This window comes from Pantoea ananatis LMG 2665, from assembly GCF_000710035.2.
GTDB lineage: Bacteria > Pseudomonadota > Gammaproteobacteria > Enterobacterales > Enterobacteriaceae > Pantoea > Pantoea ananatis.
The window spans coordinates 1-115,343 of record NZ_JMJJ01000001.1 but is presented as its reverse complement, the minus strand read 5'-3'; the positions used below and the strand labels follow the sequence as shown (position 1 = coordinate 115,343).

Here is a 115,343-nt window from a genome sequence, read left to right as displayed (position 1 = left end):
TCCGTTGAAGAAGCCCTGTCCGAAGTGGTCGGTGCGCTGAAACGTCTTGATGAGGTTTATGCCTTATACGCTGAAGAAGATGCGGATTTCGATAAGCTGGCTGCCGAGCAGGGACGTCTGGAAGAGATCATTCAGGCACATGATGGTCATAACCTGAACACGCAGCTGGAACGCGCCGCCGATGCCCTGCGCCTGCCGGACTGGGACGCAAAAGTCGCAAACCTGTCTGGTGGTGAACGTCGCCGTGTCGCGCTGTGCCGCCTGCTGTTGGAAAAGCCCGACATGCTGCTGCTGGACGAACCGACGAACCACCTGGATGCCGAATCTGTCGCCTGGCTGGAGCGCTTCCTGCACGACTTCGAAGGGACCGTGGTAGCGATTACGCACGACCGCTACTTCCTGGATAACGTTGCTGGCTGGATTCTGGAACTGGACCGCGGCGAAGGTATTCCGTGGGAAGGTAACTACTCCTCATGGCTGGAGCAGAAAGATGCCCGTCTGGCACAGGAAGCCTCTTCCGAAGCCGCACGTCGTAAATCCATCGAGAAAGAGCTGGAGTGGGTACGTAAAGGGCCAAAAGGCCAGCAGTCTAAAGGCAAAGCCCGTCTGGCTCGCTTTGAAGAACTGAACAACACCGACTACCAGAAACGTAACGAAACCAACGAGCTGTTTATTCCGCCGGGTGCCCGCCTGGGTGACAAAGTGCTGGAAGTCAGCAACCTGCGTAAATCCTACGGTGACCGCGTCCTGATTGACGGCCTGTCGTTCTCCGTACCGAAAGGCGCCATCGTCGGCATCATCGGCCCGAACGGCGCCGGTAAATCAACGCTGTTCCGCATGATGTCCGGTCAGGAACAGCCGGACTCCGGCGAGATTGTGCTGGGTGAAACCGTGAAGCTGGCTTCTGTCGATCAGTTCCGTGACAGCATGGATAATGCCAAAACCGTATGGGAAGAAGTCTCCGGCGGTCAGGACATTATGCGCATCGGCAACACTGAAATGCCAAGCCGTGCCTATGTCGGACGCTTTAACTTTAAAGGCGTGGATCAGGGCAAACGTGTCGGCGAGCTGTCCGGTGGTGAGCGTGGTCGTCTGCATCTGGCAAAACTGCTGCAGGTTGGCGGCAACATGCTGCTGCTCGATGAGCCAACCAACGACCTGGACATTGAAACCCTGCGCGCGCTGGAAAACGCCCTGCTTGAGTTCCCTGGCTGCGCCATGGTGATCTCGCATGACCGTTGGTTCCTTGACCGTATCGCGACCCACATTCTGGATTACCAGGATGAAGGCAAGATCGAGTTCTTCGAAGGTAACTTTACCGAATACGAAGAGTACAAGAAACGCACGCTGGGCGCGGATGCGCTGGAGCCGAAGCGTATTAAGTACAAGCGTATTATTAAGTAACACAGGGGCGGCAGCGATGCCGCCCTTCTCTTTTCTTCAGTGGTAGAATTCGCGAAACACCGGCGACTGCAACGCAAATTCAATGTACTTCATCAGCGCAGGCGAGTTCAGTTTTCGGCTGGGATACACCAGCCACAGTTCATTCCCCTCCATTTCCCATTCCGGCAAGACCTGCACAAGGCGCGCATCATGCATCTCTCCGTCGATTAAAAAGCGCGGCAGAAGCGTAATACCGGCACTGCCCAACGCCGATTCGCGTGCATACAGTAAATTGTCAGTGAGGTGTGCAGGCGGGAGCAGCCAACGGTGATACTGATCGTGCCGTTTTAGCACCCACTCGTTCCAGGCCCGGTGCGCAATGCAACGGTGCGCGGCTAACTGCTGAGGATGGGTCACCGGAGGATGCTGATCGAGATAGGCTTGCGCGGCCACCAGCGAGCGCTGGCAGTAGCCAACGCGCCGACCAATCAGAGACGACTCCTGCGGCTGGCCGGTGCGCAAGGCCAGATCAAAACCGTCCTGCACCAGATCGCGGATATCATCCGAAATGGAAATATCCAGCGTCACATCCGGATAGCGCCGTAAAAACGCGGCGTTGCAGCGGGCCAGTAAGGTTGCGCCAATACCCGCCGGGCTGGTAATGCGCAGGCGACCGCTGGGATTTTCCCGCAGACTGGCAATAGCCTGCTCAGCACGTTCGCTGGCCTGCATCATCTCCTGGCAATGCAGCAGGTAGCGTTCGCCCGCAAACGTCAGGTTTAACTGGCGCGTGGTGCGGTTTAACAGGCGAATGCCCAGCCGCTGTTCAAGCTGGCTGATGCGCTGACTGACGCTGGATTTGGGTAAGCCCGCCCGTTCTGCCGCGGCGGTAAAACTGCCACACTCTGCCACTAACGCAAACAGCGCCATATCCTGCCACTGACGAAACGCCATTGTTCACCTCAGACGAACACGCTAATAACGATTGTCCATCTTATCAGTATCGCCTCAGGGTTCTACACTTGAGAAAACACTACAGGAGATAAACCATGTCTGTTCGCGCGATTGCCGTCGATCCCGAAAACCCAAAAAACTTCGTCGAAATTTTTCCAGAAACCCTCACGCCTGGCGAATATGACCTGCGCGTCCAGGTGAAAGCCGCCTCGGTCAACCCGGTGGATACCAAAGTCCACAAAGGGGCGATCAAAAATGGTTTACAGGTGCCGCGTATTCTTGGCTGGGATGCCAGCGGTGTGGTACTGGAAACCGGCAGCAAAGTCAGCGGCTTTAAGCCAGGCGATGAGGTTTACTACGCGGGCGATATTACCCGCCCGGGCAGCAACAGTACGGAGCAGTTGGTCGATTCACGCATCACCGGCCACAAACCGAAAACCCTCGACTGGGCGGCTTCTGCCGCTATTCCCCTGACGGCGCTGACCGCATGGGAAGGCCTGTTTGAACGGCTGGATATGGCCGCCGCACGTGAAGATCAAACACTGCTTGTCGTGGGCGGCGCTGGCGGCGTCGGTTCGCTGGCCATTCCGCTGGCAAAAATGCGCAGCAAAGCCAAAGTGATTGCCACCGCCTCACGGGAAGATTCCGCCCAGTGGTGCCGCGATCGCGGGGCAGACCTTGTCATTAACTACAAAGACATGGTTGGGGAGCTGGAAAAGCACGGTATCAAACAGGTCGATTATATTTTCTGCCTTAACGACACCGACGGCCATTGGGAAACCATGAGCCAGCTCATCGCCCCTCAGGGCCATATCTGCACCATCGTCGAGAATGAACATCCGCTGTCGATGGATCAACTGAAGTTAAAAAGCGCCGCACTGCATTTTGAGTTCATGTATACGCGCAGCATGTACAACACGCCAGACATGGCGCAGCAGGGTGAAATCCTCAATACCGTCGCCAGCCTGCTGGACGAAGGCAAGCTGCAAAGTACACTCAACGAAACGCTTCATGGCCTGAGTGTGGAAACGCTTGAGACCGCTCACCAGCGCGTGCTGGAAGGCCATATGCGCGGCAAGGTTGTCATGGTTTACTGATCACTCGCGGGTGCCAGACAATAGGGGCACCCGCGTACGGTTATTTTACGGGGAAGCCGAAGCCTGACTCAGCGTTGCCGTGAAAACCTGAGGATTACCCTGATCGTCCAGCGCGGTAAAGTTAAGGCTGCCCTCACCTGTGGCTAAAGGCGGCTCATCACCCATGAGGGGATATTCTTTATGGGTGAAAGGTGCCAGCGTTTTATCCCCGTCCAGATAAACGGGATAACGTTTCCCCCCTGCCGTCACCGTCATTTTTCCCGGCGTAAAAAAGTAACGGCTATGATTCATGGCCTGAATAAAAAACTGTCCCTGCTTTTTTCTTACCTGAAAGGTGACCGCGTTTACCCGTGCCGCAAAGGGCGTAATGTCCGTGAACGGCCGGTTAATCACTTTAAGCTGAGTGTTCAGCGCCATGCTGATCTTGTCGTTGTCCGCCCGTAGCGTGCTTTTTTTCACTGCGCTGATCTCGTAAAGATTGAGCCAGTACAGGGATTCCCGATCCTTTGGCAGCTGTGCGGCCAGCTCGGTGCGCAGAACCGCAATCTGCTTTTTTTCATCTTTATTCAGCGTAAAAACGCCGGGAAGCGCAACAAAGGGAAAGGCTTTACTGCCGGGTGATCGTTCCGGTGAACCGCCGTCTATCCAGGTCTGGATCAGTACAGGCGCGTCACCACTGTTGACCAACAGCAACGGAATTTGTACCTCGCCAGGATGAAAGATGAGCCGGCTTTGCTGTGGAATCACTGCGGCATGGGCATGAATCGCGACAGACATAACTAACCAAAAAAACGTTTTCATGTTATTGCAGCCGAATAAGGATGGATGCGGTCGCATCGACACGGCCCGCCGTCACTGTTTGACCGGGAATCTTTGCAAGACGGGCACTGAACGTACGCTGGTACAGCTTTTCGTCACTCTGCTGGCCACCGCTGATAACCTGCGCGTCTTCCAGTACCGGCCGCCAGCCCGCATTACTGCTGAAGCTGCTCCAGCTCAAAAAGGAGACAGGCTGACCACTGGACGTCTGTAACTGAATGCCGACGCCTTTTGCCAGTGAAGGATCGCTGTCATAGCGATCGGACACCAGGTAGCGCGAGATACCGCCTGCCGTCGTCAAACTCAGTTGCTCGGCCTGCAGCCAAGCCGCGTAACTTGGCTGGAAGCCCAGAGAGAGCTGGCCTGAGTTAATACCCGAGATGTTCTCGGTCCCGTTTGCACAGGCCAGGGTAATGCTGAGCGGCGCTGTCACGGCCTGGCCTTCATTAAGCCCGTTGATGCTGATGCCAGGGAAAATGACGTTTGCGGTATAATTTTCCACCCGACAGCCCTGGGTCATATTTTGCGTCAGGGTGGCGACCGGCGCGGTATTCATCCCAAAGGCCATATAACGTCCGGAACCCCAGGTTTCAAAATGGTTCCAGCTGTCCTGACCCGCTTCGGGCACATTCATTCCCGGCCCCATAAACACCACATAGCCATTGGGCTGATTACAACTGTATGCGCCGGTATAATTATCGGCTGCCGCCCAGGGGCAGCCCCATGACGCGTAACCGGGCGTGCGGTTGTTGCTGTCGGTACGAATGAGCTCCGCGCTGATGGGGCTGAAATCGCGCCCCCTGATCTTGATTTTGTTCCCGTCTATCTCATACTGCGTGAGCGGCACTTTTTGCCAGATACGGGTAAAAGGCTTACCGCTGCGCACGTGAACCAGCTTTAATGCGGTAAAAGGAAAATAGGTCTGGAAATAGTTGTTCCCCATGTCCCAGGCACCGCCAACGTTGCTGTCACCGTTGGTGGCGAAGACTTCAAACAGTTGGTCTTTATCAGCAAGGTCACACTCGTACAACACGCGATCGGGATTATTGTTAGCCACAGACGGCACCACCCGAAACACCGAACGGGCCAGCACGGTGCCGGCGGGCTGATAGCGAAGATTCATTAACCCGATATTGCCGAAATTCAGGGGCGCACCACAGGCATCACAGCCTTGATCGACCGGCTGTATACGCGTGCAGGTCGCGTGAGCCGGGAGCCACACCGTCCAAAAAAATACTGTTATTACCGCTAAAATGCGCTTCATCATTTATACCTCAGATTCTAAAAAAGACAGACGGCATCCGCGTAGGTGATCACCGCGTCGGGCTTGGGTTTCGGGATGCGGTAATCAATTAAACAGGATGACTGTGCGCCCTCTCCCCAGACGGCCTTCAGTTGCCCCTGAGTTTTAGCCACCCGCAACCAGGCATTGCCGCCCTGACCAAATGTCCCCACCCGATTGCCCGACGCGTCCAGCAGATCTGCGCCCATCGGCACCGTGTTATCGCGATTGGTGCGGGTCTTTAACATGAGCGGATAACCGCGTAAGGTTCTGAACGACACCTTCACCATCGCACCGGCATAGGGCGCGACGATTTTCTCGCTGTCCTGTATCTCAACATGGCTATCGCTGCCGCCGGCTCCCAACGAAATCCGGTTGTAGTGATAGGGGTTAAGCGACGGCACCAGGGCATAGCCGAAGCGGTCGATCTCGGTACCCTGGCTGTTGAGAACGTGGGCGTTCCTGGCGCCTTTCGCTTCGACAAGGGCGAAGGTGTCGCCGAGATAATTGCCCAACGTCACGCCGCCGCTGTGGATCACTGCTGCGCCCATCGCGTTAACGGACATCTGGTTAAACCGCGAAGAGGTCGATGCGGTACCGGTCACGCTGGCTTCTGAAAACTTTTTGCCCAGGCTGCCACTTAACGTCGTATCACGTTGCTGCTGATCGCGATTCACATTTACGCTATAGCTGGTGCCGCTCTCGCCGCTCAGTCCGCTGAGCGACGCGTTGTAGTTACTGCCGTTCTGGCTTCCCCGCGTGCCGCCCAGAGCCAGATAGGGTGAGGTGGCGTCCGAGCCCAACGGCACAGAGAGGCTGACCTGCAACTGGGTATCTTTATAAAAGGTATCGTCTGCATGCTGGGCCATCACCGCCATGCGCGGATCGGTTGAGTAGGCTCTGCGCGAATACTGGCGGGAGAGCGAAATATTCAGCGCGATATTTTTGGGCAGCACCGTGCCATAGCCGACCTGAAACTGCGTCGTCCGGGAGCGTCCATCATAGTAATTTTGCTTCGAGCCAGAGAGATAGACATTGCCCCACTGCCCCAGCGTTTGATTAAGGGTCATTTGCAGGCGGTTACGCTGCATATATTCGCTGTTGATAAGGTTGCGGCCGGGCGTTTCTGCATTATTCAGTGCAATCACGTCGTTAAGATCCCGGTAACCCTGAGTGGAATACTGGTATCCGGCAAAGGTCAGTGTGGTATTGGTAGGCTGAAAGGTTCGACTGTAACTCAGTGCGTAACGCCATCCCTGGGTCGACTCACCGCCGTTCAGATCGGCTTCAGAATACGCGCTGTTAAATCCCACTGCGCCGATGTCAGAGGCCCAGACGCCGCCGGCCAGCAAAGCATGATAGCGTTGGCCCAGCCGTACGCCGCCATTAAGGGTGATGGCGTTGGTCAGTCCGTGCTTAACGGTTAATTCGGTAAAGGCGTTGTATTTACTGTAATCCCTGACTTTACCGGCAGCAAAGTTGTAGTCCGTCCGGCCAGGACGCAGCGACTGCGGTAACACCGCATAAGGCACGCTAAATCGATGAAGGCTGCCGTCAGACTCCTGAACCTCAACGCTGAGATCGCCGCCATAGCTCACCGGACTCAGGTCATTGATGATAAACGGACCCGGCGGGACGGTTGTCTGGTATATCCGCTGCTTGCCCTGCCAGATTGTTACCCGTGCATTACTGTTTGCCACGCCGCGCACCACCGGGGCATAACCCCGAACAGAATCCGGCAGCATACGATCGTCAGAGTCCAGACTGACGCCGTTAAAACTGACAGCAGTAAATAAGTCACCGTTACTGAAAAGTTCCCCTATCCCCGCCTCACTTCGTAAAGTGGGCAGCGCACGTTGCACCCAGGCCCGGGCGCTTTGCCAGCGATTGCCGAACTCGTCATGGGTGAAATTTCCCTGCTGACGGAAACGCCACATCCCGACGTTCATACCACTGTTAATGCCCAGATAGGTGGATTCAAAACGCTGCGCATTTTTATAATCGGAATAAAACTGGTTAAGGTTGTAATTCACGAAAGCCATGGTATCGCCCGCCGTCAGGTTTTCGGGCGCGATATAGCCTACGGGCCGCTGGACCAGCATCGCCTGAGGAATGGTCACATCCACGCGTAAGCTTGCCGTATTCACGTTGACGGTCGCGCCGGGCAAAAATGCCTCAGGCCGTGCGCAGTCTTCCGCCTTCAAGGCGGACAGATAAGGGGTTTTGACGCCAAACGCCCGATAAAACGGCGAGGTAAGACACACGGAGAGCGGCCCTCCGGCGCGCACGATTTGCAGAGCCGTGGATTGCTGGAACTTACCATTGAGGTAAAGATCGACATCGTAACGGCCAGGCTGAAACCAGGCATCCTGTGAATCAACGGGCATCGCAACCTGTCCCGGCATCATTTCACGGATTAAAGCAGGATCAAACGTATAGTCATTTTGCGCATCAGCCGCCTGACTTGCCCTGGCTGCAATCAGGCTCGAAGCGAAGAATAACAATAATGTGGCTTTATTCATTTCTGCTATTTTTCGTTTACGTTGATTTTTTCGTCGGCGCCAAAATCATTAATCAGGACGGCATTAAGCGCATATCCAGAGAGGGATGAATGGCTTTTCAGCGTAATGCGCTGTTCACTAAAAGGTGCCAGCGTGACGGCATCGTCCCAGGGAAGCGTGTGATTACCTTTTACCAGGACAAACGAGCGAATATTGGCGTAAAAGGGAGACGCATTTTTAAGGAGGATTGTGTGCCCCTCGATACGCCAGGAAAGCGCCTGTCTGACTTTATCCACAGAGAAATCGAGATCCCCGGGACGAACGATGACTTTCACCCTGTTCTTGATAATCAGATAAAGTTTATTTTTATCTTCATCGCCCTTTTTAACAGAGGGGAGCTCCGTGTAGTCCAGATAAAACAGCGACTCTCTGTCCTGCGGCAAATTTTTTTCAGTGACGTTGACTTTCACCGTTTGACCGGCGACCGGTGCTATACGAAAAATTTGCGGCAGCGCCACAAAGGGCGGCGTTGAATTTGCATCAGGATTCACTGCCTGAATTTGAATAAGCGCAGGCTGATCGCCTGCGTTAGTAAACTGGATGGTCTTTTCATTTTTCGAACCATCAATAATTATCCGGGTGCCGTTTAGTACCACACTCGCCTGACACAGAGTGGCTGACAGCATCAGCAACAAAATAACGCTAGATTTAAACACAGGTTTCTCCTGCCCTCTTAAATAAAGAGGGCCTGATAGTTATGGATAGCTGACAGAATATTGGACGCTACTCAAAACTGTACCTGCACCAGCGCTTCCAGAGTCGCTGTAATATTCGACCGAAAAATTTTGTGATGCACTGGTACTTCCGCTCGCCAGCGTCATGCCGCTGACCGTCGCCGCACCGCCAGATAAATCGATCGCTTTATCACTACTATCCAGCAAACGCAGTGCCACGTTTTTCGCTGTTCCGGTATTCAGTAAATCACCAGTCGATGAAATATTGTTGCCGACCAGATTGATATTAATTGCCTGCGTTGATCCTGATGCCGGTGCAACACAACCGGTTAAATTAATGGTAAAAGGCGTTTTTCCGGCGGTTGATTTTGCCGTACTCAGCGCGGTAGTGGAAACCGTTGGCAGCAGAATAATCGGGCTACCGGTTGCATCATTGACATTAACGTTACAGGTTTGTGCATTGACCTCGCCCTGAAAGCGAATGGTATTTTGTGATGCGGAAAAAGCATTAAAAGAAATAAAACTTGCACCGCATAAGGCAATTGTCATGCCGAGTGATAAAGACCTGGCTTTCATTGGTTCCCTCTTGTGATTCTGATTAATAAACATGCTCATTGGCGGCGAGAATCATAAGGGGCATGGGAGAGAAACTGTGTGTGAAGTGTTCTGACCTTATGTGAAGAATGCTTTAGAAAACAAAAAATATATTTAAATTCAATATGATAATGTTAACCCTGTGTTGCTATAAAGAGACATTTCATAAAATAACAACAGGCCAGGCCGTGCGCGCGACGACAGCGAACGCCACATTGACGACATCACTTTTCGCAAAGGTAAAGCGGTACCGGCCCAGAATAGAATACCCACGTCTGCAGGCCTGTCCTTTTAATGACAAACGGAAATGTCGCCCCGACGCTAATGAAAAATGCCGGCAGCCACTTTTGTTGCTCCTCTAAAGACATTTGGTTATCCGGTGAGGGTTCTATTAATGTTGATCGCGCAAGATACAGATTACCCTCACGCTGATAAGTAAAACGGATAATTTTACTCAGGCTGATAACCTTATGCGCGCTATCGGTGAGTCGGCCCGTAATCGCAATAATACCCTGACCGTTTCGCATATCGTGAGAGGCGATCACTGAAAATGTCTCACCGCCTCTGATGTAATTAATGTTTGCTATACAATGGACAGAATCCTGTCGAAACATAAATACGACAATGCCTGCTGCTGTCATCACGATTACAGCCAACAGAAAGGTTAACTTCACCACTGACTCCTTATATAATAATACGAAACACAGTCCGGGGAGCCGAAAAGTGAAAGGGTATTTTTACACTGTAAAACTGAAATTCGTTCACCATTGGTGAACGCTGTAATAAAAATTTTTCGTCGCGCCGTACAACCGACTTTAATATCGACAGCGACTCGTGCCACCAGACTGTTATCCGCTTTTTCATTGCCATATATTTCGCATCCATTCATATCAAAGCGTTTAACAAAATCCATTTCCTGGCGGTAAAGTGAAAAGGCCATGATGGCAAAACCACAAATCAGTATCGTCAACCCCGTCAGCCCTGTCACAAACAGATGACGGGGGGAAATCGCATAGCGATTTGCGCTTTTTCTGAGTGTTAATATAGCAGATTCAGGATCGCCGATCGGTTTTTTTGATTTTGGTTCAGAATGCGGCATGTCATTAATGAGATTTTCTGAAATATTCTCATCATCCTGAATAACGGGCTGCGTCGTATTTGGCAAAACCTCATCTTCACTGGCCGAAGGTAAGAGCGGAATGCGCTGTTCTTCTTCCTGGTCACATTTACCAGCCACTGCTTCCTCATCAGAAATACGCTTTTCAGGCGCAGTCGTCGATTCCTCAATGAGGATTGCGTTTGAAAGCATAAAGCCGCGACGCGGAATTGTTCTGATCACGTCCTGGCGGATATCGCATGCCAGCAGCGCTTTTCTGATCAGGGAAATACTTTGATATAAGGCATTGGCACTGACTTCCATACCGAACCGGCGCCAGGCATATTGATAAAATGCTTCATGATCGACAATTTCGCCCTGGCGCGCGATCAGCAATTCAAAACAATAGGAGGCCGATGAGTGCAACTTCACCGTCTGATCATGACTAATAATTTCCCTTTTCCCAGGATAAAAAACCACATCGCTACCAATACTAATCTTTTTCATCTTATTACATCCGGGTATATCATTATTTCTATCTTAAGAACATTCCCTCAATATAAACCAGTTAAAAATATTGAACTTACATTTAACAGCAACACACAGAAGAAATGAAATAATATCAGTTTTTAAATACGTAATAATGTTACCTGAGAATTCAAAATCTCTTTTTTTGTTTTCTAATGTTACGCGCGTTATTTGGCTGCACGTGGTTTTTCACGAGCCATTATTTCTCATGTTCAGGTTAGAGAGGGCGCAAATAATATGAATAAAAAATAGCCATTAAAGGGGCGACGTCTTGTTCTTTCCCCGCCCCGGTATGAAGGTAAAAGCCTTAGAGCGGGCCCTGTTCGCCCAGCATTCCTTTCACCAGTTCAATACAGCGCAGGAAACGCGTATCGTAGTCTTCTTCCTGCACATGAACGAAATCGATGTGGTTTTCACCCAGCATCGAGATCAGCATGCTCTGGAACTCACGGCGATCCACAGAGCTGCCCAGGCTGCGCAATCCGTCCGCCACCCAGGGCACGTTATTCTCCAGCAAAATGACCAGGTCAAAGCGATACTCATCAATCATTGCCTGAACAAAAGGATGCTCGCGTCCCTCATACTTTTTGCAAAAGGCCTGGGTGGTGACAAAGTCGGTATCGATAAACGCCACTTTATTGGCATATTTCACCGCAAAATCGATGTACTGTGCATGGCCCAGCGCGATCTTATCGTAGTCAGAATACTGCAGTGCCATCTCATCGCCGCCCAGATGGGAAAAAACATAGTCACGGCCATATTCCCACGCACTGGACGTATTAAAGATGTTCGCCAGCTTGTTCACCAGCATCGACTTTCCGCTCGACTCACCGCCCAGAATGGCCACGGTGCGTACAAAGAAAGGCTTCACTTCGGTGGGAATATACTCCCAGAAGCGGAAGGGATCCTGACGAATCTGCGCGCCGCTGATATTCATAAACGATCGTTTTGGATCGATCAGTATCGTCTCAATGCCCAGGTGCTGTTGATACATTTCGGCATCGGGTGCTTCACTGGTATAGATGCAGTCTGCGGCAATCCCCTGCTCGTCCAGGAAGGTTTTCACCCCTGCACTCCACACATCCCAGCCGTGTGGATAGGGTTCAATGCCCTCTTCATCGAAGGCATGAATGCGAATATTTTTCTGGTACTTGAAGGTTTGCAGTAACCAACGCAGACGATCGCTAACGGTAGGCTGCTGCGACATGGCGCTGTTTTCAAACAGGCTCAGATCGCGCGGCTCGTCGTAGCCCATAATGATATGCAGCTCATCGACCTGACTACAGGCACGCTGGATCAGATAGATATGGCCGGTATGTAGCGGATAAAACTTACCAAATATCACCCCAATTTTTTTGTCGCGACGTGGAAACTCCAGACCGAGAAAACGGTGCAGGGCTTCCAGCTTTTGTGCACTGGGGCTTTTAATTTTCGCGTTAAGCAGTTGGCTTAAGTACCCTTTGGTCATGCCACTGGCATCGGCCACCTGTTGTAGCGTGTGGCCCTGCTGGCGAATGGCCGTTTTTAAATAATCAAACGCCGACATGTGGTGCCTCCTGCAAAAAATGATCAACGACGTGAGGACAGTTGTCCCTCACCGGCCCTTTTGCGCAACGGCAAAAGGGCATTGGGGAAAGCTTAAAGATCATCGAGAATCGCCAGCGCATCCGCCAACTTTTTCGCGCTGTAGACGCGCATGCCCTCAATCGGCTTTTTCGGCGCGTTACCGGCAGGCACAATCGCCCGTTTGAAGCCATGTTTAGCCGCTTCTGAAATCCGTTCCTGGCCGCTGGGCACCGGGCGAATTTCGCCGGCCAGCCCGACTTCGCCAAAGATAACCAGATCCTGCGGCAAGGGGCGATCGCGCAGGCTGGAAACCATTGACAGCATCAGCGCCAGGTCGGCGCTGGTTTCTGTGACTTTCACGCCGCCCACGACGTTGACGAACACATCCTGATCCGCCATTTGCAATCCACCGTGACGATGCAGTACCGCCAGCAGAATTGCCAGGCGGTTTTGTTCAAGCCCGACGGCAACACGACGGGGATTCCCCATCATCGAATGGTCCACCAGCGCCTGAATCTCGACCAGCAATGGCCGGGTTCCTTCCCACAGCACCATGACCGAACTGCCCGACGTAATCTCTTCACCGCGCGACAGGAAAATGGCGGAAGGATTGCTCACCTCACGCATGCCCTGCTCCGTCATGGCAAAAACCCCCAGTTCATTCACGGCACCAAAACGGTTTTTATGGCTGCGCAAGGTGCGGAAGCGCGAATCGGCATCGCCATCCAGCAGCACCGAACAGTCGATACAGTGCTCAAGGACCTTCGGCCCGGCCAGCGATCCGTCTTTGGTGACATGGCCCACCATGATAATCGCCACGCCGCGGGTTTTGGCAAAGCGCGTCAGATAAGCGGCGGTTTCGCGCACCTGGGCGACGCTGCCGGGTGAAGACTGGATATCGGCCATGTGCATCACCTGGATGGAGTCGATGACCATGATTTGCGGCGCTTCCTGCTCGGCGATCAGGCAGATCTGTTCGATGCTGGTTTCCGACAGCATGTTCAGGTTTTCAGTCGGCAAACCCAGCCGATGGGCGCGCATTGCCACCTGCTGTAAAGATTCTTCGCCGGTGACATACAGCGTTTTCATGTTCTGCGCTAAGCGGCACATGACCTGCAGCAACAAAGTGGATTTACCGGCCCCGGGATTACCACCAATCAAAATGGCACTGCCGGGCACCACGCCACCGCCCAGCACACGGTCAAACTCTTTAAAGCTGGTCGAGAAACGGGGCAAGGCTTCCAGGCTGATTTCGGACAGCTTTTGCACCCGACTGGTCCCGGCACTGCCCGCATAACCGCTGAGGCGCTCATTGCGCGCTGCAGCGGGTGAGGCGGCAATCCGTACCTCGGTAATGGTGTTCCAGGCGTGACAGGCGCTGCATTGCCCCTGCCAGCGCGGATAATCTGCGCCACACTCGTTACAAACAAATGCGCGTTTTGCCGCTTTGGCCAAAACAACTCCTCAGTTAACGCTCTTCGTGAATCAGGCTTCCGGTCAGGATGCAAAACACGCCCATTAAATCGGCATGGCGAATGGTGACGGCCGTTTGCTCATTGACCTTCGGTTTGGCGTGGTAAGCAATGCCCAGCGCCGAGGCTTTGATCATCGGCAAATCATTCGCCCCGTCACCCACGGCGACGGTTTGTTCTGGCGCAATCCCGAACCGCTTCGCCAGTTTTTTTAACGTCTCGGCTTTGTACTGGGCATCCACAATCTGGCCCAGCACTTCACCCGTGAGTTTACCGTCGCGGATTTCCAGTTCGTTAGCCGCGATGGACGACAGATGCAGCTTGTCGCGCAGGAACTCCGCAAAATAGGTAAAGCCGCCAGAGGCGATAGCCACCTGCCAGCCCAGCGCCTGCAATTTTTTGGTCAGCGTGGTTAAGCCTGGCATTAACGGCAGCTCATCGCGTACCTGTTTAAGAATATTGGCGTCGGCATCTTTCAGCTTGCCCACGCGCTGGCGCAGGCTGGCGGTAAAATCCAGCTCGCCGCGCATCGCCCGCTCGGTGACCTCTGCCACCTGCTCGCCGCAGCCCGCCAGTCTGGCTATCTCGTCGATACATTCGATTTGGATCGCGGTGGAGTCCATGTCCATGACCAGCAGGCCCGGCGTTTTCAGATGCGGGATTTTCCCGAGCGGTGCCACATCCAGCGCCAGATCGTGCGCCAGTTTGCTGGCAAACGGCGTCAGGGAACCTGCCAGACGAATCACCTGGTAGTCGTCTACGTTCCAGGCACTGACGATCACCATCGCGGCACCAAGCTGGTGCTGATAATCGGTCAAACGCTGTTTATCCAGGCCGCGACCATAGAGTAACCAGCCGGTTCGACCCGCACGATAGTCCAGCGGCATGACTTCGTCACCGCTGAGTGAAAGGGGCAACCCCGGCCAGAGAGAGACATCAGCAGGCAGATCGCACCAGGTAAGATGATTTGACATCAGGGCTCCTGTAGGAACAACAAAACCACGCAAGAGGCTACCTTGTCTGCGCTGCTTCTGGCAACATAATATCCAGGCTTTCTGTCGTAACGTGATTCGGATAATTAATGGCTAAAACCGCACTGAAATTTCGCTTACATCGCACGGTGATCGTTTTGATTTCGCTGGCGCTGTTAGTGGTGCTTATGCAAGGCGCATCCTGGTTTAGCCTTGGCCATCAAATGGCGCGTTCTGAACAGGCAGAAGAGCTGGCTCAAACGCTGACCCGCCAGGTGGCGTTCAGTCTTAAGCCCCTGATGGATAACAGCGAAGACAACCGCAGTCAGATTGAAGCCATTATTAATCAGATGACCGAAAACAGCCGTATTCTGGATGCGTCCGTCTATGCAGGCGATGGCAGCCTGGTGGCGCGCAGCGGCGAAAATATTAACGTGCGCGATCGGCTGGCGCTGGATGGCAAACGCGCGGGAAGCTACTTCAATCACCAAATCGTTCAACCGCTCACCGGCGGCAACGGCCCCGCAGGGTTTCTGCGGGTGACGCTGGATACGCACGTGCTGGTCACCGAATCGCGTCAGGTGGATAACACCACGAATATTCTGCGCCTGATGATGCTGCTGGCGCTGGCGATTGGCATCATCCTCAGCCGTACGTTACTGCGTGACCGCCGCACGCGCTGGCAGCAGTCTCCGTTCCTGCTCACGGCCAGTACGCCTGTGAAAGAGGATGATGATGAGGACGAGAAAAAGGACGATACCGCAAACCCCTCGGTCTGACGCGACGGCCCGGCGCGGTTTACTTTACCGCCTGCCAGACATTGCTCTCATGCCTCACCAACCCACTCGATGAAAAAAGGCCCGTCTTAAGGGCCTTTTGCTTTCCAGATCCGCGTAACGCGCCAGGATCAGCCTTTTAGCAGCGCTTCCAGCTCGGATAACGTATTCACCCGCCAGTCCGGTTTGATCGATTCGGGCAGCGGGCGCGAGCCGTGGTCGATCCAGCAGGTTTTAACGCCCGCATTCATGCCGCCGAGGATGTCTGATTCTGGCGTATCGCCAACCATCAACACGCGATCGCGTTGCGGATGTCCCATCTGTTCGAGCGCATAGTCAAAAATCCTGGCGTCAGGTTTAGGCACGCCCACTTCTTCTGACACCACCAGTGCAGAGAAGTACTCGAGAAAGCCGGTACGCTCCAGACGACGCTGCTGCAGCGCGGTAAAGCCGTTGGTGATGATGCCCATTTTGACGCGGCCGTGCAGCAGCGTCATCAGGCTGACTGCACCCTCGAGCGGCAGACAAATTTCCGCCATGGCTGACAAAAAGCCATCGTTAAGGATCGCCGGTGCCACGCTGAGTTTCTGCCCCCAGCCGACAAAACGGCGGGTCTGGAGCTCCAGTGCAGACAGCTGGCCATTTTGATACTCCACCCAGAGTGGCTTGTTGACCGCCTGGTAATCCGCAAAATCCTGGTCGGTGAACTGCACATCGTATCCGGCAAACAGACGTTGCAGGCCGGCAAACGAGTCAAAGTGAAACAGCGTGTCATCCGCATCAAACAGGATGCAATCCCAGTTATCTAACATCAAAACTCCTCAGAAACGGCTACAGCGTGAGCGCCATGATCAGTGCATCTTCACGGCCGCTGGCGGTGGGATAATAGTGGGGACGGCGGCTGACCTGGTTGAAATCCAGCTGTTCGTACAGCGCGATGGCAGGTGCATTTGACGCACGCACCTCCAGCCACAATGTCATGACATCGCGCGCAATCAGTTGATCGATTAAATGCTGCAGCAGCGCCCGGCCAAGGCCGCGCCGTTGATAAGCCGGGTCGACAGCAATATTAAACAGCGACGCTTCATCCAGAACCACCTGGGTGATCGCGAAGGCGGCCATCTGGTTATCGACATCCAACCGCAGATTCAGAAAACGTTCGCCCTGATTGCTGTTAAAGGTCTCTTCGCGCCAGGGGAATGCATGGCTGCGACATTCAATAGCAAAGGCCTCAGGAATCGCGTCAGGCGTGAGGAAAGAAATGGCTGTCATGTTCACACATCTGTTGCCAGAGCGCGCGCCGGGCGGCACCGCTGCTAAGCAGTTCATTAAAAGAAGCGCTGGTTAAGGCAACGCCATTAAAGGTTTGTTCGCTCTCAACGCCCAATAGCCAGCCCGCGCAGTTGAGCGTTTCCGGCAGCATTTGCAGCTGGTCAGGCGTCACGGTCATCACCTGTGTCGGTTTAAGACTGAGCGTGTGCAGGACATCACGCAGGATGGGTTCCTGCAAACCTGGCGGATTCTCCGCCACAATAATCAGCTGCGTATCCGGCAAAAGCCGTACGGCGATCTCGCCCTGGAGCACGCGCGGGCGGCGCAGTTGATACTGCGTAATCCCCATTTGCTGTAAAAGCCAGTCGCGCCTGGACGTCATGATATACCTGCTTTGCTCGCTGAATGCGACGCTATGCTAGCAAACCCATCGAACATGCGCCAACAAACCACTATAATCTCCGCTCAGATCTTACAGGAGCCCTACATGTCTGCTTTTACCCCGGCCAGCGAAGTCATTCTGCGCCACAGTGATGAATTTACCGCCCGCCACGTTTTATTTGCTGGCGATCTGCAGGATGACCTGCCCGCACAGCTTGAGACCGCCTCTTCACGCGTGCACACTCAGCAATATCATCACTGGCAAAACCTGAGCCGCCGTATGGGGGAACAGGCGCGTTATGGACTGGTCGCTCAGGCAGAGGATGTTCAGGGCTGCGATACGCTGGTTTACTTCTGGACCAAGAACAAACCGGAAGTGCAATTCCAGTTACAAAATCTGCTGTCTCTGCTGCCGGTTGGCTGCGATGTCTTTGTGGTAGGCGAAAACCGCAGCGGCGTGCGCAGTGCGGAAGGGATGCTGGAGCAGTGGGTGCCCCTGGAAAAAATCGACAGTGCACGCCGCTGTGGTCTTTATCATGGTCGTCTGGAGAAGCAGCCAGCCTTTGATGCCTCGGCCTTTGGTAACAGCTACCAGCTGGATGATCTGACCATTCATACGTTACCCGGCGTATTCAGCCGCGACGGTCTGGATGCGGGCAGCGCATTACTGCTATCCACGTTCACGCCGCACACCAAAGGGAAAGTGTTGGATATCGGCTGCGGCGCAGGCGTGATCGCCGCGTCGTTACCGGCGCATTCACCTAAAGTGCGCCTGTGGCTGTGTGACGTGCATGCCGCCGCCATCGAGGCCAGTAAAGCCACGCTTGCCGCTAACGGCCTGGAAGGCGAAGTCTTTGCCAGTAACGTCTTTTCCGACGTGACCGGGCGCTTTGATATGATTATCTCTAACCCGCCGTTCCATGAAGGCACGCAGACCAGCCTGGATGCCGCCCAAACGCTGATCCGGGGTGCCGTTAAGCACCTGAACAGCGGTGGAGAGCTGCGCATTGTCGCGAACGCCTTCCTTCCTTATCCCCAGGTGCTGGACGAAGCCTTTGGCAATCACGAAGTGCTGGCGCAAACCGGCCGCTTTAAAGTTTATCGTGCGGTTTACGGTCGCGGTGCCAAAGCCCGTTAATACATTTTCTCTGCCTTTTTCGCCGTTTTAGCGCGTCGCCAGGCTGAAAACGTTGCTTTTTGCAGCGATCGTTTCCGTCTGGCGAAATATGTGTTGACGCATTGAGTAAAATCTCTAAAATGCGCCTCCGTGGTTGTAATACGGTAACGTATTGCGGGTATGCGAAGGTGGCGGAATTGGTAGACGCGCTAGCTTCAGGTGTTAGTGTCTTAACGGACGTGAGGGTTCAAGTCCCTCTCTTCGCACCAAAATCACATATTTCATATCGCGAGCACTGCGCGAAGGTGGCGGAATTGGTAGACGCGCTAGCTTCAGGTGTTAGTGTCTTAACGGACGTGAGGGTTCAAGTCCCTCTCTTCGCACCATTGCGGTGATATGAAAAGACAACTCGATGCGAAGGTGGCGGAATTGGTAGACGCGCTAGCTTCAGGTGTTAGTGTCTTAACGGACGTGAGGGTTCAAGTCCCTCTCTTCGCACCAATGTTGTCATTCCCACTCTATTATTCCTGCATTTTCCTTTCCCTTGCGTTACCCGTTTCACTCCCCGGACAGACTACAGCCCGCTGAATTTGAAGCCTGTTGCCGCAATGCCGCCTGCCAGCGCGAGACAGGAAGGCAGCAATACATAGTGCCGCATGCGCTGATTAAACAACATAAGCAGGGTGAGCAATAACGCGATTAACATCACGACGCGCCACTGTTCAAAGGTAGGCTGCCATGCTGTTATTACCGGTATTGCCGCACATGCCAGCATACTTCCCCATGCACTATCCAGTTTGATACCGCGCATTGCTTTCCCCCTGACCACCTGTGAGCCGTTTTAGTTAATCCGATATGATAACCATTCCCATTAGCATATGATAATAATTCTCAACTTTCAGCTTGTTTTTTTACAGGCGGGCGGGAAGATGACAGCTAAACAAGAAAATGTTAAATTGCAACCGATTACACTTTTTATAACAGCAATATAATGCCTGTCGACCGGCTGAAATCCTGCGCCGGTTTTTGCTTTGTTATTTCAGGGCCGTCACGAGTATGAATAATGAAAATAGAATCTTATGATGAATTGAAACACAGCAAATACCGCCTCTCGTTGATGCTCTTTTTGTTTTTAAACGCATCCGTTTCGCTATTTTGTCTGCTCCCTTTGGCCGAAAATAATGAAACACAAATCACCGTGCCGGTGATGATGGTGGCGTTCTTTAGCCTGACCATGCTGAGCACGTGTTTAATAAAAACTAAACTAAAATTACCGCTGTTAAATCCCGTCGCGCTCATCCTGGGCGCGCTATGGGCATGGCATATTCAGTATCGCTATCATTCTGTTTTAATTGACGATGGTGGTTTTTTGATTGTCAGTCTGCTGTGCGTTTTTTTTATCAGCGCCATTGCACTGAGCGATTATTTGGTCGCGTTTTGCCTGCACATTACCCCTTCCATGTTAACAGTGCTCATGCTGGATCACGGGCAACATCTGCCGTTGATTTTATTGACGATTGCCTTACCCTTGATTGGCTTTTCATTGCAACATCTGATGCGACGCCGTTCGGAAGACTTTACGCTGCGCTTAATGTATCAATTGTATGAAGAAAAAGAGTCATTCAGCGACCTCAGTATGCTCGATCCCTTAACAGGCTTATATAACCGACGCGGACTGAAAAATCGCCTTGATAACATTCTGGATAATCATGTCGGCAGTCATTATGTGTTGCTGTTAGATATCGATCACTTTAAGGCTTACAACGATAATTATGGTCATGCGATGGGTGATCAGGCGCTGGCACGCGTTTCGGTTGCCATTCGCGATGCGGTACGCTCACGCGATGTGGTAACACGTTACGGCGGAGAAGAGTTTTTAGTATTAATGACCAACGTCAATGCATCAATCGCTATGAAGCTGGCGGAAAGAATTCGCCAATATGTGGTGAATCTGGAAATTCCCCATTTGTTTAATGAGCGCGTTTCGACGCATGTCACCATTAGTGCAGGTATTGCGCCGATTTACGACAATGAATTTGATCAGGCCGTTGCCAATGCTGATCGCGCATTATACGTCGCAAAAAATCGGGGGCGAAATACGATTCTGGCCTGGGAAGATCTGCCCGGTGTTCCCAGCCCCGCGACGAGTGACGTCATATAAGTGCGTGCCGGATAGCCATGTTATCCGGCGGCACTTAGTGAAAACAGGAAGAGATAAAACCGTGCCAGCCCCTTAGCGCCCTCTCGTTTTGCCTCCGCCCTTCCCCAGCCCTCTCGCCGCTATGCATTCTGTTACCTATTCTTTCTCTCTCTCGTTTACACCGCTGCGGGCTTGTGGCAATTTTTACGCCTTCAATTAGCATGGAGAGAAAAATGAGCCTGGAGTCTGTACGCCAGTTTTTTGCCGAGCGTGCGCCGGAAATCGACATCATTGAGATGCCTTACAGTACGGCAACGGTAGAAATGGCGGCTCGCGTTCACGGTGTGGCGCCGGGACAAATCGCCAAAACCCTTTCCCTCAAGGTCAAGAATGAGGTGATCCTGGTGGTGACCCGTGGCGATGCGCGGCTAGACAACCGCAAACTCAAAGCCGTCCTGGGTGCCAAAGCGCGGATGTTAAGCGTGGACGAAGTGATCAACTGGACCGGGCATCCGGTTGGCGGGGTTTGCCCTTTTGGCCTGGAAAATCCGGTCACGGTATATTGTGATATCTCGTTAAAAAGCTTTGATGAAGTGTTGCCCGCCGCGGGCGCGGTTCACAGTGCCGTACGCATTTCGCCGCAGCAGATGGCTGAACTTACTGCGGCAAAATGGGTAGACGTCTGTGAAACGCGTTAATGTGTCTGCTTTGCCATCGCGCCGGAAATTTTAATTCCGCGCGTTTCGCGGCCAAAGGCGACAAAAACACAAATCAATACGGCCACGGTTCCCGCTACGATGGCCATACCGAGCCCGTAGTTGCCACCGTGCGCTTCAGCAATACGTGACTGCAGCGTCGCGTTGACGGACGCAATGAGATTACCTAACTGATAAACAAAGCCGGGCAATACCGCTCTTGCATTCCCCGGCACCAGTTCGTTCAGGTAAGTCGGTATCACGCCCCATGCGCCCTGCACCATAAACTGCATCAAAAAGGCACCAAGACCAATAGCCCATGAACCGCTGGAAAAGGCCCACAGCGGCAGCACCGGCAGCGTCAGCAATGCGGCGATAATAATGGCTTTCTTGCGGCCAATACGTTCAGACAGCGTGCCGAAGAAGATGCCACCCAGCATAGCGGCAATGTTATAGCTGATGGCAATAATACTCACGGTGTGGGCATCAAACTGGTGCTGCACTTTCAGGAAAGTCGGGTAAAGATCCTGCGTACCATGACTAAAGAAGTTAAAGCAGGCCATTAACAGCACCATGTAGATGCAGATTTTCCAGTGCTGGCGCAGTATCGGCATCAGTGCGCTGCTCTCTTTGCGCTCACGTGCCGCCAGCCACACGGGCGATTCAGGGACGTTGAAATAGATAAAGGGTAACAGCAGAATCGGAACAGCCCCGATGAGGAACATGCCGCGCCAGCCCACCGCATCAAAAAATAAACCAAAGACGATGGATGCAAGCAGGTAACCGCACGGATAGCCGGCCTGGAAAAGTCCCGACATCAGACCGCGGGAGCGATCGGGAATGGTTTCCATTGCCAGCGAAGAGGCTACGCCCCAAATGCCGCCCATGGCTATACCATAGAAAATGCGGAAAGCCAGAAATGCAGCGAAGGTCGGTGACCAGGCAGACAGCAGTTCGAACACGGAGAAAAAGACAATGTTCAGCATTAAGATCGGCTTACGGCCATATTTCTCCGCCATCCGCCCAAACAGTAGCGCGCCAATCGGGCGCACCGCCAGCGTTAGCATAATGGCGACGGACACATCGGTGACAGAATTGTGGAAGTACTGAGCAAGGTTACTCAGTACAAACACCAGAATAAAAAAATCGAATGCGTCCAACGTCCAACTGGCAAAACAGGCGAAAGCAACGTTGCGCTGGGTCGATGTCCAGTCAAGCATACACGTCTCCTCTGTGAGACACTCTGGCGCATCGCCCATAACGTTCCTGGCCGCTGTCGGAGAGTGATGTAATTGTTAATCAAATGTATACATCATGTTCTAGAGGAGAGCGTACCGCGCAATTGTCAGGCAGTGGATCAGGCTGTAAGAAAGCGTGTCTGACGGCAGAGAATCCAGGCGACGAATCGCCTGGGTTTTACTCGGGAAGGTGGTTAAAGGCCTGCTCAATGATTGACAGCAGGAGCGCGTTATCCACACTGTGCAACACATGCACCAGCGCGCCGGCGTCAGGCGGAATACCCACGTCCAGACGCAGTGGTTGCCGATAGCGCCAGGTTTTACCGCGCGTCGCGCCCGGACGAAGCTCAATATCAACACGGTAGTCCGTTCCCCATGCCACGCGCTGATTAAGCAGCCAGGCGACGACCAGCGCATCATGGATCCAGCATCCGGCCAGGCGACGGGTTTGCATTGAGTAGTCGATCCAGGGCTGCAAGGTGTCATGCACAAAGCGCGTCAGCGGATGTTCGCGACAGGTCATGCGCGTCAGATCGTCCTGAGTCAGCAGCGTTTGCGTGGTGACATCCATGGGGAGCAGCGTAATGGCGGCGCCGCTGTGTAATACCTGATGAGCAGCTTCCGGATCGATGCCGAAATTGGTGTCTTTGATGTAATCATCCAGCGCAAAAACGCCGCCCATAATCACTATCTCTGCCACCGATTCCGCCATGTCCGGAAAACGCTGCATGGCCAGCGCCACATTGGTGAGTGGGCCAATCGCAATCAGCGTGATTTCGCCGGGGTTATCGCAGATGAGTTGCCCCATCGCCTGCGCGGCATCCGTTGCATCGGCCTCTAACATGGCAGGCTGAGGAACGCCCTGCCAGAGTGACAGCAGATTGAGCTGTTCAACCCGCTTGTCCAGCACAGCGCGCCAGGGGCCGGGATCTTCACACAATGCCTGACGGGCCCCCTGCACGACAGGCACGGCACAGCCCAGCCGTGTCACCAAATCTTTGGCGACCCGCGCACCGACATCACTCGGCGTATTCCCTGCTACGGTGGTAATTAATTCTAACGACAGCCCTGGTGAGGCTAATGCCAGAGAAAGTGCAAGGCCGTCATCCGTGTTCGCCCCTGCAATACCATTCCCCGGATCACAATCAATAATCAGTCTTTTCATTATTTGGTTTATTTACTCTGGCCTGTGATGGCCGACAGCCACAAGATTCACCAATTTCAAGATGGTGTGGAAACGATTCAATGCGTGCCTCGCCATTCCACTGTTTCAACATATGGATAGCGCAGCGTGCCATCTCTTTTACCGGCTGACGCACGGTCGTTAATGCCGGAACGTGATAGGCAGACTGTTCTGTGCCATTAAAGCAGACCAGCGCGACATCTTTCGGCACGCGAATGCCGTGCTGACTCAAGGCGCGGATACAGCCAATGGCCTGGCCTTCGTTACTGGCAAACAGCGCGCGGGGCAGCTTCTGGCTGGCTATCATGCGCAGCGTTGCCTGATAACCGCCCTCACGGGTATAGGTGGTGGGGAAAATCAGTGATTCATCAATCTGTACATTGTGCGCCTGCATCGCGTCACGCCAGCCCTGAATACGATCCTGGGCATTGAGCATATCCAGCGGTCCGCTAATCATGCCGACCTGCTGATAACCATGGCTCAGCAAATGTGCGCACACCTGAAAGGCGGCTTGTCGCTCATCCACCCGTAACATGCTGACCCCGGGCTGCGCTTCAACCCGATCAAGCATAACCAGCGGTGTCCCGCTGGCTGTGATGATATCAATGAAAGGATGGCGATCCACGCTGTTATAAAACAGGCCGTCGACCTGACGATTCAGTAGCCCCTGAATCAGCTCCAGCTCCCGTTTGCGATCGTCGCCTGCATCACCAAGCAGCATTACATGCCCGTGATTGAGCGACTCCTGCAGCAGCATGTGCGCCATCGACGCGACAAAGGGGTTGCTGATATTCGGCACCACCAGCCCAAAGGTTTTGGTGTGGCCTGACGCCAGGGCGCGGGCGGCGGCATTCGGGCGATAGCCGGTTTGCTCGATGGCGGCAAGCACCCGCTGACGGGTGGCATCCGCGACCGGGCGTGGTCCGTTATTAATGACGTAACTGACCACGGCAACCGAGGTCCCTGCGGCTTTTGCCACGTCGTTGCGCGTGACCGTCGTTTTTACCGGTTTCGCCACTTCGCCCTCCTCATCTAATGCCGCTTGCCATGTAACTTCATCGTATTCAGATGGCGTCCTCTGGCAGATTAAGATCGCGCCCGCGCGTTTCCGGTGCCACAAAGGTAGTCAGGAAACCAATGGAAGCCATCGCAGAGAAATAGATCGCAATGGACCACCAGTGCCCGGTGTACGACAGCATCGCCGCCGCCACCAAAGGTGCAGTGCCACCTGAAATAATCGAGCCCAGCTCTTTGGCCACGGCCATCTTAGTATAACGGTGGTTCACGCCAAACAGTTCCACGCCCCAGGCCGCCTGGACGCCAAAGATGCCCAGAGAAGCCAGCGCCATGCCCACCACGATAACCGGGATAACAATCGCAGGTTCGCGCGTATCCAGCAGCGTAAAGGCTGGCCAGGCATAAATCATCAGCAACAGGCAAAAAACCCGATAAACGACCCGGCGACCGAAGCGGTCTGACAGCCAGCCGGCCAGGGGAATAATCAGGAAGCCAAGCAGCGAGGCAATAAAGACCGCCGTGGTCGGCACGGATTTATCGACCATCAGAACCTTAGCGACATACCCGACGATAAAACCCTGCGCCAGATAAGAGGGACCGTTTTCGCCAATACGTAAGCCGACCATGGTCCAGAAAGCACGGGTACGCTGAAAGAAGGGGCGCGTATCAACCGTCTGATGCTGCGTGGCGATAAGGTTCGCCCGCTCCGCTTCCAGTTGCGCTTTCTTGCGCTCGAACACCGGGGTTTCCCGCAGGTTGCGGCGGATCCAAAGTGCCACAAGGGCAATGACGGCGCTGCTCAGGAAGGGAATACGCCATCCCCATTCCAGCAGGCTTTGTTTATCCATCTGCACCACCAGCAGCCAGACAAGCGATGCCAGCAGCGTGCCGCTGTTAGAGCCGAGGGCGATAACGGAAGACACCAGGCCACGCCGCTTAACCGGCGCATATTCTCCCAGCATCACGGTTCCGCCGGAAAGCTCAGCGCCTGCGCCAAACCCCTGACTGAAACGTAGCAGAACCAGACAGGCAGGCGCCCAGATGCCAATGGAGGCGTAGCTGGGAATCAAGCCGATTAGGGTTGTGGATGCGCCCATCAGAATAATGGTGGTTACCATGACGACTTTGCGACCTTTTCGATCGCCCAGCCAGCCAAAAAATAACGCGCCGATAGGGCGGGCAACAAATCCAACCGACCAGGTTGCAAAGCTGGCAAGCAGCGCCATGGCGGGGGTTTGTTCAGGAAAGAAAACATCACCGAAGATAATGCCGGCGGCGAGGCCATAGAGTGCGAAATCCGCGTACTCCATTGCCGTCCCTAACCAGCATGAAACCGTCGCGCGCCAAAAATCTTTGCGGCCGGCTGGGGTAGTAAACCGCTCATCAGCGGCGGAGGTGGAAGGCTGTGCTGCCTGCTGCGTAACGGAGTGCTGTGCCGTCATAAACGCTGTCCCTTGAAAATATGCAGATCGATAAATGCCATTCCGAGAGACGGTTCCCTGACTACGAGCAGAACGCCCCGGTGGCGACATTCAGTTGGCTAACCATGATGAAAGGAAAGTTAAAGATTCCCTGGTGTTGGAATCCGCAGTATCGCGAGCTTCGCCGCTGTATATTTCAGCGGTCGTATTAATCTGGCGAATGTAACTTGATCCTCGATCGGCCTACCGTGCATCGAGCACCGTGAGCAATCACTGGAAGCTAGTGTATCTACGCGCGTAGATAAATCAATAGCCTTTGAGAAAATTTGTTAGATTTCCTTCACTATCAAGCTTCATTAATATGCCATTTTAAGCGCAAAATCAGGCGGTTAATCCCGACCCGGCGCACAAAAAAACAGCATACACCGGAACCAGAGGCACTTTTCTTTTAACATTAAGCCAAACTGGCTGTCTGACCCTTTCATCGCCTGATGTTGTCGCACATTGGTGTGACTGCCTGATGACAGCACAGGCAGCGATTGCCACATACCGCATCCTCAGATATACCTGACTGGCGCATAAACCGGAGAACGCCGTTAAATCATTATGACCATTATCCTGATGCGACATGGTAAACCTGACCACCCTTTTGCCGGACGTTTAAGCGCACAGGGACTGGCAGACTGGTGTGAAGCCTATGATCTGTCACTGGTGAGCGATGGCCCGCCCGATCGCAGCATCAGCATCGCCAGAAAAGCGGCGGTTGTGGTCTGCAGTCCTCTACCCCGCGCCCACTCTTCGCTGGAGCGCCTCGGACTGCATCCCCATCACGTTGATGCGCTGTTCAGTGAAGTCGGTATTCCTTTGCTCCGGGCTGATCGCATTCAGTTACCCACCTTTGTCTGGCAGGCCATCCTGCGCGCCATGTGGTTTTGTGGCTATGCCGGGGAGACCGAGTCGCTGCAGCATGCGCGCGCCCGCGCCTCGCGTGCCGCCGATCGGCTGATCGCCCTGTCGCAGCAGGGTACGGTTTTGTTGCTGGGGCACGGCATTATGAACAAGATGATTGCCCGTGAATTGCGTAAGCGCGGCTGGCAGGCGGAAAAACACGCCAGCAGCCGCCACTGGAGTTCGGCCATCTACCATCGCCCCTTTATTTAACCAATTTGAAAGTAGCTCAGCGTTTCGTAGCCAGCCCCCACCTCGGTTGTCGCAAGAACGGTTTTCTGTACCAGATCAATGACGCTCAGCGTCCGGTTATCATCATGGGTGATCAATAGCCGTTTCTTGTCCGGACTGAAACAGCCATCCAGCGGCTGGTGAGTCAGCGCTATATGCCCCAAAGGATTCAGTAATTCATCAAAAAGCGTGACGATGGGTTCCTGGTGCCCGATCGCCATCAGATACTCGCCATCCGGACTAAAGCGAACCTTCTGACAGGGCTGTTGATGGCCAGGAAGCGCCAGACGCTGGCGGATTCGATGGCTCTGGCGATCGACGACATAGAGCAGCGGCACATCGGCGGCGCTGGCGATGAGATAGGGATGCCTGGGTGATGCAGTAAGGCCTGAAACCGGGCCGGGCATCAGGATGGTATCAATGACTCGCCCTTCCGCTTCGCACAGGTCGACGACGGTAATGGTGGCATCCTGCTCATTGTCGGTAAAGAGCTTGCGGCCGCTGGGTGAAAGCGTCAGGCGATGGGTATTATCAAGTGGAATGGGAATCGTCTTTTCAACGCGGTGGGTAAGGGGATCGATCACCACCACGACAGTAGGATTTTCACAGCACAGATACACTTTGCCGTCGCGCCCTAACTGACCGCTGTGCGGCGCTTGTGACGGTGAGAGGTCGATATAGTCATTAATCGCCCGCTGTCGTAAATCAATGACCGCCACTTTATGGCCAGGATGAGGCGCATCGCCTTGCATATCGTCACCGTACAGAGGGAGAAAAGCCTTTTCCCAGGGCGCGAGCATCAAAAGCTCGTGCAGTCGCGTTGGGACAACGTCCACGGCCTGGCTGACGTCAAAGGTGTCAGGATCGAGAAACAGCGCCCGTCTGGTTTGCCTGTCAATCGCCAGTAATCCTCGAGATTCAAACGGCATGTCATCTCCTTTTCGTCTGTATAGCTAAAGCGTAGACAATGACTGTCAGGCTGCGCACATCTGTAAATTCATTAATCATGCTGAATATTTCACTTATCTCAATTCCGCACTGATTCTCATACTCGCGCACTGTTTATCGGTTTCACGACAGAAAAACGCCCCCTCTGTCGATATAAAGATATTGCCATAGCGGAATAAAACATTAGCGTAAATAAATATTTATTTTTATTTCAGGCGAAGGCTTATTTCCGTTTTATCCTAAAGTTTCCATTAGGAATAGCGAATTGTTGAATTGTGTTCTATTAAATAAATGAGTCGCGGCCGCTCACGTCACGCATGTGCACAGAAACTGTCGTGGCTCGCCATTGAACCATCACCAGGGAAATACAATAAAAATTGCGCAGCGCAGCATGTCTGCGTTTATGGCGGTTTATATACGGGATGACAGCTTAAGCCCTTATTTTGCCGACTGGCATAAACACTATAATCAAAATAACAGGTGAAACATGAATTCACACCGCCGTTCCTTGCATCATCTCTGGCGTCAATGGGAAAAACTTGCTTTCACCAGCCGCATGCTGTGGACGATTAAACAACACCGGGCCGTAAGCGCGCCTGAATACGATCCTACGCTGGAACAGGATGTGCTGCTGGAATCCGTACCTAAGACCCTGCCTGCCATTGCTAAAAAAGTCTGGCTGTACTGGCCCGGCGACCGGCTACCTGCTTCCGTTGCCCTTAACGCCAGTAAAATTTGCCGTGATAATCCGGATCATGAGATCCACCTGCTTACCCCTCAGACGCTGGGACAGTGGCTGCCGGATGTGCAATTTGTCTCTTCCGATCTGACTCCGCAGCTAAAAAGCGACATCATCCGGCTGGAGCTATTATTACGCTACGGTGGCATCAGCATCGACTGCAACACGTTGCTGTTCGAGGATCTTGCCTGGGTCCATCAGGCCCAAAGCGACCGCCCCATGGATGTGCTGGGATATTATCGTCAGCAAAACACGGTTAACCCACTCAGACCGATGATTGAAACCGGCTTTATCGCGGCGCCTGCTCAAAACCCCTTTATTCGTGAATGGCTGAAACAACTGGCCCCGGTAAAATACGTGGGGAGACAAAACTATCTGCTGGAGTTAATGAAACGCAGTGATTTCCCTGCAGTGCAACAGAATCTCAGCAACCCCGGTGACGAACTCACGGCGCTGGCACATCAGTTGGCTATGGATGAGCATCGTCGGGTTAATACCAGGTTACGTAAAGCGGAAGCCAGCGTCGGCTATTATCAGCAGGTGCATGCTGGCAGCAACGATGCCTGTGTGCGCTCTGTTCTGTTTCAGCAGCGTCCGCTCACGCCGCCGCCGGTCATCCGGCTCAGTGACAGTGCGCGCGCGCACCTCGATTTTAACCTGCGGTTACGCTTTTACAATCGTGCCAGCTTGGTCGGGGAAGCGATGCACGACAGCCCATCCTCTCCCGCCAGACTTTCAGCGCCGCAGGAACAACGCGCGTAATCCGCACCCTGCCCGGCCGTTTCATTAGAAATCGCCGGGCACTTCGCCCCTGTTTAACGTCGAATTGACTGTACTGTGAGTCTGCAGCCAAATCTGCGCAGAGATGTTGCAGCCTGATGACAGCCACTATAGATTGAGTCAAAAATCCATGGAATGTCCCCCTGTTGATAAGAGACATATTCATACGATAAGAGGATTTGACGTTGTCTGAATTCGTGTCAGTGATACTTTTTCTGACCGCGATTGCTGTTTATTCCTGTAAAGCAGGCCGAAGCAGAATCTGGTTTTCCCTCACCTTGTGCTTGTTAATGCTGTTCGTGCTGCTCAACGCCACGCTGTTCGCCAGTAATTATTTTACCGGCGACGGCATTACTGACGCTGTAGTGTATACCTTAACGAACAGCCTCACCGGTGCCGGCCTGAGTAAATACGTTGTGCCCGCCCTTGGGCTGGTCATCGTGCTGTTTTTACTGTTTTGTGCCCTGTCATGGCTGCTGCGCCGCCGTGAGCGGCCCTTTCATTCAGGCTGGAGCCTGGTGGCTTTTGCCTGTGCCGCAGGCGCGGTACAAACAACGCCAGCCTTTCAGCAAGTGAGTTCTCTCATTACCTCGCACTCACTGCGCGAAAACTCCGACTTTGCCACCGTCTATAAAGTCCCGAAAAAGCGCATTGCGCAGCCCGCACTTAACGTGGTGTATATTTATGCTGAAAGCCTGGAGCGGACCTACTTCGACCCGATTGCCTTCCCTGGGCTGGCTCCCGAACTCAGCCGGGAAAAAGAGCAAAGCATCGACTTCACCCAGACCGAGCAGCTTCCCGGCACGGATTACACCATTGCCGGTATGGTCGCATCGATGTGCGGTATCCCGCTTTTTGCCCCTTTCGACGGAAATGCTTCCGCCTCCCTTTCCAGTTTTTACCCACAGAACGTTTGCCTGGGCGATATTTTAAAAAATTCCGGTTATGAAAACTGGTTTATTCAGGGCGCTGACCTGCGCTTTGCGGGTAAAGATGTCTTTTTACGTTCTCACGGCTTTGACCCTGCGCGCCTGTACGGTTCACAGGAACTCAAAGACAAGGTTAGCGATCCCACCTACCGCAACAACTGGGGTTATTACGACGATACCGTGTTGGACGAGGTGTTTGAAACCTATGAGGCACTTTCGCGCCAGCAGAAACGTTTTGCGCTGTTTGCGCTCACGGTGGATACGCATCATCCTGATGGGTTTATTTCCCGAAGTTGCCAGCGCAAAAGTTACAGCTATGCGGGCAAGCCAAATCAGTCGTTCAGCGCCGTATCCTGCTCGCAGGAGCATATCGCACGCCTTATTGCCCGTATTAAGGCCTCTCCCTGGTTTAAGAATACCGTGATTGTGGTGGCATCCGATCATCTGGCCATGAACAACACGGCGCATCCCTTTCTGATCAAGCGTCCTCGTCACGATCTGTTTATGGTGATCCGTGGCGATCAACCGCAGGCAGAAGTGATAGATATGAAACGCAGTACGCTGGATAACGGCGCGACGTTACTGGATATTCTGGGCGGCGACAATGCGATAGGTTTGGGACGTAGCAGCCTGTCTGCAGTGTCGTTGTCGAGCCAGTTTGAGGATATGAAAACCAAAGTGTTGAGCTGGAAAGCCGATATCATTCAGCTGTGGAACTTTCCCAAAAAGATCGACAGCATCACGCTGGATCAGACGAAAAATACGCTCAGCTTTTCCGGGGCCAGCTTTGCCTTGCCCATTCTGCTGCGGGTGACGGAGAAGCATGTAGAGCCACTGCCTGAGGGGGAATATTCGGCGCCTTTACGTTATCAGCTGGCCGACTTTACCTCGGCGGAAAAGTTTGTCTGGGTCGATCGCTGCTTTAAAATTGCCCGTATCTGGCAACCGGCGCTGGCCCTGTCCAGCGACTGGTGCCTGGCAATGGGCCAGCTCGCGGGCCATCCCTCCGTCATGCGTATGGATAGCCCCCTGTGGAAAGGAAAGGTGCAGTTCCCGGCAGGCCCCCAGAACGATGCAAACTATCAACATGCCGTGGCGCAGCTGCGCATCGACGATAATGCGATTCGTTATGATGCCGACAGCTTTCTGTTCGCGGTTCCCGGCGCACCCGCAAGCGTGAAGCAGTTCAGCGGCCTTTCCCGTACGGAAAACTGGGGCCGCTGGTCAAACGCCAATCTTGCCCCGGAAGTGACCATAGAATTCGTTAACCCTTTGCCCGCCAGATTTGATCTGGTGATTACCGCTCGCGCCTATGGCCCAAATGCGCACCGACCCACAAGGGTGCAGGTAGGCGACACAAAACAGCCCCTGATGCTGGGAGAAGAAGCATCAACCCAGACGCTGCGTTTTGATAACACCCGCGGAAGCCATCGGTTAACGTTTACCCCACCAGAGCCGCAACTCAGCAATCTTAACAACATCGCAGGTCAGGACCCACGCAAACTCGGCATCGGTCTGATTACGTTAAAGGTTGTCCCCGTTCCCTGATGTTTATTCACGATGGCGGTTAGCCCCCACCTTTTACACTGCCTGGTAAGCGGGCTGTGTAAAAGAGGCTAACTGACAACGTTTTTTTTGCGGCCCACCCCGCAAAAAGATGAAAACTACGCGTTTAACTAATTGATATAATGGAATTTATTTCGCAATATGTTTTTTATCTTCTGTGACCAGACCGGCTCTCCTGACATGATATTCAAATAACGTGATGAATCGGGAAGGCTCTTGAATGACACTCACCATGATGAATACACACAAAGCGTTTAAACGTTTACAGCGCGCAGGCATCAACGATCGCCAGGCAGAAGCGATGGTGGATATTTTTTCGGCATTAAAGCAGGACAATGCGCTGTCCCGTGCTGATGTCATGCAGGCTTTTCAGCGTCAGAATCAGCATATCTTTTCGCTAAGCACGCAACTGAAGAAAACGGAGTCGTGCCTCAGAACCGATGTGGATGAACTCAAGGCAGACGTCAGCGTACTCAAAACGGACGTTGCCGTGCTCAAGACCGATGTCAGCGTACTCAAGACCGACGTCGGGAGTTTAAAAAACGATATGCGTTGGGTACAGCGTCTGCTGATGATCATGACCACCACGTTGCTTATGGCGACCATTAAATATGTGCTTGCCTGAGCCGTTACCCGCGCTTCAGGCCTTAACCTCGCAGAGTTTCCAGCTTTTCACGCTGTCGCCCGTCGGCTGTAAAGTTAGCCTCTGCCAGCCAGCGTTTCAGCCCATTTTTAACAGCTGGCCATTCACTGTCGATGATTGAGAACCAGGTTGTATCGCGCGTGCGGCCTTTATAAACGCGGGCCTGACGAAATTCACCTTCAAAGCGAAATCCCAGCCGAAGCGCGGCCCGACGCGAAGGCAGATTACAGCTGTCACATTTCCATTCATAACGCCGGTAGCCCAGTTGCTCAAAGGCATAACGCATCAGAAGAAAATGCGCTTCGGTCGCCATTCTTGTTTGCTTTAGCAATCGGGAAAAGGTGACATATCCCACTTCCATCACCCCATTTTGCGCATCAACACGCATCAGCGATAGCGTTCCGACGGCCTTACCGGTTTCAACATCAATGACGCTGAAATGCAACGGATCCTGACTCGCCTCCATCGTAGCAGCATGGGTGAGCCAGGCGGCTTCATCATTAAACGGCCCATCAGAAAGATAGGTCCAGTCACGGCCATCTTCTGCCAGCGACCAGGCCTGCCAGAGTGCTTCAGCATGCGAAGCCACGCTAAAGGGCTCCAGACGGCAAACCTGACCTTGAAGCACCTCACGCTGAGGTAAGGGACGTGGCTGCCAGTCGGGCATGGATTGCCCTACAGGTTGACCATACTGATTGACGTGTTGCGACATCATGCCTTCTCCATTGCAGTGAATAAAAACACGTTGCCATGTTGCAAACACGTTGAGAAGTCATCACTGATAAAAAAGACAGAAATAGAAAACGGCCGCTTAACGCGGCCGTTGAAAGAAGAGATAACTAACAAAGCGCCGCAGGACTATCCGCGGAAGAAGATATCGCCGGATTTACCCATAACGATCTTACCGGTGTCGTTAGTAATCAGAATGTAATTGGCATTGATATAAGCCCAGTGGGTATCTGGCTGAGGCGCAGGCAAATTACGTTTCTGCCACTCTGTGATGGTGTAAGTCTTGCTGCGGTACTTATCAGGCACGGTATCACCGATTTTATGCTCTTTATAATCAATGATAATGGTGCTGAGATCGTAATTTGGCTTACCTGGATTGCCTGCTGACTGCGAAGGCGTTGTTGGGGTAATACCGTCGTTAGAGTCAGAACTCATCGGCGCCTGCGGCTGGGCAGGTGCTGCAGCACCGGGCTGCGCGTTGTTATCGCCAGGTTGAGCGGTTGGATTGGCCGGTTGAATCTGCGGCGGCGGTGGCACATTGTCGGTGGTTTCACCCGCAGCCTGAGCGGCGGGGATCAGGCTCAGCGAGCCGAACAGTAAACCAGCTGAAATAAAAGCAATTTGAGTCCTGCGCATAATAATTTCCACATTGAATTGATTTTAATAACAGTAGACTACTCTGAAGACAATCTAAACAGGGCTGCGGTTCCGTCACTCATAAAGGTAAGTGTAAGGAATCACGACTCATTCTGGACCCAACCTACACCTTACCTGTCTTTCTCTGCCAGGTTAAGCAACAATGTGATACCAAGATAGTTGCTCCAGTTAAACGCGTTTTGCAGTACCACGATGGCATTGCCTGCCTGCTTGTCAAAACCGATAAAAGCGGAATAACCACCAATATAGCCGACCTGATAGGTAATGTTCCTTCCTGCCAGCCTGTCTGTAACCCAGGCGATATTCTGCGTCTGTGCGCCCTGCTGATACACGCCTTTATTGATCTCAGCAAAGGCACGATTACGCGCCGGATCGCTGCCCGCAGTGAGATGTGCACGCAGATAGACGCTCAGATCCCGTGCGTTGCTGTAAAGACTGCCCGCCGCGACCATATTACGCTGGAAACGCCAGTCCGGGGTGAGATCACCGCGCGGGATAAGCTTTGGCTGATCGCCAGCATGCCCTAACGCCCGTGTGGAAAAACCGCTTAAACGCTCAGGCACAAAGCTGGTGTTGTTCATTCCCAGCGGTCGGAAAATCCGTTGGTGGGCAAGCGTTTCAATATCACTATGGCAGCGTTCACGCAAAATATAGCCCAGCAGCGCATAGCCAAGGTTAGAGTATTGCGCTCCCCGCTGACGCGGCGCAGAAAAATCCGCCAGGTATTCCAGAACGTCATCACTATCCAGGTTGCCATAAAAGTTCTGACCGCTGCGCAGATAGCCCATAAACTGCATAAACATCGGCAAATCCATATCCTGACGCGGCAAACCCGAGGTATGGGTCACTAACTGTAATAGCGTGATTTGACGTGCATCTTGGCTCAATCTGACGTCAGAGGGCAACAAATCGGCCAGCGTGTCACTCCAGTGCAGTTGGCCTTCGTTAACCAACTCAATAATCACCTCTGCGGTTACGCCTTTACTCAGTGAGCCGAGCGCAAATAAGGTTTCAGGCGTAATCGGATAGCGATGTACGTCATCGGTGACACCCGCGCTGTAAAACAAGGTGGGATTAAGATGATGGATAATTGCAATACTGATGCCGGACACCTGTTTACGCTGCATATAATGGCGCACCAGATCGTCCAGGTTGTCATGAAAATCGCTGTGCGTCAGATAAAGCTTGTCGCCTGCTGGCGCAGAGGTCTGCGACAGCGTGCCGCAGGCAGCCAATAACAGCGCGCTTATCATCAGAACTGCACTGCGTCTAAACAGGTGCCCGCATCCGCTCAACAGGCGGTGTAACCTCTGGGGTGAATACTCTTTTCTGGTCACGTCCTCGCGCCCATTTTATTGTTGTTATCAGGCACTGACGAACGTTCATATCAGCATCATGCCGGGGGATTATTCCGCTGTGCCTATATCGACACAGATTAGCCAAATCTTTATGCTTCTGGTCATCGTTTCCTACTGAAGGATGTCACCCCTGGCAGGACACACGTAAGGGAAACGAAGCAGGTTGGCGCCTGATATAGCCACGATCGTGCAGGAAAACGTATTGCAGGCCGCGAAGAGTAACATAGCAGGCCTGGTAATGCCTCTGCTGAGTCCGCTGCCGTTCAGGGCAACCCGACGACACTGCCATCAGCGCAATAAGCGTGTACACTGCGCGTTTTTACACGCAGTAAATTTTCTGCTGCACCAGACACGTTCGGAGATATCCCATGAAAGAAGGCCCGTTAAGCGAAAAAGAGCTGCAATGGCTCGAAGATATGCTGGAAAAATACGGTAGTGAAGCGTCGATTCTTGATGTTTCAGAACTGGATGGCCTGCTTACTGCCGTGCTTTCAGGTCCGACGACGGTAGAGCCAAGCCGCTGGCTTGTCGCGCTCTGGGGCGGCGAAAAGCATATTCCCAAATGGAGTAATGAGCGCGAAATGACGCGCTTTATGGAACTCAGTTTCCAGCACATGAATGACATTGCTGACCGCCTGTCTGAGTTTCCAGAACAGTTTGAACCCCTGTTTGGCGTGCGCGAAATGGAAGGTCTGGAATTTACCGTCGTTGAAGAGTGGTGCTACGGCTATATGCGCGGCGTGGCCTTAACCGACTGGTCTGCACTCCCTGCTGAACTCCAGGACTCACTGGACGCCATCGCCCTGCACGGCACAGAAGAGAATCTGGAAAAGGTTGATGCGCTCACGCCTGAAGAAATGGAAAGCAGCATTGATGCTATCCGCCCTGCCGCCCTGGCGCTTCATGATTACTGGATCTCACAGCCCGAAGCGATTCCTCAGGTGCAGCAGCCGGTCACTGCGGAAAAACAGCCGGGCCGCAACGATCCCTGCCCCTGCGGCAGCGGAAGAAAATACAAGCAGTGCTGCCTGCATTGATTGAAGAGGGAGCCCGGTCCACTGGCTCCCTTGTTTATTCTGCCACAGTTAACTTCACCACTCACGTCGGAAGAGCCCTATGGCTAACCTGCCGCTTCGCCCTCATTTCTTACAGAATGCTGGATCGCTACGTGCTCATGACCCAGACCAGCGCGTTACTGGCGATAAAACGGACCAGCAGGGCAATGGCAATAAGAAGCCTGTCACGGTGAATCCTGTTTTCCTCAGCCTACAGAAGGGGTGGCTTTTTTCGCGTTCCCGCAGCGCGAAACAGCCTATTCCCCCTCTTCTTTTTTAATCATATCGATGGCGACCACGTTATGTTTCATCGCCTCATTCAGCACCTGTACCGCCGAGGACGCATCGCGGTTTTTAATCGCCATAAAGACTTTGATGTGCGCCTCAACACTTTCAAGCGTAATGCCCAGTGAGCGATTCAGTTCTTCAAGATAATAGTAATAAATATCTTTGATTGACTTCATCACGTTGTAAAACACGCTGTTATGAGAGGCGCGGATAATCGCCAGATGAAATTCGTAATCCGCTTCCGAATATTTCTTATAATCGCCTTTATTAATAAGCATGTTATTGAGCGCCTGCTCCAGCAGGCCAATATCCTCTTCTGTGGCATGTTCCACTGCCAGCTCAACACATTTAAACTCGACGGTCTGGCGAAAAACCATCATGTCGTTAAAGGCTTCCCGGCTCAGATGCATTAACGGTCTGGCATTGTGATTAAGCATCTGTGGCGAAAAGTCTTCACACACGTAACTGCCGCTGCCCTGACGGGTAATCACGATACCCAGATCGCGCAGGCGCTGCACCGCGCTGCGTATACTGACCCTGCTGACATTAAAAGAGTGCGTCAGCTCCGCTTCAGAAGGTAAACGCGTGCCTGCGGACCAGCTACCGTCCAGTAGCTTCGCCTTAATTTGCTCGAACACTTCGTTAACGACGTTCTGTTTCTGAATGGATTTTATGCTCACAACACCTTCTCATATGATGTCCTACATGACGCCATTCTATCTTATCCTTTCCAGCAAAGTCCTGCGCTAACGCAGTGACAGACAGGGTTCAACCTTGCCTTACTCGCCGCTTCCTGCCCGGATCGAGGGGGCAACAGGATGACAACCATCCGGCACGCCGCCCGAGGCATCGGCCTCTGCGGTAAGATCCCGATCCACCACCTCTGGCATTATCAGTGAAGCCAGCAGGCCGATACAGGAATAGCCGATCAGCATGATCGCAATCGGATACCAGGTGCCCGTGAGCTGGCAGAAAATACCGGCCAGGAGCGGCCCTAAGCCAGTGGCAAACAGCCCACCGATCTCCTTAGAGATGGCCATTTGCGCGAAACGGTTTCTGGAACCAAACATCTCTGCCATGGTGATCCCTTCAATCGCCGCCTGGCCCAACACTGCGATATTGTGAATGACGATCAGGCAAACCATGATGGTACTCACCGCCTGCGCGTTATCGACGATGAGTGAAATCATCGGATAAGCCAGAATAATCGAGCCCAGCGTCAGAATGCGGTAAGGAATACGGCGCCCTATCCGGTCTGAGAGCCAGCCGATAAGAGGAATTGTCATAAATCCTATTACCGAGCTCACCATGATGGCATCGGTGGGAACCGCCTTATTGAACAACAGCGTCTGAACCATATAACCCGCCAGAAAGGTCTGGATGATGCCCGAGTTACCCGCCTGACCAAATCGCAGCCCGGTAGCAATCCAGAAGGCTTTGCCTTTGATTAACTGGAAAACAGACTGTGCCGGCTGATCGTGGGGCTTGACGGTGGCAGACTCGGCAACGTTTTCAAACACCGGACTTTCTTTCAGGTTGAAACGCAGCCAGATAGCAAATCCCATCACGACGAAACTGGCCAGGAAAGGAATACGCCATGCCCAGGCAATGACTTCGTCATTGGTGAAGAAAAAGAACATAGCCGCCCAGATGGCGGTTGCGCTTAACGTGCCGCAGTTGGTGCCCATGGCAACCAGCGAGGCAATAATGCCCTTTTTCCCTTTGGGCGCATATTCAGCCAGCATAGTGCTGGCACCCGATATTTCTGCACCGGCGCCTAATCCCTGAATAATACGCAGCGCCACCAGCAGCAAGGGCGCTAAAATACCCACCTGCTGGTAAGTGGGTAATACGCCAATTAAGGTGGTACAAACGCCCATTAAGGCGATAGTGATAAACAGGACTTTTTTTCGGCCAACACGGTCGCCCATTTTCCCAAAAAAAACGGCGCCGACGATTCGCGCGATATAACCTGCACCGTAGGTTCCCATTGCCAGAATCAGCGCCATCGCACCCGACTGTTCGGGAAAAAAGACTTCATGAAAAACTAACGCCGCACCAAGAGAATAGAGCTGGAAATCCATAAATTCTAACGTTGTACCCAGCCATCCTGATACGGATGCCCGGACCAGATCAGAGGTATTACGTTCTGTGGTGTTGGTATTTAAATGACTCATGTTTTCACCCTGAGGTCGACGATGCGTTAACAGGCGACTAAATGACAGGCGAGTGCCGCTTACGCGGAGCGTGAGGATCTCTTCACCCGCGACAATCACCGATGTTTTAAGCCAGAGTAATAACTACAGGTTCTGAGATATTTTATGAAAACTGAACTAATACTTTTGAATGTTGTGTTTTATCACTGGCCGCCTTTAATGCCGCCTCAATATCGTGATAGGCATAATTGCCGGAAAGAATCGGACGCGGATCGATAATGCCCTTTTCCAGCCATTTCACCGCCACATCAAATTCATCGATAAAACGGAAGGAGCCTTTCCAGCTAATTTCTTTTACCAGCATCTGCGCTACCGGGAAATTAAGCGGACTTTTTCCCATCCCAATTTGAACCACAACGCCGCCAGGCCGCGTAACCAAAATACTGGATTCAATCGCTGCTTCGGCTCCGCTGGCTTCCAGCGTAACGTCGAAATATCCCCGATTTTCACCGTAGCGGGCAACGGCGGCACGATCGCTCGCATCCACTGCCGAGTCAGCCCCCATTTCTACCGCGATGCGGCGGCAGCGCTCGCTCGGATCGAACGCCACGATCTCTGCCGCGCCGGAAGCGCTTGCGGCGGCAATCGCTAAGGCGCCGATGGGGCCCGCGCCCATCACCAGCACCCTTTTCCCGACGATGCTGCCTGCCACGTTGAGCGCATGGATTACGACGGCGGTAGGCTCAGCAACGGCCATGACGCTGGCCGGAACCTGCTCATCATAAGTCACGCACTGCTTCGCAGGCACCACGACATATTGTGCAAATCCACCATTCACGTGCGGAGTGAACTGGGCGCTCCCCATAAAGCGCATGGTGGCGCAGGCATTCTGTTTACCTGCCCGACAATACTCACACTGACCACATGGCTGTGATGGATTAATCGCGACTTTTTGTCCCGGTTCTAGCCCTGATGCTGCCGGCGCCTGGAAAATCCGCCCCACAAATTCGTGACCTATCACCAGCGGTTGCTTAATCACGGATAATCCGGCACGTCCTTCATGGTAATAATGAATATCCGAGCCGCAGATGCCGCCGCACTCCACTTGAACAACGACATCATCATCCGAATACTTCAGTTCGCGCTGCTCAACCGCGATCTCTTTTTTGCCCTTTGCCACGCAGGCATGCGTCATTATGCTGTGCACATGTTTTTCCTCTTCCGGGTCAATAACGCTTACAGCACGGCCAGCCAGCCGCCATCCACGTAGATAATCTGACCATTGATATAATCTGAGGCAGGCGATGAAAGAAAAACGGCCGTACCGGCCACTTCTTCTGGCCGTCCCCAGCGCTGCGAAGGGTTACTGCTTTTCACCCAGCTGTCGAACCGGGCATCGTCCACCAGCGCACTGTTCATGTCTGTCAGGATATATCCCGGCCCAATCGCATTGGTCTGGATATTAAACTGCGCCCATTCGGCCGCCATTGAGCAGGTCAGCATCTTAATGCCGCCCTTGGCAGCGGTATAAGGTGCAACGGTTGGCCTGGCTGCCTGGCTGGTCAACGAACCGACATTGATGATTTTGCCGCCCCGATCGCGGGCAATCATGCGTTTGGCTGCCGCGCGCGAAACCAGAAAGGCGCTGGTGAGGTTGGTATCAATCACCTTTTGCCAGTTTTCCAGTTCCAGCTCCAGCATGGGTTTGCGGTACTGGATCCCGGCATTATTTATTACGATATCGACTGCGATGCCCTGCTCATCCAGACTGGCGAACACCTGCTCTATCGCGCTTTCACTGGTCACATCAAACACCCGGCCGGAGACGCGATAGCCTTTATTTTTAAGCTGTTCAACGGCCTCGTTCAGCACCGCTTCACGCGTGCCGTTCAAAATAACGTCTGCCCCGGCAGCGGCTAATGCTTCGGCGTAGGCAAACCCCAGGCCGCGGGAGGACCCCGTTATCAAAGCCGTTTTACCGGTCAGATCGAACATTGCAGTCATAATCCACCTTTAAATATGTATGACAACTATCTTATTAAGGTGAATTTTCCGGCAGATTAAATCAATACACAAAGCGTATTTATGAGGCACATATCACAAATGCTTAACAGAAAAACCCATCAAGTCATTGTATTTAATAAACATAAAAACAATGCATTTAGCCTGAGACGTTTCATTAGATCGCCGTCACAAAAATAGCAGTGCAGAATTCAAGCCGGATAAATTTATGATAGAAAGGCAATGTTGTATGACAACATACCATTAAACCCTGCGTAGCAGAGATGAGTACGGTGCGGTTAATGTTCTGAATAATAAGGAGCTAGTGTGAGCAATCTGTTCATCACCAATGTAAAAACAATTTTGACTGCGCCGGGCGGCATCGATCTGGTGGTGGTTAAAATTGAAACTAATGAGCCCGGACTGTACGGTTTGGGTTGCGCCACCTTTACCCAGCGCATTTACGCCGTACAAAGTGCCATTGATGAGTACCTTGCCCCGTTTCTGATTGGCAAAGATCCCGCCAGAATAGAAGATATATGGCAGTCCGCCGCAGTGAGTGGCTACTGGCGCAATGGTCCGGTAATGAATAATGCCCTTTCCGGCATTGATATGGCGCTATGGGATATCAAAGGTAAACAGGCTGGCCTGCCGGTTTATGAACTGCTGGGTGGGAAATGTCGCGACGGTATTGCGCTCTATGTGCACACCGATGGCGCCGATGAAGTTGAAGTGGAAGACAGCGCTCGCGCCAAAATGGAAGAAGGCTACCAGTATATTCGCTGCCAGATGGGCATGTACGGCGGTGCCGGTACTGATGACCTGCGACTGATTGCCAATCGCATGGTGAAAGCGAAAAATATTCAACCCAAGCGCTCGCCTCGCACCAAAGCCCCGGGGATCTATTTTGATCCGGAAGCCTATGCGAAAAGCATTCCGCGTCTGTTTGATCATCTGCGTAATAAACTGGGTTTCAGCATTGAGCTACTCCATGATGCCCATGAACGTATTACGCCGATTAATGCCATTCATATGGCTAAAGCGCTGGAGCCTTATCAGCTTTTCTTCCTTGAAGATCCGGTTGCTCCCGAGAATACGGAGTGGCTGAAAATGTTGCGCCAGCAGTCTTCCACGCCGATCGCAATGGGCGAGCTGTTCGTTAACGTGAATGAGTGGAAGCCGTTGATCGACAATAAGCTGATTGATTATATCCGCTGTCATATCAGCTCGATTGGCGGTATCACACCGGCGAAAAAAATCGCCATCTACAGTGAATTAAACGGTGTTCGCACCGCCTGGCACAGCCCTGGGGATATCTCCCCGATTGGGGTTTGCGCAAACATGCATCTGGATCTGAGCTCGCCTAATTTCGGCATTCAGGAATACACGCCAATGAATGATGCGCTACGTGAAGTCTTCCCGGGCTGTCCTGAAGTGGATCAGGGCTATGCTTACGTCAATGACAAGCCGGGGTTAGGGATTGATATCAACGAAGCGCTGGCGGCGAAATTCCCCTGCGAGGGCGGCAATCCGACCTGGACGATGGCCAGGACTCCGGATGGCACAGTCTGGCGCCCCTGAGTCATCAGGTCTTTTTGCAGAGGCTCAGCAATGGGCCTTTTTGCTTTTCCCTGGCATTGTTGGCCTGGCCGGCCTGGACCACAACAGGCCGTTCAGGTCGGCTTTACTGTGTTCAGGGACAGATAAATAACCAACAAGAACACGCTTCTCTGCTTTTTTAAGCCTGGCTGCGCGCTGTTTAAACCTCCCGTCCCCTCGCGAACATTCCCTCTGTTATGGCGATTATTCTTCGGGTTTATTCACGATATTATTGTCCTCATCCATCTGGTAAGGCATATCCGCTTCTATTCCCCCCTTTCCGGTTTTAGCGACCACGTTAGTGTAGCGCTTTCCATCCCAGCAGCGAAAAATCAGAACTGAGTTTTCCCCGGCGGTCAGGGTTGAACCATTGCTTCCTATCAGCTTGCTACGGCATCCGGCGGTGAGAATGCTGTTGATGCCCGCCGTCAGCTTGCTTCGGTCTCCCGCCATGAGGATGCAGTCATTGCCTGCCGTGAGTTTGCTGCGATCGCCAGCGGTGAGGTAGCTGTTGTTGCCTGCCAGAAGCTTGCTGCGATCCCCGGCGGTTTGGGTGCTGTCCGCTCCGGCAATCAGCTTGCCGCGCTCTCCGGCCATTTGCACGCTGTCTGCCCCGGAGATCAATGTGCTGCGATAACCCGCCGTTTGTGAGCTGCCCTTTCCCGCAATCAGCATGCTGCGGTTGCCGGTGATCTGGGTGCTTTCCGGGCCAGCAATCAACGAGCTTCGGTGGCTGGCGATCTGATTACTGCCATATCCCGCCGTCAGACTACTGCGTCTGCCCGAAATCAGGCTGCTTCCGTAACCGGCGGTGAGTACGCTGCGAAGTCCGCTGATCAACGTACTGCCATAACCCGCCGTCAGGAAGCTGCGAATACCGCTGGTCAGCGAACTGCCGTAGCCTGCGATCAGGGAGCTGTCGGCGCCCGCCGTTGCAGTACTGCCGTAACCTGCCGTTAGCGTACTACTGTGCTCGGCCGTTTGCGTGCTGCCGTAACCGGCTGTCAGCGTACTTTGATAACCCGCCGTCTGGGTACTACCGTAACCGGCAATCAATGAGCTGTCATAACCGGCCATTGAGGTACTGCCGTATCCGGCAGTCAACGAACTCTGTTCTCTGGCAGTCTGCGAACTCCCGTAACCAGCCATCAACGTACTTTTAAAGCTGGCGGTCTGGGTGCTGCCGTAGCCTGCGATCAGTGAACTCTCATAACCTGCCGTAGAAGTACTGCCGTAGCCGGTCGTCAGATCGCTATTCTCCTGCGCCGTCTGGGTGCTGCCGTAACCGGCCGTCAGAATACTGTTGTAACCGGCGGTCTGCGTGCTGCCGTAGCCCGCGATCAGGGAACTGTCGGGGCCTGCCGTCGAGGTACTGCCGTAGCCCGTGGTCAGATCGCTGCGCTCCTGCGCCGTCTGGGTGCTGCCGTAACCGGCCGTCAGAATACTGTGATAACCGGCGGTCTGCGTGCTGCCGTAGCCTGCAATCAACGAACTGTCGTAACCCGCCGTCGAGGTACTGCCGTAGCCCGTGGTCAGATCGCTATTCTCCTGCGCCGTCTGGGTGCTGCCGTAACCGGCCGTCAGGATGCTGTTGTAACCCGCTGTCTGCGTGCTGCCGTAGCCCGCGATTAACGAGCTGTCGTAACCCGCCGTCGAGGTACTGCCGTAGCCCGTGGTCAGATCGCTATTCTCCTGCGCCGTCTGGGTGCTGCCGTAACCGGCCGTCAGGATGCTGTTGTAACCCGCTGTCTGCGTGCTGCCATAGCCCGCGATCAGAGAACTGTCGGCGCCGGCGGTTGAGGTGCTGCCGTAGCCCGTGGTCAGATCGCTGCGCTCCTGCGCCGTCTGGGTGCTGCCGTAACCGGCCGTCAGGATGCTGTTGTAACCCGCTGTCTGCGTGCTGCCGTAGCCTGCAATCAGGGAGCTGTCGGCACCGGCGGTTGAGGTGCTGCCGTAGCCGGTCGTCAGCACACTCTGTTCGCGCGCCGTCTGCGTACTGCCGTAACCCGCCGTCAGGCTACTGTGATAGCTGGCGGTCTGGGTGCTGCCGTAGCCCGCAATCAGGGAGCTGTCGGCACCGGCGGTTGAGGTGCTGCCGTATCCCGTGGTCAGATCGCTGCGCTCCTGCGCCGTCTGGGTGCTGCCGTAACCGGCCGTCAGAATACTGTTGTAACCCGCTGTCTGCGTGCTGCCGTAGCCTGCAATCAGGGAGCTGTCGGCACCGGCGGTTGAGGTACTGCCATAACCTGCGGTGAGATCGCTGCCCTCCTGCGCCGTCTGGGTGCTGCCGTAACCGGCCGTCAGAATACTGTTGTAACCGGCGGTCTGCGTGCTGCCATAGCCTGCAATCAGGGAACTGTCGGCGCCGGCGGTTGAGGTGCTGCCGTAGCCGGTCGTCAGCACACTCTGTTCGCGCGCCGTCTGCGTACTGCCGTAGCCCGCCGTCAGGCTACTGTGATAACTGGCGGTCTGGGTGCTGCCGTAGCCCGCAATCAGGGAGCTGTCGGCACCGGCGGTTGAGGTACTGCCATAACCTGCGGTGAGATCGCTGCCCTCCTGCGCCGTCTGGGTGCTGCCATAACCGGCCGTCAGAATACTGTTGTAACCGGCGGTCTGCGTGCTGCCATAGCCCGCAATCAGGGAGCTGTCGGCACCGGCGGTTGAGGTACTGCCATAACCTGCGGTGAGATCGCTGCCCTCCTGCGCCGTCTGGGTGCTGCCGTAACCGGCCGTCAGAATACTGTTGTAACCGGCGGTCTGCGTGCTGCCATAGCCTGCAATCAGGGAACTGTCGGCGCCGGCGGTTGAGGTGCTGCCGTAACCGGTCGTCAGCACACTCTGTTCGCGCGCCGTCTGCGTACTGCCGTAGCCCGCCGTCAGGCTACTGTGATAACTGGCGGTCTGGGTGCTGCCGTAACCTGCAATGATTGAGCTGTCCGAGCCTGCCGTGCCGGTGCTGCCGTAACCGGCCGTAAGGTCGCTGCCCTTCTGCGCGGTCTGGGTGCTGCCATAACCGGCTGTCTGGGTGCTCTCTTCCCCGGCCGTCTGGGTGCTGCCGTAGCCCGCAATTAATGAACTGTCGGCACCCGCCGTGCCGGTACTGCCATAACCTGCAGTAAGATCGCTGCCCTTCTGCGCGGTCTGGGTACTGCCGTAACCGGCTGTCAGCGAGCTGTCTTCGCCCGCCGTCTGGGTACTGCCGTAACCGGCGATCAGAGAGCTGTCGTCACCCGCCGTACCGGTACTGCCGTAACCGGCCGTAAGGTCGCTGCCCTTCTGCGCGGTCTGGGTGCTGCCATAACCGGCTGTCTGGGTGCTCTCTTCCCCGGCCGTCTGGGTGCTCCGTAGCCCGCGATTAATGAACTGTCGGCACCCGCCGTGCCGGTACTGCCATAACCTGCAGTAAGATCGCTGCCCTTCTGCGCGGTCTGCGTGCTGCCGTAACCGGCTGTCAGCGAGCTGTCTTCTCCCGCCGTCTGGGTACTGCCGTAACCGGCGATCAGGGAGCTGTCGGCGCCCGCCGTGCCGGTACTGCCGTAACCGGCGGTGAGATCGCTGCCTTTCATGCCGGTCTGCGTGCTGCCGTAACCCGCCATCTGGCTGCTCTCTTCACCTGCGGTTTGGGTACTGCCGTAGCCCGCGACTAATGTGCTGTCTGATCCCGCTGTACCGGTGCTACCATAACCGGCAATTAATGTGCTGCTATCACCCGCCGTCTCAGTACTGCCATATCCGGCAATCAGCTGACTCTGATGCGTGCCGCTGAGCGTACTGCCATAGGTTGCGATTTCAATCGTTTGTGTCGGCTGCGTACTGCCTGATTCGATGGTCGCATCAATATCATCTGTTACAGGCAGCGATCGATTGCCTGCCTTTACCTCTGAAGTGACATCAGGCGCTCCAGGCCCGGCCTGCATTTCCGTACAGGCAACGTAATCAGCCCGATGGTGCAGGATAAATTGCATCGCACTGGTTTTCGTTCCAACGTGAAGAACCTCAGCACGGGGAAATTTAATCCAGCCATGAGTTTCAATAGCGATACACTCATCGGCATCCACTTCAGCGACAACCCACCTGGCATCAGCGTGCAGGCTCAGCGGTGAATCCGATCCTTTTCCCCAGATTAGCCCCGTTAGTCCGTTCTCAAAGCCTTTAACCGGCTTCCAGTATTTACACTCTACGATACCGCTTAACGGCCAGATGATTCCGCCGTGATCGGCCATATTATTAGCACAGGTACGTAATATTAAAACCTTGTCTTCTTTCATGTCTAAACCTTCATTTCATTAGGGCATGAAAACAGTCTTACTCCTCTGGTTCTAAAAGAACCTAATCCTAATTGTTTAACCATCGCCCAACTCACAAACATTAATGAGATCACGAAATATTAATAAATAATAAATTACCGCCACTTAATTTTCAGAAACCATAAAATTAATAAATAAAACAGAATTAAATATTCACCAATAATCAATTCACCCCAAAATAATAAGAGAAAAAAACACGAACAAGCCAGTTAAACAACTGGCTTTCAATGTGCAGGCAATGAATTATAGTCATCAAATACCACAATAAACCATTTACCTCTGCGGAATAAGAACAGTGTAAACCGCGTTTATTTATCTTTCAGAAAGGATTATTGCCTTGAGAATCTTTCAGGCACCATCCCGTGCAGAGTAACGGGATGGTGTAAGGGATAACGCAACCTTTTGCTGAGCGAGCAGAATTAAAACTCAACGTCTTCCAGACTAAAATATTCGGTCTGATCGTTATAAGAGAAGATCTCTGCATAGCGGCCCCAGTTGATCACGCTGTCCAGCGTCTCTTTGGCGGCGCTGTCAGCCAGTGAGTCTTCCAGCTCCTGCTCGAAACGCATGCGTGGCGCACGATGACCGGGACGTTCATCCAGCACGGTTTTAATCAAGGCGGCCAGCGGCACATAGCGCAGCAGATGATCGGCAAACATGACTTTGCGCTGCTGGGTATCCGATTCGGCAAAAACCCGGGCAGGTGGCGTCAGGAAAATATCCCCTTCCCTGACGTCGGCAAAGCCCAGTGACTGTAGCACTTCGGCTATCGGGAACAGCTCATCGACCTCCAGATGCAGCGAACGCGCAACATCCGGCATGTCTGCACGACCGTGATAGGGCGCGGCCGCCAGGGTTTCAATCAGGCCGGCCATCAGGTTAGTTGATACCTGCGGCAGGTGCGTGCCCAGCCTGAGGCTCTTTTTCACATTATCGCTGGTTGGCCTGGCGGTCATCTGCGTGTACACATCATCAACCAGACGACGGAATGCGGGATCAAGGCGATTGCGAGGATGGCCAAAGGGCACTTTGATTTCAGCCACCACGCGTCCAGGATTCGACGACAGCACCAGAATGCGGTCGCACATAAACACGGCCTCTTCGATATTGTGAGTGACAATCAGCACCGACTTCATCGGCATCTGCCCTTCGTTCCACAAATCGAGTAAATCCGTACGCAGCGTTTCGGCGGTTAATACGTCCAGTGCAGAGAAAGGCTCATCCATTAATAAGAGAGTGGGATCAACCACCAGCGCGCGAGCAAAACCGACACGCTGACGCATTCCGCCTGACAGCTCGCGTGGGTAGGCGTTTTCAAAACCGTCCAGGCCGATCAGGTCGATGGCTGCCAGGGCGCGTTTTCTGCGCTCCGCTTTTTCCACGCCCAGCGCCTCCAGGCCAGCTTCCACGTTTTGCAGTACCGTCAGCCAGGGAAACAGCGCAAAGGTCTGGAACACCATCGCCACGCCTTTGGCCGGCCCGTTAAGCGGCTTGCCCAGATACTCGACCGCGCCCGAACCTGGCGTGATCAGGCCAGAAATGATGCGTAACAACGTGGATTTCCCTGAGCCTGAGCGGCCCAGCAGGCCGACAATTTCCCCTTCCTGCAGGGTGAGATTAACGTCATCCAGAATCAGTACTTCACCATGCGTTTTATCATAACCGTGCTTAATGTCTTTCACCGTCAGGACCGCTTTGCGCCCTTCTGGTTTCCTGTTCGACACGTCTGGGTTCAGTGTGGGTGGATTATTTAACATCAGGTGTCCCTTAATTGGCACGGAATTTTGATTCGGCGTACACGTACAGCGGTCGCCACAACAGACGGTTGAACAGGGTGACAAACAGCGACATCACCGCGATACCAAGAATGATTTTGGGGAAATCCCCGGCGGCGGTGGTTTGTGCGATGTAGGCACCTAAACCGTGCGCCGTGACCTGCGTATTCCCCCACTGCACAAATTCAGACACGATGCTGGCGTTCCACGCGCCTCCGGAAGCGGTAATCGCGCCCGTAATGTAATAAGGAAAAATGCCGGGCAACATCACCTGGCGCCACCATTGCCAGCCACGGATATGAAAGTTCGCTGCGGCCTCTTTGTAGTCATTCGGAAACGCAGTAGTCCCTGCCACAACGTTAAACAGAATGTACCACTGGGTGCCAAGCACAATGAGCGGTGACAGCCAGATATCGGGATTAAGATGAAAATGCACAATCATAATCACGAAAACTGGGAACATCAGGTTTGCCGGGAAGGCTGCCAGAAACTGAGCCACGGGCTGAATCTTGCCCGCCAGAGCAGGCCGCAGGCCAATCATTACGCCTAACGGCACCCATATCAGCGACGAAATCAGAATCAGCACCGTCACGCGCAATAAGGTAATCAGCCCCAGCGTGAAAACGTGTTTCACCTCATCCAGCGTCACGCCGATCTGAACGTAAGTAATGACCCGGTAAACCACATAGAGGGTCAGTAAAATGACGAACGCGCCCCAGACAATGTCACCCAGCCTTGAAGCACGGCGAGTATTGTTCTCGAAACGCACGGGTGCCGCTGTCGGCCAGCGCCATGAGATACGCGCCAGCGCTGACAGCAGCAGCCGTAACGGCGTGAAGATCTGATGAATCAGACGGGTTCGACGCATTAAATCGCGCACCCAGGAGGTTGGCGCATTTCCTGAGCGGGTGTTTTCCATGCGGAACTTATCTGCCCAGGCGACCAGCGGTCTGAACAGCAACTGGTCGTAAGCCAGAATCACAATCACCATGGTGAGTAACACCCAGCCTACCGCGTGGATATCTTTATGCAGAATAGCCTGCGCCAGATAGCCACCGACACCGGGCAAGGTAAAGGTGTTATTGCCGACCGTGATCGCTTCAGAGGCGACAATAAAGAACCAGCCGCCTGACATCGACATCATCATGTTCCATACCAGCCCCGGCACAGCAAAAGGCGCATCCAGCTTCCAGAAACGTTGCCATCCGGTCAGATGAAATCCGCGCGACACTTCCACCAAATCGGCTGGCACGGTGCGCAGCGACTGATAGAAGCTAAAGGTCATGTTCCACGCCTGGCTGGTGAACAGGGCAAAGATGGCCGCCAGTTCTACGCCCAGCACCTGCCCCGGAAAAAGCGCAATAAAGAAGGTGACGGTAAAGGAGATGTATCCCAGCACCGGCACGGACTGCAGGATATCCAGAATTGGCACCAGCACCTTTTCAGCACGGCGGCTTTTGGCGGCCAGCGTGCCGTAAATCAGGCTGAACACCAGGGAAGCCAGCATTGCCACCAGCATGCGCAGCGTGGTGCGCATGGCATATTCCGGCAGATTAGTGGGATCGAGCGAGATAGCCTGGGTTTTTAAACTGTCTATCGGCATCAACGTTTGATGAAAGCCGACCGCGACCATAGCAATCAGACAAATGATCAAGGGAAAAGCCACGGCATCCCAGACGTTAGGCAATAACCGTCTGTTGGCCGCCAGCATGGTGAATCGGAAGTTCATGAACCCTCTCTTCTTTTCATCACGGGAGCGACTGAATTATTTCAGGTGAGGGATTATCAGGCAGGATTGTTAAACGTATGCTCACCTGATGACCGGGTTTTTATTAATTTTTTGTGAAAGCAATACTGGGCGCTTATCGCCCATCCTGAAATGCATTAATTTCCCATGAAAAACCGGATCTCCAATGTCGTCAGGACGCTTCAAACCCCAGATGGTTAGTGAATCACAGATTAGCTTTATCACTATGATTAACCCGTTACAAGAGTGTTAATGACACCCGAGGATTCATCATATCCTGCTACATCACCCCTGATGGATGAATGCCGCGTCAGGCCTTATTCAGGTGATAACAATCAGGGAGGTGCCGACATAAAATATTAGAAAAATTGAAGCAGAGATTGCTTGCCTGCGTGTTGATAAATATGGCGCTAAATCAGGCTTAAAATCTTACCTTAAAAAATGAGGCCTGTTCACTTTTGTAAGATCCACGCCTTGCGACGGGATGACAACACTGGAGGCCATAAACTTCCCGCTCAAGTAATGCAGGCGATTTCCACATTGATGTTCAAATGAAGACCGAGTCTTAAACGTTACGATGTGTAAACCTGATGAAAAGAACCCGCTTTAAAGGCAGGACGCAACGAGATAAAGGCTTTCTTGAAATAACGCTGGATATAAAACGGATATTCCCTGTCCGACGGACAGACAGGGAAACGCTTTTTAGTTATGTACTTTGACGGGTGTACATTTTGGCACGGTAACAACGGGTTCCTGCCCCAGGATCCCGGGGATCATCTGAGACTGACAGTCAAAAATGCGACCTTTATCTGTAGTGGCGCGATAAGAGAGCATTTGAGAGCCCAAGGTATCTGGTTTAGTCGCGGATACATTAGTTACAGTGATTTCATCGGAAGAACTCAGACCCAGCATTTTTGCAGTCTCAGCCTGAAGGGGAGGAATGGCTTCATTAGATGACATCGTGCTACAGCCACTCAGCGCAAGCAGAGAAAAAGCAACAAGTACCCTGTTTTTCATGATTTTGTTTATCCCAAACATAGTAAAAGGAGAGGTTAAAAAAACTCAAGCATTTGATCAATTCCTGCACAATAGTTTTAAACCTTTCTGCCACATTAAAGCAACATATTATGTAGGCCGAGTTTGACCCGTTTGGCTGAAAAAAGGCGTTTAACCGAGCGCCCTGTAAACAAGTCGCCTCCTGGACATGCTGGATTGTCATGAAATGTAAAGCCGGATTAATCACTTGATAAGCAACAGACTTCTGACAAAGGGATGACTGACAAGGACGGGGGCAGTAACACATTGATGGCTCTAATGGATCATTAAGACTATTCTTAATTAATTCGTTTCCGCTGCGCTTTACCCTTGACGCTTCGCAATCCGGTTTTCATCAGCAAGGAGTGAGCTAATGGCCTTACCAGGACAGTCTTCAAACAACCTTCCTGACTACAATATCGCACGACGTCTGGGCATGGTGTCCGCGGATGACATTGATTTCACCGCTTTGGCCAATCGTCTGGATTGCACGCGGGATTTCAGTCAGGTGGGCATCATCTATTCCGATGGCCGCGAACAATGGCTTGTTCGCCCTTCACGTCGTCACGCTCAAGCCAGCAAGAGTAGTGTGAGCCATGTAATCATTACCAAGGTTAATGCCACAAATCCTCAGGTTGCTGCAAAGGCGCTGACGGAAACGCTTAGCAAACCGTCATTGGCTAGCGAGATTACATCGACGATGTTTTCATGTGGTGCTCTAGTGGTGACGGGATTCCTTGCATTTGGTTCTGCTGCAGCCGTGCCATTGACAGCAGGCGCATCGGGTGTTGTCGCGGGTATGATTATCGCAGGCGGATTGGCTACAGGTATGCAATGCGCTATCGGCACTGCACGGTTGTATGCTATCTATGAAGGCAACGAAGATTATGTCGCGTGGCTTGATTCACAATCCTGGTACGTTGCAACAACGACTGCGCTGGATGTGATATCGCTTGCAGGAGCGGGAGCCGGTCTGAAGAGCGCAATTGAAACATACAAGGTAATGAAAGCATCCTCTTCTGCAAAGGCCTTCGAATGGCTTAAAACGTTAAGTCGCGCTGAGAGAAAAAGAATTACAGAAGAAATAATACGCGCTCAAAATCCCGGTATTTCAAACGGGGGTATTAAGGCAGCGATGAAAGCTGGTGTTTACCCTAAACGTTACCCTGCTGAGGCTATACAAAAATCTCTGCAGCGCGAATTAACGTCAGCGCTGGTTAATTCATCGGCGTTTGCTGGTAGTGCGTTGACAGGCACATTAAGAAATCCACAAAACATTGTTCAATCGGGAAAGTATGTTATCGGCGTTATTCAGTCACTTTCCTCTACATAAGTTATAAAAATGAAATACATTAATAAAATAATCAAATTAAGCGAAAAAACAAATAAAAAAATAGAGGTTAGTGGTGTTGATGAACTAGAGAGCATTAAAGATGATATGAAAGAAAAAATGGGCATACCAATTGGATTACATACCTTTGGCGTACCATTAATCATTAGTATGGTGCTTACTGTGATCAGTTTTTCCCTGCCTCAATTTTCATTCTGGTTATTTATCTATGACCTGATGGGATGGGAACAACACGCCGTTTTTATCGCTATTATTGCCGCAGCCTTTATCTATGTACTCGTATTGTTTACGACAATGATGATGGTTTCGCGCGGAATATATTTGGCGCTAAGGGCTTATATTTTCATATTAATTCTGGCATTGATTACCGCTTTATTTTTTCTACTTATCACTATGATTTCATCAATAAGCGGCAACAATAATTACTCTCTTTCTTTTACTGGCGCATTATTAAGCATCGGGTTAAGTTTGATCGCTCTTAAGTGTCTTAATAGCGAGATGTTTTATAAGTCCTGCGCTTTTATTCTTCACAATCGAGCCTGGAGAAAACAGTTGGACTTGCAAAGAAAAACAACCGCTTTCCGATAGTGAAAATTTACCTAATTTAAATATATGGCCCCTTGCATGGGGCCCTGACAGGAAAAAGGACTTTCTTTCAAAAATTAACTTTATAAATAGAAAATTTAACATCATATACCCCTCCCTTTAATGAACTTTCTCTTCCCCTTCGGATAGTACTTATTTAAATTAACAATTAAATAAAACCGTCCTAATACACTACTTTTAAAAAATAAGAAGAATGCTGCAAAGTTAGCTATTACACTTACAAAAATCATTAATTCACCCAAAAAAAAACAGAGCCATCTCACCAATTCAATTTAAAAATAAAACATTGTTTCAATTTTAATTGAAAAGAGATTTTTTGCCGAATAGGATGCACAAAAATGAATTCATGCTGTTTTAATTCATTACTGAATAAATTTACTTGCACCACTAACGGGAGGTTAACGTGGAAGTCAGACAAAGCATTCATAGCGCCCACGCCAACGCGCTGGATACACAAGGATTACGCGATGAATTCTTGATTGAGAAGATCTTTGTGCCCGATGAGTTCACCATGGTGTACAGCCATATCGACCGTATCATTGTTGGCGGCGTGATGCCGGTCGGCCAGGCTGTCGCGATAGGTAACGATGTGGGTAAGCAACTTGGCGTCAGCTATTTTCTGGAGCGTCGCGAACTCGGCATGATTAATATCGGCGGGCCCGGTCAGGTCACCATTGATGGCGAAGACTATGAGATCGGTCATCGTGAAGCGCTGTATATCGGCAAAGGTGCCCGAGAAGTCCTGTTCAGCAGCCTGGCCCCACATCGCCCCGCGAAGTTTTATTACAACTGCGCACCGGCGCATAAAACATTGCCCATCCGCAAAGTGACGGCTGGCGATGCCGCTGCCGTCACGCTCGGCGATAACCTCACGAGCAATCGCCGAACGATCAACAAGTATCTGGTTCCTGACGTGCTGGAAACCTGCCAGCTCAGTATGGGGTTAACGCAGCTTGAACCCGGCAACCTCTGGAATACCATGCCGTGTCATACCCATGAACGCCGTATGGAAGTCTATCTCTATTTCAATATGGATGATGATGCCTGCGTTTTTCATATGATGGGTGAGCCGCAGGAAACGCGTCATCTTCTGGTTCACAACGAGCAGGCGGTCATTTCACCGGCCTGGTCGATCCATTCAGGTGTCGGTACGAAAGCCTATACCTTTATCTGGGGAACAGTCGGTGAAAACCAGGTGTTTGATGATATGGACCACGTATCGGTCAAGGATCTGCGCTAATCCTCACCAATGCGCCGCCTGTCAGAAGCAGGTAGCGCGTGAATAAGGAGTCCACATGATACTGAATGCGTTTTCTCTTCAGGACAAAATCGCGGTGGTTTCGGGCTGCAATACCGGCCTGGGTCAGGCTATGGCATTGGGACTGGCTGAAGCCGGTTGCAATATTGTTGGTATTAATCAGGTTGAACCCGACGAAACGATTAAACAGGTGACCGCGCTGGGACGTCGCTTCCTTAGCCTGAAAGCTGATTTGCGTAACATTGATGCTATTCCTGCCCTGCTGGACAGCGCCATCGCCTGCTTTGACCGCATTGATATTCTGGTGAATAACGCGGGCATGATTCGCCGTGAGGATGCCATCAACTTCAGCGAACAGGACTGGGATGATGTGATGGATCTGAATATCAAGAGCCTGTTCTTTATGTCGCAGGCCGCCGCCCGACATTTTATTGCCCAAGGGAATGGGGGCAAGATCATCAACATCGCCTCAATGCTCTCTTTTCAGGGCGGGATCCGCGTGCCTTCTTACACCGCGTCTAAAAGTGGCGTAATGGGCATAACTCGCTTGCTGGCCAACGAGTGGGCGAAGCACCGTATTAATGTCAACGCAATTGCCCCGGGCTATATGGCAACCGATAACACACAGCAACTGCGCGCTGATGCAAAGCGAAGTGCCGAAATCCTCGATCGCATTCCCGCCGGTCGCTGGGGAAAACCAGAGGACCTGATGGGGCCGGTGGTATTTCTTGCCTCACGGGCTTCTGACTATATGAATGGCTATACGATTGCCGTCGATGGCGGCTGGCTCTCGCGTTAAGGCTGAGCATTAAGCCTTTACGTCTGCCCGGGCGAGCCTGTCGTTATGCGTGAATAATGATGGCAGGCAGCCCGATTAATCAGGCAGGCAATCGCATCATTAAAGCCGGTTTTACTCTCTTATGAGAAAGAATAATGATTGAGGCCAGAATAGTGACCCTGAACGCCAACCGTATGAATAAGTCAACATATCTGGTTAATGTAAAACTGGCTTCTTAAGGCCAGCCGATAATGATGACGTCATGGGATTTCATTTCCCAGAGAAACTTATGGATAACCGTTATTCCCGCCTGTCGAGGCGAATAAGGACGTCAAGGTTACAGTGAATAATCACAGAAATATAAAAAACGAGTAAGGATTTATACAGCATTGAGGGAAATATAATGGAATTATTATCAACAGCCCGCCAACTTGATCTGTTACTGAATGGATTTACACAGCTAAAAGACGAAGGGAAATTTAACGAACCCAATATGGATGGCACAGCGGGGGATTACATCTCATTTGCTCACTGGGAATGGCCGCAGGGCGTTGGCCTGTTTGGTCTGGTGAGATTATGGGAGTTGACCCGTCGCGACGATATTTACCAAATCATTGAAAACTGGTTTCAGCAAAATATTCAAAAAGGCCTGCCCCCGTTAAATATTAATACCACCGCCCCCATGCTGCCGTTATCTCTGTTGTGGGCACATAACCGGGCACCACATTATCAAGCGGTGCTGGATAGCTGGGCCGACAGGGTGATGACAGAGCTGCCGCGTACCCCGGAACAAGGCTTCCAGCACGTGGTGTCCGACGGCATTAACCCCATGGAGATATGGGATGACACACTGTTTATGGTGGTGCTGTTTCTCGGCCATTACGGTGTGGCCTCCGGACGACAGGCGCTGGTCGATGAGGCCGTACGCCAGTTTTTACTGCATGCCCGTTATCTTAACGATCCGCAGACCGGTTTATGGTTTCACGGCTGGAGCTTTGCCGAGAAGAGCCATTTTGCTCAGGCCCGCTGGGCGCGGGGAAATGCCTGGATAACCGTCGGCATTATTGAGTTTCTGGAACTGACCCAGCTTCGCGGCGGGGTCCGTGACTATTTACTCGAATGCCTGAAAACGCAAATTAATTCATTAATCACGCTGCAATCTGAGAGCGGTGCATGGCACACGCTGCTCGACCATCCAGACAGCTATGAAGAAATATCGGCTACCGCCGGATTTGGCTATGGCTTATTAAAAGGCGTTCGTCTTGGCTATGGCGATGAACGTTGGTTGCAGGCAGGTTTACAAGCCCAGGGCGCGGTACGGCGAAATATTGACAGCAGCGGCACAGTCCACAACGTCTCTTATGGCACACGCATGGGAAGAACCCTGCAGTTCTATAAAGACATTCCGCTACAGCCAACCGGTTATGGCCAGGCGCTGGCTATTTTATGCCTGACCGAAGGGTTAAGACATTTAAAAAAATAACAGGACGTCGACACCAGGAGAATATCATCATGGACCAGAACCATTATTGTTACTTCCCCCTTAACCAGAATGAAGCCGTTCGCTACTGGCAGTTATCCGCGATTTCTTCACAGCGCTATGATGTGCCCAATGCGCCGATGTCCGGTGAAATGGATCCGTTTTTCTTTCTGAGCCAACATAAAAACTTTATTCCCCATACCTATCCCTGTCGTACGCAGTTTCAGCAACACTATGCCGGAAAAAAGCCCACTCCTTTCGGCGATACTACCCTGAAAAACTGGTGGTTCCCTTTTGGTTCCGATCGGGTCGATTTATCAGGTTTCTGGTTCCGGGCCACGCGCATCGGCGCTCAGGCAGAAACCTACCTTGTTGCGGAACAAGGTGGCCTGTACCGTTTTCGGCTGACCACCTGCGGTGCCGCCTGTATTACGCTGAACGGCGGTGATGTGGCATGGCAGGCAGACTATCAGCGTAATCTGGAAAGCACCGTTGAGTTCGCGCTCATGCTGGATGCCGGAGTGAACGCTATCGCGGTCTGGTTCGATGACCTGGCCGAACGCGATGTGCGCTTCTTTTTTCAACTGGACTATGTTGAAGGTGCGCCGCTGCAGGTGGCACTGGCAACACCGATTGAGGCAGATCGGGTGCGGCAAATGGAAGCCCTGCTCGAAGGCATGGCGTTTGAACAGCCGACCTACACAGGCGGCACCGTTCGCCTGTGCTTCCCAATCCCAGCCCCGGAAACGCTGAACCTGAATATCCGCGTGCAGGGCGACTTTATTTCGCTAGACCAGCCCGTACTGATCAACGCGGTTTTACATCAAGGCGAAACGGTGGCAGAGATTGCCGAAAGCGACGCGTTGCCGGCTGATTTTCGTCATTTCGTTATCAGCATGGAAAAAGACAACTTTCATATCAGGCGCACCCTGGGCGTGGAGATCTGCCATGCAGAGCAACAGGCGCAGGTGCCGAAAACGGCAGACGCGCGTGCAGACGAAGCGCTGATGCATGTTGCCCTGCACGGCGAATACAGCAGCGTAAAAGCGCTGGCCCGGCTAGCCTGCGGGAGGGATGACACCGAAACCCAGAACATGCTGGAGGGCGTTTTAACACCGGTTGAAGATTGCCATGACTGCGCCGACTTTACGCTTGTACCGCTGCTGTGGTGTCGGATCCAGTGGGCGGATCGCATTGCCGCTCCCGTTCGCGAGAAAATGGATCGGGCGATTTTAGCCTTTCGTTACTGGATGGATGAGCCGGGAAATGACGTGCAGTGGTATTTTTCTGAAAACCACGCGCTGCTGTTTCATACCGCCGCCTACCTGGCGGGAAGCACCTTTCCGGATAAAACCTTTGTGCGATCCGGCCGCCTGGGCAGCGATCAGGCAGAGGCAGGCCGTCAGCGCGTGCTGGCATGGCTGGATCACTTTGAACAATGCGAGATGGCCGAATGGAATTCCGCGCCTTACTTCCCTATCGATCTCAAGGGATTAACCGCCCTCGCCGCCCTGGCACCGGATGCCGAAATCGTTGCCCGCAGCCAGCGCGCTATCCTCCGCCTGCTGGAGCAGATTGCACGATCCAGCCATCAGGGCATGCTCACCGCATCGCAAGGTCGTTCATACGAGCACACGCTGCGCGCAGGTCGCTCGCTGGAGCTGTCCGCTATCTCGCGCCTGTTGTGGGGCAAAGGCAACGTTGGCTGTCGCTTTCATGCCTTACCGCAGCTGGCGCTACTGTTAAAGCAGGGCAAACTAACGCTCTCACCTGAACTGGCAAAGGTGGCGGTATGGCAAGATGACAGCGCGCTGGAATGGTATTTCGCTCAGGGGCTTAACCGCATTGCGCGCCTTTACCACTATAAAACCCGTGACGTGGCAATGGGTTCCCTTGCCGGATACCGCTGGGGCGAATGGGGCTATCAGGAAACCCCGATTCATCTGAGGATCGGCGAGACGCCGGAGGCGCAGATCTGGATCAACCATCCGGGTGAACGCCTGCACAGTGGCTTCGGGCGGCCTTCCTACTGGGGAGGATGTGGCACGCTACCGCGCGTGCAGCAATATCGCGGCCTGGCGATCGTTCTGTTTCGTGTTCATGAAGGGCAGCCTGATTTTTCTCACGCCTGGCTGCCGCAGCGCTATTTTGATGACGTGCGTTGCTACGATAAACGCATTCTGCTGCGCAGTGGTAAAGGTATGGTACAGATCTCCGGCAACCGCGCGTTCCAGCGGATCGCTCATGGCCCGACACAGCACTGTGAAGTCCGCTTGCCGGGGCAGGAAACCTGCTGGCTGATTCGCCTGAATGACGATCCGCGGCTGGATAACCTGGCGGATTTTGAGGCGCGATTTGCACAGCTCACCGTTGAGCGGCGCGAAGACGGCACTTTTTACGTCAACGATCCGCAATATGGCGAGGTGTTTTTCCAGCCAAACGGCTGTGTTTTCGGGCAGGGGCGGTTACTGGATCCTGACAGCTGGACAATTTCCGGCGACAGCCACGAACTCCCCTTGTAATTCTGCCGTGCCAATCCCTGGCATCAGGTTTTACGGATATCGCCAGCCCGGCTGACGTCGGGCTTTATCCGTGCAGTGATGACGGGCGTTATGCGACGCGTGCAGCATTCAGCAAAATCATCCCGTTACCGCCCTGTCCTGTGCCCGGCAGCGGCCTATCCCTGCAGTTTTTTCAGGCAGCGATCCATCGCGCTGACTACCCAGTCGATATCATGCGTCTGGAAGCACAGCGGCGGCCGAATTTTCAGCACGTTGCCGTAAGGCCCGGCGACAGACGTCAGCACACACTCTTCGCGCAGCGCCTCGACCAAATCGAGCGCCAGCCGTTTGTCAGGCTGCTTCGTCTCTCTGTCCGTGACCAGCTCAAAGCCAATAAACAGGCCAGCGCCGCGCACGTCGCCTACGCAGGCATAGGTATCCTGAAGGGACTGCAGGGCCGCTAACAAAGCTTGCCCGGTTTTCAGGCTGTGCGCCTGAAGCGATTCCTGCTCGATCACATCCATTACCGCGTGCGCCGCCGCCATCGACACCGGATTGCCACCAAAGGTATTAAAATACGGGAGCGAGTCACTGAAGGCTGCCATAACCGGGGCTTTCGCCATCAGACCGGATACGGGAATACCGTTGCCCATCGGTTTACCCGTGGTCACCACGTCGGGCACCACGCCGTGGCGCGCAAATCCCCAGAATGATTCCCCTGTACGGGCAAAGCCGGGCTGAACTTCATCGGCAATAAAAATTCCGCCGTTTTGATGGACGACGTCGATAGCCTGCTTTAAAAAGCCCGGCTGGCCGGGCAATACGCCGTCCGAAGAGAAAATGGAATCCGCCAGAAAGCCCGCAAACTTGATGCCGTGCGCGGCCATATCATCGATCTGTTTCTGAATTTCGTGGGCAAACCAGGCCCCCTGATCGGCGGGCTGAATGCGGTAAAAATCTGGCGATGCCACCAGCCGGGTATGCGATGACAGCGGCTGGCCGCTGCCCAGTGCCGGTGATACGCCGGACGTCAGCGCGCTGGTGCCGTGATAGGCCTCTTTCGAAACGATAATGCCCGTGCCGCCGCTCCACGCATGCGCCATACGAATCGCCAGATCGTTTGCCTCGGACCCTGTGCACATGTACATGGCCCGATCGATGGCCGCCGGCATCGTTGCCAAAATGCGTTCGCTGTAGTCCAGAATAGACTCATGCAGATAACGGGTGTGCGTATTCAGCCGCATCATCTGCTGGTGCACGGCTTCCACGACCGCCGGATGACAGTGGCCGATGCTGGCGACGTTGTTATACATATCCAGGTACTGTTTGCCCGCCTGGTCCCAGAGATACTGCCCCTGCCCGCGCACCAGATGCACGGGGTTACGGTAAAACAGCCGATATGACTCGCCCAGCACCTTGCTGCGTTTGTCGGTTAACTGGCGAATCGCCGGGGCCAGCGCTTCCGCATTTTCTGCACGAAAGCTGTTGGTATCCATAATGGTTGAACGTACCGTCATCATCACTCCTCGGATTCAATACTGTCGCTGCCGTACATCAGTGCGCGGCAGCGTCTGTCTGCGTTAGTCGATCTCCGCCGCGACAGAGGTTTGCGCGATCGTGCCGCGCCGGGACTGGGTCGTCAGGAAATAGAGGTAACCCACGACCATAAAGGCCATAAACAGCGCGCCAATCTCCGGGTTAAACCACAGCATCGCCGCCAGGCAGATCAGCGATCCGCACAGGGCAATGGCAGGGATCACCGGATAACCCGGCGCACGGTAACTGCGCTCCAGCGTGGGAGCGGTACGACGCAGCTTAAACAGGCTCAGCATGCTCATGATGTACATCACAATGGCGCCAAACACCGACATCGTGATCATGGCGGCGGTCAGGCTCATGCCCTGAAAGCTGATCCCGTCAGAGAAAATGGCCAGAATGCCCACTACGCCACCGGCCAGAATGGCGCGGTGCGGTGTGTTAAAGCGTGAAAGCTTCGCCAGGGCGGGCGGCAGATACCCTTCACGGGCCAGCGCAAAGAACTGGCGGGAATAGCCCATGATGATGCCATGAAAACTGGCGATCAGGCCGAATAAGCCAATCCACACCAGCATGTGCATCCAGCGCGAGTCATTCCCGACCAGCATTTTCATCGCCTGAGGCAGCGGATCGTTAATGCCCGATAACGTACGCCAGTCGCCTGCTCCACCGGCAAACACCATCACGCCAATCGCCAGCACCACCAGCGTTAAAATACCGCTGATATAGGCGCGGGGAATGGTGCGGCGGGGATCTTTTGCCTCTTCTGCCGCCATCGCGACGCCTTCAATCGCCAGAAAGAACCAGATGGCAAAGGGGATCGCAGCGAACATACCGGACACGGAAGCCAGCGAGAAGGTTCCCTGGCCCGCCCAGCCGTTCGCGACGAAATTCGCCAGGCTAAAGCCGGGCGCCACAACGCCCATAAACACCAGTAATTCAATCACGGCAAGCAGCGTAACCAGCAGTTCAAAGGTCGCGGCGATGCTCACGCCGATGATATTCAGCCCCATAAACACCAGATAGGCGCACACGGCGATAAGCTTGGGATTAATTTCAGGAAACTGTACGTTGAGATAGGCGCCAATGGCCATCGCGATAGCGGGAGGCGCAAACACAAACTCAATCAGCGTGGCGATTCCGGCAATCAGCCCGCCGGTGTCGCCGAACGCCCGGCGGCTATAGGCGAACGGGCCGCCCGCCTGAGGAATAGCCGTTGTCAGTTCGGTAAAGCTGAAGATAAAACAGGTATACATGACGGCAACAAAAAACGTCGTGACCAGAAAGCCCAGCGTGCCCGCTGCGCCCCAGCCGTAGCTCCAGCCGAAATACTCACCCGATATCACCAGCCCCACGGCAATGCCCCAAAGTCGCAGGGTGCCCAGGGTGGGTTTCAGTTTCTCTTTCATCACTGCGTTCCCCGTCTGTGTTAATTGAAAAATGCTGCACAAAAGCTGTCGGGTAGATGATGGACACAGTGGGAAGGGAAAAACTTGACCGCAGAAAACAGAACGCCGTGATTTAAGGTCAACTTGCCCCTGGCCTGGCTGCCAGGTGCCTGCCAAAGTCAATTTTCCCCTGCTTTCAGGTCAAGCGTGCAGGCAGGGTTCAGCGCCATGCTGGCCCTACACGCAGAAACCCGGGAGCCGGACATGAGCCATAAACAGTACGATACGCTGAGTAACGACACCATCCTTCAGCTTGCCCACCGGGCATTAGTGAACTATCCCGCCTGTGCACAGGCTGAGGTCAGGCTGCTGTGTCGCTCAGAAAACGCGACGTTATCTGTCAGCACGCCGCAGGGCCGCTACGCGCTGCGCATTCACCGGGGCGATTACCACGCGAAGCAGGATATTGAAAGTGAGCTGCTCTGGCTGGACGCGCTTCAGGCGGCGGACATCAGCGTCCCCGCTGCCGTAGAAGATCGTCAGGGTGAACGCATTCAGGTCCTGCCGCTGCCCGATGGCGGCGAACGCTATGCGGTGCTGTTTCACTGGATAGAGGGCGATATGCTGACCGACAGCGTCGATCCGGCTGCGTTTCGTCAGCTCGGTGCCATTACTGCCCGTCTGCACCATCACAGCCGGAAATGGCAGAAGCCGCAGGGGTTTCGCCGCATCATCTGGGATCATCATACGATGGTGTCTCCGGCAGGCCACTGGGGCGACTGGCGGGACGTTGCGGGGTTACCCACCGCTGAACACGCGGTGGTAGAAGAAACGCTGGAACACGTGCGCCGCCAGATGCTGGACTTCGGACAGTCACCTGAACGCTATGGGCTGATTCATGCCGACCTGCGCCTGACCAACCTGCTGGTGCATAAAGGCGAAACCCGGGTGATCGACTTTGATGACTGCGGCATGGGCTGGTACCTGCACGATCTTGCCGCAGCCATCAGTTTTGTTGAGCATCATCCGAGTGCGCCGCAGTGGGTGGAAAACTGGTTACGCGGTTACGAACAGGTCGCACACATCAGCGATCGGGAACTGGCTATGATCCCCGCCATGCTGATCCAGCGGCGTATCCAGTTGACGGCCTGGGTAGCTTCCCACCGCGAAACCGAGATGGCGCGCAGCCTGGGCGATCGCTGGGCCAGCCACACCGTCCGGCTGTGTCAGCGCTATCTTGAAGGTGCCGCGCTGCCGATTGGCGTTTAACGCACCGCCGCAGTGCCTGATCGCGGTGCAACACGGAAAGCGAATCGGGTAAGCGATTGTTATCGCGTGGTTTCCAGCTGGTACGTTTTTTGCAGAACCTTAAGACGTTCACTTTTTGCGGAAAACAAGATGACCAGCAGAGTTCCAGAGGCCGCGTTAACGGCCATCTCCGGCGCAGGCGGCCATCGCGGTGTGTTGTCTGCCGCCGCAACGGGCTTAGGCGAATTTATCAATGCACAGGGCGGCGATGTCGATCGCATTTTCGGGATCAGCGGGATCGATCCCGATATGCTCGCCTGCCCAACGCTGAGCCTGGACCTGGTCAGCTATTGCCGGGTGCTGGAGGAAGCCGCAAGCCAGGCAGGCGTGGACAACTTTGGTCTGCAATACGGTCATCAGTTCCGACCCCAGTCACTGGGGCTGATCGGCTATATTGGCTTGTGTTCAGCCACGCTGGAACAGGCGCTGCGGAACGTCGTCAATGCCTTTCCCTTTCATCAACACAACACCTGCATCCGGCTGACCGAACGCGGCGACTGCTGGCAACTGGATTATCAGGTTCGCCATGGCGTGATCCTGATGCGCCGCCAGGATGCCGAGTTAACGCTGGGCATGTTCCTCAACCTGATCCGCCATGCCGCAGGTCGGCACTGGGCGCCGCGCGAAGTGCATTTTGAGCATCCGCGCCCTGAGCACTGGCACGAACACTGTAAAGTGTTTGATGCCCCGGTTTACTTCGATCAACCCTTTAACTCGATGATCATCGCGAAAGCGGATCTGAACCGGAAAATGCCGGATCATGATCCGATGCTGCTGCTGGTGATGCAGGATGCCATCCGTCGGCTCAGCCCGCCCGTGGTGCGTCAGGACACCGTTAATCAAACCCGAACGGACATTCATCTGCAACTGCTGAACGGCGAACCTTCACTGGAAATCATCGCGGAAAAACAGGGGTTATCCGCCTGGTCATTGCAACGGCGCTTACGTGATGAACAAACCAGCTTCTCGGCGCTGGTGGACAGCGTACGCAAAGAAATGGCCACGCATTATCTAAAACAGCATCATCTTTCTGTTTCCGAGATGGCGCTGCTGCTGGGCTACTCTGAAGTCAGCGCTTTTTCACGCGCCTTTCGCCGCTGGTTCGGCTGCAGCCCGCGCGATTGCCGCAAGTCTCAGGACGGCCTGTTTCTGTAGTCACTCAATGACGGCGGTACAGGGGAGCGCCGTATCTTTCACAGCCCTGGCCTCCCCAGCACACATCTCAGAATACGGTAAAACCGCAACGCTGGTTGTTATCGACGGCACAATGAAAAACGCACCGAGCCGTACGCGCAGGATCGGTGCCTTTCCCGAATTCAGCGTTTTGCCAGCGTTCGTTAACGTACGGAGCCAACATGACCACCTTGCCCTACCGTAAACAGGATTTTCCGCTGATGATTCACACAATTCGCTGATACGGCGTCATGTTCTGCTTTGCTGACGGGCAGTGGCGTTTCTGCCTCTCTCAGGATTACGCTGAGATACCTCACTTCGGCTCATCAATAATCAGCAGCAATATCAGCCCAATCACGGCGCAGATGCCGAAATACGTAAATACTGAACTAAATTGCCCGGTCTTATCCAGTAAATAGCCTGCCGCCATGGGTGATACAAACCCGCCCAGATTGCCGCCGCTGTTCACCAAAGAAATGGCAATAGGGTAATTTTTCCGGTCTACAACGCCCATGGGATAAGCAGTAAATGCAGGCCAGCCAATATTGAGTAACAGCCCCACCATAAATAATGCCCCCGCGACCATAGCAGTACTCTGCGGCACGTGGATCATCACAACCATCATGACAATGGTCGCCAGCGCAGTGAAAATCATCGTGGGCTTACGACGTCGTCCAAAAATCTTGTCCGATATCCAGCCACCAAAAATGGAGCCAATAAATCCACCGACAAACGGCATCGCGGCGACGAAGCCCATTTTTACAAAAGAGAATCCCTTCTCTGTCACCAGATAAGAGGGAATCCAGGTCAGGATACCGTACATGATGCTGACCATCATGAAATAGGCGATAGTATTTCCCCAGACATTACGCGAACGAAAAATTTTGGCTGCGGAATCAAGCGGCTTAATCTCCCTTACCCGAATGAGCTTATCTAATGTGGCAAAACGGGTATGTTGCACAATATTCTCAACGTTAACCTCATTCCCGGACGCTGTTTCAGATGCCCGGATATACTCCAGCTCACTGGGAGAAACAAATTGACTCTCTTCCGGTTTTGATTTGACCAGCAAATACCATATCACCGCCAGAAACAGGCCCGGTATGGCAAACAGGAAAAAGACCCAACGCCAGCCAAGGGTTAAAGAAATCCACACCACAAGAGGCGGGACGATGATCGGCGCAAACATGGTAGAGGCAATATAGATGCCGGTTGCCGTCGCCTTTTCTTTTGGTGGGAACCAGTTGTTAATGGTTGATGTTAATCCTACCGGCGTCGGTGCTTCGGTAACCCCTAACCCAAGCCGCATCCATTTTATGGAAAGCGCCGAGGACGCGGTACCGATTAACCAGGTAAATGCCGAGAAACCGAGAATAGAAAGTGTCACGATTCCACGTACGCCGCGTTTAGCCAGCAGAAAACCGGCCGGAATCTGGCACAGTGCATAACCCAGAAAGAACATACTTGCAATTTGACCCGCTTCGAAATTGGTCATATTAAATTCTTCAGTAATGAAGGGTAATACTGAGCCTATATTTGAACGATCTGCATAATTGACGGCATAAACAGCAAAAATTAATGCCAGCACCACCCAGCGAAAATTCGTGGCGGGTTTACCTTGTGACAGAGGAGACGTTTTCATAATTTTCCCTTTGGCAAAAGAAACAATAAAGAGACGTTATAAATAACGATTCTTGTTTAGTTATTATTTTAAAAAACTATTGCGTGCTTTTATTACCTGCTAACGAATGCATAGTTGATTTAAGTATCGGGTAAAGTGATTCGTAAATGCGGTAATGGTTGCGGTAAAGGGCGAGTAATTTTTTATCCTCACTGGGTTTAAAACTGGCCTCTTCCGTTTTTAAGATAGGCAGGTCGGGATCGTTAATACCGCAGAAAAAGCCGGCCCCGGTTGCGCCTGTCATTGCCGCACCAAATGCTGCCGCATCGCTGGTTTGGGCAAGGTTATATTCAATATGAAGAATGTCTGCCTTTATCTGAGTCCATAATGCATTACGAGAACCGCCTCCCACACTTAGGATTTCATCAAGCCTGACGCCCCACTTTTCATAAGCGATGTCCAGGATCTGTTTCATACCATAAGCCGTTCCCTCCATTGCCGCGCGGATTAAATCGTTTCGTTTGTGCGACAATCTTAATCCCAGCCAGGCACCTGAAGCCCGCGTGTCCCATAACGGACTGCGCTCTCCGGCCAGGTAAGGGAGATAAATCAGCCCATTTGCGCCAGGAGCAGACATCGCGGCCAGATTTTCCAGTTCGCTGATATCCTGTATTTCTGGCCATAACGCATGATTAAGCCAGCCAAAGGTGCCGCCGGTGGTGGACATCGCGCCATGAGCCAGCCACTGATTAGGAACAATGTGGTAACGATTCATGAAACGGCTGTCGAAGTTTGGCGTTTCAAGACAAAACGTTATCACGCCTGAGGTTCCGGTGGACTCAAAAGCCGTTCCACCATCAATGAGTCCTACAGAAAACGCGGCCGCAGCGGTGTCGGCAGAACCGAGAATCAAAGGTACACCTTCCATTAAGCCGGTTCTTTTACTGACCGCTGCGCTGATGTGCCCCACCACGGATGTGCATGGGTAGATTGGCGGCAGGATATTATGGTCAAACTGCCAAAACCTCAGAAGATCGCTTGACCATTTTGGTGCAGAAGACAAAACCACAGCGCCAGAATAGGCCGCCTGAGTGGGATCAATGCCCGTTTTCCTGGCCCCAAGCTGCAGCGCAAGATAGCCATTAAGCAGCACGACGTTGTGGACTTTTTTCATTAACTCAGGCTGTTCTTTCTGCAGCCAGCCCAACGTTCCCACCCAGCAGGCAGAAGGTCCGGGGCTGTTATGCGTCAATGAACGGACATACTCTTTTTCCTCGCCCAGCGTTTGGCTAATAAACGCGTCTGAACGTCCATCCAGATAAGTGATCGCGTTACACACGGGCTTACCTTGTTTATCCAGAAAGACCAGCGTTGGACACGCGACAGAGAAGCCAATGGAGACAATATGTTTAACTTGCGCCGTCACCTCTTTAATCGCGTCTTCAACCTGTAATCCGTACGCCTCAACGGCTATTTCATGGCTTAAGGCTGTCTCCGATATAATGTTTACCTCACGTGAGGCCTTAGCCAGCAACTCCCCGTGAAAATTGAATGCACAGACTTTAACGCCACTGCTTCCCGCATCAATACCAAGAAAGGCTTTATCCATCGCGACTACCTCCATTGGCTGACATTAATCGTTGTGAATAATGACCTTCACAGCATCACCCTTTTGCGCATAGCGAAGCGCTTCATTTATTTCGGATAAGCTAAAACGGTGAGTAATTAAGGCTTCGACATTGATCTGGCCCGATGAAATTAGCCCAAGTGCCTTTTCATAACCTTCCCGGCTTAGCGCACTGGCACCGGTAATGACCAGTTCGTTGTAGTGGATAAGATTGACATCCACATCGGCCGTATCCTCTTTTGAGAAACCGGCAAAGAGGTTGGCCCGACCGCCTTTTCGCAGTAATTCCAGAGACGGATTCACCAGCGCGGGAAGGCCGATAGCCATGATCGCCACATCCGCCCCCAGCCCAGACGTCTCAGACATAACAATGGCTTTCAGATCCTGTTGGCTGGCGTCAACCGCATGGGAGGCACCGCATTGCAGGGCAACACTGCGCCTGTTTTCATTGAGGTCGCTAACAATGATTTTTGATGCACCTGACCGTTTCGCCAGCGCGACATGCATCAGTCCTATTGGGCCTGCGCCAAGAATCACCACCACATCACCCAGGTGGATACCCACGTTTTTCTGCCCGTTAATACAGCAGGCTAAAGGCTCGGCCAGAGCGGCAGCATCATAGGAAACGCTATCGGGTAATTTGAAAACATTGCCTGCCTCAAGGGCGATCGCCGGTATTTTGACGTACTCAGCGAATGCACCATCAAACTCGTAACCTATCGCCTGACGATGTTGGCAAACATTCTCTTTTCCACTGCGGCAATACAGGCAGGAACGACAAGGAATAACGGGATCAACAGCAATGCGATCCGAGATCGAAAAGCGCGTGACATCCTGCCCGACCTCAACCACTTCACCTGCAAACTCATGCCCGATAACCGAAGGAAAACGTACCCCTTTTGTTTTCCTGCCGGTTATGATGCGGCTGTCTGTACCGCAGATCGCCGCTGATTTAACACGCATGACCAACTCACCTTGCGCGGCCTTGGGCGCATCAACGTGAATCACGTCAAGTTTGTTGGCCTCGAATAGCACTGCTGCTTTCATACTCATATCCTCGTTTGTGCTGTCGCGACTCAGTTGCCGCCGGCTTGTTTGTAAACAGCAATCGCCTCATCTACGCTGCTGTCGTCATTAATCATGGCGTCCAGTGCGCGGATGACAGCCGTGGGATTGTCGTGCTGCCAGACAAAGCGGCCATAAGTCACTCCACCCACGCCGACATCCAGGGCTTTACGGGTGTTGGTCAGGAAGCTCACCAGATCGTTTCCCATGTCGCCTCCGGCCAGGGCAACCTTTGCCGGACAGGACGCTACGACCTCTTTAAAGGTGTCAGCCGAGCCGGACCACAGGGTTTTAATAATATCGACCCCCAGCTCAGCCCCCGCGCGGACGCAGTAAGCCAGATGTTTGGCATCGAACGGATTTTCCACCATCGGCCCTTTAGGATAGATATGGGCAACAACCGGCAGCCCTGCCGACCCCGCCGCTTTGGTTATTTGGCCCAAAAAGGTCAGTTGCTTTGCCTGCTCCGGCCCACCCAGAATGCAACCCACCGAGATGGCATCTGCTCCCACGCGAATTGCTTCGTCAACATCTGCGACTGGCGTATCAAACGCCTCGTGATAAGGGATGGCGTAACTGGTGGCTTTCATGATGATGGAGACATCCGTGTCGGCATAAGGCGCAAAGGATTTTTCGATGATGCCTTTGTGCATCGTAATCGCATCCGGTTTACCGGCGACAACCTTGCCCATGACCTCGTTTATCGGGCCAATTCCGGGTAAAACGCCGCGCGTAATGGGATGGTCCATGGTGATCGCCAGCAGGCGGCCTGATTTTTTATTTAGCAGTCGCTTTAAACGGATTTCTTTTCCCAAAAACATAATGACTCTCCTGGTGTTATATTGACTACGGATTAACGATATTCATTGGTTTACCCTCTAACCAGGCATTCACATTGTCGATGAGCTTGTCGGCTAACAACTGAATGGCTTCCTGGCTGGCCCATGAAATATGTGGCGTTAAGATAAAATTCGGGAGTTGCGTGAGTTTCATGATCGGCGAGTCCTTGTCTGGCGGCTCGTTTTTTGCCACGTCGAATGCGGCCCCGGCAATACGCCGAGTCATTAATGCACGGTATAAATCTTCTTCATTGACGATTCCACCGCGTGCCGTATTAATAAGCAGCACCTCTGGCTTCATGAGCGCAAATTCATTTTCAGCGATCATATTTTCCGTAGAAGGTAATAACGGACAATGAAGTGATAAAACGTCGCTGGTTTTCACTATCTCTTCGAAGTCGGTATAAAGCGGCCCCATATTGCTGACCCCTTTATAGGCAGCAAAAAGTACATTCATTCCCAGACTTTTGGCTATGTCGCCCACGCGTTTACCCAGCACGCCATCACCAATTATCCCCAGCGTTGAACCGGCCAGATTTTTAATGCTGAAATCGAAAAAACAAAACTGACCTGCCTGCTGCCAGCGCCCTTTCTGTACCGCCTGGTGATAGGCCGTAATGCTGCGGCGCAGGGCAAATATCAAGGCAAAGGTGTGCTCAGGTACGGTATCGAGCGCATAACCTCGAATATTCGAGACGGGAATGTTTCTGGCTTTACAGGCGTCGATATCAATCGCATCGAAGCCTGTTGCGGCAACGGCCACAAATTTGAGATTGGGTGCCTGCGCGATCAGCGCTTGCGTTAACTTTACTTTATTCGTAATAACAACGTCCGCTTTTGCAATGCGTTCAGCGCATTGCTCAGGTGATGTTCTTGCATGCAAAATTAAATTGTGCGCGCCATGAATCGCCTTTAACCTCACGCTCCCGGGGAGCGTCGCGTAATCAAGAAAAACAATATTTTTATCATTCATTGCATGAGCATCCTGTGAATGTCTTGATACTCCATCATTATCCACACAGACATTCAGCAGGCTATATGCAAAAAAACATAATAAAGCACAATAATTATCATGCCTTCTGTGTAATTAAACAAAATGCTGCGAGACATCTCGCACAAACCGCTTTAAATTTCATTGAAGCCGTAATAAAAATGATCCGTCTGCACGTGTCGTTCAGATTCACCCTGAATTTTAATTACCGCTCACTTTATTTAGCCGAACACGTTAACGGAATACATTTTGACGCCGGATTCGTCACGGCGTTAAGCACGCTGTTGCTGTCAGGAAAGCAGGCTCAGGTAGCGGGAAAAATAATGAAAAATATCGTGAGAAGGGAGAGGATATCTCGCCTGACTTATGGCGGGCCGGGATGCCGCCCAGAAAGGCTACAGAACAGGCACAGCCTGGTGAATAGAAGACTGGGGCAATCAGGCCGCGGGCTGAAACGATCATTTTGGGTCGACGGCTAAACGGGATCGTCAGCCCAATGCATCAAAATTAACGGCTTCGAACAGATAGCCCTGAAATGCCGCAGCATGCGGTTTTGCAAACTGAAAGTAGGTATCCTTCTCTACGCCTTCGACAATGATAAACTGGCAGTAGTCTTTAATTTGCGCCAGCGTCGTTTTCCACAATGGGCTGTTGTGATGTTCCCAGAAAAAGTGCTTGTCGATTTTAACAGCTTCATACAGTCCTTTCTGTAAACAGGGAAAATGCGAGGAGGCACTCCCAAAATCATCTAGCCATAAGGTGTAATTATTATATAACTTTCGCAGTAAGGGATTATTTAGCCCTTCAGCCAGACTGGGGAAGCTTTCTGAGACTTCGATGCGAAGAAAAGAGTGCGCTGTGGCGAGCTCGTAAATATCCCGTTCTTCCAGCAGCGCAAAAGCCATCTCTACATCTACATTGACAGAACACAGCAACTGGTGACTTTCAAAAAAATGTCTTTTTTGGTGAATTAAGTACAACTGCTCTCTCAGGAGCCTTATTTTTTGTTCTTTATTCATTTTACTTATATGTAAAAAAGGCGTCCCTGGTGCGGCAAATCGGGTTAAGACTTCAACGGCAATACGTTCGGATTTCAGGTTTACGATGGGTTCAGCAATGAACCGCCAGGCACGGTTATTATTATCAAGATTCTGGATTTCCATTCCCATGCTCTGATTAACGATGTTGAAGTGGATTGATTATTGATCGCCTTTAGCTATCAATCAAATGAATTTTAACGGATTAAACTATGATTAAACCTATCAAATCCCAAAAATCGATCGTTAAACCCTTGTTATTTAATGATGAATGGCAAACTATAAAACTCCATTTTTTCATGGACCGCATTTTTCGCCGGCCATCCCTGTTAGGCAATGTGTCCCGATTAATTCCTTTCAGAGTACAGGGGAAATGGGAACAGGGCTGGGTTCAATCGTCCCGACGGCCTTAAGGCCAGCGTTAAACAGAAGAAATTGACAGACCGATGACAACCGGATGCCAGCCAAATGAAAAAAAGCGGGTTAAAAACCGCTTCCGGGAAATACAGAGGTCAACCCAAATATTGGCGACTTGAAATACCGCGGTCCAGACGATAATGTGTTCCAACTTCACCGTCATGTTATACAGAACGACCATGTCTCTTTCCTTTTTTAAACTTGAACCCCGGCACCTTAAAGAAATATATGAAATACGCTTTTCCGTAACGGAAAACCGGCTTCACGCGCATCAAATTCACTATTTACAGCGTGAGCAAGCGCTGGAGGATATATGTCAGGGCGGCGGCTGGATTTGCCAGGTCGGGGATGATTATGCAGGTTATGGATTGGGGATCTATGCGCCCGAACCGCTAATTGGCGGACTGTTTGTTAAACCTGAATATCAAAAACAGGGCATCGGGACGCACCTGCTGAACGCGATCGTCCAGTGGTTTAGCGATCGGGGCGCAGAGACGATTATGCTGACCACCGATCCCGGCTCGAACGCGGAGGGGTTTTATCAGGCAAATGGCTGGGTCGCAGAAGGCAGTGATGCGTTTGGGCAGCGGGTGATGCGTAAGCGCTTACCGCGTGGCTGATATGACGCAATCCGCCGCCAACGAAATAGCAGCGTTCCCGCCGCGTTGGGGAGAATGCGCACAGGATACACAGGATGCTCTGCTCATCCTGTGCGCGGTCAGCGTTGAAGCCAGAATTAGTGCGACTGTGGTTTAAACAGCTGCTGCACAAACTCCACATACGCAGGTCGCCAGACGTCCATCTCATGTCCCAGCCCCGGATACTGGGTGTAATGGAACTTCACGCCCTGCTTTTCCAGTTCGGTTTTCAGCCCGGCAATGTCTTTGCCTGTCACGATATCTTTATCGCCCACCACCAGCGTAAAGTTTTTCAGCTGTTTATTCACGGTCTGCGGCTGGCTCAGCTGACGCGTCACGAACTCATTAGGCACTGTACTGGTGGTCACGCCGCTAAAACTGGCCAGCCAGGCAAAGTCGCTCAGGTGCGTCATGCCGGACACCAGCGCCTGATAGCCGCCCTGGGATAGCCCGGCTATCGCCCTGTCAGCCGGTTTGCGACTCACGGTAAAGCGTTTTTCCACCAGCGGGATAATGTCCTGCATTAACTCTTTATCCGCAGCAGCGGCATTCAGCGGATAAAAGTCCTTGCGGCGATCGGCTGGCGGGAAGTTTTCGGGAATAGCCTGCACGATGTCGGTTTCGGTATCGGGCACCACCACCAGCATCGGCTTAATTTTGCCTTCTGCCAGCAGGTTATCCATGATTTGCGGCAGGCGGAGCTGAGAGATGGCCGACAGCCCGGTATCGCCAAAGCCATGGTAGAAGTAGAGCACCGGTAGCGGCTTGCTATCGGCCTTGTAACCCGGCGGTGCCCAGACAAACACCTGACGTTCAGACTTCAGGGCGGTGGAGTGATAGGTCAGGGTCAGTACATCGCCGTGCGGCACTTTGCGCTCATCCAGAATACTGCCCGGCACCAGAATCATACTGGTGTTCACCTGGCGCTGCGGTTTCGGGAAACGGCTGCCGGTATCCGGCGTGCGGAAACCGTCTACGTCAAAATAGTACTCATACAGGTTGGGCTTCATCGGCTCGCTGGTCCATGACCAGATCCCCGTGCTGTCCTTTTTCATGTCATGCGACTGCTGGCTCAGCGGCGTGGCGCCGGTCACCACGGCAACCTGCTTCGCGGCAGGGGCAAAAAGACGAAAGGTAATGGAGTGATCCGGATTCAGCGCCGTAATGTAGCGACTTACCGGGATGCTCGTGTCTGGCGTTAACGGCAAAGGGGCGGCAATCAGTGCAGGTGCATATCCCGTGAGCAGGCTGCCTGCCAGGAATGAAAAACAGGCTAAAGTTCTTTTCATCGTGGGTTCCGGTTTTGTGTATGGCGAGGTAGTTATTGCATCTTTACGTTCAGGAAGAGAGCAAAGGGATACGCCAAAAACGCAGGGTGTGATGGGGTTCAAAAAATTCAGGCCCTCTCTGGCATGAAAAGTCCGTCGCTTTTTCTGCAACAGTCGCGCAACGACTCGCATTTTTTTATCCGCCCGCCTCGCATTCGCGTTATCGTCGCAGCATGAACACTTTTCCCCCTTGATAAGGACTGAGTATTGATGCGTAAACTTCCCTTTCTGCTGGTCACGCTGGGCCTTTTGATGTCGGTTACCTCTCAGGCGCAGGCTGAAGGCTGCCTGAAAGGCGCGCTGGTGGGCGGCGTAGCGGGTCATCTTAAACATCATGCGGTTACCGGTGCCGTGGCGGGTTGCGCAGCAGGCCATTACCTGGCGAAGAAGCATAAAGAAGAAGACAGCAAACAGAGTCACTAAACAATCAGGGCTGCCCGGTGAGAACGTGGCCAGCCCTTTATGCCAGCCGCCGCAGAGTGGTCGCGCTCAACTCAAACGGCGTCGGCGTACAAACCGCCAGCGCCAGTTCGCCTGCCTGGAGCGTGCTGACCGACAACGTAGTCGGTGCCGTGCTGTCGATGCGGGCCATCTCCCAGGCACTTGCGCCACGCTGCTTGATTATCGCCTCTTTTATCGTCCAGATGCGCCAAAAGACCGCTAACTGCTGCACCCCCGGTTGTGCGGCGATCAGGGCCTGTTCACCCGGACTGAACAGCTTTTCTGCCAGGCGCGGCCAGTTTGGTCGCGGTCGCAGGACTTCAATATCACAGCCCACGTCACTTTCGTCACTGAACAGCAGGGCAATGTCATCCCCGCTGTGGCTCAGACTAAAGCCGCGTTGCACCTCGGGGGGAAACGCGGGCTTGCCATTTACCCCGTACTGCATCGCGGGCACCGGCGCGATAGCAGCAGAGAGCATGACGCGCCCGGCAAGCCAACTGGCACGCCGCGCGCCCGAAGGTGCCCGATCTTTCAACTCGGGTGCTAACGCGCCAGCACTGAGTCGGGAAATCTTTCCCAGAAAGATCTGATACATATCAGTGCCAGCGTTTGATGATGATGGAGGTGTTAATGCCGCCAAACGCAAAGTTATTGCTCTGCAAAAACTCACAATCGATAGGGCGAGCCTGGCCCATGATGTAGTCCAGTTCGCCGCAGTTGGCGTCCGGTTGCGTCAGATTCAGCGTAGGAGCGAACCAGCCCTCGCGCATCATTTGCAGGCTCATCCAGGCTTCCAGCGCGCCGCAGGCCCCTAATGTGTGGCCGAAATAGCTTTTCAGGGACGAAATGGGCACCTGATTGCCGTAAATCGCCGCCGTCGCCTGACTTTCCGCCAGATCGCCGCGATCGGTGGCGGTGCCGTGCGCCGAAATATAGCCGATGTCCTGCGGGCTTAATCCCGCCATCTTCAATGCCTTCTCCATGCAAATCTGCATCGTTTCCCGCTGCGGCTGAGTGATATGGGCTGCGTCACAGTTGGTGTTGAAGCCGACGATCTCGCCATAGATTGTCGCGCCGCGCGCTTTCGCGTGTTCCAGCTCTTCCAGAATTAGCGTGCCTGCGCCCTCGCCAATCACAAGACCGTCCCGTTTTTCATCAAAGGGCGAAGGCGTGGTGGTCGGCGCATCGTTGCGCTGGCTGGTGGCGAAAAGCGTGTCAAACACCGCCGCTTCCGAGGGACACAGCTCTTCTGCGCCACCGGCCACCATCACCGTCTGATAACCGTGGCGGATCGCCTCCCACGCGTAGCCAATCGCCTGGCTACCCGAGGTACAGGCGCTGGAGGTGGGGATAACCCGACCGCGCAGGCCGAAAAACAGCCCGGTATTCACGGCGGTGGTGTGCGGCATCATCTGTACATAGGTGGTGCCGGTAATATTATTGGTGTGCTTTTCCGTCAGCATGGTCGCGAATTCGCTTACCGGTCCGGTGCTGCCAGTCGAGGAGCCGTAAGCAATGCCGGTTTCACCATTGGTGAGCACAAGATCGCCGATCAATCCCGCGTCCAACAGCGCCAGTTCGCTGGCGCGGGTCGACATTAATGAAACGCGCCCCATGGCGCGAATACGTTTGCGGGTGTAGTGTTCCGGCAAACTGAAATTATCAATCGGGGCACCCAGTAAGGTATGCAGCCCGTCGTAAACCTGCCACTCCGGCATTCTGCGTACGGCATTTTCATACGCCAGCAGCCTGGCTGAAACGTCCTGCCAGTTTTCGCCAAACGCGGTGACGCCGCCCATACCGGTAATGACCACGCGCCGTGTCATAACATGCCTCCGTTGATGGAAATCACCTGGCGCGTCACATAACCTGCGATATCCGACATCAGGTAACGGGCAAGCCCGGCCACTTCCTCGGTTTGTCCCATGCGTTTCATGGGGATCAGGGACATCGCCTCTTTCAGCGCCGTCTCTTCCATCTCGATCATTCCTGTATCGATCAGCCCCGGCGCAATACAGTTAACGGTAATTTTTCGTTTGGCCAGCTCAATCGCCAGCGCTTTGGTGGCGCCAATAATGCCTGCTTTCGCGGCACTGTAGTTCACCTGACCGCGATTGCCCATCAGGCCCGACACCGAGGAAAGCGTAATAATGCGTCCGCCCTGGCGGGCGCTGATCATTGGCATAATGCAGGGCTGAATCACGTTGTAAAAACTGTCCAGATTGGTATGAATCACCTTATCCCAGTCGTCGTCGCTCAACGCAGGAAAGGCCGCATCGCGGGCAATGCCGGCATTGCTGACCACGCCGTACCAGGCTCCGTGTGCGTCGATATCCTGCTCCAGCACCTCGCGGCACTGCTGACGGTTCGCCACATCAAACTGCAGCAGGCGGCCCGTGCCCCCTGCCGCCAGAATGGCATCCAGGGTTTGCTGCGCCCCGGCAGCATCATGGTGATAATGCACGCCAAGGGTGAAGCCGTCTGCCGCCAGCTGGCAGGCGATGGCGCGACCAATGCCTTTGCTGGCACCGGTAACCAATACTGAACGGCTCATGAGGTCGCTCCTTGTTGAAATAATGAATGAAGTTCTTCGGCGGTGGGCTGAAAGGTATTTACCCGGCCGGTTGCCAGCGTAGCGCTCCCCGCCTCGATGGCGCACTCAAAGCTGCCAAAGCGTTCATCCTGCATCAGCAGTTTGACCTTGACGATCAGCGTGGCATCCGCCGGTAGAATCCCTGCGCTACACACTAATTCGCGCGCACCCAGCACCATGCCTAACGAGATACTGGCCTGTCCCTGCTGATGCCGATGCCAGCCCGACCAGACGCCGACCGTCTGCGCCATTAACTCCAGGACATACCAGCCCGGCAGGTTGCCATCGGAATCGAGAAACGGGGCCAGCACGCCCTGCGGCGATACCGTGACGCAGCAGGTCGCGCTGTCGGCCGTCACGTCGCTGACCTTTTCCAGTAACAGCATCGGCGCATCGTGCGGCAGATAGTCCGTGGGGGATAAATAGTGGCTCATAAGATCTTCCCAAGCAGAATACTGGCGTTGTTACCGCCGAAGGCAAACGAGTTTGACAGAATCACCGGGCGCGCCAGCGGCTGAGGCCGGTCAATGATGCCACAGGGCGGCAAATCCGCATCGCGCGGCGACAGGCTAAAATCCTGCGGCGGCAGCGGCAGGTTGCGTTGCAGGATCAGCATGCTGAGCGCCGCTTCGGTAATGCCCGCCGCGCCCAACGTGTGCCCGGTCAGGTGTTTCGTTGAACTGCAGGGCACCTGCTCGCCAAACAGGGCGTTTACCACGCTGGATTCAATCTGATCGTTGAGCGTGGTTGCGGTGCCATGCAGGTTGATATAGCCCACCGCCTCAGGCGCAATACCGGCTTCGTTCAGGGCCTGATGGATGGCGCGAATCGCCCCTTCCCCCTCTGGATGCGGGGCTGAGATATGGTAGGCATCGCTGGATTCGCCCACGCCCAGCAGCGCAATCGGCTGCGGCTCACGGGTTAACAACATCAGCGCGGCACCTTCACCGATGGTAATGCCGCTGCGATCGCGGGCGAACGGCTGACACAGGGTGGGAGAAAGCGACTCCAGGCTGTGAAAGCCGTTGACCGGCATCCGGCTGAGCGTGTCTGCTCCACCAACGATCGCTACATCCGCCAGCCCCGCCTCAATCAGGCGACGTCCGCTTATCATCGCACGGGCGCTGGAGGAGCAGGCGGTGGACAGCGTAAACGCCGGACCGTCAAGTGCCAGCCAGTGGCTGAGAAAGCGCGAGGGATCGCCCAACTCCTGCTGCGGATAGCGCCATGCCGTGCTTGATTGCTGATTCAGCGACAGGCGGACGTGCATATCCCCTTCGTCCAGCCCGGATGTGCTGGTACCCAGCACGATGGCGACACGATCGCGGCCATACTGCGCAATCGCCTGATCCACGTCGGGCTGAATCTGGGCCAGCGCGGCCAGCAGCAGTTGATTATTGCGCGAACGATGCGCGCTGAAGGCGTCAGGGATCGCCGGCAGCGCCCCTTCCACGCCGGCCAGCACGGCGTGCGGATGCGCCTGCAACCAGCCGCTGCGGGCGCGCATACCAGGGGCCACGCCACGCACCAGGTTGAGAGCGACCTCATCGTTATCCTTGCCCAGCGCGTTAATCATGCCAACGGCAGAAACGTAGATCATCTCAGTCATCCAGATATTGAATGGTGATGTGGTATTTAAACGCGTGCTGCTCAATGCTGATGGGTTCGCGCTTACCCTGGCGGTTCAGATAAGTGATTTCCGTCACCAGCTTGCCGCTGGCATTACGCAGCTCGCGCTTATCCCCACGGTCTTTCAGCGTCCAGCCCTCTGGCAACTGGGGCAGCCAGGCGCTGATGGGCCAGTGGCTGAGCATCACGTCGGCCAGCACCTGACTGGCCGGTGGCAGCTGCGGCAGCACAATCGACTGTTCGGTGTGCAATCCCTGGCGATCGTAGGTCACCAGGAACAGACGAATACCCACCGACGACAGCCCTGCCAGAGAGATTTTTTTATCATCTGCGTTGAGCATCACCAGCAGCGACTGGGTCTTGCCGTGAAAACGGCCGGTCAGAAGCTGCTGGGAACGGATTGACGGCGCAATGCCCGGCGCAGGCAGCGTCACGCGTGCGCCCGGTGCCAGCCAGGCCTGCGGACGCTGCTGCGGGCTGTGCGTGGAATGACTGCACCCGGCCAGCATCAGCGTGGCGGCAATAATCAAACAGCCTCCAGTGGACACGCGGCGACCGCGTAGCGGCACCGATCTGGCTCGCCATCGCGCCAGGCAATATTTCAGCATGCGTAAAGTCTGGTTGATCATCGTGTTTTTTTCTCTCTTTTCGTCGGCATCGCCAGCGGTGCCAGCAGCCAGGCGGTGAAAATACCGCTGATCAGTACGATACCAAAGCTGCTAATGGCCTGGGTGGTGCTGAAAACCAGCATGCCCAGCGTCAGCAGCGTTGTCATCATTGCCAGTGTGATGGCCAGCATGGAGGTGAGCGGCGTACCGCGTGGATTACTGAAAAACAGCGTGTAGTTGATGCCGATACCGAGCACCAGTACCAGCGCCAGCAGGGAAAACAGGTTGACCGCATGGCCGGTAAAGGCCAGCACCGCCAGGCCGCAGCCCAGAGAAAGCACAGATGGCACCAGGCTGCGCGCGCCTTTGCGCCAGCCAAGCCGCATGACGGCACCGCAGGCAATCACGGCCAGAGCAACAAGCAGCAGGCCGGTCAGGATATGGCGATACAAGGCAAACAGCCCGTCAAACGTCGTTTTGCGATCCACCCAGGCGACGCCGGGATAGCCTTTACTTAGCGCATCAAGCGCGGCGCTGTGTGTTACGCCGTCTACCGGCACCAGCACGCCGCTCTCACCGCTCTTCAGCGTCAGCCACAGCAGGCGCCAGCCTTCGCTGGCCGGGCTGGCAAGCCAGGCCGCAACGCTGACCGGCATAGGATTGAGATCCGGCTTCAATGTCGTTACGCCCGCCTCGCTGAGCGCGCGCGTGACGGCAGGCGCGGCATTTTTCAACAGCGCCACATCCTGTGCCTGACGCGCCAGCGAGTTCAGGGGAAGCGTTCGATAACCGCCGATCAGCCCTTGCGCTTTGGCCCGTTCCAGCGCGGGCGTGAAGGCTTCCAGCCGCGTCAGCGTCTGCTGCGCACTGTTGCCGTATACTACAAACCATTTCTGATCGACGCTCTGCCCGGTCAGCGCAGTAATGGCTTTTTCCTGCGCCAGAAGGTGCTGCGGCAGCGCCTGAAGCTGTGAGATATCATCGTCTACGCGCAAGGTGGCGAGGCCCGCCAGCGAGAACAGCGCCAGCGCCACCGGCAGCCCCACCGACAGGGCTTTGTTACGCCGCCATGCGGCAAGCCAGCGCAGCATCAGCACCATGGCGGGGACCGGACGCACAGGCAAGCCGCGGCACAGCCACGGATGCCAGAACACGACCGTCAGGCAGGCGGCGCTCAGGCCCACCGCCGCAAAGAGCGCCATCTGGCGAATGCCCGGAAACGGTGCCAGCATCATGATCAGATAGGCGGCCACCGTGGTCAGCAGGGCCAGCAGCAGCGCATTGCGGACTTTCGCCAGGCTCTGCCAGGGCGAGGTATCGGCGCCATGCACCATGCGCTCGGTGAGGTAATAGAGCGTGTAATCGGCGGAGATGCCGATGATGCTCATGCTCATCACCAGCGTCATCAGGTGCAGCTCGCCAAACACCAGCAACGTCACAACGGTGCCCGCCAGCGCGCCAATGGCAATCGAGAGCAGGCATAACAGGATTGGCCGTACCGAACGGAACACCACCAGAATCAGCAGTAGCACGCCCAGCACGGTTGCCAGCCCCAGCGTGGACACATCATGCTTCGCCTGCTGGCTGGCGTAATCGCTGTAAAACACCGTGCCGCGCGAGAGCAGCCGGACCTGCGGGTACTGCGCCTTGAACGTTTTTTCCAGCGCGCCCAGCGTGGTGACCAGTTTGTGCGTCTGCTGCATATCAAACGACGATCCGGCCAGTTCGCCGTGCAGCAAATACCAGTAATTCCCCTGGCTGTCCTGCGTCACCAGCCAGCCGTCCATCAGGCGCAGCCGCTGACCGTTTTTCGCCATCGCCAGCTGCGATCCGCGCGTCAGCATCAGCGGATCGTTCTGTAATTCTTTGCCACTGACGCCGGAAAAGGCGGAATAGAGCTGAGAGAGGATCCACTGCGCCTGCGCCTCGCCGCCGTTTTGCAGCCGCTGCCGCGTTTCGCTGTCGATCATGCCGTTACGGTGCTGCCAGAAAAACGTGCCCCACGCCTGCTGGCTGCGGGCATCCATCGGCCCTTTTACCTCGGCCAGCGCCCCGGATCGCTGTAACCGTGTCAGCCAGTCGCGCGCCACCAGGGGATCGGCCTGCTTACCGGGGCTCACCAGCCAGACCAGTTGCCGATCGAGCCGCTGCATAAAGCCGTCGTTGAGGGCGGGGGGAATCGCGCCCAGCGCCTGCTTTGGCAGCATCGCCAGCACGCTGCTGTTCAGCCGGGCCTGCGGCAGCAGCGTATGCAGCACCACCAACATGAGCAGGCAGACCAGCCCCCACAGCAGCGCGGGCCGTTTACGGGGCGGCAAAGCGTTGGCGTTCGTCATTAGTCAGTTGTGCTGGCGTCAGTTGATGTTGCGAAAGGGTAATGTCCGTGCGATCGCCCTGCTTATCGTTGAGTTGGATCTGCTCCAGATAGGTTTTGCCCGCCAGATCGATGCTGGAGAAGATCTTATCCAGCGGCGTGGTGATCGGCGTCAGGCGCAGCGTCCAGCGGCCTTCGCCCTTGTCGGCAAAGTCGACGCGAAAATTCTGCTCCAGCACCTTGCGATCCGCCTGAAACAGCGCGCGCAGCAGGTGATTAAACTGGAACATCTGCGGATTGTTTTCGGCGGTAATGGTCTGCGGTGGCTGGCCGTTGATCACCTGCACCATGCGTTTATCATCCAGCAGCAGCTGCATCGGGAACGGACGGGTTTGATCCCACAGCAGGCCCTTGTCGCGGGCGATCAGCATCGTGCCCTGCGATTTTAGCGGCTGCGGCATATCCTTAATGGTGCGCACCTGATCGAAGTGCGCACGGATCACCGGCTGAGCGGTGAAGCGCTGCTGCAGATCGTCGAGCGTCAGCGCGCTGACAAACGGGCTGATCAACAGCGCCAGGAATAGCAGGCCTCTCATGGCGTCACTCCCATACGTTCAAACAGAATGTCCGGGCAGACAAAGCACATCTCGCGACTTTGCTCTTCCACCGCCACCTGAATGGTATAGCCCGTAGTGGCGCGCTGGCCGCTGTCGGCATCGAAAATTTCATACCCAATGCGCAGACGGTTTTCACACTCTTCAATGCGCGCCCGCACGCGAATGCGTTGCTCAAAGGTGAGCGGATGGCGGTACTTTACCCGCGTATCCACTACCGGCCAGACGTAGCCAGAGGCCTTCATCTGCCGGTAGCCATAGTCAAACTGGTTCAGTAACGCCTCGCGGGCGATTTCGAAATAGCGAAAATAGTTACCGTGCCAGACCACGCCCATCACATCGACATCATGAAAGGGAATGGTCAGGTCTACGTCGACCGTAAAACGGGGATCGTTAAGCACCCTTTACTCCTTGTCTTTGCTATCCGGCAGTTGCCAGAAATCGAAAAAGTTAAACCAGTCGAGCGGCGACTGGAGCGCATAGTGCTCAAGGCGTTCAGCATAGCGATCGATGGTCTGCTGCAGGGCTTTCTGACGCTCGGCACGCGGCAACAGCAGCGGATTGGCGAACGGCTCGCAATGAATGTGCAGTTTTCCCTGCTGGCGCAGCGCGAAGATCAGGTGAACCGGACAGCCCAGGATCGACGCCAGAATAAACGGCCCCTGCGGAAAGGGAGCAGGCTGGCCCATAAAGCGGCTCCAGCAAATACGCCATTCCCCGCCGCGCTGCGGATTAACGGCAATGCGATCGCCCACAATCGCGATCCACTCGCCGCGATCCAGCTTTTCTTTCAGCAACATGGCGGTGTCCGGACCGATATCCGTTACCGGCATCAGGTTTAGCCCGGCCTGCGGAGCCATCTCTTCCATAATCTGCTTAAAGCGCTGGGCGTTATCGCTAAACACCAGAGCATTAATGGTTTTACTGCCGCTGCGCTGCACCAGCGCCCGGCAGGCCTCCACATCGCCCAGGTGCGAGGCCAGCAACAGCCTGCCCTGCGGATGATTGAGGTCAAGCATCGCCTCCGCGCCCGGTGCAAAGACCACGTCGCTGCCGAAATGCAGCTCACCGCGCCAGCTGGCGATTTTGTCCAGCATGACGTTGCCAAAGCGCAGAAAGTGCCGGTAGCTGGTCAGGTTATTCGGCACCGGCTGCTGGCGTATCCGCAGCTGCTCACGCACGCGGGTTATCCAGTTCTGCGAGGCTTTTCGTGCCGTTGCGGCTGTCAGCCAGTACGCGCCGACCACCGGATACAGCAAAAGAGAAAAGGCTTTACGGCCCAGCAGGCGCCACACCAGCAGCATCAGGCGCATGCCCCACAGCCCTTTGACCTCTTTCTGCCGCGCCCAGTGCTGGGGCGAGCGGCGAAACAGTAAAGAAGGGATACGCGGCAACATGCCGAAAAACAGCCGCGTGTGCATCAGGGAGATGCGCACGTTGTCTTTGACCGCGTCGAAATGCGAGAGGCCGTCCTGCGGATAGGTTACCCGGGTCGGCACAAAGTAGCTGTTGTTACCCTGCCAGTAGAGCCGCACCATCACTTCGGTATCAAAATCCATGCGCCTGCCGATGGTGGCACGCTGTGCCAGCTGTAAGGTTGGCGCGATGGGATAGACGCGAAAGCCGCACATGCTGTCTTTCAGCTGCAATGACAGGGTTTCGATCCACACCCAGACGTGGGTGATCCAGCGCCCGTAAAGCCGCGAGCGGGGAATGGAGTCGTCATAAATGGGCTGGCCGGAAATCAGCGCTTCGGGATGCTGCTGCGCCAGCGCCAGCAGCGCGGGAATATCTTCTATGGCATGCTGGCCGTCGGCATCGACCTGCACCGCATGGGTAAAACCGGCCTGCGCCGCCACCTGCATACCGCGCAGCACCGCCGCACCTTTTCCGGCGTTTTGCGCCAGCCGCACCAGCGTCAGCGTGCTGTTTTCTGCTGCCAGCCGATCCAGTACCGCCTGGGTAGCGGCATCGCTGCCGTCATCAACGACAATGCACGGCAGACCAAACGGCATCAGGCGTGCCAGCACCGCTGCCATCATGGCACCGTGGTTATAACAGGGGATCAGCACGCAGGGGGAAAAGGCTAGCGACATAACCGAATCTTACCGCTGCTGGCGACATGACGTGCCTCACCGTCGTGGCGCTGGTAGCTAAAGCTCAGCATCTGGCGCGCTTCCTGCCAGTTCAGCGTTAACGTAACGGTAGTGTCCGGCAGCAGCGGAGCCTGAAACTTCACGTTCTGAATGCTGTGAAAACGCCAGCCGGGTGCCAGCAGCGTCGTCGCGTACTGCATCACCCAGTCAAGTTGCGCCACGCCGGGCAGCAGCGGTTGAACGGCAAAATGCCCTTTGAACCAGAACAGCGACGGATCAAGGTGTAAAACCATCTCAGCCTGATCGGGCTGCGACTGATGGCGCTCAATTTCATGGGGTTTCATGAAACCACTCCTGTAACTGCGCATAAACACGCTTGTTCATACTGTTAACCGGGATCGCATCGATCACCCGCCAGTAACGCGGCACGGCGACAGGTTCCAGCCACGGCAACAACGCACGTCGCCAGGCCAGCTCTTGCTGTTTACCGCCGTGTTCCTGCCAGCGTTGCCGTGCTGCATCGTCCAACACCAGCAGAACGCCAATGCTCTGTCGGCCGCGACGTAAAACCGGCACCGCCGCCACCTCGCTGATCCCGTCCAGCGCCAGCAGCCGCTGTTCGACTTCGCTTAACGAAATACGCTTCTCTTCAATTTTAACCACTCTGCCCCGACGGCCCACCAGCCGGAACTGGCCGTTTTCTTCGATATGCAGAATATCGTCGAGCAACAAACCCTCTCTGTCGGCGATCAGCGGTGAAAACACACGCAACGTATCGCTTTCCTGATGAAAACGGACGCCATCAAAGGGTTGCCAGGTGATATCTTCTTCCTGACGATAGCGCCAGGCGAGGATACCGGTTTCCGTGCTGCCATAAATTTCATCTGGCCAGATATGCATCCAGTCCGCCGCCTGAGAAACATCCTGCCAGGGTAACATGCCGCCGGCGGAAAAGACCATCGCGACCGGCGGTGCGGTGAGCTGGCGATCGAGGCGTTTCAGAAACGCCGGGCTGCTGATAAAAACATACTGATAATCGTGGCTTAAGGCGGCGAGCTGTTCGGCATACCAGAGCATCGCCGCATGCAGCGGTAATCCCAGCGCCATCGGCAGAATAATACGAAAGGTCAGACCGTACTGGTGCTGCGGCACAACAGAGGCCACGACCCGACAACCGGCCAGCCGCCCGGCAAAGCGGTCGGCCAGCAGGGCCGCTTCATGATCCAGGGACTGAACGGACTTCACCACCCGCTTCGGCTGACCGGTGGAGCCGGAGGTAAACAGTTCGATGCTGGCCTCGTCAGGTATGGCCGGAAAAGACGGAGCAAAGGCGGCGAGGGTCATCGCACTGCTGACCACCAGCAGCGGCCCCTGCCAGCTCAGCGTTTTTTCACTCAGCACGCCGTCAAACAGGGCGTGTTGTTCGTTGAGCAAGGAAACACGACAGTGACCGGGGACAACCGGTGTTTTGCCCGCGTGCAGCGTTGCCAGCAGGGCCACGGTAAACAGGTAGCTGTCCTCAAAGCACAAGGCCCAGCGTTGGCCTGCCTGCTGCTGCAGTAAGGCGATTAAGCAGGCCACATCCTGCCGCAGATGTCCCAGCGTCCAGGTGCGGTCGTCCAGCCAGGCCACAGGCACGTCAGCCGGTCGCGGTGCAGTGAGCCACTGGGTCAGTGTAAGCGTCTGCTTCATCATGAATCTCGTTGTTTTATTTTCCGGCGTACCAGCCACTCGCCCGCCATCAGCGTGCCCATCAGCAGATAGGCAATCATTCCATTCCAGGCGGTCCACAGCGCCATATCGCCATACAGCGCGGTAAAGAGCGCCATGCTGCCGTTGAGGATGAAAAAGACGCACCAGATTTGCGTCACCCGGCGGGTATAACGCACGCCCTTTTCAGGCAGATCCGGCTCACTGACTCTGGCCAGCCGTTCGACAATGGGCATGGCTGACCACAGGGAGCCACCAAACACCGCCAGCATGACGCCATTGACCACGACCGGGTAAAAAAGCAGGAGCTGGTGGGTTTTCAGCAGGTAGCTGGCCGCGCACAGGGTAATGCCGGCCACCGCCACCACCTGAGTGATGACACGCATCGGCCCCGTTTTGCGCCGGGTCTGGCGAAGACGGAGTAAAAGAACAAGCGCCATCAGTGGCAACAGCCAGTGCAGGCTGTTATGCGCCAGGCCGACGCTGATCAAAAAGGGCCACGCCACCAGCAGCAAGCCTGTCAGCAACGTAAGAACGGGCCGCGTGCGTTTGCCGGACATCGCGACTTACGCTTCTTTCAGCAGCCGTTCTACCGCATCGACAACGTCCTGCACGGTACGCACGGCTTTGAACTCTTCCGGCTTGATTTTCTTGCCGGTTTTCTTTTGCAGATGCACGATCATGTCGACCGCATCGATGCTGTCCAGCTCCAGATCCTCATACAGCCGCGCCTGTGGGGAGATATCCTGCGGGTCGATCTCAAACAGCTTAACCAACAGCGCGGTGACCTCTTCATAAATAGCGTTTTGTTCTGTCATGACGGACGCTCCTCAGGCACGTTGCGCGTGGATGAACGCTGCCAGCGTGGCAACGGAGAAAAAGTGCTGGCGCATCTCTTCGCTTTCCGACGAGAGAACCACACCGTAGGCATTTTTTACCGCCAGACCCAGCTCAAGCGCGTCGATGGAGTCCAGTCCTAAGCCGTCGCCAAACAGCGGCGCATCGCTATCAATATCGTCGGCCGACAGTTCGTCGAGATTCAGCGTCGTTATAATGAGATTTTTGATTTCAAGGTAAAGCGCTTGCATCATTAATTCCTGAAAAAGGTGAAGAACCTGGTTGTAATTGAAGCAAAAGATGCCGGTTCAACTGTCTTGCCGCCAGTGCCGGTTCTTGTATGTCTGCATCGTAAAACTGATCGATAGATATCCGCTCCCGCACCTCAACGCTGAACAGCGGTTTGGCGGGCGGCACGTTATACCATTTGCTCTGCTTGTCCAGCAGATGCTCGCTGCAGTGAATGAGCACTACGCGTAAATCACTGCCACAGCGCACGGCAATATTGGCCGCACCGCGTTGTAGCGTCATGGGTTCACCGGGCCGGGTTCGGGTGCCTTCCGGAAAAATCAAAATCGTGTCGCCCTGTGCCAGCCGCTGTCGGCAGGCAGGCAGAAGTGCATCGGCCTGGCTGTTAATCAGATAATCGGCTGCCCGGATAACGCCGCTGACGAACGGGTTTTTCAGGAGCGCTCCCTTTACCAGACAGTCGCTTTCCGGCATCACAGAGGCCAACAGCACATAATCGATGAGCGTCGGATGATTGGCGACCACCAGACAGCCGCGATCCTGACGCAGGTGCTCAAGCCCGCGCATCCGGTAATCCAGTACGCCAACGCCTTTTGCCACCCTTAAGAAGAAGCGGAAACTGGCGGCGATACTGCGCCTGGCGATGCGGCGGCGGCGGCCTTTATCCCATACCGCGAGTAACAACAGGTTAAACCACACCATAGATAACAGCAGTCCGCCGATACCGAACAGGGCAAAGCAAAAGCCGGTCATCGCGCATCGCCATGCCCGGTTGAGGCGCGAAACTATCCTGCTCATCCGCGGCTCCAGTGCCATTCCACTCTTTCCCCACTTAAGACAAAGGTGGCAGCATCTTGTAGGTAGTGCTGCAAAAACAGTAGGCTTTGCGGCAGCGCGGGCGCTTTCGCGGTGTGCTGCGACCGGGTTTCACACTGCAAGGCATCACCGGCTTCAATCACCAGCGAGACCGCGAACGGCCACATCGGGGTTTCTGATGTGAGATGCGAGTGATAAAACGCCGGCATCGCCCCGTCAAAATCGACCATTAACACGCGCTGATAGCCCGCCTGGAGCAGACACAACACCTCACACAGCCCCTGCTGAAAGGTGTCTTTACCGGCAGAAAGCGACGAGGAGACGATCGGCTTCTTCGCGGCTATCGTCAGGCTGCCAACGGCGGAGTTGTGCACTGACAGGGCAAAATCGGTTGGTGAAAGCGCCTGGTCTGTCGCCAGCGCCTGCAGAATGCGGAAATTGCGTTCCAGCTCCCCGTGACGGCTGGTGTAAAGCACGGCATCGATTTCATGCTGACGCAGCATCGCCAGCCCGCACTCCACGGCCAGCTTACTGCCGGCGCTAAGGCGGCGCGCGGTCATCATCGGCAGTTCGGTCAGCTTTGCCTGCGGTGCCGCAGGATCGATGGCGTGCGACAGCCGAGCCCATTCCAGCCACTGTGCCGTTTCGCTTAATCCTGGGGCCCTGGCCTGCCAGTCAACAATGTTTAATGCAAATTTCATCAACGCGCGTCCGCGATATTCAGGTGATACTCAGGGCGCTTATCGCCGTGTTGTTATGGTTTCTTCTGGCACTGCAATAATGTATGCCCAACGCCCGGGCCGTCGTGGCGCTCATCGCTCTGGAACCCTGCCTTGTCCAGATAGTGATAAAACGTCTCTAGGCTGTAGAAACGGCTGTTGCCGTTGGCCATACAGGTAAAATAAAGCGAAGACGCATTGAGACTAAATGAGGCCGCTTCAATGTTCTGCGCATCCCAGAACGGTTCCATGATGAACAGCTTCGCGCCGGGTTTTATCACGTCGGCAACAGGGTCCAGCATCGTGACGACTTGTTCAGGCGAAAAGCCGTCCAGAAACTGACTCATCCAACCGACATCGGCTTCTGCGGGTAAAGGCAGGTCGCCAAGCATATCGACTTCATGGCAGGCGATGCGATGAGAAAAGCCTGCATTTTCGATATTTTCCCGCGTCAGCGCAATCCGGGGCGGCAAATCTGACAGGCCACCGCCATTGCGTGGTCATACTGGCAGCAGCGTATAGCCCATTTACCGGTGTGATGGCTGAGAAAACCTGCTAAGTCATAAGCGATTTATCGGGCCATCACTGGCCCGACTTTAGGCATAATTACAATTTTGTGCCTGCCGAGAGATTGGCCTGAATATCTTTATCCAGGTTTTCCACCCAGCGGTTGTAGGTTTTATGAATCTGCCCGCCCGATGCCAGCAGATTGGTGCTGTGGTCGTAGACGATATCGTAGCCTGTCGACGAGTAGTTGATTCGCACTTCAGCCATGTGATCACGAACCTGCTGACGCGCTTTAATCTCGCCCGGAGCCACCTGCGTCATCATCCACTGACGCTGAACACCGGCTCTTAAAATGGCATTTTTAACCTGATCTTGGGTATAACCCGCCGCGACGATAGTATGAATTTTCTCAAGCGGGGCGGTACGCGCACAGCCTGCCAACGCCCCAACGACCGCAAGGGCGGCAAACCATTTCATAGACTTTTTCATTCAACATACCTGTCTGTGTGAAGTAAATAAGGACAACAATAATTAGCGTGAAAATGATTATTGAGATCATCATGCAGGGCTTATTTGCGTTAATTTAAACGCGGTGCCTCGTCTGTGATGCCATGATAAACGGCCGCAATGTTGTTATATTTTCTCTTTTAGTTCAACAGAATTTAATTAAAACGATTTATTGGCGGGAAGAGGAAAAACGATAATTACGCGCCGGGCAAAGAGGTTAACCCGAATAGAAAGAACGATGACAGACGGAGAAAACGCCCCCGTCTGGATGAATCATTTTCTTTAAGGGCAATCGATGCGCCGATAATCCTGAACCGGCGTTATCCCCCCTGCTCTGCCGATTACCGCGTTAAACCCTTTCGTACTGGTACATCTCACGTCAGCCCTCTTTAACAGAAGGTAAACCCTGTCAGCGATAACCGTCAGCGTGGGCTGCCATCTGGTACAACCCTGGCTGGCCGCCAGGGTTGGGCTTGTTAGCTTGCCTGTAGCGGCTTGCGCACAAACAGGCCGTAGCTCAGCGCGCCCAGCATCAAGAGCGCTGCACCAAGCAAAAACACGTTGGTGAATTTGCCGGTGGTATCCAGAATAATGCCGGTAACGATCGGTGCCATTGCCGCCCCCAGGAAACCGCCAAAGTTCTGAATGGCGCCCAGCGAGGCCACCTGCGACTTCGGCGCGATGTCACTGGCCAGCGTCCAGAGCGCCCCCTGCGGCATCTGCGAGAAGAAATAACCCAGCGCCAGCAGGCCAATGGCCAGCGGGGTGCTGTTTACAAACGGAATCGGTGCCACGAAGCAGGCCGCCAGGGCCGCACCCGATACGATTGGCACCTTACGCGCGGTGATGGCTCTGACGCCCCGGCGCACCAGGTTGTCTGAAAGCATCCCCCCCACCAGCACGCCAAGAATACCGGCCAGAAACGGAATGGAGGCAATCCAGCCGGTGGCTTTGAGGCTAAAGCCCAGCGATTTTTCCAGATAGCCCGGCAGCCAGGTCAGATAGACCCAGATCGTGAACATAATGGAGAAGTTGCCGATCACCATAAACCAGGTGGTGCTGTGTCGGAACAGCGCACGCCAGCGCACCTCGCCCTTCTCTTGCGGCACTACGACGCTGGGTTGTCCGGCATGCAGCAGCGCATCTTCCCGGGCATTGGGATCGCGATAAAACTTCCACCACGCCAGCAGCAGGGGAAGCCCCATTACGCCGATCGCCACAAACATGCCGCGCCAGCCTAAGGTCAGCAACAGCACGGTCAGAATGGGCGGCGCAATGGCGTTGGCAATTTGCGAACCGGTATTAATAATCGCAGTGGGTAAACCGCGTTCACTGTCGCCAAACCAGCGATGAGTGATTTTAATTCCCGAGGTAAAGAACGGGGATTCGGACACGCCCAGCAGCATACGCAGACCGTAGAAATAGCTGTAGCTGTTGGCAAACGCCGTTAGCACGGTAAAGCCCGACCACAGACCCAGCGCCCAGGAGAACATCTTTTTGGGGCCTAACTTGTCCACCAGCCAGCCTGCGGGCAGGTTAGCCAGCGCATAGGGCCAGAGAAACGCCGACAACAGCAACCCCATTTCGGTTTGCGAAAAGCCAAATTCCGCCGCAATGGTGGTGTTGGCAATACTCAGGTTGGCGCGGTCCAGGTAATTCACTATCGCCGCCAGCAACAGCAGCGTGACAATGCCCCAGCGCAGCTTCCCTTTCAGCGTGCCCTGCCCGCTCACCGTTGTTTCTGACATCGCCGCAGAGGGTTTCATGGTGCCTCCCGCCCGGCAAACAGATCGAGATGGATTTTAATCACCGCTTTACGGATAGTCTGCGCCACCGGCGACGCACAGCCAGGGCGATGAATATCGTGAGGGAAAAACAGCGCAAACTGCCCCGGCGTCAGCGCGATGCTGTACTCATCCGTGATGTCCTGATAAAACACCACGTCATTTTCCTCCCGCCGGTCTTCCGCTATCACATGCTGCGGATGGGCACGCGTCACGCCGATGGTTTCGCGTCCGGCCAGCAGGTACTGAATATCGACATAGCGAAAATGGGATTCGGCCCGGCGGGCGCTGGCGGGCTCGGTCGTCATTTCCTGAAGCAGGCAGAACATCTGGTTGTCGGGCAGTAAATCGTATTTCCCCGTTTCCATCTGGCTGAAATCGCTGGCCGCTATCCAGCGAATCGCCTGGTCAACGATGGGATGAAACGCGTGACGCTCACGCGCCCAGTCAAGTTGATCGCATACAATCATGGTGTTTTCCCTTGTGGTAAAACGGTGCAGGAACAGACGGTGTCCGATTTTTTTATGAAAGACGGTGTTGCCACAGCGCACTGCCATCACGAATCTGGTCAAGCAACACGCCAAGCCCCCAGAACTTCTCCAGCACGTTGTCCCGGTTAACGCGGCAGTGCTCGCTGGCGAAGGTGCCGAGGCGCTGGTGATAAATTTTGGCGTTTTTGGGATAGCCAAGGGTTTCGGTAACGGCGCTCAGCGACAGGAACAGCGACAGCTCATGGGCTTTCTCAGGCTGCTGGGCGCCCTGGTGATAAAGCCAGACGTAGAGGTTCGGATGAAAGTTCGTGAACACGCCGCTGAAGCCGCGCGCGCCCGCCTGGATGGCCGGCCACGCAATGGCCGCATTGGCGTTAATCACCGCCAGCGGCGTGCCTTTCGCCAGCCTGACGCGGCGTTGCACCGTGGGCAGATCGCAGCTCACGTCTTTCAGCACCACAAAGCGGCCGCTGTTGGCACAGAAGCTGAACTCGTCGTCGCTCAGCAGACGACGATACGGCGCCGGGCACTCGTAGAGTCCTAGCGGCAGCCCGGCAGGTAGCGCGTCCAGAATGTGATTCAGGTGGGCATAAAAGGTCTCGCTTCCCTGATTGTGTGGATCGAGGTGATTGGTCACCAGCACCAGCGCATCGATGCCCGTTCCGGCCATCGCCTGCAATTCCTGAGTCTGCTCGCTTAACTCATCGCTGATGTGGCCGGAGGCAATCACCGGCACCCGGCCCTGCACCTTCTCCACCACAAAACGCGCCAGCGCAACGCGCTCGTCCAGGCTTAGAGACTGCATTTCGCTGGACTGGCACACGGCGAACAGCGCATCCACGCCCTGCGCCAGATACCAGTCGATCAGGCGTGACAGGCCGGGGTAATCGATCTGATTCTCTGCGGTGAATGGGGTCAGCATGACCGGGACAATACCTTCAATCTTTTTCATGGTTTCTCCTGCCAGCGCCAGCGCGCGGCTGTTGCGTTACGTCGGATTATCGTTGGTTAAGTCGGGTGATGACCTGATGCCGCTTGGGCATATTGCTTGCGCCTTCCCGCTCTACGGCCAGGGACGCAAAGGCCGATGCCCATGTGGCGGCCTGCAGTAACGGCTGCCCCTGCGCCAGCGCGGCGGCCAGCGCGCCGTTAAAGGCATCGCCCGCGCCGGTGGTGTCCACGCTGAGCGCAGGAAAGGCGGGAATGACGTGACAATGCGGCGCGTCGAACAGCAGCGCGCCGCGCGCGCCCATGGTGATGATCACTCGCTGCGCCCCCTGCGCCACAATCGCCTGCGCCGCCTTACGCGCACTCGCCATGTCACAGATTTCAATGCCCGAGAGCCGCGAGGCCTCGGTTTCGTTGGGCGTCAGCACATCGATCATCGGCAGAACGTTCACGACCTCAGACGAGAACGGCGCCGGGTTCATGATGATGCGGACGCCCAGTGCGTGTGCCAGCCGGATAGCGCTGCGCGTGGCCTCGACGTTGTTTTCCAGCTGCAGTAACAACACATCCGCATCGGTGAGTTCATGGGTCAGCTCGGCAATTTCGGCATCCGTCAGGGTTTTATTGGCACCGGGGTAGATGGCAATCATGTTCTCGCCGTTTTCCTGCGAGACATAAATGATGGCGCTGCCTGTGGGTTCGGTATCCGTCTGGTATAAACGGAAAGAGTGAATGTCCGATGACGAAAGGTGATCAAACGCAAACTGGCTGAACCGATCGGTTCCGACCTTGGCAACAAAATGGACGCGCGCTCCGGCCCGGCTGGCGGCCATGGCCTGATTGGCCCCCTTGCCGCCGGGCCCGAGTGTGCAGCCTTGCGCCATCAGCGATTCACCACTTTGCGGAAAACGCGCCACCCTGGCGACGATATCAACATTGAATGCGCCAAAGATGCAGACTTTTCCCTGCCTGCTGGTGGTCTTTACGGTGGTTTTACGCGCCTGCAACCGCTTGAGTAAAACATCAAAATGGCCACTTTCGCTGATGAGCTTTTCCTGCAGATTACGGCGTTGCACTATGGCACCGCCGTAGCAGCGCTGAACCAGCCCCTGCTCTGCCAGCGCACGCAGATCGGTGCGAATCGTCTCCCGAGTAACACGCAACTGGCTCGCCAGCCCGTTAACGGTGACGCGTTCATGTTCGTCCAGCCATTGCAAAATTTGATTGCGTCGTTCTTCCAGAAACATCATCCCCCCTCCTGCCTGGCCGTTAAGCGTAAGGGAGCGCACGCAGCGTGAAAGTGATGCAGATCTCAGCACCTGGGGAAAAACGGAAGTAAACGGAAGTGAAGGGTTGTGTCGCTAAAGCGTTATCAAAGCGGGCATTGTGATGGCTGAAAAGCAGAAAATGTGAGTCGTGAAGGGCGCGAAACAAATGGTCTGTGGACGGTAAAGGCGCGTTGAATGCGGATGATCACCTTCAGGAAAGGCGTGGCTTATCCCGCTGAGCATCTGTCGTGCGTCCCCGCCAGGCACCTGAGCGCGGGCTAACGTTTTCGCTTTCTATATCCCCACGAGGCCAGGACAGCCAGCACGAGAGACAGTACGAACTTCACCACGATGAACGTAAACGAATAGCTGTTCATCGCCTCTTCGCCATCGCCTTCGATAGTGATATGGCTCATGAATAACGTGTTGATCCAGCTATCCGGGATCAGCACAAAAGCCGCCAGCAACACAATAATAAATATCGCAATTTTCATCTCACACCACACCGACTAAAATCTGGAATGCCGCGCACATCAAGGCGGCCATAAGCCATCAGGTCTTTCCCGCCGGGCACTTTTATCTTAGGTATCCGCAGCAAAGCATTTCTGAGGGTTTCAAAATCCGATGAACTGTACAGCGTTACGCAGCCCCACGAAACCCCGGTGCCGTCGCTGTTCAATGGGTGAAGCCGAAAGCTGCCCCGACGTGTGCCATTGACGTAAGCATGATCACTCATGGTTTCTGCGTTATATAAACCAAACCATTCGGAATGATGATTTCTGTACAAATGATACGCATCAATCACTTCTGCACGCAGTTGATTTAGCACGCTTCCTTTCGGGCGGTCGACTATCCAGTATGTGCCCGGCGGGATCGCGGCCTTTTCTCTATCTGAACAGTCTGGGTTATTGAGATAACGGTCAATTCCTGACAAAACATCAAATGAGCCGATGCCGTAACAGTCAAGCTTGACCCTTTTTCCGTCTGGCGAGAGACGAGCATAGTCCATCGTACAGATTTGCATCTCACATCCTTTGCGGGTGGCACAGGGTGAAAATAATACTGAATCCCTGTTCAACATCAAACGACGACCTTTTAAGATTCCTCTTATAAAGTTGCAACCTATTCCTTCACGCTCGTATTTCCATGAACGATTAACATCGCCATCATTTCTGTTTTTTCAGCAGGAATAAACGCTCTGCACCGGCAGCGTAAACGAACAAAAGAGAAAAGCGTCTGAATTAAAAAATATTCATAAAAGCGCGATCTTATTTGCGTTAAAAACGACAGGCTGCCTTATTGACCATCAGGCATCCAACCCGCTGTGGTGATTAACATCACGTCTGAATCAGTCGAAATAAAAACGCACCTCGCCTCTCAACCTGCAAGGGACATGCCCTTATGCACGCCAGCAAGTGGCTTCAGGTATAAAGATTTGGCTGCAACGTCTTAGTGTTAACCTGATTCCAGGCCATCTTGCCGCTATTTAATCTTTTTATCTGTGTGGGTTACGTTGATCACATTATTTACCAAAAGTGATTTTCACGGCATTAAACAATGCGCCTCATCACACCACGCAATTCCGTGTTTATTGCAAAATCGCTTACCTAATAATAACAAGGTGCAATCACGAGATTTACTAACACTCAATTAATTAACCTGCCTCTAATTTAAAAATCATGTCACCTGTTTAGCAAAGTCATAAGGAAAAGGTAACAATGAGGGAGCAATCATGAAAACAATCAAACATTACCGATGGCACATGATATTACTGGTGTGCTTTATTACGATTATTAATTACCTCGATCGCACTGCGTTGGGCGTTGCCGCCCCGACAATTATGAAGGAGCTGGATATTACCAAGGAGCAATATTCCTGGATCGTCAGCGCCTTTCAGCTGGCTTATACCATCGGCCAGCCCGTGATGGGTTATTTCATTGATACCATTGGCCTGAAGCTGGGCTTTTTTATCTGCGCCATCGTCTGGGGGCTGGCCACCTTAGCGCACTCACTAACGGGTTCCTGGCAGGGCCTGGCGTTTATGCGCGCCATCATGGGCTTTAGTGAAGCCTCGGCGATTCCGGCCGGGGTGAAAACCGCTGCCACCTGGTTTCCGGCTAAGGAGCGCGGCATTGCCACTGGCGTCTTTAATATGGGCACCTCTTTTGGTGCCATGCTGGCACCGCCGCTGATCGCCTGGTGCATACTGTTTCACAGCTGGCAGTTTGCGTTTCTGGTGGCCGGTGGCCGGTGGCCTGGCTATTGTGGCGGCCTTTATCTGGCTCATCTTTTATAAAGATCCCAAAGAGGCCAAACGGCTGTCGGCGGAAGAGCGCGCCTATATTGAGGGCGGTCAGGAAAAACACCTTCATACCGAGCAGAAAGAGAAGACCTCTAAATTAGCCATCCTCAAACAGCGTAATTTCTGGGGCATTGGCCTCTCACGTTTTCTGGCCGATCCGGCCTGGGGCACCATCAATTTCTGGGTGCCGATCTTCTTTGTGGAAACCCTGCACTTCAGCCTGAAAGAGATTGCGATGTTTGTCTGGCTGCCATTCCTGATGGCCGATCTGGGCTGCCTGGCCAGCGGCTTTGTGGCGAAGTTCCTGAACGATCGCGGCATCGGCCTGATCAATTCGCGCCGTATTACCTTTACGCTCGGGGCGGTGCTGATGACCACCATCGGCCTGGTCAGCATTGTTCAAAACCCCTATGTCGCCGTGTTGCTGATCAGCATTGGTGGCTTCTCGCACCAGTTACTTTCTACCGTGGCCGCCACGCTGGGCGCAGACCTGTTCAGGAAGGATGAGGTCGCGACTGCCGTCGGCATGGCTGGCGCCTGTGCCTGGTCCGGTCAGTTGATCTTTAACCTGTTTATTGGCGCGTTTGTCAGCATCATCGGCTTTGGTCCGTTCTTTGTTGCGCTGGCGGTGTTTGACCTTATCGGTGCGGCGGCTCTGTGGATTCTGATCAAAGAACCAAAGGAACCTGGAGAACCGGATGCCGGGTTAGCGGTATCGCAGTAGTGTTGTCGCGGAATGTGTCCCGGGGCACGTGAAGGGACGTGCCTCCTTTTTCAGCTTCAGGCGACCAGTACGACGCGGGAACATTCTCATCGTCGAAAGTGCGGGATTCAGTGCTGAACAGCGTTAATCACGTGGGTCGAGCATTGCTGTGCACGTCCATCCAATACAAGCCGTTATGTATGTTTTTTAAAATTATGTTAATACATGCTTATGCTTTCTGTCGGGGTTGGATAGATGTGGGATATGTCTTCATTCTTTGCAGCATTACTGGTTTACAGCATAGGGACGGCATCGCCTGGCCCGGGCAATCTTTCCATTGCCAATGCGGCGATGAACTATGGTCGTAAAGCTGGTCTGGTGCTGGCCACCGGTGTGATTTCAGGTTCGATTTGTTGGGGCCTGTTGACCGCCTTTGGCGTGTCCGCGATTTTGGTTTCTTCCAACGGTTTTATCGTCTGGTTAAAACTGCTCGGCGCGGCTTATCTGCTCTGGCTGGCCTCGAAAGCGCTGCGCAGTGCCTTTCGCCCTGGAGAACTTTCGGCACGACCAGCCCAGGCTCACGCGCGTTTACGCGGCTACTATCTGCAAGGGCTGGGATTGCACCTGACCAATCCCAAAGCCGCGTTAACCTGGTTCACCGTGACCAGCGTGGGCCTGACGAACTCTGCGCCACAGTGGCAGATCTATGTTCTGGTTGCTACCTGCGCACTGACCGGCGTGATGATATTTAGCCTGTATGCGCTGATTTTTGCTTCGCAAATAGCGGAGACGTATCTCAATCGGGCACGGCGCAGTTTCGATCTGATCTGTGCGGGGTTTTATGCGTTGGTAGCGGTGGGGTTTTTGCTGTCGCTGGGTTAAAAAAGCCCCTTTCACAGGCGGTTATTCGATCTGCCTGGCGCGTCAGCTTCGCAGATAACAACCTGAGGATACGACTTGAAAATGGCATGACGCTGGCTGCACTCATCCTGAACTTCAGAAAAGATGACGATCTCTGATTTAGCACCGCTCGCGGTTCAGCCGTTGGAAAACGCGTTCTGCCAGCAGGTTATCGCAACCATTAACGCGATGCCCGCTAACCGCATAGTTTCATTGCTACCCATGGCTTATGTCCTGACAGCCCTTATCGCAACTGGCTCACCTCATGACCGGCACTGAGCCCGTCCCCAAAGAACGCTCAACAAGATGCCAGCGCGACGCGGTTTCCACTCACAATCTGCCATTTCTACTGCAGGCCAGGCCATAAAAAAACCTATAGATAAGAAATATTAACAGACTCGCGAGAGGGATTTTTCCTGTAAAAGTTTATGTCGTGATTGCTTACATTTTAATTATCACGGCCGGGATAAAGATTGCCGGGTCTGCGCCGAAAGATCGTCGTCTCCCCTCCCTTCTTCAGGAAAGATTTATGAAAATCTCAACACGGCTCGGCTCGGGTTTTGGTACGTTAATCGTCTTCTTTTCCCTGTGCATAGTGGTTGCCATTCATTCTTTGTATCAGTCCAAAAACGCCCTTGAATCCATCGTTCAGGGAGATATGAAAAAAACGAAACTAATAACAGACCTGACGCTTATCCAGCGCGACATGGCCATTACAGTCAGGAATCTGTCGTTATTTACCGATGAAAAAGGCATTGAGGAGCAATCCGCGCGGCTTGGAAAATTAAAGACCCGCTTTGTCGACAGCAGCACTCAACTGGGGCAGATGATTGACCAGTCTGGCAGCAATGAGGAAAAAAAAGCGTTCGACGCGATTAAAAACAGTGAAAAAGAAGCACTGGAATCATTCAGTAATACGGTTCCACTCGCACTGGGAAAAAACAACGCCGCGACCGTGAAGTTTCTTTTGGATAACGTCAGGCCCGCCCAAAATCCCCTGATTGACGGACTGACGGCGATGGGTCAGGTGCTCACTCAGCGGTCTGATGACGCCGTCAGTGCAAACAGTAAAACGACGGAACAGGCTTACGTCATTTTACTGGTACTGCTCGCTGTCGCGGTCATTTTTGGCCTGTCCACGGGCATCTATTTGATTCGTAAGCTGATGAGTGAACTCGGTGGTGAACCCGCTACCGCACAGCGCCTTGCCTATGCAATTTCTCAGGGAGATTTAACCTCAGCCGTTCAGCTACGCAAAAATGACACCCGGAGCCTGATGGCCTCTTTGTCCAGTATGCAGTCGCGGCTCCGCGGGGTGGTATCCGACATTAAATCTGGCTCGGCTTCCGTTGCGCTTTCAGCAAACGAAATCTCTCAGGGTAACAACGAACTGGCTTTCCGCACTGAAGAGCAGGCAGCAGCACTCCAGCAGACAGCGGCAAGTATGGAACAGCTGACGGCCACCGTGCAGAGTAACAGCGCCATGGCCAGACAGACGGCCAACGCCGCGAGGGATACGGCTTTACACGTAAAAAATGGTGAAAACGATGTCCGCCGTATGTCCGGGACCATGGGCGAAATTTCACAAAGCGCGTCTAAGGTCAGAGACATTACCTCTGTCATCGAAAGTATTGCATTTCAGACGAATATTCTGGCGCTTAACGCGGCAGTAGAAGCGGCACGCGCGGGTGAAAGCGGGCGTGGATTTGCCGTGGTGGCAGCGGAAGTCAGGACGTTGGCACAGCGAAGCGCCACAGCGGCAAAAGACATTAAATCACTCATTGAGCAGGCGGTGGGTCAGGTGGAATCTGGCGTCACGGTGGCGAATGAAACAGGCCAAAATATTCTTAAAGTGATCGATCTGGTTGACGAACTGGCCACATCAATGGATACCATCGCCCTGTCGTCCGCTGAGCAGATGCAGGGGATCTCTCAGGTGAGCGTGGCGGTAAGCCAGATGGATGGTGTAACGCAGAACAACTCTGCGTTGGTTGAAGAGTCGTCAGCCGCCTCACAGTCGCTTTCTGAACAGGCTCAGACGTTGCGTCTCATCGTAGAGACATTCAAGGTCTGAATGAAAAAACGGCCGACGATAGAGATTCCCGCCGTCGGCAGTTATCGCCTTTGTTCTGTAAACTGATGACGGTATTGTTAGCGGTGGCTCACCATTACCCAGAATGGGCGGACCCGCAGCGCGCCGCAGTGGCAAAGCTATGTTCTGGTCGCTACCTGCGCACTAACCGGCCTGATTATATTTGGCCTGTATGCGCTGATTTTGGCCTCGCATACGGCGGAGAAATACCGTAATCGGGCACGGCGCAGTTTCGATCTGATCTGTGCGGGGTTTTATGCGTTGGTGGCGGTAAGGTTTATGGTGTCGCTGAGATAAAGCCGTTCAGAGGCCTTCATTATATTCTCGGAGGTGTGATCCGCGCTATATCGCCTCCGTCACCAGTGATTGTAAAAGAAAATCCTCGCTGGCTTGCTAGCCCTCTCTTTATAGAATGCCATGGAATTTCAACTTTCATTTCTGTCACGGAACAAATAACTTTCACATCTAACAATATGAGTTACGGAAAAAATTCATCGAAACCACTGAATTGGTATACAGTTCACACTATTATTAATTTAAAAAACAAACCACATAACTTAGATTTTTAAAATAAGATCACATGCAATTCAACAACAACCATAGCTCGTAACAAATTAAATCGTAAAAATAAACCCACAACACATTAATTGAATATAAATTCAAATTCGCGAAAATAAAGTTGATAGCTTAATCTTTCATTTATATGATAAGCCACAAACCCTCACTATGGAATGGTACATCATGGCATTACAAGGAAAAGTGACGCTTGATGGTGCAGATTATGCACCTTTTAATTTATATGGTGTGGGTGTATTCATGGCCTTTTCTGGTAATGGTATCTACCGTAATAACGGTGCATGTGGTGCCGTTAAAAGTAACGGTCCGTTACCACTGGGTAAATACTGGATTGTAGAGCGTGGCTCTGGTGGATTTTTTTCTAAAGCAAAGACGGAAATCCACGATACATGGAATAAATTTTATCATGGGACGGCCTTTGGACGCGATGAGTGGTTTGCTTTGTACAAAGATGACCTGAGTATTGATGACGGAACATGGATAGAAGGCGTTTACCGCGGATTATTCAGGCTTCATCCTGGGCAAGTATCAGAAGGATGTTTAACCATACCCCATAATTCAGATTACTCGCGCATAAGGGATGCAATCCTTAAAACGGATCCTGTTCAGGTCCCCTGCATGCGTGATCTTATGGCTCGTGGCTGGATTGAGGTGGTAACTAATGGTTATAGCTCTTGCCCGTAAGGCGGTTAAGATAATATTTTTTTTAATTATAACGTTTGCTGCTGCTCGCTCACTCGGTCATCCAGAGAACTACGCAGGCCATGAATTTCCCCGTCAGTTAGCCCTACTATTAACTGGTGATGTCAATGCAGAATCCATCTACGATGCCTATTTCTACATAGACGTCTTCACTGTCATAACGCTCAGCATTGTTTTTTATTTAATAACCATGATATTAATTAGAAAAATCAGGAGAAGTTAGTATGCCAATCCCTCCCTATATGTGGCTTAAAGACGACGGCGGTGCAGATATTAAAGGATCTGTTGACGTTCAAGATCGAGAAGGAAGTATAGAGATCATCGGACTGGGCCATGGTGTCAACCTCCCTGTTGATAACACTAACGGGAAGATTACTGGTACGCGTCAGCATTCATCAATGATGATTGAAAAAGATGTAGATAGTTCTACACCTTACTTTTATAAAGCAGCAGCTACTGGTCAAACATTAAAAAGTGCAGAAATAACGTTTTATCATATAAACGATGCAGGACAAGAAGTTTGTTATTACACTGTCCTGATGGAAAACGTTAAAGTCACTGGTGTTAACTGCGGCGTACCTAATGTCCGATTATCGGGTAATGATAAAATGAACCATATTGAAAGTATCAGTCTGCAGTATAAAAAGATCACCTGGCGAATTATCGATGGAAATATCCAGTTCACCGACGCATGGAACGAACGTGCTACCGCGTGAAAGTATGATATTTTTAAAATTGATAATGGCCAGCAAGAGACAATTTTTTGCTGGCATTTTTCAATGCCAAAATCTGCAATTCGATTATGAATAATTTATAAAATCATCATCACTTCTCGAAAATAACGACTATTTGAAGATTATCGCTGGCACTCAGTCATACAACCATTTTCCTGCCTTAGCTGATTCTATCAACATACCGATCGTAAAATCAGGCACGAGTATAGGTTCAATTTTCTTAAAGGGGTTCCACGAAAAAGGGACATCTGGATAGTACGTTTCAATCTTAAAACTGCCCCTCTTCACCTGGAATTCTTCGAAAAAATTATCCATCAGCTCTTCGGCTTCACCAGCATCTAATTGCATATCAGAGTCGATATCAGTATTGCAGTTTAACAGTCGTTGATTCTTTTCGTTGTTAAACAGGTAAAAGCCGTTGTGGCGGCGCGCAAGCGCAAAAACACGCTGTTCGATATCATCTGTCATAGTTAATCGCTTCCTGAATCACTGGGTTGTCTTCATGTAATGCGGGACAGGTAATTCTTGATACATCCCAAGCAAAACCTCCTGTTCAGCCAAGGGAAGCTGCGTAACAATGATCACATGACAGGGAGAAAGCATACTCAGTCTCTCGATAAACTGGAAAAGGGTCTGGCTGGCTGGTTACGTTAGTTTATAAAAAACCGTATAGTTTAACCCTTAGTGAAGGTATATGATTTTTTATAAACCAGCACCGTGCTTGTGCAAAAATTCGGTTTTCCACTGCCTTAACTGTGCTTGATCTAATGCACCCGACTTCTCATTTTATTAACTCACCTGAGTCAATGGTAATATTACGCCACTTTCAAACACCTTCTAAAAAAATCTATTACTCTTTTAATTGAACAAGATGGATTTAATTACCCCCCCATTAAATTACTATAAATCAATCTTACCCTTTAATATAATCAGAAAAAAACAAGAAAAATCAATTAGCTTTGGGTTACAATAAAATTACATTCAAACATTATTCACAAGATTGTAAAGCGCTCCAGGTGTGATGCCGAACATATTTTTAAAATTACGTGTGTAATGAGCTTGATCGCTAAAACCAAGATCTGCAGCTACCGCCGAAATGGCATCCCCACTAAGAATAAGCTGCTTCGATAATTTGAGTTTTTCACATCGGAGCCAGGAAATAGGCGGTAAACCATAGGTGTGGCTAAAAATACGAACTAATTGCACTGGTGTAACGAAATTTTCGGCAGCTAAATCAATAAGGGACGGTGGAGATAACATTTCACTTTTCAAACGGCATGCGATTTTCTCCGCCAATAAACTATCATTATGACCAAGCTCACATTTATAGCGGACACCCGCTCTTTTGATCACGGTGTTCAAAAGGCACGCCAAGTGTTCAATCACTTCTCCGTTACTGTTACTGGAATCAAGGCAAAATCGGGCCGTTTCCCGAATCTGGTGAGCGGTATCCGGAGCGCAAAAAATGCTACGTTTAAACTCTTCATCATCGTGAAAACCCGACAGGCTTCTTAACATATCGGGTTGAATATAAAAACTATAGTAAAGCCATGTGTAAGGCGTAGGAATCGCTGACTGTACCTGGCCTGGGTTATAAATTGTGATTTCGTCTACGCTTGCTTCATCACTCTTACCGTCCAGCCAGATTTTTTCACGTCCTGAGACATTGGCACCAATGTAAAATTCATCATGTGAATGCTTAGGAAAAGCATGAGCAGTGCTGTCTGAGAAAGTAATCTCAACTCCGCTTATCTTCCGGTACGCCGTTATAGCCATTGTCCAGAGTGCTTCCTTTATGTCTGATTTGCCAAATCTCAGTGGCGAGTGAAAAACAACACAATAGCAAGATGGCCACGAGCGATGAATAGGTTGGAGACAACCTGGGATCTAAAAGCTGAAACACATAAGTAAACACAGGGCTTATGGACATAAAAATCATAACCTTAGCTGGTGCTAAATGTTTAATAGCATACTGAAGGCACCATAAAGGCAATATCACTCCCAATATAGCCAGAAAAAGGACGCCCGGGAACAGGCCACTATCGCTTAGATGTTCAATATTAACATCATAAATGTAACTAAAAGTAACTATTATGGTCAGGTAAAATCGGTGAGCCATGATTGATTCAGGAATACATTTTCTGTCACTCAGTTTCTTACTCAGTATATTCGACAAGATACTGAAGAAAGCACAGGAAATCGCTAAAACTATTCCAGCCACTATTTCATAGTTAGTGTAACTATGATTTTTATTATCCACTTGCAAGCTGATGATGCTCAACCATAACGAACACAGAGCAATCCCCAGAAGTAAACTTAATCTATATTGCCTTTTCTCATTACGGTATAAAAATGGAGAAATAATAACAATAATAAGTGGGGCAAATCCTGTAATTATTGCTGAAGCAATAGCGGGCTCTATATAACGAAGGCAATAAAAAAAAGTCACCCAAGAACCCACAGTAGTTATATTTAAAAGTGTAATGATAACAGGGTACTGCAAAGGAATAATATAATCCCTGCTTAATTTCACCAAGCATATGCATTGAAAAAAAACCAGCACTGTTGAAAATACAATAAAAGTCACTAGCATTGGATGCAAACTTTGCACCAAGTGGCCAGAATAAACTTCCTTTCCTGCATCAAGGAAATTATAAATTAACACCATAATGAGGCCAAAAACAGCACCAGTTTTTATTTCCATGATTTTCTCACATCAATTCAAACAATAAACCATCACTTTCAAGCTCGCGTATCTTTATATAATCACGTTTAATTTGATCTTCACAATCATGACAAAGATAAATAATTCCAGGGTTCGTAAAAAGATCAGTCGTGCGAAAAATATTTTCACCTTTTTCTGGCGTATGCATTAATCCAAAATAGGATGGAAACTGGCCGATTAACTCTTTACATCTGTTATTTTTGACAACGCCATCTTCTTTTGAAGAAAGTGTCACACAATAAAGATTTTTCTTGAGATTATACTTATCATTGATTTTCCCTAAAAAAGCATTCGGGTTGATATATCGCTCAGCAGTCAGGGTAACGTGGCTGTACCCAAGAGCAGAAATTACCGCATCATGCATAATCGTACCTTGCATTCTCGCAGCTGTTTCAATCAAAACAGGCCCCTGTTCAGTGATGATTAACTCGCTGTGTGAAGGACCATTATCAACACCCAGAAGTGTTAACGCCTTTTTCATATATGAAACAAGTGTATTTTGTATTTCTCCCCTAAAAGGAAGAAGGATTTCTTTTTCACATATCAAGGAAGCATCTGAAACGGGTATTTTATCATCTGTCCATATTTCAGTGATGAGATGCATGCCATCCATGCTGACGGCATTGACGATAAACTGTTGACCACGCAGTCTTTTCTGAATCAGTACAGTGCTGTTAAACAGACCGAGTTTATTTTTCTTACCAAGAATATTATTGAAAGCGTCTTCCAGCTCCACGTGGTTTTCACAGAACCTGACACTATCAGCTCCAGCACTGTCAACAGGTTTAACAACCACCGGCCAGCATTGATGCTGTTCTGCCCAGTCTACCGCTTTAATGACATCATCGGTGACAAATTGAGGAATAGATAAAAGTCCGCCATTATTAAGCGCCTCCTGCATTTGAAATTTATTTCGTCGCAGGGTACTGCTTTCCCAAGCGTTACCGGGTTTAGATAATCGATGGGAAAGATAGTCAGCGATTTTGACGCCTGTCTCTGTACCCGGGATAATATATGCCGGGTCAAAAAGTTGTAATTTCTCAACGATACTTTCGAATCCACTTAACTCATCTGAGTCAGGCACCATCAGAAAATCAAAGTTTTTGGGAATAAATGAAGGCAGATAATCATCCGGAATAACAGCATTAGACTGAACGTGTATACATTGCCATCCTGACTTCTTAAAAACTGGAGCCAGATCTGCGCCCGTTGAATAAGCATCCACAATGCAGATAATATTTTTCATAATTATAATCCTTTACGCGCAATGATAAGCAAATTATCGTCTTTCCCCTTCGGCTTTTGTGAAAAATCACCATAAAGCTCGACACTGGAAAAACCACAATTTAGTAACGCATTTTGTAAAAATTCTTTTTCGTAGAGTCGTGTTGAACACGTCCATGACTGACCATCTTTGTCGTAATTTACCGTCAGAATCCTTTGCTCCCAATCCATAAAAAGCGTTTCAGTAACACCACTATTCATACGTATTAATCTGCCAGATACATCTATTCGATTCCGGGCTCTGTCCATATCGGCCAACTCCATTATCAGTATGCCCCCTGGATTTAGGGCTTCATACCATTCGGGCAAAACGGCCAAATCTTCATGTTCAGTGCTGCAGTAGCCAAAACTCGTGTAGACATTAATAAGAATATCGAATTTATCTTTAGGCAGATTACCCATGTCTGCATGGATATATACCGGTCCTTTACACCTCTTTTTAGCAACAGACAACTGCTCAAGAGATAAATCTAACCCCACAACCTCGTAGCCCAGTTCAAAAAGTGAAACGCTCATTTTTCCTATGCCACAACATATGTCGAGCAGACGAGGAAACTTACTGGGAGGAAATTTTTCTGCTATTGCTCTGGCTGCATCCTTGTAATTTTCATAGCGTCCCAGACAGTCTGATATTTCCGTAAAAAACACGGGAAAACCTGTGTCATCGTTCATTCCGCCCAGTGAAGTTTCTTTCGACATTTTCACTTCCCTTTATTTAATTAAGCCTGTGTATCCTGCGGATAAATTGCTTCCATTGAATCATGCGTAAGACCTTCATCCGCCAGATCGAAGTCATTGGCATAGGTGAAGACAATAACCGTCCGGCGAGACTCATAAGTGAGAGGAGAAATTCGATGCAGGGCATCCCGAGCCCTCAACAGATAGCATTGTCCCTGTGAGACATGGTGGCTAAAAATTGTATTATCTTTTAAAACGTTTTTAATCCACTCACGTGTTTCTTTTTTCTTCCAGGGAATACGTGGAACATATTCAACGCGAGCACCTGAAAGAACATCTGGCTCATCAATGACCCAGACCAATGCATAGGAATAATCATCCCAATGCCATCCATGCGTATCACCACTTTTATTTTGTGAATTAATTATAAACTCTTCGGGCTCATAAGGTACACGGTGTAACTTTTCACCGGTTATTTGCATAAAAAAATTAAGAATGCTTGGGCTATCAAAAAAAGCAGGTATATACTTCCCTCTTTCCCGAATCGCATTTCTGCCCACGCTATCATAAGCGCGCGGTGTATGACCACTTTCAGCAATAATTACTTCCCGACGCAACGACTCCTCTGCCAATAGTTCGCGCGCCTCATTTTCCATTGCTGTTTTTATATCACCAGGTAGTAAATCATCTATAACCACCATTAAGTCTTCTTCATAGTCGCTTTTCAGGTAGTTAATTAATGATGCTGGAAATGATTGAATATGCCTTTCAATTTTTTCTTCGATGTTAATCACTTTTTCGCCCTGTCCATAAGAAGTGTTGTATTTGCCCTTCTCATTCTCCGGCTATACGCGATTTTTTCTTGTACGTGATTTCAGAAAATGGCTAAATTTTGAGCAATCACACGACGCGATCACATCTGTTTAAAAATTTATTGGCATTTCTTTGAGAACAATGAATCACATCAGACATAATACGCTCTACTCTGCATCGTACCAGCCGTCTAAAACATATCGACGGCAGCTGGCCGTCTCCCGACAACGCCCAACAGCGCCGATCGCCTGCACAAGTATCTGGCTCGCTTTGCATTGAGTTGGGAAAACATCAAAGCCTGAGGCTCTCCCTACTGCCCCTCATAGCCATAGTAATCCACCGACAGGCGCTGGCCGTTAATCTCCAGATCGCGCCACGCTTTTGGCACTATGTCAGGCATTGCTTTACGCATAGCGCTATCGGCGCTTTGCGGCACGTTCGCGCTGCCTGTCTGCCGCCATGTGTTGCCGCGCAAGGTATAGATAACAATGAGGGATGAATGTGGGCTGTATAACAGCACTTCTGGCGAGCCATCGTTGTTGAGATCCTGCATCCACACCAGACAGGAACCCACATCCATCAGACAGGTTCTCAACGCCTGTTCTGAGCCTTTCTGTACCTGCCACCAGCTTTTCGGCGGCGTTTCGCTACCCGGACGCACCGGGATAGCCTGCCTGAGCGTGCTGATATCGTGCTGAATGTCTGTCTTGTTATGCCCTGCCAGGATCTGCATCAGCATGACTTTTAATCTTACAGGATCCTCAAGCCACTGAGGATGGTCATTCAGCGTCTGCAACAGCTGGTTCCCACGTCGCCCCGCTGTGCTCAATACATAGAGATCCCCCGCGTCCGCTTTTGCTTTGCCCTGTTCGTAACGTGCCTGCTGGCTTGTGACCATAATGCGCCAGGGATCGATCACCGGTGAATGCAGCAAAAACCAGCCGCCGGACGCTAACGCCAGCATCAGCACGATATAGGTATTCATGCTGTTGGCGTTCTGAAACCAGACTGGTCGCTGGAACCACACCATCAGCAGCGAGCCGGCAAACGCAATAAACGCGATTACCGCGCCATAAACCCGATCCACCGTCCAGCCATAATCGGCAACACGCAGCCATACGGCCCAGACAGCCAGACCGGCCAGGAGCGGCGTCAGCCACAGTGCAGCCAGCACCAGTTGGGCGCTTACGCGCTGCCAGCGTGGTTCGCTCTGCTCTTTTATAACGACCATCGCGCTGAATATCAGCATCAGCAACGTCATGGTCAGCAGCAGCGTGGCGGCCGAGAACGATTTGGGGATAATCGCCAATCCGGTAAAGGGCAAACAGGCCAGGAACAGCAGCAAGGCGATCGCCTGCAACGGCACTATCACGCCCACCGCCAGCGTGACGACGTTGCGGTAAACACCGACAGCGCCAGGCAGACATCGACAAAATACAATGCCCGCCGCTATGACCGCACCGGTCGCCATCGACGGGAAAAAGTCATTTCTGAAAAAGAGCCGCTCGAACAGGCTAAGGCCGATCAGACTGAAGAGTTTGCTCCATAGCAACAGCACCAGCCAGAACAGCCCGGTCATGATGGCGGTCACGCATAGCGTAAAAGTGTTGCGCCACATCGCTTCGACGATGATTGCACTGCGGGAGAGGTTATTGTGCGGCGTCGGCGATTCATGGCAGATAGCGGCGAGAAACGGCATCGCCAGCACGAGCATAAGCAGGACCGCACCACTGTTTCTGAAAAAAGCATCATCATCATGAGACGCAGGAAAATTCCAGTGCTGCCAGCCGGTCATCAACGCAATCAACGGCAATACCGCAAGCGCACACAGCCAGGGTTTAACGGCGTTCAGGCGATTGAGCGTGAACGCCAGCACGCTGGCCGCGCCCAGTGAAAGTGGCCACAGATAATGCGCATAGCTCGCCGGCAAATGTAGCGCATCGGGCAGCGCCCCTGTCAGCCCGGCCAGCATACCAATCACGATAATGGTCCATTTTGTCCTGCCAGGGAAAGCGTCTTTTTGCAACATGGCGATCCTTTGCGGGTTAACCGAGGGGAATTGAATCAACGTCGAAAACGCATGAATTCATCTGAAACGAGCGGGGTTCTTCTGCGTGGCCTTTCGCAGTTTTTTATTATCACTCTCGATGCGTTCACGCCTGCCTGATTAAATCATCAGGTCATTTAGCGCGATACGAATGTGGGGCAACACATCCGCATCGCTGATCACAATCACTATTAAACAGGAATAGTCATCATGACTGTCATCAATTCTATTTCAGGTCAGATTGAAGCTAAAGACCAAACCTATACCCAGCGCTATGCGACCGTGGGTTATGTGACCCGCACTCCAAATTACCGCCGCGTTCCAGCGATTACCCTGAAAGGCTGTTGGTTAGGAGAAGCGGGTTTTCCGATTGGGGTGCAACTGGATGTGAAGGTCACTTGGTGCCAGATTATTATCAGCTTTAAGCCCAGGGACGTGATAAACGGAACGCGGGTGGGATCGGTTGAGGATCTGGCTTCGCTGTCTGTGCAGCAGAGAAAGCGGGTGATGAAGGCGATTGGGCTGACTGATTGGTAAGGGGTTGATGGGGCTTGCCCCTGCGGAGGTGGGGGCGAGTGGGGTTTTATAATAATTACTCCACTATAAGATCCGTGCCTAAAGGACAGGCATCTGAATTGAGGCGTTGGAAAAAGTTGATTTTATCGCTTAAGTGCCCATTACAATTGGATTTTTATCTTAAAAAACAACAAGCGTGACTAAATACTACATTGCGAGGGGAAATTAATATGAATCTTTAGGAAAATTAACACTAAAAACACATCAAAAAACTCCATATAAAAAAACTTCTTTTAGCATAGAGACCACTCATTACTGAATAATTTTATAACCTAATAATTATTTTTATCGATCTCGATGCTTAACAACAGAAAATAATAATCAAAACCTATCAAAAAACACATAACAGAAAGAATACTTGACTATAAATTCCATATAGAAAAGCTAATTGTAATTTTCACTCTCAACAGGCTAACAATTGCTGTTATTCATAGTGATTTTCTCGCATTTACCTATTAACTTGATAGGATATGAATAGTCTTGGAGAGGAAAATAACATATGCCATATGAATCACAGATAAGTCGTAATAATCCAACAGCATTTCTTTTCGTGGTCGATCAGTCCGGCTCAATGTCTGACAAAATGTCCTCCGGACGAAGCAAAGCAGAATTTGTCGCCGATGCGCTAAATCGAACGTTAATGAATTTAATTACTCGTTGTACAAAATCTGAAGGCGTCCGTGATTATTTTGAAATTGGTGTTTTGGGCTACGGCCATCACGGAGTTTCTAATGGCTTCTCCGGCCCTCTTGGAGGACAAGTACTCAATCCAATTTCTACTCTCGAACAGAATCCAGCCAGGGTAGAAGATCGTAAAAGGAAGATGGACGATGGTGCAGGTGGAATTATAGAGACAGCAATTAAGTTTCCAGTATGGTTTGATCCTATCGCAAGCGGTGGTACACCGATGCGTGAAGCCCTAACCAAAGCAGCCGAAGAATTGGTGATTTGGTGTGATTCCCATCCGGATTGCTATCCTCCAACTATCCTGCATGTGACTGATGGCGAATCAAACGATGGAGATCCAGAAGAAATTGCCAATCATTTGCGACAAATTCGCACCAATGATGGTGAAGTTCTGATTCTTAATATTCACGTTAGCTCTCTCGGTAATGATCCAATCAGATTTCCCGCCTCTGATACTAGCTTACCTGATGACTATGCCAAGTTGCTTTTCCGCATGTCTAGCCCTTTACCAGAGCACTTGGTACGCTTCGCGCAGGAAAAAGGGCATACGGTGGGAATAGAATCTCGTGGTTTCATGTTCAACGCTGAAGCAGCCGAACTAGTCGATTTCTTCGACATCGGAACACGTGCTTCTCAATTACGTTGAGTCCGCAATGAAACTGGAATTCTCAGGAACAGTTCCAAAAGACCCTGAATGCCCTGAGGCAAATGAGGACAAATTCGCCTTCTCCGAAGACGGGAGAAGGCTTGCTTTGTGTGATGGAGCAAGTGAATCCTTTAATTCAAAGTTATGGGCTGATCTTCTGACTCGCAAATTTAATGAAGATCCTAAAGTCAGGCCTGAGTGGGTAGCATCTGCTTTAGCAGAATATTCTGCCGCACATGATTTCCCGTCTATGTCTTGGTCACAACAGGCAGCATTCGAACGAGGAAGTTTTGCCACACTCATAGGCGTTGAGCAATTTGAATATCATCAGACGGTAGATATTCTTGCTATTGGGGATAGCATCACCATGCTGATTGATTGCGGGAAACTTATTCGTGCATGGCCTATTGATAATCCTGAAAAATTTAAAGAAAGGCCGACATTGCTTGCTACGCTTCCCACTCATAATAATTTCATTGGTGGAAGTACTTTCTGGACACTGCATGGAAAAACTTTTTACCTAGAAAAACTAGTTCAACCTAAGCTCTTCTGTATGACAGATGCGCTCGGCGAATGGGCACTGAAACAAGCACTGGCAGAGGATCCAGGTTTTATCGAATTACTTTCGTTGCAAACTGAAGAGCAGCTTGCACAGTTAGTTCTCAGGGAGCGTACAGCCAAACGTATGCATATCGACGACTCAACGCTGCTTGTCCTATCGTTCTAACGCGGAAATTAAGATGCCTTACCCGTCTCTTGAGCAATACAATCTGGCATTTCAAGAACATAGCAGAGTGCTAGACGATCCTGAATTAAAGTCAGGTACAGTCGCAACGACAGGATTGGGGCTACCACTCGCCATTAGTGGCGGCTTTGCGCTTACTTATACGATCAAATCAGGCTTTAAGAAATACGCGGTTCGTTGTTTTCACAGGGAATCAAAAGCGTTAGAACAGCGCTATAAGGCTATATCCAGGAAAATATCCAGCCTTCGTTCTCCCTATTTCCTCGACTTTCAGTTTCAGCCACAAGGGATCAACGTTGGAGGAGTATCTTACCCTATAGTCAAAATGGCATGGGCTAAGGGAGAAACTCTAGGAGAGTTCCTTGAGGTCAACAGGCGTTCTGCACAAGAGATGGCAAAGCTGTCGGCCTCAATTGAATCACTTGCCGCCTATCTTGAAAAAGAAAAAATTGCACATGGTGATTTTCAGACTGGGAATCTGATGGTTTCCGACGGAGGTGCTACCGTCCAGCTAATTGACTACGATGGAATGTTCGTTGATGAGATTGATACATTAGGAAGTTCAGAGCTGGGGCATGTCAATTTTCAGCATCCCCTTCGTCAAAAGACGAATCCGTTTAATCACACACTAGACCGTTTCTCACTAATATCTCTCTGGCTGGCACTTAAGTCATTACAAATCGATCCTTCCATTTGGGATAAATCAAATTCGGAACTGGACGCAATAGTTTTTCGAGCTAATGATTTTGTAGACCCCGGTTCATCATCCATCTTAGGAATGCTATCGGGCATTCAGCAGCTTTCCACTTTTATAAAAAATTTCGCCGCAATCTGCGCTTCAGCGATGGAAAAAACGCCTTCTCTTGGTGACTTCATTGCTGGAAGAAACATTCCCTTATCTCTAACTTCCGTTAGTATGAATGGGGATATACCAAGCAGCAGACTGAAATCTGGTTACATAAGTGCCTACGCCGTTCTGCCAGCCTGGGATTATAGTGCTTGCCTTCAGAGAGTTGGTGATAAAGTTGAAGTTATCGGTAAAATTATTAACGTAAGACTTGATAAGGACCGAAATGGAAAACCATATATCTTCGTTAATTTCGGGGATTGGCGGGGTAAAATCTTCAAAATATCCATATGGAGCGAAGGCCTCAGGTCTTTCCCTGTCAAACCTGATTCCTCATGGGTGGGGAAATGGATCAGTGCAATCGGTCTTATGGAACCACCTTACACTAACGACAAATATAAATATTCACATCTCGCAATTACTGTCACGACAATCGGTCAAATGACAGTTATCTCCGAAGCAGATGCCCGTTGGCGTCTTGCCGGGCCAAATAATAGTCGAAAAACATTAACTTCTACTAGCAGCAATCAAGAAGCTCTGGAGCGCATTAAGGGTAAGAGTACCACTTCAACTCCTAAGCCTGTGAGCACTAACGCCACAACTGCAAACCAGGCAATCCTCAGCAAGTTACGGGCTTCTACACAAAATGCATCGCAAGCAAGAGCGCAAACTCAGCATATTGTGCCTAATAAATCATCATCACCTTATGTAGGTCAGACGAGAACATCAGTTTCACAGTCGGTATCACCAGCTCAAAGCATTCAGAGTAAGACTGTTACTTCAAATCAACAGACTTCTAAGACAAATATAATCATAAAGATTTTCAAATGGCTTTCGAGATTGCTGCATTAATCAGCAAGGCGGGCGATATGCATATCACGATGCTTGTTTTCTAACAATCGAAAAATAAAGTAAAAAATGGATGCAGAGAAAATTCAGTCAGATATAGATGCTCTTTTAACATATATGAACGATGACCTGGAGAACCTCGGAGAGACGATCAAAACTGTTTCATTTGGATTTGATATGGACCAGAACGATCGCATTGCTATTGACGAGCGACTCCCCTGGTCGGAAGAGTATTTGTTCAAAATCATCAACATCTGCCATTCCCGTTCTCTTCTACGTAAGGACTATGGAGATTTTGAACATGTATCCCTGACAGAAGAAGGCCAGAGCATGGCTATATCAGTCTAACATGGGAAAAACCGTTCTTACGAGTTAGGATCCAGCATGCAAATCGCGACGTTAAATGTTCATGGGCCAGCACAGGTTGGCAATCGCAATACGCAAAAAATTCACAATTTATTCAATAAATTACTTCATCACATCGAGGATATCTTCAGCTTCTGACGAAGAAAAGCAGTAAGCCAAAAGCCGGCTTGCTAAATTTTTGGAACACCCTTTGGTTGGCTCTATTGTCGGAGGTCTGGCTGGTTCACTTCCAGGTCTGACAGGATTGACCTGCTCCCCGTTGATTAA

104 protein-coding genes, 3 tRNA genes and 3 pseudogenes (1 of these 110 running past the window's edge) are annotated in these 115,343 nt (G+C 52.7%); 38 read left to right on the top strand and 72 right to left on the bottom strand.

The genetic code is table 11. The features are described from left to right. Positions 1–1,404: the 3' portion of an energy-dependent translational throttle protein EttA gene (gene ettA, locus EL29_RS00545; protein ID WP_013024525.1), read on the top strand. The gene continues 264 nt to the left of window position 1, outside the view; the window shows 1,404 of its 1,668 coding nt (coding positions 265–1,668); its start codon lies off the left edge, out of view; the stop codon is at positions 1,402–1,404. A gap of 36 nt (positions 1,405–1,440) precedes the next feature. Here ettA and EL29_RS00540 read toward each other — a convergent pair whose 3' ends face one another. Next, entirely contained in the window at positions 1,441–2,337 is an 897-nt protein-coding gene (locus EL29_RS00540; protein ID WP_013024524.1) for a LysR family transcriptional regulator, read from the bottom strand. 95 nt (positions 2,338–2,432) lie between these two features. Here EL29_RS00540 and EL29_RS00535 point away from each other — a divergent pair, with 95 nt between their 5' ends. Beyond that, complete coding sequence (locus tag EL29_RS00535) at positions 2,433–3,434, top strand: zinc-binding alcohol dehydrogenase family protein (protein ID WP_014606636.1); 1,002 nt, start codon at positions 2,433–2,435, stop codon at positions 3,432–3,434. Between the two features lie 45 nt (positions 3,435–3,479). Here EL29_RS00535 and EL29_RS00530 read toward each other — a convergent pair whose 3' ends face one another. From EL29_RS00530 to serB, 10 genes are all read right to left on the bottom strand, one after another. Then, positions 3,480–4,235, bottom strand: coding sequence for a fimbrial biogenesis chaperone (locus tag EL29_RS00530; protein WP_028714794.1), 756 nt, complete (start codon positions 4,233–4,235; stop codon positions 3,480–3,482). A gap of 1 nt (position 4,236) precedes the next feature. After that, a complete protein-coding gene (locus tag EL29_RS00525) occupies positions 4,237–5,520 on the bottom strand; it encodes a fimbrial protein (protein ID WP_022622277.1) in 1,284 nt (427 codons plus the stop codon). Between the two features lie 14 nt (positions 5,521–5,534). Next, entirely contained in the window at positions 5,535–8,057 is a 2,523-nt protein-coding gene (locus EL29_RS00520; RefSeq protein ID WP_033765501.1) for a fimbria/pilus outer membrane usher protein, read from the bottom strand. A gap of 5 nt (positions 8,058–8,062) precedes the next feature. Next, positions 8,063–8,752, bottom strand: a complete 690-nt coding sequence (locus EL29_RS00515) for a fimbrial biogenesis chaperone (protein WP_028714792.1) — start codon at positions 8,750–8,752, stop codon at positions 8,063–8,065. A 39-nt stretch (positions 8,753–8,791) separates the two neighbouring features. After that, on the bottom strand, positions 8,792–9,385 hold the full coding sequence (locus EL29_RS00510; RefSeq protein ID WP_013024518.1) for a fimbrial protein: 594 nt from the start codon (positions 9,383–9,385) through the stop codon (positions 8,792–8,794). A gap of 203 nt (positions 9,386–9,588) precedes the next feature. Continuing rightward, complete coding sequence (locus tag EL29_RS00505; protein WP_022622279.1) at positions 9,589–10,038, bottom strand: YqeJ family protein; 450 nt, start codon at positions 10,036–10,038, stop codon at positions 9,589–9,591. After that, entirely contained in the window at positions 10,035–10,967 is a 933-nt protein-coding gene (locus EL29_RS00500) for a winged helix-turn-helix domain-containing protein (protein WP_028714791.1), read from the bottom strand. The genes EL29_RS00505 and EL29_RS00500 overlap by 4 nt, the downstream gene beginning before the upstream one ends. Positions 10,968–11,295: 328 nt before the next feature. Then, entirely contained in the window at positions 11,296–12,534 is a 1,239-nt protein-coding gene (gene nadR, locus EL29_RS00495) for a multifunctional transcriptional regulator/nicotinamide-nucleotide adenylyltransferase/ribosylnicotinamide kinase NadR (RefSeq protein WP_014595284.1), read from the bottom strand. Between the two features lie 92 nt (positions 12,535–12,626). After that, entirely contained in the window at positions 12,627–14,009 is a 1,383-nt protein-coding gene (radA, locus tag EL29_RS00490; RefSeq protein WP_013024514.1) for a DNA repair protein RadA, read from the bottom strand. A gap of 13 nt (positions 14,010–14,022) precedes the next feature. Next, a complete protein-coding gene (gene serB, locus EL29_RS00485) occupies positions 14,023–15,000 on the bottom strand; it encodes a phosphoserine phosphatase (protein WP_022622281.1) in 978 nt (325 codons plus the stop codon). A 107-nt stretch (positions 15,001–15,107) separates the two neighbouring features. Between serB and EL29_RS00480 the strand changes: the two genes are divergently transcribed. After that, positions 15,108–15,776, top strand: coding sequence for a YtjB family periplasmic protein (locus EL29_RS00480; protein WP_028714790.1), 669 nt, complete (start codon positions 15,108–15,110; stop codon positions 15,774–15,776). A 128-nt stretch (positions 15,777–15,904) separates the two neighbouring features. Here EL29_RS00480 and yjjG read toward each other — a convergent pair whose 3' ends face one another. From yjjG to EL29_RS00465, 3 genes are read right to left on the bottom strand one after another with little or no spacing between them, the layout of a single operon-like run. Then, positions 15,905–16,585, bottom strand: a complete 681-nt coding sequence (yjjG, locus tag EL29_RS00475; RefSeq protein WP_014606646.1) for a pyrimidine 5'-nucleotidase — start codon at positions 16,583–16,585, stop codon at positions 15,905–15,907. A gap of 19 nt (positions 16,586–16,604) precedes the next feature. Further along, positions 16,605–17,045, bottom strand: a complete 441-nt coding sequence (rimI, locus tag EL29_RS00470; protein WP_014606647.1) for a ribosomal protein S18-alanine N-acetyltransferase — start codon at positions 17,043–17,045, stop codon at positions 16,605–16,607. Further along, positions 17,017–17,427, bottom strand: a complete 411-nt coding sequence (locus EL29_RS00465; RefSeq protein ID WP_013024509.1) for a DNA polymerase III subunit psi — start codon at positions 17,425–17,427, stop codon at positions 17,017–17,019. The genes rimI and EL29_RS00465 overlap by 29 nt, the downstream gene beginning before the upstream one ends. Before the next feature lie 105 nt (positions 17,428–17,532). Between EL29_RS00465 and rsmC the strand changes: the two genes are divergently transcribed. The 4 genes from rsmC (at position 17,533) to EL29_RS00445 (ending at position 19,044) form a co-directional block, all read left to right on the top strand. Then, positions 17,533–18,564 carry a 16S rRNA (guanine(1207)-N(2))-methyltransferase RsmC gene (gene rsmC, locus EL29_RS00460; protein WP_028714789.1) on the top strand — a complete coding sequence of 344 codons (1,032 nt, stop codon included), beginning with the start codon at positions 17,533–17,535 and terminating at the stop codon, positions 18,562–18,564. 161 nt (positions 18,565–18,725) lie between these two features. Next, positions 18,726–18,812 (top strand) — tRNA-Leu (locus tag EL29_RS00455). A gap of 30 nt (positions 18,813–18,842) precedes the next feature. Further along, positions 18,843–18,929 (top strand) — tRNA-Leu (locus EL29_RS00450). 28 nt (positions 18,930–18,957) lie between these two features. After that, positions 18,958–19,044 (top strand) — tRNA-Leu (locus EL29_RS00445). A 73-nt stretch (positions 19,045–19,117) separates the two neighbouring features. Here EL29_RS00445 and EL29_RS00440 read toward each other — a convergent pair. Continuing rightward, entirely contained in the window at positions 19,118–19,354 is a 237-nt protein-coding gene (locus EL29_RS00440) for a DUF1435 family protein (RefSeq protein ID WP_024472370.1), read from the bottom strand. A 252-nt stretch (positions 19,355–19,606) separates the two neighbouring features. On the opposite strand from EL29_RS00440, the gene EL29_RS00435 reads away from it, so the two are divergent. Both EL29_RS00435 and EL29_RS00430 read left to right on the top strand, forming a co-directional pair. Then, positions 19,607–20,704, top strand: coding sequence for a GGDEF domain-containing protein (locus tag EL29_RS00435; protein WP_024472369.1), 1,098 nt, complete (start codon positions 19,607–19,609; stop codon positions 20,702–20,704). A gap of 212 nt (positions 20,705–20,916) precedes the next feature. Beyond that, positions 20,917–21,381 carry a YbaK/EbsC family protein gene (locus EL29_RS00430; protein ID WP_014606651.1) on the top strand — a complete coding sequence of 155 codons (465 nt, stop codon included), beginning with the start codon at positions 20,917–20,919 and terminating at the stop codon, positions 21,379–21,381. Here EL29_RS00430 and EL29_RS00425 read toward each other — a convergent pair. From EL29_RS00425 to EL29_RS00410, 4 genes are all read right to left on the bottom strand, one after another. After that, the gene (locus tag EL29_RS00425; protein WP_014606652.1) at positions 21,378–22,598 is read right to left on the bottom strand and encodes an MFS transporter; all 1,221 of its coding nucleotides are present in this window, start codon (positions 22,596–22,598) and stop codon (positions 21,378–21,380) included. The genes EL29_RS00430 and EL29_RS00425 overlap by 4 nt on opposite strands. Positions 22,599–22,794: 196 nt before the next feature. Then, positions 22,795–23,781, bottom strand: coding sequence for a nucleoside hydrolase (locus EL29_RS00420; RefSeq protein WP_015701009.1), 987 nt, complete (start codon positions 23,779–23,781; stop codon positions 22,795–22,797). Beyond that, the gene (locus EL29_RS00415) at positions 23,762–24,817 is read right to left on the bottom strand and encodes a LacI family DNA-binding transcriptional regulator (protein ID WP_014595275.1); all 1,056 of its coding nucleotides are present in this window, start codon (positions 24,815–24,817) and stop codon (positions 23,762–23,764) included. Before EL29_RS00415 ends, EL29_RS00420 begins: the two co-directional genes overlap by 20 nt. Positions 24,818–24,863: 46 nt before the next feature. Then, complete coding sequence (locus tag EL29_RS00410) at positions 24,864–26,258, bottom strand: MFS transporter (protein WP_015701011.1); 1,395 nt, start codon at positions 26,256–26,258, stop codon at positions 24,864–24,866. Positions 26,259–26,843: 585 nt separating this feature from the next. Here EL29_RS00410 and EL29_RS00405 point away from each other — a divergent pair. Next, a complete protein-coding gene (locus EL29_RS00405; RefSeq protein WP_014595273.1) occupies positions 26,844–27,398 on the top strand; it encodes a histidine phosphatase family protein in 555 nt (184 codons plus the stop codon). On the opposite strand, the gene EL29_RS00400 is transcribed toward EL29_RS00405, so the two are convergent. Then, entirely contained in the window at positions 27,395–28,345 is a 951-nt protein-coding gene (locus EL29_RS00400) for a YncE family protein (protein WP_013024499.1), read from the bottom strand. The genes EL29_RS00405 and EL29_RS00400 overlap by 4 nt on opposite strands. A gap of 506 nt (positions 28,346–28,851) precedes the next feature. Between EL29_RS00400 and EL29_RS00395 the strand changes: the two genes are divergently transcribed. From EL29_RS00395 to EL29_RS00385, 3 genes are all read left to right on the top strand, one after another. Beyond that, positions 28,852–29,865, top strand: a complete 1,014-nt coding sequence (locus tag EL29_RS00395) for a glycosyltransferase family 32 protein (protein WP_013024498.1) — start codon at positions 28,852–28,854, stop codon at positions 29,863–29,865. Positions 29,866–30,068: 203 nt separating this feature from the next. Beyond that, positions 30,069–32,360: a phosphatidylglycerol--membrane-oligosaccharide glycerophosphotransferase gene (gene opgB / locus EL29_RS00390; protein ID WP_019106378.1), complete on the top strand. Its 2,292-nt coding sequence runs from the start codon at positions 30,069–30,071 to the stop codon at positions 32,358–32,360. 250 nt (positions 32,361–32,610) lie between these two features. Next, positions 32,611–33,003 (top strand): coiled-coil domain-containing protein, encoded by a 393-nt coding sequence (locus EL29_RS00385; protein ID WP_242640085.1) that lies wholly within the window; start codon positions 32,611–32,613, stop codon positions 33,001–33,003. Positions 33,004–33,025: 22 nt separating this feature from the next. On the opposite strand, the gene EL29_RS00380 is transcribed toward EL29_RS00385, so the two are convergent. From EL29_RS00380 to EL29_RS00370, 3 genes are all read right to left on the bottom strand, one after another. After that, positions 33,026–33,736, bottom strand: a complete 711-nt coding sequence (locus EL29_RS00380; protein ID WP_080695266.1) for a GNAT family N-acetyltransferase — start codon at positions 33,734–33,736, stop codon at positions 33,026–33,028. A 143-nt stretch (positions 33,737–33,879) separates the two neighbouring features. Continuing rightward, positions 33,880–34,386, bottom strand: a complete 507-nt coding sequence (locus EL29_RS00375) for an RcnB family protein (RefSeq protein WP_014595268.1) — start codon at positions 34,384–34,386, stop codon at positions 33,880–33,882. Positions 34,387–34,517: 131 nt separating this feature from the next. Continuing rightward, complete coding sequence (locus tag EL29_RS00370) at positions 34,518–35,660, bottom strand: serine hydrolase domain-containing protein (protein WP_024472366.1); 1,143 nt, start codon at positions 35,658–35,660, stop codon at positions 34,518–34,520. A gap of 473 nt (positions 35,661–36,133) precedes the next feature. Here EL29_RS00370 and EL29_RS00365 point away from each other — a divergent pair, with 473 nt between their 5' ends. Further along, a complete protein-coding gene (locus tag EL29_RS00365) occupies positions 36,134–36,802 on the top strand; it encodes a YecA/YgfB family protein (protein WP_014606658.1) in 669 nt (222 codons plus the stop codon). Positions 36,803–37,077: 275 nt separating this feature from the next. On the opposite strand, the gene EL29_RS00360 is transcribed toward EL29_RS00365, so the two are convergent. The 4 genes from EL29_RS00360 to EL29_RS00345 form a co-directional block, all read right to left on the bottom strand. Then, positions 37,078–37,788: a FadR/GntR family transcriptional regulator gene (locus EL29_RS00360; RefSeq protein WP_013024491.1), complete on the bottom strand. Its 711-nt coding sequence runs from the start codon at positions 37,786–37,788 to the stop codon at positions 37,078–37,080. A gap of 99 nt (positions 37,789–37,887) precedes the next feature. After that, on the bottom strand, positions 37,888–39,285 hold the full coding sequence (locus tag EL29_RS00355; RefSeq protein ID WP_014595264.1) for an MFS transporter: 1,398 nt from the start codon (positions 39,283–39,285) through the stop codon (positions 37,888–37,890). A gap of 142 nt (positions 39,286–39,427) precedes the next feature. After that, positions 39,428–40,459: an L-idonate 5-dehydrogenase gene (idnD, locus tag EL29_RS00350; protein WP_028714786.1), complete on the bottom strand. Its 1,032-nt coding sequence runs from the start codon at positions 40,457–40,459 to the stop codon at positions 39,428–39,430. A gap of 41 nt (positions 40,460–40,500) precedes the next feature. After that, complete coding sequence (locus EL29_RS00345) at positions 40,501–41,268, bottom strand: SDR family oxidoreductase (RefSeq protein WP_024472364.1); 768 nt, start codon at positions 41,266–41,268, stop codon at positions 40,501–40,503. Between the two features lie 324 nt (positions 41,269–41,592). On the opposite strand from EL29_RS00345, the gene EL29_RS00340 reads away from it, so the two are divergent. Then, the gene (locus EL29_RS00340; protein WP_015701020.1) at positions 41,593–42,846 is read left to right on the top strand and encodes an enolase C-terminal domain-like protein; all 1,254 of its coding nucleotides are present in this window, start codon (positions 41,593–41,595) and stop codon (positions 42,844–42,846) included. A gap of 222 nt (positions 42,847–43,068) precedes the next feature. Here EL29_RS00340 and EL29_RS00335 read toward each other — a convergent pair. From EL29_RS00335 to EL29_RS00325, 3 genes and pseudogenes are all read right to left on the bottom strand, one after another. Then, a pseudogene (locus EL29_RS00335) lies at positions 43,069–47,132 on the bottom strand (beta strand repeat-containing protein). 458 nt (positions 47,133–47,590) lie between these two features. After that, positions 47,591–48,928, bottom strand: a complete 1,338-nt coding sequence (locus EL29_RS00330) for an ABC transporter ATP-binding protein (RefSeq protein WP_014595259.1) — start codon at positions 48,926–48,928, stop codon at positions 47,591–47,593. 10 nt (positions 48,929–48,938) lie between these two features. Beyond that, positions 48,939–50,675, bottom strand: a complete 1,737-nt coding sequence (locus EL29_RS00325; RefSeq protein WP_014595258.1) for an ABC transporter permease — start codon at positions 50,673–50,675, stop codon at positions 48,939–48,941. Between the two features lie 958 nt (positions 50,676–51,633). Between EL29_RS00325 and EL29_RS00320 the strand changes: the two genes are divergently transcribed. The 7 genes from EL29_RS00320 to EL29_RS00290 all read left to right on the top strand — a co-directional run bounded on the left by EL29_RS00320 (position 51,634) and on the right by EL29_RS00290 (position 59,723). Further along, complete coding sequence (locus EL29_RS00320) at positions 51,634–51,837, top strand: hypothetical protein (protein ID WP_024472318.1); 204 nt, start codon at positions 51,634–51,636, stop codon at positions 51,835–51,837. 264 nt (positions 51,838–52,101) lie between these two features. Further along, positions 52,102–53,061: an Ssp4 family T6SS effector gene (gene ssp4 / locus EL29_RS00315; RefSeq protein WP_028716027.1), complete on the top strand. Its 960-nt coding sequence runs from the start codon at positions 52,102–52,104 to the stop codon at positions 53,059–53,061. A gap of 9 nt (positions 53,062–53,070) precedes the next feature. After that, positions 53,071–53,667, top strand: coding sequence for a hypothetical protein (locus tag EL29_RS00310; protein ID WP_028716026.1), 597 nt, complete (start codon positions 53,071–53,073; stop codon positions 53,665–53,667). A 421-nt stretch (positions 53,668–54,088) separates the two neighbouring features. Then, positions 54,089–54,925, top strand: a complete 837-nt coding sequence (gene kduI, locus EL29_RS00305; RefSeq protein ID WP_028716025.1) for a 5-dehydro-4-deoxy-D-glucuronate isomerase — start codon at positions 54,089–54,091, stop codon at positions 54,923–54,925. A 55-nt stretch (positions 54,926–54,980) separates the two neighbouring features. Beyond that, complete coding sequence (gene kduD / locus EL29_RS00300) at positions 54,981–55,742, top strand: 2-dehydro-3-deoxy-D-gluconate 5-dehydrogenase KduD (protein WP_028716024.1); 762 nt, start codon at positions 54,981–54,983, stop codon at positions 55,740–55,742. 382 nt (positions 55,743–56,124) lie between these two features. Next, on the top strand, positions 56,125–57,204 hold the full coding sequence (gene bglB / locus EL29_RS00295; RefSeq protein WP_028716023.1) for a beta-galactosidase BglB: 1,080 nt from the start codon (positions 56,125–56,127) through the stop codon (positions 57,202–57,204). A gap of 29 nt (positions 57,205–57,233) precedes the next feature. Beyond that, positions 57,234–59,723, top strand: coding sequence for a hypothetical protein (locus tag EL29_RS00290; RefSeq protein WP_028716022.1), 2,490 nt, complete (start codon positions 57,234–57,236; stop codon positions 59,721–59,723). A 155-nt stretch (positions 59,724–59,878) separates the two neighbouring features. Here the strand turns inward: EL29_RS00290 and EL29_RS00285 are convergent, their stop codons facing one another. Beyond that, entirely contained in the window at positions 59,879–61,219 is a 1,341-nt protein-coding gene (locus EL29_RS00285) for an aspartate aminotransferase family protein (RefSeq protein WP_014606667.1), read from the bottom strand. A 63-nt stretch (positions 61,220–61,282) separates the two neighbouring features. Next, positions 61,283–62,647, bottom strand: a complete 1,365-nt coding sequence (eat, locus tag EL29_RS00280) for an ethanolamine permease (protein ID WP_014595250.1) — start codon at positions 62,645–62,647, stop codon at positions 61,283–61,285. 243 nt (positions 62,648–62,890) lie between these two features. Between eat and EL29_RS00275 the strand changes: the two genes are divergently transcribed. Beyond that, positions 62,891–63,895: a phosphotransferase enzyme family protein gene (locus EL29_RS00275; RefSeq protein WP_014606668.1), complete on the top strand. Its 1,005-nt coding sequence runs from the start codon at positions 62,891–62,893 to the stop codon at positions 63,893–63,895. Between the two features lie 129 nt (positions 63,896–64,024). Beyond that, the gene (qhpR, locus tag EL29_RS00270) at positions 64,025–65,089 is read left to right on the top strand and encodes an AraC-like transcriptional regulator QhpR (protein ID WP_024472325.1); all 1,065 of its coding nucleotides are present in this window, start codon (positions 64,025–64,027) and stop codon (positions 65,087–65,089) included. 331 nt (positions 65,090–65,420) lie between these two features. Here qhpR and EL29_RS00265 read toward each other — a convergent pair whose 3' ends face one another. The 5 genes from EL29_RS00265 to EL29_RS00245 all read right to left on the bottom strand — a co-directional run bounded on the left by EL29_RS00265 (position 65,421) and on the right by EL29_RS00245 (position 71,277). Further along, the gene (locus EL29_RS00265) at positions 65,421–66,749 is read right to left on the bottom strand and encodes an MFS transporter (protein WP_050442560.1); all 1,329 of its coding nucleotides are present in this window, start codon (positions 66,747–66,749) and stop codon (positions 65,421–65,423) included. A gap of 76 nt (positions 66,750–66,825) precedes the next feature. Beyond that, the gene (locus EL29_RS00260) at positions 66,826–68,337 is read right to left on the bottom strand and encodes a xylulokinase (RefSeq protein WP_235193344.1); all 1,512 of its coding nucleotides are present in this window, start codon (positions 68,335–68,337) and stop codon (positions 66,826–66,828) included. A gap of 24 nt (positions 68,338–68,361) precedes the next feature. Next, positions 68,362–69,402, bottom strand: coding sequence for a zinc-dependent dehydrogenase (locus tag EL29_RS00255; protein ID WP_024472328.1), 1,041 nt, complete (start codon positions 69,400–69,402; stop codon positions 68,362–68,364). Positions 69,403–69,431: 29 nt separating this feature from the next. Beyond that, the gene (locus EL29_RS00250) at positions 69,432–70,241 is read right to left on the bottom strand and encodes a class I fructose-bisphosphate aldolase (RefSeq protein ID WP_014595245.1); all 810 of its coding nucleotides are present in this window, start codon (positions 70,239–70,241) and stop codon (positions 69,432–69,434) included. Positions 70,242–70,266: 25 nt separating this feature from the next. Beyond that, positions 70,267–71,277, bottom strand: a complete 1,011-nt coding sequence (locus EL29_RS00245; RefSeq protein ID WP_235193343.1) for a D-2-hydroxyacid dehydrogenase — start codon at positions 71,275–71,277, stop codon at positions 70,267–70,269. A 20-nt stretch (positions 71,278–71,297) separates the two neighbouring features. Between EL29_RS00245 and EL29_RS00240 the strand changes: the two genes are divergently transcribed. After that, positions 71,298–71,729 (top strand): hypothetical protein, encoded by a 432-nt coding sequence (locus EL29_RS00240; protein WP_024472330.1) that lies wholly within the window; start codon positions 71,298–71,300, stop codon positions 71,727–71,729. Positions 71,730–71,738: 9 nt separating this feature from the next. Here the strand turns inward: EL29_RS00240 and EL29_RS00235 are convergent, their stop codons facing one another. Together EL29_RS00235 and EL29_RS00230 are read right to left on the bottom strand one after the other, a co-directional pair. Further along, a complete protein-coding gene (locus EL29_RS00235) occupies positions 71,739–72,413 on the bottom strand; it encodes an EAL domain-containing protein (protein WP_235193342.1) in 675 nt (224 codons plus the stop codon). Between the two features lie 295 nt (positions 72,414–72,708). Beyond that, the gene (locus tag EL29_RS00230) at positions 72,709–72,885 is read right to left on the bottom strand and encodes a hypothetical protein (protein ID WP_015701030.1); all 177 of its coding nucleotides are present in this window, start codon (positions 72,883–72,885) and stop codon (positions 72,709–72,711) included. Here EL29_RS00230 and EL29_RS00225 point away from each other — a divergent pair. Next, complete coding sequence (locus tag EL29_RS00225) at positions 72,845–73,324, top strand: GNAT family N-acetyltransferase (RefSeq protein ID WP_014606671.1); 480 nt, start codon at positions 72,845–72,847, stop codon at positions 73,322–73,324. The genes EL29_RS00230 and EL29_RS00225 overlap by 41 nt on opposite strands. 116 nt (positions 73,325–73,440) lie before the next feature. On the opposite strand, the gene EL29_RS00220 is transcribed toward EL29_RS00225, so the two are convergent. After that, entirely contained in the window at positions 73,441–74,631 is a 1,191-nt protein-coding gene (locus EL29_RS00220) for an alpha/beta hydrolase-fold protein (RefSeq protein ID WP_028716018.1), read from the bottom strand. 249 nt (positions 74,632–74,880) lie between these two features. Between EL29_RS00220 and EL29_RS00215 the strand changes: the two genes are divergently transcribed. Continuing rightward, a complete protein-coding gene (locus EL29_RS00215; RefSeq protein ID WP_028716017.1) occupies positions 74,881–75,093 on the top strand; it encodes a hypothetical protein in 213 nt (70 codons plus the stop codon). 37 nt (positions 75,094–75,130) lie between these two features. Here EL29_RS00215 and acpT read toward each other — a convergent pair whose 3' ends face one another. From acpT to EL29_RS00090, 25 genes and pseudogenes are all read right to left on the bottom strand, one after another. Further along, complete coding sequence (acpT, locus tag EL29_RS00210) at positions 75,131–75,709, bottom strand: 4'-phosphopantetheinyl transferase AcpT (RefSeq protein ID WP_028716016.1); 579 nt, start codon at positions 75,707–75,709, stop codon at positions 75,131–75,133. 1 nt (position 75,710) lies between these two features. Beyond that, positions 75,711–76,940 (bottom strand): beta-ketoacyl-ACP synthase, encoded by a 1,230-nt coding sequence (locus tag EL29_RS00205; protein ID WP_013024459.1) that lies wholly within the window; start codon positions 76,938–76,940, stop codon positions 75,711–75,713. Continuing rightward, positions 76,937–77,668 (bottom strand): 3-ketoacyl-ACP reductase FabG2, encoded by a 732-nt coding sequence (locus tag EL29_RS00200; RefSeq protein ID WP_013024458.1) that lies wholly within the window; start codon positions 77,666–77,668, stop codon positions 76,937–76,939. Before EL29_RS00200 ends, EL29_RS00205 begins: the two co-directional genes overlap by 4 nt. Continuing rightward, on the bottom strand, positions 77,665–78,141 hold the full coding sequence (locus EL29_RS00195) for a hotdog family protein (protein WP_013024457.1): 477 nt from the start codon (positions 78,139–78,141) through the stop codon (positions 77,665–77,667). The genes EL29_RS00200 and EL29_RS00195 overlap by 4 nt, the downstream gene beginning before the upstream one ends. Further along, positions 78,138–79,307 (bottom strand): beta-ketoacyl-[acyl-carrier-protein] synthase family protein, encoded by a 1,170-nt coding sequence (locus EL29_RS00190; protein ID WP_019105044.1) that lies wholly within the window; start codon positions 79,305–79,307, stop codon positions 78,138–78,140. The genes EL29_RS00195 and EL29_RS00190 overlap by 4 nt, the downstream gene beginning before the upstream one ends. 1 nt (position 79,308) lies before the next feature. Then, positions 79,309–79,845: an ApeN family LolB-like membrane protein gene (gene apeN / locus EL29_RS00185; RefSeq protein ID WP_042677869.1), complete on the bottom strand. Its 537-nt coding sequence runs from the start codon at positions 79,843–79,845 to the stop codon at positions 79,309–79,311. Between the two features lie 116 nt (positions 79,846–79,961). Continuing rightward, on the bottom strand, positions 79,962–82,280 hold the full coding sequence (gene apeM, locus EL29_RS00180) for an ApeM family transporter (RefSeq protein WP_028716015.1): 2,319 nt from the start codon (positions 82,278–82,280) through the stop codon (positions 79,962–79,964). Continuing rightward, entirely contained in the window at positions 82,249–82,854 is a 606-nt protein-coding gene (gene apeL / locus EL29_RS00175; protein WP_022622297.1) for an ApeL family LolA-like protein, read from the bottom strand. The genes apeM and apeL overlap by 32 nt, the downstream gene beginning before the upstream one ends. Continuing rightward, positions 82,851–83,273 carry an acyl-CoA thioesterase gene (locus EL29_RS00170; RefSeq protein WP_019105042.1) on the bottom strand — a complete coding sequence of 141 codons (423 nt, stop codon included), beginning with the start codon at positions 83,271–83,273 and terminating at the stop codon, positions 82,851–82,853. Before EL29_RS00170 ends, apeL begins: the two co-directional genes overlap by 4 nt. A gap of 3 nt (positions 83,274–83,276) precedes the next feature. After that, positions 83,277–84,968, bottom strand: coding sequence for a glycosyltransferase family 2 protein (locus tag EL29_RS00165; protein ID WP_028716014.1), 1,692 nt, complete (start codon positions 84,966–84,968; stop codon positions 83,277–83,279). After that, complete coding sequence (locus EL29_RS00160) at positions 84,959–85,312, bottom strand: ApeI family dehydratase (protein WP_019105040.1); 354 nt, start codon at positions 85,310–85,312, stop codon at positions 84,959–84,961. The genes EL29_RS00165 and EL29_RS00160 overlap by 10 nt, the downstream gene beginning before the upstream one ends. Further along, complete coding sequence (locus tag EL29_RS00155) at positions 85,299–86,660, bottom strand: AMP-binding protein (protein WP_028716013.1); 1,362 nt, start codon at positions 86,658–86,660, stop codon at positions 85,299–85,301. The genes EL29_RS00160 and EL29_RS00155 overlap by 14 nt, the downstream gene beginning before the upstream one ends. Beyond that, the gene (locus EL29_RS00150) at positions 86,660–87,238 is read right to left on the bottom strand and encodes a COG4648 family protein (protein ID WP_019105038.1); all 579 of its coding nucleotides are present in this window, start codon (positions 87,236–87,238) and stop codon (positions 86,660–86,662) included. Before EL29_RS00150 ends, EL29_RS00155 begins: the two co-directional genes overlap by 1 nt. A 6-nt stretch (positions 87,239–87,244) precedes the next feature. Further along, a complete protein-coding gene (locus tag EL29_RS00145; RefSeq protein ID WP_019105037.1) occupies positions 87,245–87,496 on the bottom strand; it encodes an acyl carrier protein in 252 nt (83 codons plus the stop codon). 12 nt (positions 87,497–87,508) lie between these two features. Next, complete coding sequence (apeE, locus tag EL29_RS00140; RefSeq protein ID WP_019105036.1) at positions 87,509–87,766, bottom strand: ApeE family acyl carrier protein; 258 nt, start codon at positions 87,764–87,766, stop codon at positions 87,509–87,511. Beyond that, on the bottom strand, positions 87,747–88,580 hold the full coding sequence (locus EL29_RS00135) for a lysophospholipid acyltransferase family protein (RefSeq protein ID WP_013024445.1): 834 nt from the start codon (positions 88,578–88,580) through the stop codon (positions 87,747–87,749). The genes apeE and EL29_RS00135 overlap by 20 nt, the downstream gene beginning before the upstream one ends. Continuing rightward, a complete protein-coding gene (locus EL29_RS00130) occupies positions 88,559–89,281 on the bottom strand; it encodes a beta-ketoacyl synthase chain length factor (protein WP_028716012.1) in 723 nt (240 codons plus the stop codon). The genes EL29_RS00135 and EL29_RS00130 overlap by 22 nt, the downstream gene beginning before the upstream one ends. A gap of 53 nt (positions 89,282–89,334) precedes the next feature. After that, positions 89,335–89,864, bottom strand: a pseudogene (locus EL29_RS00125) (methyltransferase); the annotation flags it as partial. A gap of 41 nt (positions 89,865–89,905) precedes the next feature. Then, positions 89,906–90,295 carry an ApeA family protein gene (gene apeA, locus EL29_RS00120; protein ID WP_013024442.1) on the bottom strand — a complete coding sequence of 130 codons (390 nt, stop codon included), beginning with the start codon at positions 90,293–90,295 and terminating at the stop codon, positions 89,906–89,908. Positions 90,296–90,789: 494 nt separating this feature from the next. Further along, entirely contained in the window at positions 90,790–92,079 is a 1,290-nt protein-coding gene (locus tag EL29_RS00115; protein WP_028716011.1) for an MFS transporter, read from the bottom strand. Beyond that, positions 92,076–92,567 carry a NanQ anomerase/TabA/YiaL family protein gene (locus EL29_RS00110; protein ID WP_028716010.1) on the bottom strand — a complete coding sequence of 164 codons (492 nt, stop codon included), beginning with the start codon at positions 92,565–92,567 and terminating at the stop codon, positions 92,076–92,078. Before EL29_RS00110 ends, EL29_RS00115 begins: the two co-directional genes overlap by 4 nt. Positions 92,568–92,619: 52 nt before the next feature. Beyond that, positions 92,620–93,540 (bottom strand): Dap2 family DHDPS-related protein, encoded by a 921-nt coding sequence (locus tag EL29_RS00105; protein WP_024472336.1) that lies wholly within the window; start codon positions 93,538–93,540, stop codon positions 92,620–92,622. Positions 93,541–93,586: 46 nt separating this feature from the next. Further along, complete coding sequence (gene rikA, locus EL29_RS00100; RefSeq protein WP_028716009.1) at positions 93,587–94,783, bottom strand: putative transcription factor/ribokinase fusion protein RikA; 1,197 nt, start codon at positions 94,781–94,783, stop codon at positions 93,587–93,589. A 299-nt stretch (positions 94,784–95,082) separates the two neighbouring features. After that, entirely contained in the window at positions 95,083–95,298 is a 216-nt protein-coding gene (locus tag EL29_RS00095) for a hypothetical protein (protein WP_014606679.1), read from the bottom strand. Continuing rightward, a complete protein-coding gene (locus tag EL29_RS00090) occupies positions 95,295–95,828 on the bottom strand; it encodes a DUF2778 domain-containing protein (RefSeq protein WP_024472337.1) in 534 nt (177 codons plus the stop codon). Before EL29_RS00090 ends, EL29_RS00095 begins: the two co-directional genes overlap by 4 nt. Positions 95,829–96,536: 708 nt before the next feature. On the opposite strand from EL29_RS00090, the pseudogene EL29_RS00085 reads away from it, so the two are divergent. From EL29_RS00085 to tssD, 5 genes and pseudogenes are all read left to right on the top strand, one after another. Continuing rightward, positions 96,537–97,830: pseudogene (locus tag EL29_RS00085) on the top strand (MFS transporter). A gap of 234 nt (positions 97,831–98,064) precedes the next feature. Then, on the top strand, positions 98,065–98,691 hold the full coding sequence (locus EL29_RS00080) for a LysE family translocator (protein ID WP_028716008.1): 627 nt from the start codon (positions 98,065–98,067) through the stop codon (positions 98,689–98,691). Between the two features lie 547 nt (positions 98,692–99,238). Continuing rightward, a complete protein-coding gene (locus tag EL29_RS00075; protein ID WP_028716007.1) occupies positions 99,239–100,783 on the top strand; it encodes a methyl-accepting chemotaxis protein in 1,545 nt (514 codons plus the stop codon). 759 nt (positions 100,784–101,542) lie between these two features. After that, positions 101,543–102,061 (top strand): DUF2778 domain-containing protein, encoded by a 519-nt coding sequence (locus EL29_RS00070; RefSeq protein ID WP_014606684.1) that lies wholly within the window; start codon positions 101,543–101,545, stop codon positions 102,059–102,061. A 242-nt stretch (positions 102,062–102,303) separates the two neighbouring features. Then, on the top strand, positions 102,304–102,795 hold the full coding sequence (gene tssD, locus EL29_RS00065) for an Hcp family type VI secretion system effector (protein WP_014606686.1): 492 nt from the start codon (positions 102,304–102,306) through the stop codon (positions 102,793–102,795). Between the two features lie 153 nt (positions 102,796–102,948). Here the strand turns inward: tssD and EL29_RS00060 are convergent, their stop codons facing one another. From EL29_RS00060 to EL29_RS00035, 6 genes are all read right to left on the bottom strand, one after another. Further along, positions 102,949–103,281, bottom strand: coding sequence for a DUF1493 family protein (locus EL29_RS00060; protein WP_014606687.1), 333 nt, complete (start codon positions 103,279–103,281; stop codon positions 102,949–102,951). Between the two features lie 513 nt (positions 103,282–103,794). Next, positions 103,795–104,589 carry an AraC family transcriptional regulator gene (locus EL29_RS00055; protein WP_014606688.1) on the bottom strand — a complete coding sequence of 265 codons (795 nt, stop codon included), beginning with the start codon at positions 104,587–104,589 and terminating at the stop codon, positions 103,795–103,797. Beyond that, positions 104,552–105,517: a DMT family transporter gene (locus EL29_RS00050; protein ID WP_014606689.1), complete on the bottom strand. Its 966-nt coding sequence runs from the start codon at positions 105,515–105,517 to the stop codon at positions 104,552–104,554. Before EL29_RS00050 ends, EL29_RS00055 begins: the two co-directional genes overlap by 38 nt. A 7-nt stretch (positions 105,518–105,524) precedes the next feature. Next, complete coding sequence (locus EL29_RS00045; protein WP_028716006.1) at positions 105,525–106,784, bottom strand: ATP-grasp domain-containing protein; 1,260 nt, start codon at positions 106,782–106,784, stop codon at positions 105,525–105,527. Between the two features lie 2 nt (positions 106,785–106,786). Further along, positions 106,787–107,521, bottom strand: coding sequence for a class I SAM-dependent DNA methyltransferase (locus EL29_RS00040; RefSeq protein WP_029571393.1), 735 nt, complete (start codon positions 107,519–107,521; stop codon positions 106,787–106,789). A 20-nt stretch (positions 107,522–107,541) separates the two neighbouring features. Next, positions 107,542–108,294 carry a HalD/BesD family halogenase gene (locus tag EL29_RS00035; RefSeq protein ID WP_014606692.1) on the bottom strand — a complete coding sequence of 251 codons (753 nt, stop codon included), beginning with the start codon at positions 108,292–108,294 and terminating at the stop codon, positions 107,542–107,544. A gap of 216 nt (positions 108,295–108,510) precedes the next feature. Between EL29_RS00035 and EL29_RS23520 the strand changes: the two genes are divergently transcribed. After that, a complete protein-coding gene (locus EL29_RS23520; RefSeq protein ID WP_494400764.1) occupies positions 108,511–108,615 on the top strand; it encodes a hypothetical protein in 105 nt (34 codons plus the stop codon). A gap of 8 nt (positions 108,616–108,623) precedes the next feature. On the opposite strand, the gene EL29_RS00030 is transcribed toward EL29_RS23520, so the two are convergent. Next, complete coding sequence (locus tag EL29_RS00030) at positions 108,624–110,342, bottom strand: DUF4153 domain-containing protein (RefSeq protein WP_028716004.1); 1,719 nt, start codon at positions 110,340–110,342, stop codon at positions 108,624–108,626. A 228-nt stretch (positions 110,343–110,570) separates the two neighbouring features. Between EL29_RS00030 and EL29_RS00025 the strand changes: the two genes are divergently transcribed. The 5 genes from EL29_RS00025 to EL29_RS23010 all read left to right on the top strand — a co-directional run bounded on the left by EL29_RS00025 (position 110,571) and on the right by EL29_RS23010 (position 115,058). Beyond that, positions 110,571–110,897, top strand: a complete 327-nt coding sequence (locus tag EL29_RS00025; protein ID WP_014606695.1) for a SymE family type I addiction module toxin — start codon at positions 110,571–110,573, stop codon at positions 110,895–110,897. 538 nt (positions 110,898–111,435) lie between these two features. Beyond that, positions 111,436–112,269 (top strand): TerY-P anti-phage system-associated VWA domain-containing protein, encoded by an 834-nt coding sequence (locus EL29_RS00020; RefSeq protein WP_014606696.1) that lies wholly within the window; start codon positions 111,436–111,438, stop codon positions 112,267–112,269. A gap of 7 nt (positions 112,270–112,276) precedes the next feature. Further along, a complete protein-coding gene (locus EL29_RS00015; protein ID WP_014606697.1) occupies positions 112,277–112,996 on the top strand; it encodes a hypothetical protein in 720 nt (239 codons plus the stop codon). Positions 112,997–113,009: 13 nt separating this feature from the next. Next, positions 113,010–114,713 (top strand): BUD32 family EKC/KEOPS complex subunit, encoded by a 1,704-nt coding sequence (locus EL29_RS00010; RefSeq protein ID WP_028716003.1) that lies wholly within the window; start codon positions 113,010–113,012, stop codon positions 114,711–114,713. 66 nt (positions 114,714–114,779) lie between these two features. Next, complete coding sequence (locus tag EL29_RS23010; RefSeq protein ID WP_235193341.1) at positions 114,780–115,058, top strand: hypothetical protein; 279 nt, start codon at positions 114,780–114,782, stop codon at positions 115,056–115,058. The last annotated feature ends 285 nt before the right edge of the window (positions 115,059–115,343 follow it).

Coding starts and splice junctions, on each gene's coding strand:
- EL29_RS00540 (WP_013024524.1), bottom strand. CDS start 2,337: ATGGCGTTTCGTCAGTGGCAGGATATGGCGCTGTTTGCGTTAGTGGCA.
- EL29_RS00535 (WP_014606636.1), top strand. CDS start 2,433: ATGTCTGTTCGCGCGATTGCCGTCGATCCCGAAAACCCAAAAAACTTC.
- EL29_RS00530 (WP_028714794.1), bottom strand. CDS start 4,235: ATGAAAACGTTTTTTTGGTTAGTTATGTCTGTCGCGATTCATGCCCAT.
- EL29_RS00525 (WP_022622277.1), bottom strand. CDS start 5,520: ATGATGAAGCGCATTTTAGCGGTAATAACAGTATTTTTTTGGACGGTG.
- EL29_RS00520 (WP_033765501.1), bottom strand. CDS start 8,057: ATGAATAAAGCCACATTATTGTTATTCTTCGCTTCGAGCCTGATTGCA.
- EL29_RS00510 (WP_013024518.1), bottom strand. CDS start 9,385: ATGAGCATGTTTATTAATCAGAATCACAAGAGGGAACCAATGAAAGCC.
- EL29_RS00500 (WP_028714791.1), bottom strand. CDS start 10,967: ATGAAAAAGATTAGTATTGGTAGCGATGTGGTTTTTTATCCTGGGAAA.
- nadR (WP_014595284.1), bottom strand. CDS start 12,534: ATGTCGGCGTTTGATTATTTAAAAACGGCCATTCGCCAGCAGGGCCAC.
- serB (WP_022622281.1), bottom strand. CDS start 15,000: ATGTCAAATCATCTTACCTGGTGCGATCTGCCTGCTGATGTCTCTCTC.
- EL29_RS00480 (WP_028714790.1), top strand. CDS start 15,108: ATGGCTAAAACCGCACTGAAATTTCGCTTACATCGCACGGTGATCGTT.
- yjjG (WP_014606646.1), bottom strand. CDS start 16,585: ATGTTAGATAACTGGGATTGCATCCTGTTTGATGCGGATGACACGCTG.
- rimI (WP_014606647.1), bottom strand. CDS start 17,045: ATGACAGCCATTTCTTTCCTCACGCCTGACGCGATTCCTGAGGCCTTT.
- EL29_RS00465 (WP_013024509.1), bottom strand. CDS start 17,427: ATGACGTCCAGGCGCGACTGGCTTTTACAGCAAATGGGGATTACGCAG.
- rsmC (WP_028714789.1), top strand. CDS start 17,533: ATGTCTGCTTTTACCCCGGCCAGCGAAGTCATTCTGCGCCACAGTGAT.
- EL29_RS00440 (WP_024472370.1), bottom strand. CDS start 19,354: ATGCGCGGTATCAAACTGGATAGTGCATGGGGAAGTATGCTGGCATGT.
- EL29_RS00435 (WP_024472369.1), top strand. CDS start 19,607: ATGAAAATAGAATCTTATGATGAATTGAAACACAGCAAATACCGCCTC.
- EL29_RS00430 (WP_014606651.1), top strand. CDS start 20,917: ATGAGCCTGGAGTCTGTACGCCAGTTTTTTGCCGAGCGTGCGCCGGAA.
- EL29_RS00425 (WP_014606652.1), bottom strand. CDS start 22,598: ATGCTTGACTGGACATCGACCCAGCGCAACGTTGCTTTCGCCTGTTTT.
- EL29_RS00420 (WP_015701009.1), bottom strand. CDS start 23,781: ATGAAAAGACTGATTATTGATTGTGATCCGGGGAATGGTATTGCAGGG.
- EL29_RS00410 (WP_015701011.1), bottom strand. CDS start 26,258: ATGACGGCACAGCACTCCGTTACGCAGCAGGCAGCACAGCCTTCCACC.
- EL29_RS00405 (WP_014595273.1), top strand. CDS start 26,844: ATGACCATTATCCTGATGCGACATGGTAAACCTGACCACCCTTTTGCC.
- EL29_RS00400 (WP_013024499.1), bottom strand. CDS start 28,345: ATGCCGTTTGAATCTCGAGGATTACTGGCGATTGACAGGCAAACCAGA.
- EL29_RS00395 (WP_013024498.1), top strand. CDS start 28,852: ATGAATTCACACCGCCGTTCCTTGCATCATCTCTGGCGTCAATGGGAA.
- EL29_RS00385 (WP_242640085.1), top strand. CDS start 32,611: ATGATGAATACACACAAAGCGTTTAAACGTTTACAGCGCGCAGGCATC.
- EL29_RS00380 (WP_080695266.1), bottom strand. CDS start 33,736: ATGATGTCGCAACACGTCAATCAGTATGGTCAACCTGTAGGGCAATCC.
- EL29_RS00375 (WP_014595268.1), bottom strand. CDS start 34,386: ATGCGCAGGACTCAAATTGCTTTTATTTCAGCTGGTTTACTGTTCGGC.
- EL29_RS00370 (WP_024472366.1), bottom strand. CDS start 35,660: ATGATAAGCGCGCTGTTATTGGCTGCCTGCGGCACGCTGTCGCAGACC.
- EL29_RS00365 (WP_014606658.1), top strand. CDS start 36,134: ATGAAAGAAGGCCCGTTAAGCGAAAAAGAGCTGCAATGGCTCGAAGAT.
- EL29_RS00355 (WP_014595264.1), bottom strand. CDS start 39,285: ATGAGTCATTTAAATACCAACACCACAGAACGTAATACCTCTGATCTG.
- idnD (WP_028714786.1), bottom strand. CDS start 40,459: ATGACGCATGCCTGCGTGGCAAAGGGCAAAAAAGAGATCGCGGTTGAG.
- EL29_RS00345 (WP_024472364.1), bottom strand. CDS start 41,268: ATGACTGCAATGTTCGATCTGACCGGTAAAACGGCTTTGATAACGGGG.
- EL29_RS00330 (WP_014595259.1), bottom strand. CDS start 48,928: ATGTTAAATAATCCACCCACACTGAACCCAGACGTGTCGAACAGGAAA.
- EL29_RS00325 (WP_014595258.1), bottom strand. CDS start 50,675: ATGAACTTCCGATTCACCATGCTGGCGGCCAACAGACGGTTATTGCCT.
- EL29_RS00320 (WP_024472318.1), top strand. CDS start 51,634: ATGGCTTCATTAGATGACATCGTGCTACAGCCACTCAGCGCAAGCAGA.
- ssp4 (WP_028716027.1), top strand. CDS start 52,102: ATGGCCTTACCAGGACAGTCTTCAAACAACCTTCCTGACTACAATATC.
- EL29_RS00310 (WP_028716026.1), top strand. CDS start 53,071: ATGAAATACATTAATAAAATAATCAAATTAAGCGAAAAAACAAATAAA.
- kduD (WP_028716024.1), top strand. CDS start 54,981: ATGATACTGAATGCGTTTTCTCTTCAGGACAAAATCGCGGTGGTTTCG.
- bglB (WP_028716023.1), top strand. CDS start 56,125: ATGGAATTATTATCAACAGCCCGCCAACTTGATCTGTTACTGAATGGA.
- EL29_RS00290 (WP_028716022.1), top strand. CDS start 57,234: ATGGACCAGAACCATTATTGTTACTTCCCCCTTAACCAGAATGAAGCC.
- EL29_RS00285 (WP_014606667.1), bottom strand. CDS start 61,219: ATGACGGTACGTTCAACCATTATGGATACCAACAGCTTTCGTGCAGAA.
- eat (WP_014595250.1), bottom strand. CDS start 62,647: ATGAAAGAGAAACTGAAACCCACCCTGGGCACCCTGCGACTTTGGGGC.
- EL29_RS00275 (WP_014606668.1), top strand. CDS start 62,891: ATGAGCCATAAACAGTACGATACGCTGAGTAACGACACCATCCTTCAG.
- qhpR (WP_024472325.1), top strand. CDS start 64,025: ATGACCAGCAGAGTTCCAGAGGCCGCGTTAACGGCCATCTCCGGCGCA.
- EL29_RS00265 (WP_050442560.1), bottom strand. CDS start 66,749: ATGAAAACGTCTCCTCTGTCACAAGGTAAACCCGCCACGAATTTTCGC.
- EL29_RS00260 (WP_235193344.1), bottom strand. CDS start 68,337: ATGGATAAAGCCTTTCTTGGTATTGATGCGGGAAGCAGTGGCGTTAAA.
- EL29_RS00255 (WP_024472328.1), bottom strand. CDS start 69,402: ATGAAAGCAGCAGTGCTATTCGAGGCCAACAAACTTGACGTGATTCAC.
- EL29_RS00250 (WP_014595245.1), bottom strand. CDS start 70,241: ATGTTTTTGGGAAAAGAAATCCGTTTAAAGCGACTGCTAAATAAAAAA.
- EL29_RS00240 (WP_024472330.1), top strand. CDS start 71,298: ATGCAAAAAAACATAATAAAGCACAATAATTATCATGCCTTCTGTGTA.
- EL29_RS00235 (WP_235193342.1), bottom strand. CDS start 72,413: ATGGAAATCCAGAATCTTGATAATAATAACCGTGCCTGGCGGTTCATT.
- EL29_RS00225 (WP_014606671.1), top strand. CDS start 72,845: ATGTGTTCCAACTTCACCGTCATGTTATACAGAACGACCATGTCTCTT.
- EL29_RS00230 (WP_015701030.1), bottom strand. CDS start 72,885: ATGGTCGTTCTGTATAACATGACGGTGAAGTTGGAACACATTATCGTC.
- EL29_RS00220 (WP_028716018.1), bottom strand. CDS start 74,631: ATGAAAAGAACTTTAGCCTGTTTTTCATTCCTGGCAGGCAGCCTGCTC.
- EL29_RS00215 (WP_028716017.1), top strand. CDS start 74,881: ATGCGTAAACTTCCCTTTCTGCTGGTCACGCTGGGCCTTTTGATGTCG.
- acpT (WP_028716016.1), bottom strand. CDS start 75,709: ATGTATCAGATCTTTCTGGGAAAGATTTCCCGACTCAGTGCTGGCGCG.
- EL29_RS00205 (WP_013024459.1), bottom strand. CDS start 76,940: ATGACACGGCGCGTGGTCATTACCGGTATGGGCGGCGTCACCGCGTTT.
- EL29_RS00200 (WP_013024458.1), bottom strand. CDS start 77,668: ATGAGCCGTTCAGTATTGGTTACCGGTGCCAGCAAAGGCATTGGTCGC.
- EL29_RS00195 (WP_013024457.1), bottom strand. CDS start 78,141: ATGAGCCACTATTTATCCCCCACGGACTATCTGCCGCACGATGCGCCG.
- EL29_RS00190 (WP_019105044.1), bottom strand. CDS start 79,307: ATGATCTACGTTTCTGCCGTTGGCATGATTAACGCGCTGGGCAAGGAT.
- apeN (WP_042677869.1), bottom strand. CDS start 79,845: ATGCTGGCCGGGTGCAGTCATTCCACGCACAGCCCGCAGCAGCGTCCG.
- apeM (WP_028716015.1), bottom strand. CDS start 82,280: ATGACGAACGCCAACGCTTTGCCGCCCCGTAAACGGCCCGCGCTGCTG.
- apeL (WP_022622297.1), bottom strand. CDS start 82,854: ATGAGAGGCCTGCTATTCCTGGCGCTGTTGATCAGCCCGTTTGTCAGC.
- EL29_RS00165 (WP_028716014.1), bottom strand. CDS start 84,968: ATGTCGCTAGCCTTTTCCCCCTGCGTGCTGATCCCCTGTTATAACCAC.
- EL29_RS00160 (WP_019105040.1), bottom strand. CDS start 85,312: ATGAAACCCCATGAAATTGAGCGCCATCAGTCGCAGCCCGATCAGGCT.
- EL29_RS00155 (WP_028716013.1), bottom strand. CDS start 86,660: ATGAAGCAGACGCTTACACTGACCCAGTGGCTCACTGCACCGCGACCG.
- EL29_RS00150 (WP_019105038.1), bottom strand. CDS start 87,238: ATGTCCGGCAAACGCACGCGGCCCGTTCTTACGTTGCTGACAGGCTTG.
- EL29_RS00145 (WP_019105037.1), bottom strand. CDS start 87,496: ATGACAGAACAAAACGCTATTTATGAAGAGGTCACCGCGCTGTTGGTT.
- apeE (WP_019105036.1), bottom strand. CDS start 87,766: ATGCAAGCGCTTTACCTTGAAATCAAAAATCTCATTATAACGACGCTG.
- EL29_RS00135 (WP_013024445.1), bottom strand. CDS start 88,580: ATGGCACTGGAGCCGCGGATGAGCAGGATAGTTTCGCGCCTCAACCGG.
- EL29_RS00130 (WP_028716012.1), bottom strand. CDS start 89,281: ATGAAATTTGCATTAAACATTGTTGACTGGCAGGCCAGGGCCCCAGGA.
- apeA (WP_013024442.1), bottom strand. CDS start 90,295: ATGAAAAAGTCTATGAAATGGTTTGCCGCCCTTGCGGTCGTTGGGGCG.
- EL29_RS00115 (WP_028716011.1), bottom strand. CDS start 92,079: ATGAAACCCTCTGCGGCGATGTCAGAAACAACGGTGAGCGGGCAGGGC.
- EL29_RS00110 (WP_028716010.1), bottom strand. CDS start 92,567: ATGATTGTATGCGATCAACTTGACTGGGCGCGTGAGCGTCACGCGTTT.
- EL29_RS00105 (WP_024472336.1), bottom strand. CDS start 93,540: ATGAAAAAGATTGAAGGTATTGTCCCGGTCATGCTGACCCCATTCACC.
- rikA (WP_028716009.1), bottom strand. CDS start 94,783: ATGTTTCTGGAAGAACGACGCAATCAAATTTTGCAATGGCTGGACGAA.
- EL29_RS00095 (WP_014606679.1), bottom strand. CDS start 95,298: ATGAAAATTGCGATATTTATTATTGTGTTGCTGGCGGCTTTTGTGCTG.
- EL29_RS00090 (WP_024472337.1), bottom strand. CDS start 95,828: ATGCAAATCTGTACGATGGACTATGCTCGTCTCTCGCCAGACGGAAAA.
- EL29_RS00080 (WP_028716008.1), top strand. CDS start 98,065: ATGTGGGATATGTCTTCATTCTTTGCAGCATTACTGGTTTACAGCATA.
- EL29_RS00075 (WP_028716007.1), top strand. CDS start 99,239: ATGAAAATCTCAACACGGCTCGGCTCGGGTTTTGGTACGTTAATCGTC.
- EL29_RS00070 (WP_014606684.1), top strand. CDS start 101,543: ATGGCATTACAAGGAAAAGTGACGCTTGATGGTGCAGATTATGCACCT.
- tssD (WP_014606686.1), top strand. CDS start 102,304: ATGCCAATCCCTCCCTATATGTGGCTTAAAGACGACGGCGGTGCAGAT.
- EL29_RS00060 (WP_014606687.1), bottom strand. CDS start 103,281: ATGACAGATGATATCGAACAGCGTGTTTTTGCGCTTGCGCGCCGCCAC.
- EL29_RS00055 (WP_014606688.1), bottom strand. CDS start 104,589: ATGGCTATAACGGCGTACCGGAAGATAAGCGGAGTTGAGATTACTTTC.
- EL29_RS00050 (WP_014606689.1), bottom strand. CDS start 105,517: ATGGAAATAAAAACTGGTGCTGTTTTTGGCCTCATTATGGTGTTAATT.
- EL29_RS00045 (WP_028716006.1), bottom strand. CDS start 106,784: ATGAAAAATATTATCTGCATTGTGGATGCTTATTCAACGGGCGCAGAT.
- EL29_RS00040 (WP_029571393.1), bottom strand. CDS start 107,521: ATGTCGAAAGAAACTTCACTGGGCGGAATGAACGATGACACAGGTTTT.
- EL29_RS00030 (WP_028716004.1), bottom strand. CDS start 110,342: ATGTTGCAAAAAGACGCTTTCCCTGGCAGGACAAAATGGACCATTATC.
- EL29_RS00025 (WP_014606695.1), top strand. CDS start 110,571: ATGACTGTCATCAATTCTATTTCAGGTCAGATTGAAGCTAAAGACCAA.
- EL29_RS00020 (WP_014606696.1), top strand. CDS start 111,436: ATGCCATATGAATCACAGATAAGTCGTAATAATCCAACAGCATTTCTT.
- EL29_RS00015 (WP_014606697.1), top strand. CDS start 112,277: ATGAAACTGGAATTCTCAGGAACAGTTCCAAAAGACCCTGAATGCCCT.
- EL29_RS00010 (WP_028716003.1), top strand. CDS start 113,010: ATGCCTTACCCGTCTCTTGAGCAATACAATCTGGCATTTCAAGAACAT.
- EL29_RS23010 (WP_235193341.1), top strand. CDS start 114,780: ATGGATGCAGAGAAAATTCAGTCAGATATAGATGCTCTTTTAACATAT.